Origin of the sequence: Luteibacter sp. UNC138MFCol5.1 (genome assembly GCF_900110505.1) — a bacterium.
Classification (GTDB): domain Bacteria; phylum Pseudomonadota; class Gammaproteobacteria; order Xanthomonadales; family Rhodanobacteraceae; genus Luteibacter.
In genome coordinates, this window is the sequence record NZ_FODZ01000004.1 from 137,309 (window position 1) to 248,596 (window position 111,288).

Annotated in this window: 111 protein-coding genes and 1 pseudogene (1 of these 112 running past the window's edge); 65 read left to right on the forward strand and 47 right to left on the reverse strand. The window is 67.7% G+C overall.

The annotated features are described in order from the left end of the window. Window positions 1–138 precede the first annotated feature (138 nt). Window positions 139–2,454: a YadA family autotransporter adhesin gene (locus tag BMY69_RS12770; protein WP_090178777.1), complete on the reverse strand. Its 2,316-nt coding sequence runs from the start codon at window positions 2,452–2,454 to the stop codon at window positions 139–141. A 23-nt stretch (window positions 2,455–2,477) separates the two neighbouring features. Continuing rightward, window positions 2,478–4,352 (reverse strand): S8 family serine peptidase, encoded by a 1,875-nt coding sequence (locus BMY69_RS12775; RefSeq protein WP_090178780.1) that lies wholly within the window; start codon window positions 4,350–4,352, stop codon window positions 2,478–2,480. Between the two features lie 314 nt (window positions 4,353–4,666). On the opposite strand from BMY69_RS12775, the gene BMY69_RS12780 reads away from it, so the two are divergent. Next, window positions 4,667–6,436 (forward strand): hybrid sensor histidine kinase/response regulator, encoded by a 1,770-nt coding sequence (locus BMY69_RS12780; protein WP_090178783.1) that lies wholly within the window; start codon window positions 4,667–4,669, stop codon window positions 6,434–6,436. Here the strand turns inward: BMY69_RS12780 and BMY69_RS12785 are convergent. The 7 genes from BMY69_RS12785 to BMY69_RS12815 all read right to left on the reverse strand — a co-directional run bounded on the left by BMY69_RS12785 (window position 6,426) and on the right by BMY69_RS12815 (window position 11,306). Further along, entirely contained in the window at window positions 6,426–7,157 is a 732-nt protein-coding gene (locus BMY69_RS12785; protein ID WP_090178785.1) for a response regulator transcription factor, read from the reverse strand. The genes BMY69_RS12780 and BMY69_RS12785 overlap by 11 nt on opposite strands. A 91-nt stretch (window positions 7,158–7,248) precedes the next feature. After that, the gene (locus BMY69_RS12790) at window positions 7,249–8,061 is read right to left on the reverse strand and encodes a CHAD domain-containing protein (protein WP_090178787.1); all 813 of its coding nucleotides are present in this window, start codon (window positions 8,059–8,061) and stop codon (window positions 7,249–7,251) included. Between the two features lie 6 nt (window positions 8,062–8,067). Then, a complete protein-coding gene (locus tag BMY69_RS12795) occupies window positions 8,068–8,967 on the reverse strand; it encodes a bestrophin family protein (RefSeq protein WP_090178789.1) in 900 nt (299 codons plus the stop codon). Between the two features lie 9 nt (window positions 8,968–8,976). Then, window positions 8,977–9,327 (reverse strand): hypothetical protein, encoded by a 351-nt coding sequence (locus tag BMY69_RS12800; protein ID WP_090178791.1) that lies wholly within the window; start codon window positions 9,325–9,327, stop codon window positions 8,977–8,979. A gap of 222 nt (window positions 9,328–9,549) precedes the next feature. After that, window positions 9,550–10,068: a hypothetical protein gene (locus BMY69_RS12805; protein WP_090053247.1), complete on the reverse strand. Its 519-nt coding sequence runs from the start codon at window positions 10,066–10,068 to the stop codon at window positions 9,550–9,552. Between the two features lie 16 nt (window positions 10,069–10,084). After that, on the reverse strand, window positions 10,085–10,453 hold the full coding sequence (locus BMY69_RS19765) for a BON domain-containing protein (RefSeq protein WP_218143171.1): 369 nt from the start codon (window positions 10,451–10,453) through the stop codon (window positions 10,085–10,087). Between the two features lie 115 nt (window positions 10,454–10,568). Beyond that, window positions 10,569–11,306 carry a 2OG-Fe dioxygenase family protein gene (locus BMY69_RS12815; protein ID WP_090178794.1) on the reverse strand — a complete coding sequence of 246 codons (738 nt, stop codon included), beginning with the start codon at window positions 11,304–11,306 and terminating at the stop codon, window positions 10,569–10,571. A 147-nt stretch (window positions 11,307–11,453) separates the two neighbouring features. Here BMY69_RS12815 and BMY69_RS12820 point away from each other — a divergent pair, with 147 nt between their 5' ends. Next, window positions 11,454–11,951: a DUF421 domain-containing protein gene (locus BMY69_RS12820; RefSeq protein ID WP_090178797.1), complete on the forward strand. Its 498-nt coding sequence runs from the start codon at window positions 11,454–11,456 to the stop codon at window positions 11,949–11,951. A gap of 6 nt (window positions 11,952–11,957) precedes the next feature. On the opposite strand, the gene BMY69_RS12825 is transcribed toward BMY69_RS12820, so the two are convergent. Next, window positions 11,958–13,676 (reverse strand): L,D-transpeptidase family protein, encoded by a 1,719-nt coding sequence (locus BMY69_RS12825; protein WP_177191165.1) that lies wholly within the window; start codon window positions 13,674–13,676, stop codon window positions 11,958–11,960. 146 nt (window positions 13,677–13,822) lie between these two features. Between BMY69_RS12825 and BMY69_RS12830 the strand changes: the two genes are divergently transcribed. The 4 genes from BMY69_RS12830 (at window position 13,823) to BMY69_RS12845 (ending at window position 15,568) form a co-directional block, all read left to right on the forward strand. Beyond that, entirely contained in the window at window positions 13,823–14,545 is a 723-nt protein-coding gene (locus tag BMY69_RS12830) for a murein L,D-transpeptidase catalytic domain family protein (protein ID WP_090178802.1), read from the forward strand. Between the two features lie 52 nt (window positions 14,546–14,597). Further along, window positions 14,598–14,936, forward strand: coding sequence for a hypothetical protein (locus BMY69_RS12835; RefSeq protein WP_090053254.1), 339 nt, complete (start codon window positions 14,598–14,600; stop codon window positions 14,934–14,936). A 91-nt stretch (window positions 14,937–15,027) separates the two neighbouring features. Next, the gene (locus BMY69_RS12840; protein WP_090178805.1) at window positions 15,028–15,258 is read left to right on the forward strand and encodes a hypothetical protein; all 231 of its coding nucleotides are present in this window, start codon (window positions 15,028–15,030) and stop codon (window positions 15,256–15,258) included. Between the two features lie 94 nt (window positions 15,259–15,352). Then, window positions 15,353–15,568, forward strand: coding sequence for a hypothetical protein (locus BMY69_RS12845; RefSeq protein WP_090053257.1), 216 nt, complete (start codon window positions 15,353–15,355; stop codon window positions 15,566–15,568). 5 nt (window positions 15,569–15,573) lie between these two features. Here BMY69_RS12845 and BMY69_RS12850 read toward each other — a convergent pair whose 3' ends face one another. Then, complete coding sequence (locus BMY69_RS12850; protein ID WP_090178808.1) at window positions 15,574–15,963, reverse strand: DNA-binding transcriptional response regulator; 390 nt, start codon at window positions 15,961–15,963, stop codon at window positions 15,574–15,576. A 37-nt stretch (window positions 15,964–16,000) separates the two neighbouring features. Next, window positions 16,001–16,405 (reverse strand): hypothetical protein, encoded by a 405-nt coding sequence (locus BMY69_RS12855; RefSeq protein ID WP_090178812.1) that lies wholly within the window; start codon window positions 16,403–16,405, stop codon window positions 16,001–16,003. Window positions 16,406–16,551: 146 nt separating this feature from the next. On the opposite strand from BMY69_RS12855, the gene BMY69_RS12860 reads away from it, so the two are divergent. From BMY69_RS12860 to BMY69_RS19680, 6 genes are all read left to right on the forward strand, one after another. After that, the gene (locus BMY69_RS12860; protein ID WP_090178815.1) at window positions 16,552–16,956 is read left to right on the forward strand and encodes a hypothetical protein; all 405 of its coding nucleotides are present in this window, start codon (window positions 16,552–16,554) and stop codon (window positions 16,954–16,956) included. A 71-nt stretch (window positions 16,957–17,027) separates the two neighbouring features. Then, on the forward strand, window positions 17,028–17,267 hold the full coding sequence (locus BMY69_RS12865; protein WP_090178817.1) for a hypothetical protein: 240 nt from the start codon (window positions 17,028–17,030) through the stop codon (window positions 17,265–17,267). Between the two features lie 104 nt (window positions 17,268–17,371). Continuing rightward, window positions 17,372–17,596, forward strand: coding sequence for a hypothetical protein (locus BMY69_RS12870; protein WP_090178820.1), 225 nt, complete (start codon window positions 17,372–17,374; stop codon window positions 17,594–17,596). A 68-nt stretch (window positions 17,597–17,664) separates the two neighbouring features. Further along, window positions 17,665–20,082 carry a DEAD/DEAH box helicase gene (locus BMY69_RS12875; protein WP_090178822.1) on the forward strand — a complete coding sequence of 806 codons (2,418 nt, stop codon included), beginning with the start codon at window positions 17,665–17,667 and terminating at the stop codon, window positions 20,080–20,082. Further along, window positions 20,079–20,957, forward strand: a complete 879-nt coding sequence (locus tag BMY69_RS12880) for a ribonuclease H-like domain-containing protein (protein WP_343124100.1) — start codon at window positions 20,079–20,081, stop codon at window positions 20,955–20,957. The genes BMY69_RS12875 and BMY69_RS12880 overlap by 4 nt, the downstream gene beginning before the upstream one ends. Window positions 20,958–21,176: 219 nt before the next feature. Next, window positions 21,177–21,326, forward strand: coding sequence for a hypothetical protein (locus BMY69_RS19680; protein WP_177191166.1), 150 nt, complete (start codon window positions 21,177–21,179; stop codon window positions 21,324–21,326). Window positions 21,327–21,412: 86 nt separating this feature from the next. Here BMY69_RS19680 and BMY69_RS12885 read toward each other — a convergent pair whose 3' ends face one another. After that, window positions 21,413–21,994: an FMN-dependent NADH-azoreductase gene (locus BMY69_RS12885; RefSeq protein WP_090178826.1), complete on the reverse strand. Its 582-nt coding sequence runs from the start codon at window positions 21,992–21,994 to the stop codon at window positions 21,413–21,415. A 129-nt stretch (window positions 21,995–22,123) separates the two neighbouring features. On the opposite strand from BMY69_RS12885, the gene BMY69_RS12890 reads away from it, so the two are divergent. Genes BMY69_RS12890 through BMY69_RS12900 form a run of 3 tightly spaced genes read left to right on the forward strand, consistent with a single transcriptional unit; the run spans window position 22,124 to window position 25,098 of the window. After that, entirely contained in the window at window positions 22,124–23,152 is a 1,029-nt protein-coding gene (locus BMY69_RS12890; protein WP_090053273.1) for a LysR substrate-binding domain-containing protein, read from the forward strand. Window positions 23,153–23,161: 9 nt separating this feature from the next. Next, complete coding sequence (locus BMY69_RS12895) at window positions 23,162–24,307, forward strand: pyridoxal phosphate-dependent aminotransferase (protein WP_090178829.1); 1,146 nt, start codon at window positions 23,162–23,164, stop codon at window positions 24,305–24,307. Continuing rightward, window positions 24,295–25,098 (forward strand): amidohydrolase, encoded by an 804-nt coding sequence (locus BMY69_RS12900; protein WP_090178831.1) that lies wholly within the window; start codon window positions 24,295–24,297, stop codon window positions 25,096–25,098. Before BMY69_RS12895 ends, BMY69_RS12900 begins: the two co-directional genes overlap by 13 nt. 293 nt (window positions 25,099–25,391) lie before the next feature. On the opposite strand, the gene BMY69_RS12905 is transcribed toward BMY69_RS12900, so the two are convergent. Genes BMY69_RS12905 through BMY69_RS12920 form a run of 4 tightly spaced genes read right to left on the reverse strand, consistent with a single transcriptional unit; the run spans window position 25,392 to window position 28,373 of the window. Further along, the gene (locus BMY69_RS12905) at window positions 25,392–26,441 is read right to left on the reverse strand and encodes a C13 family peptidase (RefSeq protein ID WP_090178833.1); all 1,050 of its coding nucleotides are present in this window, start codon (window positions 26,439–26,441) and stop codon (window positions 25,392–25,394) included. Next, complete coding sequence (mtnC, locus tag BMY69_RS12910; RefSeq protein ID WP_090178835.1) at window positions 26,425–27,108, reverse strand: acireductone synthase; 684 nt, start codon at window positions 27,106–27,108, stop codon at window positions 26,425–26,427. The genes BMY69_RS12905 and mtnC overlap by 17 nt, the downstream gene beginning before the upstream one ends. 54 nt (window positions 27,109–27,162) lie before the next feature. Then, entirely contained in the window at window positions 27,163–27,732 is a 570-nt protein-coding gene (locus BMY69_RS12915; protein WP_090178837.1) for a 1,2-dihydroxy-3-keto-5-methylthiopentene dioxygenase, read from the reverse strand. Continuing rightward, window positions 27,729–28,373: a methylthioribulose 1-phosphate dehydratase gene (locus BMY69_RS12920; protein ID WP_090053283.1), complete on the reverse strand. Its 645-nt coding sequence runs from the start codon at window positions 28,371–28,373 to the stop codon at window positions 27,729–27,731. Before BMY69_RS12920 ends, BMY69_RS12915 begins: the two co-directional genes overlap by 4 nt. A 159-nt stretch (window positions 28,374–28,532) precedes the next feature. On the opposite strand from BMY69_RS12920, the gene BMY69_RS12925 reads away from it, so the two are divergent. Continuing rightward, window positions 28,533–28,859: a high-potential iron-sulfur protein gene (locus BMY69_RS12925; protein WP_090178839.1), complete on the forward strand. Its 327-nt coding sequence runs from the start codon at window positions 28,533–28,535 to the stop codon at window positions 28,857–28,859. A gap of 316 nt (window positions 28,860–29,175) precedes the next feature. On the opposite strand, the gene BMY69_RS12930 is transcribed toward BMY69_RS12925, so the two are convergent. The 3 genes from BMY69_RS12930 to BMY69_RS12940 all read right to left on the reverse strand — a co-directional run bounded on the left by BMY69_RS12930 (window position 29,176) and on the right by BMY69_RS12940 (window position 33,369). Next, complete coding sequence (locus tag BMY69_RS12930) at window positions 29,176–30,615, reverse strand: amino acid permease (protein ID WP_090053286.1); 1,440 nt, start codon at window positions 30,613–30,615, stop codon at window positions 29,176–29,178. Window positions 30,616–30,709: 94 nt separating this feature from the next. Further along, on the reverse strand, window positions 30,710–32,197 hold the full coding sequence (locus tag BMY69_RS12935; protein ID WP_090178842.1) for an amino acid permease: 1,488 nt from the start codon (window positions 32,195–32,197) through the stop codon (window positions 30,710–30,712). Between the two features lie 215 nt (window positions 32,198–32,412). Beyond that, entirely contained in the window at window positions 32,413–33,369 is a 957-nt protein-coding gene (locus BMY69_RS12940; RefSeq protein WP_090178845.1) for a hypothetical protein, read from the reverse strand. A 153-nt stretch (window positions 33,370–33,522) separates the two neighbouring features. Here BMY69_RS12940 and BMY69_RS12945 point away from each other — a divergent pair, with 153 nt between their 5' ends. Beyond that, window positions 33,523–34,083 carry an NUDIX hydrolase gene (locus BMY69_RS12945; RefSeq protein ID WP_090178847.1) on the forward strand — a complete coding sequence of 187 codons (561 nt, stop codon included), beginning with the start codon at window positions 33,523–33,525 and terminating at the stop codon, window positions 34,081–34,083. Between the two features lie 69 nt (window positions 34,084–34,152). Here the strand turns inward: BMY69_RS12945 and BMY69_RS12950 are convergent, their stop codons facing one another. After that, window positions 34,153–34,677 carry a 3-hydroxyanthranilate 3,4-dioxygenase gene (locus BMY69_RS12950; RefSeq protein ID WP_090053293.1) on the reverse strand — a complete coding sequence of 175 codons (525 nt, stop codon included), beginning with the start codon at window positions 34,675–34,677 and terminating at the stop codon, window positions 34,153–34,155. A 183-nt stretch (window positions 34,678–34,860) separates the two neighbouring features. On the opposite strand from BMY69_RS12950, the gene BMY69_RS12955 reads away from it, so the two are divergent. Next, window positions 34,861–36,135 (forward strand): NAD(P)/FAD-dependent oxidoreductase, encoded by a 1,275-nt coding sequence (locus tag BMY69_RS12955; RefSeq protein ID WP_090178849.1) that lies wholly within the window; start codon window positions 34,861–34,863, stop codon window positions 36,133–36,135. A gap of 1 nt (window position 36,136) precedes the next feature. Then, window positions 36,137–36,472: a tRNA-binding protein gene (locus tag BMY69_RS12960; protein ID WP_090178851.1), complete on the forward strand. Its 336-nt coding sequence runs from the start codon at window positions 36,137–36,139 to the stop codon at window positions 36,470–36,472. Window positions 36,473–36,498: 26 nt separating this feature from the next. Here BMY69_RS12960 and BMY69_RS12965 read toward each other — a convergent pair whose 3' ends face one another. The 4 genes from BMY69_RS12965 to BMY69_RS12980 form a co-directional block, all read right to left on the reverse strand. Further along, complete coding sequence (locus tag BMY69_RS12965; RefSeq protein ID WP_090178854.1) at window positions 36,499–37,422, reverse strand: MBL fold metallo-hydrolase; 924 nt, start codon at window positions 37,420–37,422, stop codon at window positions 36,499–36,501. A 150-nt stretch (window positions 37,423–37,572) separates the two neighbouring features. Beyond that, window positions 37,573–38,781 (reverse strand): acetyl-CoA C-acyltransferase, encoded by a 1,209-nt coding sequence (locus tag BMY69_RS12970; protein ID WP_090178857.1) that lies wholly within the window; start codon window positions 38,779–38,781, stop codon window positions 37,573–37,575. A gap of 50 nt (window positions 38,782–38,831) precedes the next feature. Continuing rightward, window positions 38,832–41,201 (reverse strand): 3-hydroxyacyl-CoA dehydrogenase/enoyl-CoA hydratase family protein, encoded by a 2,370-nt coding sequence (locus BMY69_RS12975; protein WP_177191167.1) that lies wholly within the window; start codon window positions 41,199–41,201, stop codon window positions 38,832–38,834. 33 nt (window positions 41,202–41,234) lie between these two features. Next, window positions 41,235–41,897: a TetR/AcrR family transcriptional regulator gene (locus BMY69_RS12980; protein WP_090053301.1), complete on the reverse strand. Its 663-nt coding sequence runs from the start codon at window positions 41,895–41,897 to the stop codon at window positions 41,235–41,237. Window positions 41,898–42,147: 250 nt separating this feature from the next. Here BMY69_RS12980 and ndk point away from each other — a divergent pair, with 250 nt between their 5' ends. The 8 genes from ndk (at window position 42,148) to moeB (ending at window position 50,136) form a co-directional block, all read left to right on the forward strand. Continuing rightward, the gene (gene ndk / locus BMY69_RS12985) at window positions 42,148–42,573 is read left to right on the forward strand and encodes a nucleoside-diphosphate kinase (RefSeq protein WP_090178861.1); all 426 of its coding nucleotides are present in this window, start codon (window positions 42,148–42,150) and stop codon (window positions 42,571–42,573) included. Continuing rightward, window positions 42,570–43,706, forward strand: coding sequence for a dual-specificity RNA methyltransferase RlmN (gene rlmN, locus BMY69_RS12990; RefSeq protein WP_090053304.1), 1,137 nt, complete (start codon window positions 42,570–42,572; stop codon window positions 43,704–43,706). The genes ndk and rlmN overlap by 4 nt, the downstream gene beginning before the upstream one ends. Then, a complete protein-coding gene (gene pilW, locus BMY69_RS12995; RefSeq protein ID WP_090053306.1) occupies window positions 43,696–44,466 on the forward strand; it encodes a type IV pilus biogenesis/stability protein PilW in 771 nt (256 codons plus the stop codon). Before rlmN ends, pilW begins: the two co-directional genes overlap by 11 nt. Window positions 44,467–44,555: 89 nt before the next feature. Further along, window positions 44,556–45,521: a helix-turn-helix domain-containing protein gene (locus BMY69_RS13000; RefSeq protein WP_090053307.1), complete on the forward strand. Its 966-nt coding sequence runs from the start codon at window positions 44,556–44,558 to the stop codon at window positions 45,519–45,521. A gap of 151 nt (window positions 45,522–45,672) precedes the next feature. Next, window positions 45,673–46,323, forward strand: coding sequence for a YfgM family protein (locus tag BMY69_RS13005; RefSeq protein ID WP_090178864.1), 651 nt, complete (start codon window positions 45,673–45,675; stop codon window positions 46,321–46,323). Next, on the forward strand, window positions 46,320–47,519 hold the full coding sequence (gene bamB, locus BMY69_RS13010) for an outer membrane protein assembly factor BamB (RefSeq protein ID WP_090053310.1): 1,200 nt from the start codon (window positions 46,320–46,322) through the stop codon (window positions 47,517–47,519). Before BMY69_RS13005 ends, bamB begins: the two co-directional genes overlap by 4 nt. A 23-nt stretch (window positions 47,520–47,542) precedes the next feature. Beyond that, window positions 47,543–48,940: a ribosome biogenesis GTPase Der gene (gene der, locus BMY69_RS13015; RefSeq protein WP_090178868.1), complete on the forward strand. Its 1,398-nt coding sequence runs from the start codon at window positions 47,543–47,545 to the stop codon at window positions 48,938–48,940. Window positions 48,941–48,966: 26 nt separating this feature from the next. Beyond that, complete coding sequence (gene moeB / locus BMY69_RS13020) at window positions 48,967–50,136, forward strand: molybdopterin-synthase adenylyltransferase MoeB (RefSeq protein WP_090178871.1); 1,170 nt, start codon at window positions 48,967–48,969, stop codon at window positions 50,134–50,136. 17 nt (window positions 50,137–50,153) lie between these two features. Here the strand turns inward: moeB and BMY69_RS13025 are convergent, their stop codons facing one another. After that, on the reverse strand, window positions 50,154–50,732 hold the full coding sequence (locus BMY69_RS13025) for a GNAT family N-acetyltransferase (RefSeq protein WP_090178874.1): 579 nt from the start codon (window positions 50,730–50,732) through the stop codon (window positions 50,154–50,156). A gap of 427 nt (window positions 50,733–51,159) precedes the next feature. On the opposite strand from BMY69_RS13025, the gene folD reads away from it, so the two are divergent. From folD to guaA, 3 genes are all read left to right on the forward strand, one after another. Further along, a complete protein-coding gene (gene folD, locus BMY69_RS13030; protein WP_090178878.1) occupies window positions 51,160–52,014 on the forward strand; it encodes a bifunctional methylenetetrahydrofolate dehydrogenase/methenyltetrahydrofolate cyclohydrolase FolD in 855 nt (284 codons plus the stop codon). 100 nt (window positions 52,015–52,114) lie between these two features. Continuing rightward, window positions 52,115–53,569: an IMP dehydrogenase gene (guaB, locus tag BMY69_RS13035; protein WP_090053318.1), complete on the forward strand. Its 1,455-nt coding sequence runs from the start codon at window positions 52,115–52,117 to the stop codon at window positions 53,567–53,569. A gap of 123 nt (window positions 53,570–53,692) precedes the next feature. After that, a complete protein-coding gene (gene guaA / locus BMY69_RS13040) occupies window positions 53,693–55,249 on the forward strand; it encodes a glutamine-hydrolyzing GMP synthase (protein ID WP_090178880.1) in 1,557 nt (518 codons plus the stop codon). A 115-nt stretch (window positions 55,250–55,364) separates the two neighbouring features. Here guaA and BMY69_RS13045 read toward each other — a convergent pair whose 3' ends face one another. Further along, window positions 55,365–55,994: a TetR/AcrR family transcriptional regulator gene (locus BMY69_RS13045; RefSeq protein WP_218143173.1), complete on the reverse strand. Its 630-nt coding sequence runs from the start codon at window positions 55,992–55,994 to the stop codon at window positions 55,365–55,367. An 86-nt stretch (window positions 55,995–56,080) separates the two neighbouring features. Here BMY69_RS13045 and BMY69_RS13050 point away from each other — a divergent pair, with 86 nt between their 5' ends. The 4 genes from BMY69_RS13050 (at window position 56,081) to BMY69_RS13065 (ending at window position 59,210) form a co-directional block, all read left to right on the forward strand. Next, a complete protein-coding gene (locus BMY69_RS13050; protein WP_090178883.1) occupies window positions 56,081–56,995 on the forward strand; it encodes an SDR family oxidoreductase in 915 nt (304 codons plus the stop codon). A 96-nt stretch (window positions 56,996–57,091) separates the two neighbouring features. Then, window positions 57,092–57,541: a MarR family winged helix-turn-helix transcriptional regulator gene (locus tag BMY69_RS13055; protein WP_090178887.1), complete on the forward strand. Its 450-nt coding sequence runs from the start codon at window positions 57,092–57,094 to the stop codon at window positions 57,539–57,541. A gap of 4 nt (window positions 57,542–57,545) precedes the next feature. After that, window positions 57,546–58,361, forward strand: coding sequence for an NAD-dependent epimerase/dehydratase family protein (locus BMY69_RS13060; RefSeq protein ID WP_090178889.1), 816 nt, complete (start codon window positions 57,546–57,548; stop codon window positions 58,359–58,361). A gap of 105 nt (window positions 58,362–58,466) precedes the next feature. After that, complete coding sequence (locus tag BMY69_RS13065; RefSeq protein WP_090178892.1) at window positions 58,467–59,210, forward strand: DUF72 domain-containing protein; 744 nt, start codon at window positions 58,467–58,469, stop codon at window positions 59,208–59,210. A gap of 13 nt (window positions 59,211–59,223) precedes the next feature. Here the strand turns inward: BMY69_RS13065 and BMY69_RS13070 are convergent, their stop codons facing one another. Next, entirely contained in the window at window positions 59,224–59,976 is a 753-nt protein-coding gene (locus BMY69_RS13070) for an SDR family NAD(P)-dependent oxidoreductase (RefSeq protein ID WP_090178894.1), read from the reverse strand. A gap of 220 nt (window positions 59,977–60,196) precedes the next feature. Here BMY69_RS13070 and BMY69_RS13075 point away from each other — a divergent pair, with 220 nt between their 5' ends. Then, the gene (locus BMY69_RS13075) at window positions 60,197–61,111 is read left to right on the forward strand and encodes an AraC family transcriptional regulator (protein ID WP_090178897.1); all 915 of its coding nucleotides are present in this window, start codon (window positions 60,197–60,199) and stop codon (window positions 61,109–61,111) included. Here BMY69_RS13075 and BMY69_RS13080 read toward each other — a convergent pair. Next, complete coding sequence (locus tag BMY69_RS13080; protein ID WP_090178899.1) at window positions 61,053–61,955, reverse strand: LysR family transcriptional regulator; 903 nt, start codon at window positions 61,953–61,955, stop codon at window positions 61,053–61,055. The genes BMY69_RS13075 and BMY69_RS13080 overlap by 59 nt on opposite strands. Before the next feature lie 106 nt (window positions 61,956–62,061). On the opposite strand from BMY69_RS13080, the gene BMY69_RS13085 reads away from it, so the two are divergent. The 4 genes from BMY69_RS13085 to BMY69_RS13100 all read left to right on the forward strand — a co-directional run bounded on the left by BMY69_RS13085 (window position 62,062) and on the right by BMY69_RS13100 (window position 66,291). Then, on the forward strand, window positions 62,062–63,006 hold the full coding sequence (locus BMY69_RS13085; RefSeq protein ID WP_090178901.1) for an amidohydrolase family protein: 945 nt from the start codon (window positions 62,062–62,064) through the stop codon (window positions 63,004–63,006). 73 nt (window positions 63,007–63,079) lie between these two features. Next, a complete protein-coding gene (locus BMY69_RS13090) occupies window positions 63,080–63,898 on the forward strand; it encodes an alpha/beta fold hydrolase (RefSeq protein WP_177191168.1) in 819 nt (272 codons plus the stop codon). Window positions 63,899–63,984: 86 nt separating this feature from the next. Beyond that, on the forward strand, window positions 63,985–65,205 hold the full coding sequence (locus BMY69_RS13095) for an MFS transporter (protein WP_090178907.1): 1,221 nt from the start codon (window positions 63,985–63,987) through the stop codon (window positions 65,203–65,205). A 99-nt stretch (window positions 65,206–65,304) separates the two neighbouring features. Continuing rightward, a complete protein-coding gene (locus BMY69_RS13100; RefSeq protein WP_090178908.1) occupies window positions 65,305–66,291 on the forward strand; it encodes an alpha/beta hydrolase in 987 nt (328 codons plus the stop codon). Between the two features lie 49 nt (window positions 66,292–66,340). Here BMY69_RS13100 and BMY69_RS13105 read toward each other — a convergent pair whose 3' ends face one another. Beyond that, window positions 66,341–67,090, reverse strand: coding sequence for an SDR family NAD(P)-dependent oxidoreductase (locus BMY69_RS13105; protein WP_090178910.1), 750 nt, complete (start codon window positions 67,088–67,090; stop codon window positions 66,341–66,343). A gap of 76 nt (window positions 67,091–67,166) precedes the next feature. Between BMY69_RS13105 and BMY69_RS13110 the strand changes: the two genes are divergently transcribed. Further along, entirely contained in the window at window positions 67,167–67,736 is a 570-nt protein-coding gene (locus BMY69_RS13110) for a TetR/AcrR family transcriptional regulator (RefSeq protein WP_090178912.1), read from the forward strand. A gap of 19 nt (window positions 67,737–67,755) precedes the next feature. Here BMY69_RS13110 and BMY69_RS13115 read toward each other — a convergent pair whose 3' ends face one another. Together BMY69_RS13115 and BMY69_RS13120 are read right to left on the reverse strand one after the other, a co-directional pair. Beyond that, window positions 67,756–68,373: an FMN-dependent NADH-azoreductase gene (locus tag BMY69_RS13115; protein ID WP_090178915.1), complete on the reverse strand. Its 618-nt coding sequence runs from the start codon at window positions 68,371–68,373 to the stop codon at window positions 67,756–67,758. A gap of 92 nt (window positions 68,374–68,465) precedes the next feature. Beyond that, window positions 68,466–68,897, reverse strand: coding sequence for a GNAT family N-acetyltransferase (locus BMY69_RS13120; protein ID WP_090178918.1), 432 nt, complete (start codon window positions 68,895–68,897; stop codon window positions 68,466–68,468). A 74-nt stretch (window positions 68,898–68,971) separates the two neighbouring features. Between BMY69_RS13120 and BMY69_RS13125 the strand changes: the two genes are divergently transcribed. The 3 genes from BMY69_RS13125 (at window position 68,972) to BMY69_RS13135 (ending at window position 74,853) form a co-directional block, all read left to right on the forward strand. Then, window positions 68,972–70,414 (forward strand): MocR-like pyridoxine biosynthesis transcription factor PdxR, encoded by a 1,443-nt coding sequence (locus BMY69_RS13125; RefSeq protein WP_090178921.1) that lies wholly within the window; start codon window positions 68,972–68,974, stop codon window positions 70,412–70,414. A 116-nt stretch (window positions 70,415–70,530) separates the two neighbouring features. Next, the gene (locus BMY69_RS13130; protein WP_090178924.1) at window positions 70,531–71,694 is read left to right on the forward strand and encodes an efflux RND transporter periplasmic adaptor subunit; all 1,164 of its coding nucleotides are present in this window, start codon (window positions 70,531–70,533) and stop codon (window positions 71,692–71,694) included. 3 nt (window positions 71,695–71,697) lie between these two features. After that, the gene (locus tag BMY69_RS13135) at window positions 71,698–74,853 is read left to right on the forward strand and encodes an efflux RND transporter permease subunit (RefSeq protein ID WP_090178926.1); all 3,156 of its coding nucleotides are present in this window, start codon (window positions 71,698–71,700) and stop codon (window positions 74,851–74,853) included. A 12-nt stretch (window positions 74,854–74,865) separates the two neighbouring features. Here the strand turns inward: BMY69_RS13135 and BMY69_RS13140 are convergent, their stop codons facing one another. Together BMY69_RS13140 and BMY69_RS13145 are read right to left on the reverse strand one after the other, a co-directional pair. After that, a complete protein-coding gene (locus BMY69_RS13140) occupies window positions 74,866–75,282 on the reverse strand; it encodes a RidA family protein (protein ID WP_090178929.1) in 417 nt (138 codons plus the stop codon). A 64-nt stretch (window positions 75,283–75,346) separates the two neighbouring features. Next, window positions 75,347–76,198, reverse strand: a complete 852-nt coding sequence (locus BMY69_RS13145; protein WP_090178931.1) for an SDR family oxidoreductase — start codon at window positions 76,196–76,198, stop codon at window positions 75,347–75,349. Between the two features lie 99 nt (window positions 76,199–76,297). Between BMY69_RS13145 and BMY69_RS13150 the strand changes: the two genes are divergently transcribed. After that, the gene (locus BMY69_RS13150) at window positions 76,298–77,197 is read left to right on the forward strand and encodes a LysR family transcriptional regulator (protein ID WP_090178933.1); all 900 of its coding nucleotides are present in this window, start codon (window positions 76,298–76,300) and stop codon (window positions 77,195–77,197) included. A 37-nt stretch (window positions 77,198–77,234) separates the two neighbouring features. Here BMY69_RS13150 and BMY69_RS13155 read toward each other — a convergent pair whose 3' ends face one another. Further along, window positions 77,235–78,128 carry an SDR family oxidoreductase gene (locus tag BMY69_RS13155; RefSeq protein WP_090178936.1) on the reverse strand — a complete coding sequence of 298 codons (894 nt, stop codon included), beginning with the start codon at window positions 78,126–78,128 and terminating at the stop codon, window positions 77,235–77,237. Window positions 78,129–78,219: 91 nt separating this feature from the next. Here BMY69_RS13155 and BMY69_RS13160 point away from each other — a divergent pair, with 91 nt between their 5' ends. Next, the gene (locus tag BMY69_RS13160; protein WP_090178939.1) at window positions 78,220–79,065 is read left to right on the forward strand and encodes a helix-turn-helix transcriptional regulator; all 846 of its coding nucleotides are present in this window, start codon (window positions 78,220–78,222) and stop codon (window positions 79,063–79,065) included. On the opposite strand, the gene BMY69_RS13165 is transcribed toward BMY69_RS13160, so the two are convergent. Continuing rightward, window positions 79,053–79,922: an aldo/keto reductase family oxidoreductase gene (locus BMY69_RS13165; protein WP_090178941.1), complete on the reverse strand. Its 870-nt coding sequence runs from the start codon at window positions 79,920–79,922 to the stop codon at window positions 79,053–79,055. The two genes, BMY69_RS13160 and BMY69_RS13165, sit on opposite strands and share 13 nt — an antisense overlap. A 116-nt stretch (window positions 79,923–80,038) precedes the next feature. Here BMY69_RS13165 and BMY69_RS13170 point away from each other — a divergent pair, with 116 nt between their 5' ends. Further along, the gene (locus BMY69_RS13170; protein WP_218143196.1) at window positions 80,039–80,923 is read left to right on the forward strand and encodes a LysR substrate-binding domain-containing protein; all 885 of its coding nucleotides are present in this window, start codon (window positions 80,039–80,041) and stop codon (window positions 80,921–80,923) included. A 9-nt stretch (window positions 80,924–80,932) separates the two neighbouring features. Here BMY69_RS13170 and BMY69_RS13175 read toward each other — a convergent pair whose 3' ends face one another. Further along, window positions 80,933–81,850 (reverse strand): LysR family transcriptional regulator, encoded by a 918-nt coding sequence (locus BMY69_RS13175; protein WP_090178946.1) that lies wholly within the window; start codon window positions 81,848–81,850, stop codon window positions 80,933–80,935. Between the two features lie 194 nt (window positions 81,851–82,044). Between BMY69_RS13175 and BMY69_RS13180 the strand changes: the two genes are divergently transcribed. The 5 genes and pseudogenes from BMY69_RS13180 (at window position 82,045) to tadA (ending at window position 86,176) form a co-directional block, all read left to right on the forward strand. After that, a complete protein-coding gene (locus BMY69_RS13180) occupies window positions 82,045–83,055 on the forward strand; it encodes an aldo/keto reductase (protein WP_090178947.1) in 1,011 nt (336 codons plus the stop codon). Window positions 83,056–83,141: 86 nt separating this feature from the next. Further along, window positions 83,142–84,215, forward strand: a pseudogene (locus tag BMY69_RS13185) (NADH:flavin oxidoreductase/NADH oxidase); the annotation flags it as partial. A gap of 311 nt (window positions 84,216–84,526) precedes the next feature. Further along, window positions 84,527–84,988: a nuclear transport factor 2 family protein gene (locus BMY69_RS13190; protein ID WP_090053356.1), complete on the forward strand. Its 462-nt coding sequence runs from the start codon at window positions 84,527–84,529 to the stop codon at window positions 84,986–84,988. A gap of 77 nt (window positions 84,989–85,065) precedes the next feature. Next, window positions 85,066–85,617 carry a DNA-3-methyladenine glycosylase I gene (locus BMY69_RS13195; protein WP_090179425.1) on the forward strand — a complete coding sequence of 184 codons (552 nt, stop codon included), beginning with the start codon at window positions 85,066–85,068 and terminating at the stop codon, window positions 85,615–85,617. Window positions 85,618–85,744: 127 nt separating this feature from the next. After that, the gene (tadA, locus tag BMY69_RS13200; protein WP_090055695.1) at window positions 85,745–86,176 is read left to right on the forward strand and encodes a tRNA adenosine(34) deaminase TadA; all 432 of its coding nucleotides are present in this window, start codon (window positions 85,745–85,747) and stop codon (window positions 86,174–86,176) included. Here tadA and BMY69_RS13205 read toward each other — a convergent pair. Continuing rightward, window positions 86,173–87,006: an NAD-dependent protein deacetylase gene (locus BMY69_RS13205; protein WP_090178952.1), complete on the reverse strand. Its 834-nt coding sequence runs from the start codon at window positions 87,004–87,006 to the stop codon at window positions 86,173–86,175. The genes tadA and BMY69_RS13205 overlap by 4 nt on opposite strands. Then, on the reverse strand, window positions 87,003–87,839 hold the full coding sequence (locus BMY69_RS13210) for a hypothetical protein (RefSeq protein ID WP_090178955.1): 837 nt from the start codon (window positions 87,837–87,839) through the stop codon (window positions 87,003–87,005). Before BMY69_RS13210 ends, BMY69_RS13205 begins: the two co-directional genes overlap by 4 nt. Window positions 87,840–87,922: 83 nt before the next feature. On the opposite strand from BMY69_RS13210, the gene BMY69_RS13215 reads away from it, so the two are divergent. The 9 genes from BMY69_RS13215 to BMY69_RS13255 all read left to right on the forward strand — a co-directional run bounded on the left by BMY69_RS13215 (window position 87,923) and on the right by BMY69_RS13255 (window position 97,206). Next, window positions 87,923–88,570 (forward strand): response regulator, encoded by a 648-nt coding sequence (locus BMY69_RS13215; protein ID WP_177191169.1) that lies wholly within the window; start codon window positions 87,923–87,925, stop codon window positions 88,568–88,570. Between the two features lie 190 nt (window positions 88,571–88,760). Then, window positions 88,761–90,404 (forward strand): phosphoglucomutase (alpha-D-glucose-1,6-bisphosphate-dependent), encoded by a 1,644-nt coding sequence (gene pgm / locus BMY69_RS13220; RefSeq protein WP_090178960.1) that lies wholly within the window; start codon window positions 88,761–88,763, stop codon window positions 90,402–90,404. Between the two features lie 62 nt (window positions 90,405–90,466). Beyond that, window positions 90,467–91,030 (forward strand): inosine/xanthosine triphosphatase, encoded by a 564-nt coding sequence (gene yjjX / locus BMY69_RS13225; protein WP_090178963.1) that lies wholly within the window; start codon window positions 90,467–90,469, stop codon window positions 91,028–91,030. Window positions 91,031–91,185: 155 nt separating this feature from the next. Beyond that, a complete protein-coding gene (zwf, locus tag BMY69_RS13230; protein ID WP_090178966.1) occupies window positions 91,186–92,679 on the forward strand; it encodes a glucose-6-phosphate dehydrogenase in 1,494 nt (497 codons plus the stop codon). A 109-nt stretch (window positions 92,680–92,788) separates the two neighbouring features. Next, a complete protein-coding gene (msrB, locus tag BMY69_RS13235) occupies window positions 92,789–93,247 on the forward strand; it encodes a peptide-methionine (R)-S-oxide reductase MsrB (protein WP_090178969.1) in 459 nt (152 codons plus the stop codon). After that, complete coding sequence (msrA, locus tag BMY69_RS13240) at window positions 93,244–93,753, forward strand: peptide-methionine (S)-S-oxide reductase MsrA (RefSeq protein ID WP_090178973.1); 510 nt, start codon at window positions 93,244–93,246, stop codon at window positions 93,751–93,753. The genes msrB and msrA overlap by 4 nt, the downstream gene beginning before the upstream one ends. A 182-nt stretch (window positions 93,754–93,935) precedes the next feature. Further along, a complete protein-coding gene (locus BMY69_RS13245; RefSeq protein WP_177191170.1) occupies window positions 93,936–94,958 on the forward strand; it encodes a sensor histidine kinase in 1,023 nt (340 codons plus the stop codon). After that, window positions 94,955–95,710 carry a LytR/AlgR family response regulator transcription factor gene (locus BMY69_RS13250; RefSeq protein ID WP_090178978.1) on the forward strand — a complete coding sequence of 252 codons (756 nt, stop codon included), beginning with the start codon at window positions 94,955–94,957 and terminating at the stop codon, window positions 95,708–95,710. The genes BMY69_RS13245 and BMY69_RS13250 overlap by 4 nt, the downstream gene beginning before the upstream one ends. 125 nt (window positions 95,711–95,835) lie before the next feature. Then, window positions 95,836–97,206, forward strand: a complete 1,371-nt coding sequence (locus BMY69_RS13255; protein ID WP_177191171.1) for a serine hydrolase domain-containing protein — start codon at window positions 95,836–95,838, stop codon at window positions 97,204–97,206. A 68-nt stretch (window positions 97,207–97,274) separates the two neighbouring features. Here the strand turns inward: BMY69_RS13255 and BMY69_RS13260 are convergent, their stop codons facing one another. Together BMY69_RS13260 and BMY69_RS13265 are read right to left on the reverse strand one after the other, a co-directional pair. After that, a complete protein-coding gene (locus tag BMY69_RS13260) occupies window positions 97,275–97,934 on the reverse strand; it encodes an HAD-IA family hydrolase (RefSeq protein WP_090178983.1) in 660 nt (219 codons plus the stop codon). Between the two features lie 27 nt (window positions 97,935–97,961). Beyond that, a complete protein-coding gene (locus BMY69_RS13265; RefSeq protein ID WP_090178986.1) occupies window positions 97,962–98,651 on the reverse strand; it encodes a TetR/AcrR family transcriptional regulator in 690 nt (229 codons plus the stop codon). A 110-nt stretch (window positions 98,652–98,761) separates the two neighbouring features. On the opposite strand from BMY69_RS13265, the gene BMY69_RS13270 reads away from it, so the two are divergent. Further along, window positions 98,762–100,309 (forward strand): MDR family MFS transporter, encoded by a 1,548-nt coding sequence (locus BMY69_RS13270; protein ID WP_218143174.1) that lies wholly within the window; start codon window positions 98,762–98,764, stop codon window positions 100,307–100,309. Here the strand turns inward: BMY69_RS13270 and BMY69_RS13275 are convergent. Both BMY69_RS13275 and BMY69_RS13280 read right to left on the reverse strand, forming a co-directional pair. After that, complete coding sequence (locus BMY69_RS13275) at window positions 100,306–101,370, reverse strand: redoxin domain-containing protein (protein ID WP_090178989.1); 1,065 nt, start codon at window positions 101,368–101,370, stop codon at window positions 100,306–100,308. The genes BMY69_RS13270 and BMY69_RS13275 overlap by 4 nt on opposite strands. 80 nt (window positions 101,371–101,450) lie before the next feature. Next, window positions 101,451–101,789: a hypothetical protein gene (locus tag BMY69_RS13280; protein ID WP_090178991.1), complete on the reverse strand. Its 339-nt coding sequence runs from the start codon at window positions 101,787–101,789 to the stop codon at window positions 101,451–101,453. Window positions 101,790–101,964: 175 nt separating this feature from the next. On the opposite strand from BMY69_RS13280, the gene BMY69_RS13285 reads away from it, so the two are divergent. Both BMY69_RS13285 and BMY69_RS13290 read left to right on the forward strand, forming a co-directional pair. Further along, on the forward strand, window positions 101,965–103,071 hold the full coding sequence (locus BMY69_RS13285; RefSeq protein WP_090178994.1) for a sensor histidine kinase: 1,107 nt from the start codon (window positions 101,965–101,967) through the stop codon (window positions 103,069–103,071). Beyond that, a complete protein-coding gene (locus BMY69_RS13290; RefSeq protein WP_090178997.1) occupies window positions 103,068–103,853 on the forward strand; it encodes a LytR/AlgR family response regulator transcription factor in 786 nt (261 codons plus the stop codon). Before BMY69_RS13285 ends, BMY69_RS13290 begins: the two co-directional genes overlap by 4 nt. Here the strand turns inward: BMY69_RS13290 and BMY69_RS13295 are convergent. Both BMY69_RS13295 and BMY69_RS13300 read right to left on the reverse strand, forming a co-directional pair. Continuing rightward, window positions 103,850–104,692, reverse strand: a complete 843-nt coding sequence (locus tag BMY69_RS13295; protein WP_090178999.1) for a class I SAM-dependent methyltransferase — start codon at window positions 104,690–104,692, stop codon at window positions 103,850–103,852. The genes BMY69_RS13290 and BMY69_RS13295 overlap by 4 nt on opposite strands. A 114-nt stretch (window positions 104,693–104,806) precedes the next feature. Next, complete coding sequence (locus BMY69_RS13300; RefSeq protein WP_090179002.1) at window positions 104,807–105,862, reverse strand: alpha/beta fold hydrolase; 1,056 nt, start codon at window positions 105,860–105,862, stop codon at window positions 104,807–104,809. Between the two features lie 205 nt (window positions 105,863–106,067). Here BMY69_RS13300 and BMY69_RS13305 point away from each other — a divergent pair, with 205 nt between their 5' ends. Together BMY69_RS13305 and BMY69_RS13310 are read left to right on the forward strand one after the other, a co-directional pair. Then, complete coding sequence (locus BMY69_RS13305; RefSeq protein WP_177191172.1) at window positions 106,068–106,901, forward strand: SAM-dependent methyltransferase; 834 nt, start codon at window positions 106,068–106,070, stop codon at window positions 106,899–106,901. Between the two features lie 99 nt (window positions 106,902–107,000). Continuing rightward, the gene (locus BMY69_RS13310; RefSeq protein WP_255364550.1) at window positions 107,001–108,764 is read left to right on the forward strand and encodes a GGDEF domain-containing protein; all 1,764 of its coding nucleotides are present in this window, start codon (window positions 107,001–107,003) and stop codon (window positions 108,762–108,764) included. Between the two features lie 34 nt (window positions 108,765–108,798). On the opposite strand, the gene BMY69_RS13315 is transcribed toward BMY69_RS13310, so the two are convergent. Together BMY69_RS13315 and BMY69_RS13320 are read right to left on the reverse strand one after the other, a co-directional pair. Next, window positions 108,799–109,518 (reverse strand): 4'-phosphopantetheinyl transferase family protein, encoded by a 720-nt coding sequence (locus tag BMY69_RS13315; RefSeq protein ID WP_090179004.1) that lies wholly within the window; start codon window positions 109,516–109,518, stop codon window positions 108,799–108,801. 61 nt (window positions 109,519–109,579) lie between these two features. Continuing rightward, on the reverse strand, window positions 109,580–111,288 hold the 3' portion of the coding sequence (locus BMY69_RS13320; protein ID WP_090179007.1) for a TonB-dependent receptor. Its footprint extends 484 nt past the window's final position; 1,709 of the gene's 2,193 nt are visible here — the last part of the coding sequence; its start codon lies off the right edge, out of view; the stop codon is at window positions 109,580–109,582.

The window sequence follows — 111,288 nt, forward strand, 5'->3', positions numbered from 1 at the left end:
CGGGCGTTCGTGCGTGTGCGGTGTCGCGACGACCGAACGCCTCGCCGTGGGCACCGGCGTGCGCCGGTGCGACGTGAGGGGGCACGTGGAAACCCTCACCATCGCCCCGGCGCACGATGTCACCGCGTGCGCGCGGACTTACCAGCTCACGCCCGCGCCCACGCCGACCGTGCTTTCCGAGCCCGAGCTCGACGCGCCGATCGACACGCTCGCGCGGTTTCGGCTGAAAGCGCGCTGGTAGCCGATCGCGAGGGCCGACTGGCCGCCGTAGTTGCCCGCGCCCACGCCCAGGCGGTTCTCGCCGGACAGCCCCGACGTGTTCATGCTCATCTGCGACAGCGCGGTGCCCATCGCACCGACGCGGTCGAGGCGTTGGTTGACCTGGTGGAAGCGGTCGTCGACGCGGTTGCGGAACGTGTCGAAGTCGCTGCGGCTCACGCCGTTGTTGATCTTGCTGTCGGTGTACGCGTTGGCGCGTGCGAGGGTCTGCTGGTCGCCGTTGTCCGCATAGGACTTGGCCGTGGCGAGTGCCTGGTCGACCTGGCCGACGTTCGCGGCGTCGGTGGGAGCGGTGCCGGCGGCGACGTTCACCACGCGGCGCTGGTTCGCGGCGGTGCCGACCGACACGGTGTTCGCCTGGTCCGCGACGGATCCCGCACCGAGCGCGACGCTGTTGGTCGCGGTGGCCGACGCCGCCTGACCGATGGCCGTGCCCGATGCCGCGGTCACCGACGTGTCGGCTCCCACCGCCACGGCGTTCGTGGCCGACGCGGTGATCGTGGCGTTGCTGCCGACGGCGGTGCTGCCATCGGCGCCGATGGTGGCGTGATCGCCAATGGCCGTGTCGCGCGGATCGGTGGCGACGCTGCCGCCGCCGACCGCGAGGCCGTTGCCGCTGCCGGACGGTACCGACGGATTACCCGGCTGCCCGCCGCCGGGCGCGTTGCCGAGTTGCTGGCGGATATCGTCGATGCCCTGCAGCGCGCTGGAGAGCACGCCGTCGACCGCGGCGAACGCGTCGCCCACGTTGTCATAGCTACCGCCCTGGATGGCGTACGTGGGCGGGACGAAACCCGCCATGCCCATCGAGGCGCCACCACCGAACGCGCTGGCGAAAGCGGCGTTGACGGCTGAATCGCCGACGGTGACGTGGCCGATCGCCGCCTGCAGCTGGCCGACGTTGACGGCGTCGTTGGCATCGACGCCGGCGCCGAGGTTCGTGATGCGGCGCGTGAACTGCGGGATCTTTTCGCCCCAGCGGTTCGTCAGCGTGCCGTCGCTGCCGACGGAAACCACGTTGCTGTCCCGCGTGGCGGAGTTGGTGCCGAGCGCGACGCTGTTGGTGCCGTCGTCGCTGACGGTGGCGAAGTGGCCGATCGCCACCGACTCGTCGCCCTTGGCCAGCGCGAGGTCGCCCATCGCGATGCTGTTCGTGCCGTACGCCCAGGTGGACGAGCGGTTGTCGCCGCCGATGGCGATCGCGTTGATGCCCGTGGCCGCGGCGTTGTAACCGATGGCCGTGTTGTTGTTCTCCTGCGCGTAGGCGTTGTTGCCGATCGCGATGGCCGCCACGCCCTCGGCACGCGCATGCGCGCCGACGGCGGTGGCGCTGTCGTTCAAGGCCATGGCGGCGGCGCCGATCGCGGTGGCTTCGTAGCCGGACGCCGTCGTGAGGTCGAACACGCCCGGGAAGACCTGCGAGGCACCGCCGATCGCCGTGGCGCCCTCGGCGGTACTGTGCGCGCCGTTGCCGATGGCCGTGGAGTCGTCGCCCTGCGCGGTCGACTCGTTGCCGATCGACGTCGCGCCGAAGCCGTAGCTCGATGTGAGCGAGCCCAGCGCGATGGCGCTGTCGCCGTTGGCCTGCGCGCTGCCGCCGATCGCCATGGCGAGATTGCCCGTGGCGGTGGTGACCTCGTCGGACAGCGGCGTGCCGCCGCTGTCGACGGCGACGCCGCCGATCGCGATGGTGCCGGCGTTGGCGGCGGTGGCGCCCGTGCCGAACGCGATCGCGTTGGCACCCGACGCGGCGGCGCCGAAACCGACCGCGGTGGCGTAATCGCCGGCGGTGTTCGCGGCCTGCCCGAGGGCGATGCTGCCGGCGCCCTGCGCGATGGCGGAGGTGCCGATGGCGGTGCTGCCGGTGTCGAGGGCGACGGAGCCCGAGCCGATGGCCGTGGCGTCGTCGGAGGCGGCGAGCGCGCTCGCACCGATGGCGACGCTATGGAACCCATCGGCGTAGGCATCGTCGCTGCCGTCGGCCGCGCCGTTGGCGGCGAAGTAGCCGCCCGGCGCGATGTCGGCGGCGCTCAGCACGCGGTGCGCGGCATCGAGGCGCGGCGCGGTGGTCAGCGGCGCGGCCGCCTGTGCCGAGGTGCAGGCGACGCCAAGCGCGATGGCGGCGGCGATCGCGCGTCGCGCGGGGAGCAGGGTGGTGCGGGTGGAACGATTCATGGGTGTCTCCGTGGAGAAGTGGGTCAGGGGGCGACGAAGCTCGCCTGCACGCTGAGGTTCAGGGCGTCCTTGACGCCGAGGACGCGGAGGAAATACGTGCCCGCCGCCGGGCGGGCCAGGACGACGGACTCCGCGTTGCCCGCATGCGCGGACACGTAGTCGTAGGCGCCGTCGGCCGGACGCGCGCCGACCTTCACCTGGAGGGTGACGTCGCCCGAACCGCCGAAGGTACGGATGACGAGACTCTTCGCGCCGGCCGGCACGTCGATCTGGTAGTAGAGCGACGTACCCGCGTAGCTCGCGACGTTCGTGAGCAGGCCGCCGTTGGTCAGTTCCGGCGTGTAGTTGTCGCCGAGGAGGGCGAGCTTCACCGCCGCGGTCGCATCGACGATGCCTGCGCCGGCCGGCGTCGCGGTCGGGAACGGGACCTTCGGCTTGTGCGCCGTCTGCTTCAGCGCGCCGACCACCGCGGCGGGCGTCATCAGCGGCTGGCCCGCGGCGAGGCGCGCGCTCTGCATCAGCGCGACCGTGCCCGCGACGTGCGGCGTCGCCTGCGACGTGCCGGCGTAGCCGCCGTAGGTCGGTTCGGCCGGAACGGTCTCGCCGCCGTTGATCGCCTGGTAGACGAAGCCGCTCGTGACCGGCGAGCCGCTGGTGCCGTCGTTGGCGTAGATGCCGCCACCGGGTCCCGCGATCGCCACCGGCTTGCCGTAGTTCGAATAGAAGGCCAGGCGGCTGGTGATGCCGACCGAGGCCACGGTGATCGCACCGGGGCAGCTCGCGGGTGAGTAATACGCCGAATCGTCGCCGGAATTGCCGGCGGCGACGACGACGACCGCGCCGCGCGCGTTGGCCGCCGCGATGGCCTGCGCCATCGGGTCGTCGGGCACGCACTGGCCCTGGCCGCCGAGGCTCATGTTGATGACCTGCGCGGGGTGCGTGTTGTCGGGCACGCCATCGACGTGGCCGCCCGCGGCCCAGACGATGCCGTCCGCGATGTCGCTGTCGTAACCGCCGCAGTGGCCGAGCACGCGGACCGGCAACACCTTCGCGCGGGACGCCACGCCGGCCATGCCGAGCCCGTTGTTCGTCAGTTCGGCGACGGTGCCTGCGACGTGCGTGCCATGCCACGAACTCGGTTCGGGCTGGCAGCTGTCCGACCACGGTGCCTCGGTCGTCCAGTCGCCGGTGTCCCATCCGCCCGGCGCGCGCCCGTCGCTGGCGCGACCGGAGACGAACGCGTCGGTGATGAAGTCGTAGCCGGCGTCGGCGAGCGAGGTGTCGAGGTCGGGATGCTGCGTGATGCCCGTATCCACGACGGCGACGGTGATGCCGTCGCCGTCGGCGAGGCTCCAGGCGCCGGGAAGGTTCGCGCCGCCCTGATTCGGTACCGCGAGATCGGTGTCGGGCGTGCCGTCGGGCGCGCGCAGGTGCCACTGGTCCTTGGCGTAGTACTCGTCGTCGGGCGTCACCACGTCGTCGGCGCGGAAGTCGCGCACGGCCTGGCGCATGCGATCGGGGACGATCGACTTCACCGCCGGGTCGGCCGCCATGCGGGCGAGGAACGCGGCGGTCTCGTTGGCATCCAGCTTGCGCGACAGCTTCAGCACGCGGCTGCCGATGGCGAGTTTGCGCAGGTGGGTCACGGCGGGCGGCGCCAGGCGCGCACCCTTCGCCGAGGCGAACGTCATGCGCGACAGCGCGACGCTGGCGGTCTGCGTCGCGGCGAGCGCATCGCCGTCGTTGCGATAGGTGACGATGAACCGGTCGAACGACGGCTGCGTCGTGGTGGCGACGTCGATGGTCCGAAGGGGATGTGACGCGGGCTGCGCGGCGAACGCCGGGACGGCGGTGGCCACGGCGAGGACGCCGATGAGGCGCAAGGACAGGCGAGGCATGGTGCGGGTATCTCCCCGGTGGTGTTGGCGTTGGCGGACGCGATGCATTCCCCTGCGTTTGCCCGTGATCCCCATGGCCGGTGCATGACCGGCCCTGCATCGCGTCGATGATCGTCGGCGTGTCGCACGACGAGCGGCGAACGTATGACAAACGCGTTGCAGGATCACGCACCGTCTCTGTCGGAATCTGTCAAAACCTCACGGTTGCCATGGTGCGCTGCATGGCATGGCGTCGATTGACAGTTTTGGTGCGTGAATCGCGAGGCCATCGCGCCTATAAAGGTCGCCTGTCATGAAACATCGCGGGAGAACGCGTGACGAAGAGAATTTTCAGGCCGGCGATCGGCTGGCTGCGCGACATTCCGTTCGGCGACGAGACGTCGCGCGGCAACGGCGTCGCGTTGCAGCTCCTCCTTTTCATGATCGGCATCACACTTCCGTTGATCTGGCCTTACCGGATCGCGGTGCTGACCAACCCGCTGACCTTCGCCGACTGGATGGACCTCGGTGGCGACGTGCTCGTGGTGGCGGCCGCGTGGGCCGGTATCGTGAAGATCCGCCGGGGCAAGGTGGAGTCGGCGACGCGGCTGTTCGTGGCCACGATGCTCCTGTCGCTGTTCGTCACCTATGCCGACCGCGGCCTGATGAACGCCATGCTCGACCAGACGTACGTGGTGCTGAGCATCGTGCTCGGAGGACTGGTGCTGGGTCGACGCACGCTGTGGCGCCTTTACGGCGTCCTCGTCGTGCTGTTCGCCGTGGGCGCCGGCTCGGATGTCCTGCGTTTATCGGCGCATGGCGCGAACCATCCGCTGATGGGCGCGGTCAACCTGCTGCCGCTGGCCCTGAGCTACCTCGCCATCACCCTCGTGCTCGACCAGTGCGTGTCGACGTTGCGCGGCAGCGTGCAGAGCGCGGAGCGGCGCGGCATGCGCCTGGCCGAGACGAACCGGGTGCTGGAAGAGGAGATCGCGGCCCATCGCAAGTCGCGCGAGCAGCTGATCCATGCGCAGAAGGTCGAGGCGGTGGGGCGCCTCGCCGGCGGCGTGGCGCACGACTTCAACAACATCCTCAGTGTGATCGAAGGCTACGCGGAGGTGCGCGAGGACAGCGACGATCCGGCCGTGCTGCGGACCGCGCTCTACGGGGTGGCCGCGGCCGCGCGGCGCGGTGCCGCCATCAGTCGCAAGCTCCTCAGCTTCGGGCGGCGCGACGTCGCGCGCGTCGAGGTGATCGATCTGCGCCGGTCGCTGCGCGACGTGAAACACGTGCTGCGCCAGCTCTTCAGCCATGCGACCACGCTCGGCGTGGAAGTCGCGGACGACGCCCGGTACATCCGCTTCGATCCGGAGCAACTGGAGCTGATGATCCTCAACATCGCGGCGAACGCGCGCGACGCCATGCAACCGGACGGTCGCTTCGACATCCGCGTGGTGCCTGCCGCCGGCGGGCGCGTCCGCATGACCTTCCGCGATGACGGTCACGGCATGCCCGAGCGCGTGCGCCAGGAGGTGTTCGAGCCATTCTTCACGACCAAACCCGCCCACGCCGGCAGTGGCCTGGGCCTCGCGGTCGTCCGCGATCTGGTGCGTGACAGTGCCGGCACCATCGAGGTGGAGAGCGAGGAAGGGCATGGCACGACGATCGTCATCGAGCTGCCCGGCGTGCCGCGCCACGCGGGGGACGATCTGTCGCAGGCGCCGCTCGTGCAGACGCTGCTGGTGGAGGACGAGGACATCCTCCGCGAGATGTGGCGCAAGCGGCTCGAGGGCGACGGTTTCCTGGTGATGGAGGCGGGCAACGCGGCGCAGGCGTTACGGCTCGCCGCCGAGTTCGCGCACTCGATCGAACTGGTGATCACCGATCTGCGGCTGGGCGACAACGATCCTTCGGTATGGATCGACGATCTGCGCCTGCTGATGCCCGACACGCCGCTGCTCGTGGTGTCGTCGCATTTCCCTCCCACGATCGCTCAGGTCGACGGCATCGCCATCCTGCACAAACCCTGCTCGCCGGACATGCTGGTATCGGAAGCCACGCGCCTGCTGGAAGGTGTCCGGCGGGCGCCCGCGCTTACATCGTGAACACGTAGCCGCTGCCGCGTACCGCGCTGAGCGGGAGCACCACCCCGGCCTTCGTGCCGACCTTGCTGCGCAGCCGGTACACGAGCACCTCGATGCGGTGCGGGTCGAACTGTTCGTCGCCGCCCACCGCGGCGATGAGCGCCTCACGGCTCACCGGTTCGCCGGGCACGTCGAGCAGGGCACGCAGCATGGCCCGCTCGTGGGCCTTCAGAGCGATCGACACGCCGTTCGGCGCGACGAGGCACCAGCCCTGGCTGTCGAGGCGCCACGCGGCCGCGGTCACGCTGCGCAGGGGCGGTGGCCGCAGGCGGCGCATGAGATTGCGCAGGGTCGCGGCGAGTTCGTGCATCACCACGGGTTTGGCGAGGTAGGCGTCGGCACCGTTACTGAGGCCGCGCACGCGATCCTCCTGCGTGTGCCTTCCCGAAAGCATGACGATGCCGATGCGTGAACTCAGGTGAAGCCGTTCCGCTAGGGAGAATCCGTCGCCGTCGGGCAGGCCGACGTCGAGGACGACGATATCCGGCTCGTCGGTGCTCAGCAGCTGCTCGAGTTCCTTGACCGTCCCCACGGCGGAGACGCGGAATCCGAAGTCGCGAAGGCCGGGGGCGACCAGGCGGTCGCGCAGCAACTGGTCGTCTTCGACGAGCGCGACATGCGGTGGCGAAACAGGGTCTACGGCGGCGGCCCCCACCGGCGCGCGCGACTGTCGATTGATCATGGGCCAGGGATCCGGCGATAAGAAGCTGCGGACGTTGATATCAGGTCTGCCGCGCGATGCATAGGACATTGCGCGCATCGTCGGGGTGGCGTCAGTCGAGCCGGTCGAGGGATGCGAGTTCCGCGCGAATGCGCGCGAGGAGGGGCTCCATCCTCTCGCCTCCACGAAGCCCGCGCAGGACCTCGTGTAACGCCAGCAGATCGCGTCGCCTGCCGAGGGCATCCGACAGCTTCGACAGCGCCTTGATTTCCGTCTTGCCGTGGTGGGGCCGGCTGCGTGTCGGCGTGTCGCCCGCGCGCCCGATCGTTCGCCAGAGCTCGAGTTGCATGCGCAACCGTCGCGCGCGTCGCCGCCAGGTGTGGAACCTGTCCGGGGAGGGCGACTTCACGGCACGCTTCCGCGCCTTTTCGACACGGCGTTTCGATGCAGTCATGGCGCGCTCCACCATGGCACGCCGGACCTTGCGCCATGGCAGGGCGGCGATCGTGCCCGCAAGGGCGCGCAGCTCCTGCCGACGCTCGAGGAATCGCGGATCCTCCCGAAGCGCTTCGACCATCAGGCCGTCGCTCCTCCGCGTCAGCAGAGCCAGGGCACGACGCCACTCGACGGCGGGCCGCGGCCCCGCGAGCGAGCGGGCGACATCGCAGGCGACGTCCGCGTCGCGCATTGCGGATAGTCCGGCCGCGAGCCGCCCCAGCCGCGCCTCGATGCCGGGCAGGGAGGCGCCGAAGGCCGTCCGGCCGAGCCGAAGCAGACTCTTGAGGCGGCGAAGCGCCTTTCGGGCTTCGTGGACACCTCGATGGCGCCGCCGGGTGTCGGCGAGCCAGCGTTCTGCGGCACGGCATTCCTTCGCAGCTGCGGCGGCGAGGGCGGCGGCGGTCCGTGACGGCGTGGCATCGGCCATGCCTGCTTATATAGCGCGATTCCCGGCGGATGGCGTGTCGAGCGGAGAGAGAAGGTCCCTCTCGACGGTCTTGCAGTAGGCATCCAGCGGCAGGTCGTTCGGCATGAGGTCGAACGGGTCTTCGATCTGGTCGCCGAGCGCGTCGAGCCCGAAGAACGTGTACGCGAGCACGCCGACGACGAGCGGGGTGAACCAGCCCATGAGGCCGACGAGACAGAAGGGCAGCAGGAAACAGTAGATGTGCACGGTCCGGTGCAGCAGCAGGATGTACGCGTACGGTATGGGCGTGCCGTGGATCCGCTCGCAACCGCCGAGCACGTGCGACAGCGTACCCAGTTCGCGATCCATCGCGGCGAGGAGGATCGGGTCGTCGTGGCGTTCGCGCATGGCCTCGCCGAGCGCCGCGCCCGTTCGCGAGAGGATCGCGGCCGGTCGGTTGGGGGCGGCGAGGATCCCGGCACGCTCCCGCTCGTCACCGATCCACGTCGTGATCTCCGTAACGGCGTCGCTGCCGCGAAGGTGGTGGCGCAGGGCGTGTGTGAACGCGATCAGCCGGTGGGCCATGCGCTCGCGCGACGTGACGCTTTCGCCGGGCAGGAAGGTGACCGCCTGGCGGGCGAGGTTGCGCATGGCGATGATCAGCTCGCCCCAGAGGGTACGGGCCTCCCACCAGCGCTGGTAGGCCACCGTGTTGCGGAATCCCAGGAAGATCGCGAGGGTGAGGCCCATCAGCGTCAGTGGCGCGGCGTTGAGGCCGACCTTCATGGACACGACGTGGTAGTCGATCCAGACCACCGCGGCGGACAGGAGCATCGTGTAGAGCACGCGCGGCCAGATCACGGGAATGATCGAACCCTGCATGGCGAACAGCAGCGATCGGACGCTGGGCGTGCGGGAACGATGCATGGCGACGCCTCACTCGTCCGCGGGCGGGACGTCCGTGGCGGCGCTTTTCCGCCGTCGGCGGGGCTTCGGCTCGCTCGCCGCGATCAGGGACTGCAGGTAGGCGATGCCTTCCTCGGGCGGAAACCATGCGACCACGTCGGCGACCGAGAGGTTGTAGCGCTGGCGCAAGGCGTCGAACTCGGCGCGCGCAGGAGCGAGCGGATCGATCTTCGGCGGCCGGCCCCGGCGCTTCGGCGTGGCGGGCGCCGGCGCGGCGCTGGCCGTCTTCGGGGGGGCGGTCTCCGTCTTGCCGGACTGGCGATCGAGGGCGGCCAGTTCTTCCTGGAACTGCCTGAAATCGTATTTGCCGGACGAGTTCATCGCGGTACGTGCTACGGAGGGGTCACCATTGTGGCACGGTCGACGCGGAAGGGTTTGAGAATGAAGGACATACCCTTCCGCGAGCACCGATCGCGGCCGGGTGCGCTCCAACCGGTGGGCGGTGAATGTGTGACCAGTGAAACGCAAGTCCGCGCCGCGCAAGGCGGCGACGGACTTATCCACACGGTTATGCAGGAACTTTCCACAATCCCTGTGGATAGATCAGCGGACGCTTGCTTCCGAACCCGTCGAGATGTCGTCGGCGTTGTTTCGCTTGAAGATGTCGCGCGCGGCGTCGCGCTGGTTGCCGCTTTCGGTGTGGACCGAGATCAGGATGCTGCCGTCGCGAACCTTGGTGTCGAAGCGCTTGGCCTCGAATTCCGGGATGCCCATGCCGACCAGCGCGCCGACGATGCCACCCGTCGCCGTGCCGACGGCCGCGCCGCCGAGCGCGGCCATGATCGGGCCGGCGGCGATGAACGGGCCGACGCCCGGAATGGCGAGCGCGCCGATGCCGGCGAGCCAGCCAAGGCCGGCGCCCAGGCCGAGCCCGACAACACCGCCCGTGGTCGCCCCTTCCGGCGCCTTCGTGTTGTGCTCGTGCGCGAAATCGCGGGTGCCACGGCGATCGGGCAGGAGCGCGGAGATGTCGTCGCTGGTGAAGCCGGCCTGCTTCAGTTCGAGCACGATGTGCTCGGCCTGTTCCACGGTGCGGGCGGTGCAGTAAACGGATGCTTTCATCGGGGGCCTCGTCGGGTCAGTGCTTGGTGTCGAGCTGGTTCTGGACGGTGGCGACGCCGGGCACGCCCTTCGCGATCGCCTCGATGCGGGCCTTCTCGGCGTCGTCCTTGACGGGACCCCGCAAGGTGACGATGCCCTTCGCCGCGATCAGCTTGACGTTCTGGCCCATCGTCGAGAGGGAGTCGTCCGCGACGATCGCCTTGCGGACGGCCGCCGCGAGACGGATGTCGGCGGCATCGTTCGGCTGGTCCATCGGCGTCGCGCTCTCCGCATGGCGGTCGCGCTGGTTGATGGCGGTGTTGTCGACCTTCGACGTGTCCTGCGCGAACGACGGCGATGCCGCCACGACGGCCAGGAGGAGGAGGGCGGGGTAGCATGGATTCACGGATGTTCACCGGTGGCTGCGACGAAGCGCAGTACGCCGCCGGGCCCGTGAACCGGCGGTGCAGGGTTAGCGACGATGCGTTCGCGAGACCGGCTGGCGGCTGAAGATCGCCGACTCAGCCCGTGGCCTGGCGGAACGTGACGACCAGCACGTCCCGATGCGATGCCTTGCCCGGATCGGTGGGCGTCACCGGCGTCACGCCGTGGAAGACGCGGGGATCGTGTACCAGCGCGGCATCGAAGGGTTCGGTGAGGGTGAACTCGCCGAGGGGACGCCCTTCGGGCGAATGGATCGTCGTCGTGCCGCTGGCGATGTTCTCGCGATCGATGAGCAGGACCAGGACGTAGTCGACGCCGTCGCGATGGCTGCCTTCCGGCGTGGGCTCACCCGCCGCCCCCGCGGTCGCCTCGATCCGGAACTGGTGCACCTCGATATGCCACTGCGCGATCTCCGGGGACAGGCCGCCGAAGAAATCGTGGCAATACTCGAGGATGGCGAGCATCGTCGGCCCGTGGGCGATCTCCTCCAGCACCGGCGCGAACCAGCGCTCGATGTCGCCCTGCAGGCTGTTGTAAGCCAGCGTCTGGTAGTGCGCCTGGTGCGGACGTGGCTCGACGCGGCCGAAGCGGCTGGCGGCGTAGGTCGCGTGGCGACGCCGGCGGAAACGGCCGGTCGCCGCCAGATAGGTATCGGGTTCCAGCGCGTTCCAGCTCGCCACGAAGGCGTCGAGGTCGCTCAGCCTGCCCGCGTGCTCGATCAGACCGCGCATCTCCTCGCCATGAACGAAGGCGAAGCCCTCGTCCCGGACCCGGTCGTGAAGGGCGCTGTCGTTCGGCTCGGCGGATGCGTTCATGGCCGCAGTATAAGGCCGCCATCGCGCACGGCGGTGCGGCAAACCGCCCCGTAGGGCGAGCGACCGCGCGCCAGGCAGCGCCTTTCACTCCGTCGTTGCGCCTGCGCGATCACAACGGGAGCGGGTGAAGGCGCAGAGGGCGCGGTCATGAGCGAGTGGTTCGAACTGTCGGAGCCGTGGTGGCATTTCGCCGGCCGCGGCGTGTTGACCTACATTGGACTGCTGGTGCTGATGCGCCTGGCGGGCAAACGGAGCTTCGGGGAAATGTCGGCGTTCGACGTCCTGGTCATCGTGCTCGCCGGCGGCACGCTGCGTACGGCGATCATCGGCGACGACCACAGTTACCTGGGCGCTTTCATCGGCGTCGCGAGCATTCTCGTCACGAACAAGGCGCTTGGCTGGGTCTGCACACGCTTCCCATGGTTCAACCGGCTCGTCGAAGGCATGCCGGCGATCCTGGTCCGCGACGGGCGTCGCGACGAGGCCGAGCTGCGTCGCCAGTCGGTGCCCGACGCCGCGTTCAACCGCGCCCTGCATGCGGCGGGCATGGAGCACGAGGGCAGCGTGGTGATCGCGCGGCTGGAGCCCAACGGCAAGATCACCTTCGTCCGCCGGGAGGACGCGTCTCTGCACGGTTCGGGCTGACGAGACCTAGGGCACCCGCAGCGGTTGCGGCCGGTCGAGCGCGGCGATCAGGCCGGCGTCGCGATCGTAGACGTCGGGCTTGTAGGCCAGCTTCCCGTCCGCGCCGATGTCGACGGTCCAGTAGGCGAGCAGCACGGGCACCGCCGTGGGCAGCGTGACGTTCTGGGTCTTCTTCGTCGCGATGCGCTCGTCGATCGCACCGCGGTTCCAGGTCTGCGGGTCGTTGAAGAGCAGCTCGACCAGTTCCAGCGGCTTCTCCACGCGGATGCATCCGGAACTCGTGTCGCGCTTCGCCTTCTCGAACAGTTCCTGGTGCGGCGTGTCGTGGAGATAGACGGCGAAACTGTTGGGAAACCGGATCACCACCTGGCCCAGCGAGTTGCCCGGTCCGGCGTCCTGGCGCAGGGTGATGCCGCGCGGTCGCGACCAGTCCACCTGCGAGGGCGGAATCACGCGGCCGCTGCTGTCGAGCACGCGAATGCGGTTGCTGGCAAGGTAAGAGCCGTTGCGGCGGATCTTCGGCAGGACGTCGTTCTTGAGGATCGTGGGCGGAATCGTCCACGTCGGGTTGAACGTGACGTAGGTGATCTGCGAGCGGAAGATCGGTGTGCTTCGGTAGGGTTTGCCGACCTGCACGCGCGAGGTCCACACCTTCTGCCCGTCGCGGTAAAAGCTGATCTTGTAGCCGGCGACGTCGACGACGACGAAGGTGCCCTGAAGGGAGTGAAGGAGCCAGCGGGCGCGCTCCAGGTTGGCGCGCACCTGACCGATGCGGGTGGCGATCGGCACGTTCAGCGCGGCGAGCGTTTCCGCCCCGACCGCGCCGTCGGCTTCGAGGTACTGATCGGCCTGGAAGCGCTTCACTGCGTCGGTCACGGTGTTGTCGTAGCGGTCGCCGTGGGCGAGGGTGGGGGCGAGGTAGCCGCCAGCGATCAGGCGCGCGCGGAGCAAGCCGACGCGCGGATCGGTCATGCCGGGTTTCAGCGAGGGACCTTCCGGGACCGTCGGCCAGCCCCCGTCGGCGGCGCTCTTGCGCAACTGCGCGAGTGCGTCGCGCAGTTGCGCGTACAGCGGGTTCTGCGGGCGCGCCATCGCGAAGGCCTGTTCGATGCTGCGTTCGTCGATCGACGTCTGGAGCATGGACATGCCTTGCGCGGGATCGATGACGGCGGGATCGAAATTCCAGGTCGGGTCGAGCCGGGCGGGATCGACCTTGCCCCGGGCCAGCTGGACGAGCGCCGTGATGTACGCGCTGGTCGCATCGATCTCGAAGTTCGCGCGCACGACCGGGTCGTCGGACGCATAGGCGTGCGCGTCGACCTGGGTCGTGAGTGCGGCAAGGTGGTAGTCCTCGGGAAGGAGACCGTCGCCGTCCACCGAGGCCAGCCCCGCGAGCAACTGGCGTACGTTCGCCTCGTCCGACCACGCGGCGGTGTAGTGGCGCTGGACGTAGAAGTCGGCCACCGCCCGTCCGATGGATGCGTCGGAACGGGGGAGGGGTCCGGCGCCCATCGGCGTCATCTGCTGCAGGCGCGCATAGATCGCCTGCGCGAGGGGATCATCCAGCGCGGGCGGCGCCAGCGCCGCGCTCGCACTGCCGGCAGGGTCGACCGCGACGATCGGGGGCGGCGAGGCGGCCGAGGCCGCGGGGGAAGCGTCCTGCGCCCAGAGCCGACCGGTCGTGGCCGCGAGGGCCACCCACGCGACGATGCGAAGCGGCCTCATGTCCATAGTCATTCCCTATCGATTCCTTAATAACTTGCGATTCTGCTTAATGCTTCACATATATGAATGGCACGGACGTGACGGTGTTGTGGTCAATAAATGATCAGCGCGTTAGGATGCGGGGGATACTTCTTCCGGCTGGTGGCATGATTCGACCGCTTCGCACGCTTCTCGCGTCCGCGCCGCTCCTCGGTGCCTTCTTCTTCCTTCCCTCTCCCGTCCACGCCGCCGACTCCCTCGGCGACGCCCTCGCGCGCCTCGCGCCTTCGGCGGATCCGAAGGTGATCGGCCTCGCCGTCCAGGCCGCCGAGTGCGCCCAGACGCAGAGCGGGCAACCGTCGGACCGTCTCGCGGTGATCGACTACAGCAAGCCCTCGTCGCAGCCCCGCCTGTGGGTGTTCGACACGGTGAACCGCAAGCTGCTTTTCCAGGAACTGGTGGCCCACGGCAAGAACAGCGGCGACGCCAATGCGACCCGATTCTCCAACGCGCCCGAAAGCCTCGCATCCAGCATAGGCCTGTTCCGCACGTCGGATACCTACAACGGCAAGAACGGGTATTCCCTGCGCATGAACGGGCTCGAGCCCGGCGTGAACGACCAGGCCCTGGCCCGCGCGATCGTGATCCACGGCGCGGCCTACGTGAACGACGCGATGGCGAAGGTGGCCGGCCGCATCGGTCGCAGCTGGGGTTGCCCGGCCGTGCGCACGGCGATCGCCCACAAGCTGATCGATGCGCTGAAGGGTGGCCAGATGGTCTTCTCGTACTACCCGGACAAGAAGTGGCTGGCTTCGTCGAACTACCTGAAGTGCTCGAACGGCCAGCTCGCGAAAGCGGAGGCCAACACCATCGCTCGGGCCGGCGGCTGATTCCCCCCGGGCCTCGCGCTAGAATCCCCGGACTCTCACCGTGGAATCCAGCATGAAACACGTTCTTGCGATCGCCGCCTGCACCCTCCTCGCCGGGTGCGCCACCAGCGGCATGACCGACACCCTGCCCAAGCTCAGCAGCAAGACGGGCAAGAGCGTGACGGCCTATGTCCAGTGCGTGGAGCCGAAGTGGCAGGCGCTGACGAAGAACGCCAAGGGCGACGCGAAGGACGACAAGGGCCGCGTGACCGCGAACGACGACGGCAAGCACGAGCGCCTCGACGTCACCGCCAACGGCGCCGGTGCCCAGGTCGTCATGTACGAGATCCAGAAGGTCAAGGGTGGCGAGTACGACGATCGCTACCGTCAGGAAGCCGTTTCCTGCCTCTGAGGCACGATCCCGATTTTCCAACGCGCTTTTCGCGGTCCGTTTATGGGCGCCTTGGTTGCATCGGTATCCCCAATGCCAGCCGGAGCGTGCCATGGGACATGACCCTGACGAAGAAGACCGGATCGACGTGGAGTGCATGCGCGACAGCCGCGACGGGGAGGTACCCCGGTTCACCTGGGACTACCGCGTGTTCGCGCGCGACATGACCACGATCATCGACACCAGCGACAGCGGTGGCGTGAGTTACGACTCCGAGAAGATGGCGCTTTCCGAGGGCCGGCGCATGGCGCGCGAGGCGCTCGAGCGTCTCGATCGGCGGTGAAGCGCGAACTGTGAACCGTGTCGCTTACTTGCGACGCGGTTCCGGGCATACATCGCGACAATCCGGCGCGTGCCGGGCGCTAGCGGAGGGACGCATGGAATCGTTGCGGTACCAGCGTAAGCAGGGCCTGCAGGCGACCTATCTGGTCGAGTATGGCCCCGAGGGTTACCAGATCAGCCGCGACGGACGGCTGCGAAGGGCGAAGGACCTGGGGCCCGCCTGCAACGCGATGGGACGCCGGGAACGTGAGCGCGTCGCGCGTCAGTTCGCGATCGACGACATCGAGAAACTCATCGGTATGGACGAGTAGGGCGCTCAGCCCGGGCTGCGCGCGGCACGCGCCTGGTCGATGGCCTCGAGCAGCCGCGCACGGTCGAACGGCTTTTCCAGGAACACGGCGCTGCGCGGGAAGGGCGCCAGGTCCTGCGGAAGGCGACTGGATACCACGACGATCGCGGTACCCGGACGATCGCGGATGGCGGCCTGGAGCAAGGCGCCGCCCCGGCGCTCGCCGGGCGTGTCGGCGTGGACCACGAGCACGGACAGATCCGGCAATTCGTGAAAGATCCGCTTCGCGTCGCGGTAGGTCACCGTCGGGACGGTGCGATACCCCTCCAGATCGAGAACCAGCGCGATGGTCTCCGCCACGAAATGGGCGCGATCGAAGACAAGCGCGGTCGGGCGGGATGGGGAGGCATCGGACATGGACGCAGTCTAGCCATTCGTGAGGGCGGCGTGTAGCTCAGGAGGCCTCTCCGGCGGGCGGCCAGTTCGCGTTGATCTCTTTCATCCGCGCCATGAGCTCCTTCACCTCCTGGTTCCGGTCGGCGATGCGCTTTTCCTCGGCCGCCTTCTGGGCGGCGAAATCCTGGTTCGTCCCCTGCACGGCCTCGTGAACCAGGCGGCACGTCTCTTCGACATGGGCGGCGCGGGTGTGGAAACCCAGCCGATCGGCCAGGATCTCCATCTTCAGCCCGGGATGTGCCTGTTCCAGAGCGCGGGCCCTGACGAGGAAGTATTGCTGCCAATCGCGCTCGGGCGCGCCGGAGAGTACGGCCTCGACGCGGGGAATGTCCGGGCGGTCGAACTGCTCCGTGTCGTCGATGGCCTCGAACGATTCGATGTCGATCCAGTCGCGGCTAGCCATGGGGCTCACATCCTTCCGGTGGGGTGGGTGGCGATTGTTGGCGCGGTCGTGTGCAGGAATAATCAAGCGCGAGCGCCACCCGAAGGTTCACGATGCGTCCACGTCGCCGAACCAATGCTTTCACGTCCCCCCGAGGAGTACCCCACATGCGCCAACTCGCCATCGCCGCCGTCGTCCTGCTCGCAGGCTGCGCCACCCAGAACGAGCGCCACGTGGGCATCCACGACGTGCCGTCCAGCACCGTCTTCGCGTTGCAGGACCCGGCCGGTGGCGACGCCACGCTGAACATCGTTCGCGATCAGGGCCTGTGGGGCGCCGGATGCTCGAGCGCCATCTATGTCGACGACAAGGTCGTGGCGGACATGGAGATCGGCCAGCAGCTCGTGCTGCACGTCCCCTCGGGCACGCGGAAGCTCGGCGTCATGCCGCATGGCGCGTGCAGCGCCGACCGGGTCGACGTCGACGCCAGCGTCGGCCAGGGCGAGACGAAAAACTTCTCGATTCCGGCAAGTGGTGAAGGATTGGCAGCACAAACGGCAACCAAGAGCTGAGTACGCTTGTCATCCTTCGACGGGAGCGCAATGATCGGGTCGTCGCCGGCACCGGCGAACGGGAGTCCGATGTGCATCGTCGTACCGTTGGGCAGTACTCCGTCGAGGTCCGGACGCTTAAAACGCTGACCGGAACCTGGAAAGCCGCGTACATCGTCGAGCCCGCCGCAGACGCCGGGCCCCACGATTTCGTGATGATCACGCTTCTCGACGAGTTCGAGGTCGAGCGCGCGGCGGTCGACGCGGCGATGACCCGGGGCATGCGCCATGCCGAATGGCTCGCGGACGCCCGCAGCGCCTATTCCGGTTGACGTGACCCGGGCGGCGACTCCGCCGTGACGCGACGGCGACGGCACCGCTCCTAGCGTGCCATCCGACGAGGGCCAAGGGGGCCCTTCCGCCGGAGTAAGCCCAGTTGCAGCGCACGACTCTCTACGTACCCTTCAACGCGTCGTCCCGTGGGCAATGGACCCTGCGTCGCAATGCCGAACTGGTCGGGCAATACCCCACGCGCGACGAGGCGTTGCGGCACGCTCACACCCTGACCGCCGCCATCCGGAGCCAGCCCGGACACACCGTCGAGATCAAGATCGAGGACGAGGCCGGCCTCTGGCATGCCACGGACCAGGACAAGGAGTGACCTCCGGTCGCAGCATCTGAGACGCAAGCCGGCCATAACGGGCGACCTCCCGTCGCCCGGTTTCCGCCATGGCCGCCTATCTGAAAGCACTTCGGGCCGACGAGTCCGATACCGTCCTCGCCAGCCACCACGACGGCCGGACCCTTGCCCATCGCCTGACCGATAAATACGGCGACCGCGTCTGCTCCGCCTTCACCGTGTTCGGTCGGGAAGGGAGCTTCGCGCCGTTGCCCGGCGACCTGCCTCCGTCACTCGCCTCGGCGCTGACCGCGCGCGGCATCGAGCGGCTCTACAGCCACCAGCAGGAAGCCTGGGAAGCGGCCCGTGCAGGCCGCCACGTGCTCGTGGCCACGCCGACCGCGTCCGGCAAGACCCTCTGCTACACGATGCCGGTGCTCTCCTCGGTGCTCGAGGCCGGAGCCAAGGCGCTCTACCTGTTCCCCACCAAGGCGCTGGCGCAGGACCAGGTCTCCGAGCTGCTGGACATCAACCGCGCCGGCGACCTCGGGGTGAAGGCCTTCACCTTTGACGGCGACACGCCGGGCGATGCGCGCCAGGCGATCCGCCTCCACGGCGACGTGGTGGTCAGCAACCCCGACATGCTCCACCAGGCGATCCTGCCGCACCACACGAAGTGGGCGCAGTTCTTCGAGAACCTGCGTTACGTGGTGATCGACGAGATCCATACCTATCGTGGCGTGTTCGGCTCGCACCTGGCCAACGTGCTGCGTCGGCTGAAGCGCATCTGCGCCTTCTACGGCGTCACCCCGCAGTTCGTGCTGTGCTCCGCCACCATCGGCAACGCCACCGAGCACGCGCAGGCGCTGATCGAGGACGACGTCGTCACCGTCAGCCGAAGCGGCGCGCCCAGTGGCGACAAGCACGTGCTGCTCTGGAATCCGCCGGTGGTCAATCCCGACCTCGGCCTGCGCGCGTCGGCCCGCTCGCAGACCAACCTGATCGCCCGCGTGGCGATCAAGGCGAAGATGAAGACGCTGGTCTTCGCGCAATCGCGCCTGATGGTGGAGGTGCTCACCAAGTACCTGAAGGACGTCTTCGACCACGACACGCGCAAGCCCGCGCGCATCCGGGCATACCGCGGCGGTTACCTGCCGACGGAGCGCCGCGACGTGGAGCGCCAGATGCGCGCGGGCACCGTCGACGGGATCGTGTCGACCTCCGCGCTGGAGCTCGGCGTGGACATCGGCAGCCTCGATGCCGTGGTGCTGAACGGCTACCCGGGTTCCATCGCCGCCACGTGGCAGCGCTTCGGCCGCGCGGGGCGCCGCCAGCAGCCGTCGCTCGGTGTGCTGGTCGCGACGAGCGCGCCGCTGGACCAGTACCTCATGCGGCATCCTGCCTTCCTCACCGAGGCGAGTCCGGAACATGCCCGCATCCAGCCGGATCAGCCCCTGATCCTGCTCGACCACATCCGCTGCGCGGCCTTCGAGCTGCCGTTTCTCGCCGGCGACCGTTTCGGCCCCGACGACGCCGAAGCCTATCTGCAGGTGCTCGCGGAAGCGGAAGTGCTGCACCAGGAGGGCGAGCGCTGGGAATGGATCGCCGACAGCTATCCCGCGAACGCGGTGAGCCTGCGTTCGGTCGCCGACGGCAACTTCGTCGTGGTCGATCGCACCGAAGGCCGGCAGACGATCATCGCCGAGGTCGATTATTCGGCCGCCGCGCTCACCCTGTACGAAGGCGCGATCCACATGATCCAGTCCGTGCCCTACCAGGTGGAGCGGCTCGACTGGGAGGGGCGCAAGGCGTACTGCACGCGCACCCACGTCGATTACTACACCGACGCCATCGACTACACCAAGCTCAAGGAGCTGGAGTGTTTCGACGGGCGCAACGCGGGCGAGGGCAGTGCGCGCCATGGCGAGGTGCACGTCGTGCGGCGCGTCTCCGGCTACAAGAAAATCCGTTACTACACCCACGAGAACATCGGCTACGGTCCCGTGAACCTGCCGGACCAGGAGCTGCATTCCACGGCGGTCTGGTGGCAACTGCCGCAGACCGTGCTCGACGCGGCATTCCGCTCCCGCCAGCATGCGCTCGACGGCTTCCTCGGCGCGGCCTACGCGCTGCACACCGCCGCCATCGTCGCGGTGATGGCCGAACCGCGCGACCTTCAGAAAGCGGTGGGTTCCGGCGACGGCGGCTGGTCGGCCCAGGTGGATGCCGGCGGGCGAGGGCAGATCCGCGCGCCCGACGGAGGGCTGGCGCTGCCGGACGCCCTCGAGCGATTCCTGCCCACGGTGTACCTCTACGACAATTTCCCCGGCGGCGTCGGGCTGAGCGAGCCCTTGTTCCAGCGGGCGCCGGAGCTGCTGAACCACGCGGCGGCGACGATCCGGGGCTGCGAGTGCAAGGCCGGCTGTCCGGGTTGCGTGGGTCCCGTGCTCGCGGCCGACGAGGGGCGCGAGGAAACGCCGCGCGCGCTGGCCCTGCGCGTGCTGACGTTGCTGGGGGCGTCCGCGTGAGCGATCTGGCGTCGCGCCTCGCGGCCCTGCGTCGGCAGGCCGGCGTCCGCGCTCCCGAGCCCGCGCCCACGGCGCGGGCACCCGCGGCTCCGGTCCCGAACCGGCCGGATCTCGCCTTGCTCCGCCGCATGGCCGGCGTGCGCGAACGCATCGCGCAACCGCGTTCGCCATTGCGTGCCGCGACGCGCGACGTGCCGGGCGAGGAGATCGCGTCGGGGCTGCGCTATCTCGAACGACGTTTCCAGGTCACCGATGCGCCGGCGGAATTCGATCTCACCTTTGCCCGCCTGACGACGGCGCGGCGCGAACACCTGCTGCACTTCGACACGGAGACGACGGGCCTGGCCGGTGGTACCGGCACACGCGCGTTCATGATCGGCGCCGCCGACTGGCACGACGGCGGTCTGCGCGTCCGTCAGCTCTACATGACGACGATGGCGGCCGAGACAGCCATGCTTCGCGCGTTCACCGGGTGGATCGACGCGGACACGGTGCTCGTCAGCTACAACGGAAAATCGTACGACGCGCCGTTGCTGGCGACGCGCTACCGTCTGGCGCGGATGCCGAACCCACTGCACGGGCTGATCCACGTCGATCTGCTGCACCCGATGCGCCGACGGTTTCGCCAGGTGTGGGAGAACTGCAGGATGCAGACGGCCGAACGCAAACTCCTGCGTATCGTCCGCGAGGACGATCTGCCGGGCTCGGAAGCGCCACGTGCCTGGCTCACCTATCTGCGCGGCGGCGCATCGACCGATCTCGTCCGCGTGGCGGAACACAATCTGCAGGACGTCCGCAGCCTGAGCGGCCTGCTGGTGGAAGCCCACGGCTGGGCGGAAAGCGACGCCACTTCGCCCGCCGGTTACGAAAAATAGACGCCCGCCCGCGCAGGCTGGCGACATGGCTGCGAGGTGAATATCGATGAATGACGACCTGAAGCCCTGCGATCACGACGGGTGCAACTGCCGCGTTCCCGTCTCGCGCGATTTCTGCAGCGAAAGCTGCCGCATGGCGGCCGAGAGCCAGAACATGGGCAGTACGTGCGAATGTGGACATGCCGCGTGCGAGCAGCGCCAATGAACGGAGCGAGTGATATGACGAACGATGGTAAACAACAGACGCCCGGCTACCGGGAAGACAATCTCAAGCCGTCGCATGGCAAACCGAAGGTGCCCGGGGAAGGGCACCCGCAGGAGTCTCAGAACATGCCGAAGGACAAGCCCGGCAAGCAGAATTCGCCGTAACCGGGATAGGTAGGAGCGCACCTGGGCGCGATTGGGGCTGGCGGAGAAACAAATCGCGCCCAGGTGCGCTCCTACGGTTTATCTGATCAGGCCGCCTTGCGGATCAGGCCGGCGATGCCGGCGATGGCCTTGCTCACCGCCGTGGCCTTGTGTTCGTCGCCCATCGCGAGGCCTTCGGCACGGACGAACTCGATGTCCGTCACGCCGAGGAAACCGAACAGGGCGCGCAGGTAGGGCTCCTGGAAGTCCATGCCGGCCGCCGGACCTTCGGTGTACACGCCGCCGCGCGACGAGGCGATGATCACGCGCTTGCCACCCGCCAGGCCCTCGGGACCCGCGGACGAGTAGCGGAACGTCTTGCCCGCGACGGCGATACGGTCGATCCAGGCCTTCAGGGTGCTGCTGACGCTGAAGTTGTACATCGGCGCACCGATGACGACGACGTCCGCGGCGAGGAACTCTTCCATCACACGGGCCGCTTCGATGTCGGCCGGATTGTCCTCGCCGACCGGCATGGACCACGGGGCGAGGGGAGCGGCGTGCAGGTCGCGATAGGTGACCTCGGTACCCGGATGGCTCTGGACGAACTCGGCCACGATCGCCGCGGTCAGGCCGCGCGTCACGGAATAGGTACCCAGCGCGCTGGCGTCGATGTGCAGGAGTTTCATGGCGGTTCCTCGGTAAGGTGCGTCGCTTGCGGCGGCGGTATGAGCGCAACGATACGCCGTCGACAATCCCGCGATTAGTCCGCTTGGAGTAGACTGATTGTTTCGCGAGCGAAACGACGGGAGCCTCCGATGGACGGCGCGCTGCAGGACCTCAACGATCTGTACTTCTTCGCCTCGGTGGTCGAGCACGGCGGGTTTTCGGCGGCCGGGCGGGCGCTGGGGATCCCCAAGTCGCGCCTGAGCAAGCGTATCGCCCAGCTCGAAGACCGCCTCGGCGTGCGTCTGCTCCAGCGAACGACGCGGCGTTTCGTCGTCACCGAGATCGGCGAGCGCTTCTACCAGCACTGCCGCGCGGTGCTCGAGGAGGCCCGGGCGGCCCAGGATGCCGTCGACGAACTCCGGACCGAGCCGCGAGGCGTCGTCCGCGTCAGCTGCCCGATCTCCCTGGCGCAGAACGTCCTCGGGCCGATGCTTCCGGCCTTCATGCTCGAACATCCGAAGGTGCAGGTCCGCGTCACGGCGACGAATCGCCGCGTCGATCTCATCGGCGAGGGTTACGACGTCGCCATCCGCGTCCGCGAAAAGCTCGACACCGACGCCACGCTGGTACTGCGCAGCATCGGTTACGCGCGCAGCCTCCTCGTGGCGAGCCCGAAATTCCTCGACTCGAACGGGCGGCCGAAGACCCTCAACGACCTGGCGCTGCTGCCGGCGCTGTCGATGTACGAGCATGAGGGGGCGCAGGTCTGGGAACTGGTCGACGCCAGTGGCAAGAAGGCGGCTGTCGAGGTCAAGCCGCGACTGGTGAGCGGCGATTTTTCCGTCCTGATCGCGGCGGCCGTGCAGTGCTGCGGCGTCGCGCTTCTTCCCGAGGACTACTGCGGGCCGCTGCTGTCGAGCGGCGACCTCGAATGGGTGCTGCCCGAATACACGACGGCGCAGGGCACCTTGCATTTCGTCTATCCCAGCCGGCGCGGCCTCCTGCCGGCCGTCCGCAGCTTCGTGGACTTCCTCGCCGAGCGCCTGCCCAAGGCGCAGGCCGAGTTCCATAAGGACTGCCAGAAGGTGGCCGAGCATCCCGAGCAGGCCGGGGCGATCCGCCTTGCCCGCATGGTAGGATCGGACGTCTCGACGGCGTTTGGCCGTCCAAACGAATAAGGGCAACGCATGCAGCTCGAAACCAAGCTTCCCAAGGTCGGCACCACCATCTTCAGCGTCATGAGCCAGCTGGCGGTGGAGCACAAGGCGGTGAACCTGGGGCAGGGCTTCCCCGATTTCGAACCGCCGGAGGCGCTGCGCGATTCGATCACGCGCGCCATGGCCGAGGGCAAGAACCAGTACGCCCCCGGCGTGGGCATTCCGAAGCTGCGCGAACAGATCGCGGCGAAGACCGAGCGCCTCTATGGGCACCGCGTGAGCCCCGATACCGAGGTGACGGTGACGTCCGGCGCGACGGAGGCCCTGTTCTCCGCCATCGCCGCGGTCGTACGCGCGGGCGACGAGGTCATCGTGTTCGATCCGTGCTACGACAGCTACGAGCCCGCCATCGAGCTGCAGGGCGCGCGCGCGGTGCACATCCCGCTGACGCTGCCGTCCTTCGCCATCGACTGGCAGCGCGTGCGCGACGCGATCACGCCGAAGACGCGCATGATCCTCGTCAACTCCCCGCACAACCCGTCGGGTGCCGTGCTCTCGCGCGCCGACCTCGATGCCCTCGCCGCGATCGTGCGCGACACGTCGATCGTCGTGCTCTCGGACGAGGTCTACGAGCACATCGTCTTCGACGGCGCGGAGCATCAGAGCGTGCTTCGCCACGCCGAACTCGCAGCACGCAGCATCGTGGTCTCGTCGTTTGGCAAGACCTACCATTGCACCGGCTGGAAGGTCGGGTACGCCATCGCACCCAAGGCCCTGACGGCCGAGTTCCGCAAGGTGCACCAGTACCTCACCTTCTGCACGTTCAACCCGGCGCAGTGGGCGTTCGCGGAATTCCTCGAATCGACGCCCGAGCACTACCTCGAACTGCCCGCGTTCTACCAGGCCAAGCGCGACCGTTTCCGGGCGCTGCTCGCGCCCTCGCGGCTGAAGCTGCTCGACGTGCCGGGCGGTTACTTCCAACTGGTGGATTACGGCGCCATCCGCGACGTCGACGACATCAACTTCAGCGAGTGGCTCGTGCGCGAGGGCGGCGTGGCCGCCATTCCGCTGAGCCCGTTCTACGAAAGCGCGCCGGATACGCGGCTGGTCCGCCTGTGCTTCGCGAAGAACGACGCCACCATGGAAGCCGCCGCGGAGCTCCTGTGCAAACTCTGACCGTCTCCCTCGTGCAGGGCGCCACGCGCTGGCACGACGCCCCCGCCAATCGCGAGTACTACGGGCGCCTGGTTCGCGGCGCGGCGCGCAGCGACCTGATCGTGCTTCCCGAGACGTTCCTCTCGGGCTTCACCAACGACACCCTGGGCAACGCCGAGGCCATGGACGGCCCCAGCGTCGCCTGGATGCGCGCGCTGGCGACGGAAGTCGACGCCACGCTGACCGGCAGCCTCGTGATCCGCGAGGGCGACACGGTCTACAACCGCCTGATCTGGGCGTCGCCCGACGGCTCGCTCGCGTATTACGACAAGCGTCACCTGTTCCGCATGGCCGGCGAGCACACGCGCTACGGTGGCGGCCGCGATCGCCTCATCGTCGAGCTGAAGGGTTGGCGGATCCTGCCGCAGGTCTGCTACGACCTGCGTTTCCCCGTCTGGCTGCGCAACGGCCGTCGCGAGGAAGCCGCCGGAGGCATGGACTACGACCTGGCCCTGTTCGTGGCGAACTGGCCGGCGCCGCGCCGTCAACCGTGGCGCACGCTGTTGCGCGCGCGGGCCATCGAAAATCTTTCGTACGTGATCGGCGTGAACCGCGTCGGCATCGACGGCAACGATCACCCTTACGCGGGCGACAGCGCGATCATCGATCCGGTCGGCGAGCCGCTGGTGGAACTGGGCCCGCAGGAGCAGGTGGTCACCGTCGCGATCGATCCGGCACCGTTGAAGGCGCACCGGGAACGTTTTCCCGCGTGGATGGATGCGGATCGGTTCTCTTTGGATGTGTCGGTCTGAGCGATGACGGGTGGGGCGAGCACCCATCGCCGATACGATCGGGTGCTTGCGTCAGACGCTCAGCGTGCAGATGAAGCGGCCGCGGTGAACGGTACCGCCGGGCCGATCGCGGTGCTTTCCCGTCGAACGCGATCGAGGCTCATCGCGAGCGCTTCCCGGCGTGGCGGAGGCATGACGGGGTGGGGCGAGCACCCATCGCCGATACGATCGGCTCCCACCCCTCCGGTAGCACCGCTTTCCTACCGAAGGGTGGGAGCCGATCGTATCGGCGATCGGGTGCTTGCGTCAGACGCTCAGCGTGCAGGTGAAGCGGCTGCGGTGAACGGTACCGCCGGGCCGATCGCGGCGCGTTTGCGCCAGGCGGCCAGTTTTTCCTCGACCCCCGCGCCGACGTCGATCTGCGGCTCCGAGGGTTCCAGCGCATCTTTCGTTTCCCACGCGGCGATCTCGCGCCGCGCGCGGCCGAACGCGTCGATGAAATCCGGTGTCGCGTTGAGCCCGTCGGCGAGCCAGGCGCGACCGAAGTAGGTGATGTCCGAATCCGCGCCGCAGCCGAACGACGTGCGGTCCGCGCGCGCGGAAGTCAGCACCAGGGTGCCCGTACCCTTCAGCTTAGGCACGAAGCCGCCCGAGTAGCAGGCGTTCACCACGAGCACCTTCCAGCGAAACGCATGCTTGCCGAGGATGTCGGCGAGGCCGTCCGGGTCCAGCTGGTCGAGCGGGATCGGGTCCATGTCGACGAGCAGCGAATGGTCGTCGCCTCCGTGCGTCGCGACGTAGAGCAGGAGGATGTCTTCCTTCGGATCCATGACCTTCGCCAGCGCGTCCAGACCGGCCTCGAGGTTCGTCCAGCTCGCGAGCGGGCGGGTGCTCAGCGTGGCGGGATGGTTCTCCAGCACCAGCGTATGTCCCGGTGCGCTGAAGCGTCGCGCCATGAGGGTGTCGAGATATTCCGCCTCGTTGCGGAAGACGTCCTCCGAGCCGTCCGCCGCGAAGGCGAGAGCATAGATGTTCGTCCTGCCCGGGGCACGCGGCGCGAGCTTCGCGACGGCGCGGCGCATCGCCTCCGGCTGCGCGGTGAACACCTGCTCGGGCGTCGGGGCGTCGGTAGGCCACGTGTCGAGCGCGTCCTCGTCGGCGACGCCTTCGTCCGCCGGCGCGACCGTTGCCGCCGAAGCGGGTGCGGCGGTCGCGACAGCCGCCGGCGCGGCCAGCGGTTCACGCCGCGCGGTCAGCGGTTCCGGGCCGAACCGCAGGACGCCGATCGTGAGCAGGACGCCCGCCGCGAACGCCGTCAGCGTCGCGATCGCGGTGCGCCGGCGGGGATCAAGGTGCGATGGCATCGAAATCCGCCACGGCGGGGTGACCGTCTTCGATGACTGGCTGCGGCGGGCGGATGAGCTGCGTGGTGCGCATGCCGGCCGCGCGGGCGGCGTCGAGTTCTTCGCGGATGTCGGAGAGGAAGAGGATCTGCGCGGGCGGCAATCCGATCGCCTCGGCGATACGGGCATACGACTGCGTTTCGCGCTTATGGCCGGTCTGCGTGTCGAAATAGCCGGAGAACAGCGGGGTGAGGTCGCCGCTCTCGCTGAAACCGAACAGCAGCTTCTGCGCGGGCACGGAACCGGACGAATACACGTACAGCGACAGGCCGCGCGCGTGCCAGGCCTTCAGCCGCGCCGCCACTTCCGGATACATGTGCGAGACATACGCGCCGGCCTCGTAACCCTCCCGCCAGATCATGCCCTGCAGGGCCTTGAGCGCCGTCGACTTGCGATCTTCGTCGATCCAGCGGATCAGCAGGTCGATGACTTCCGTGCGGGTCGCCTCGACGATCCCGGCTTCCTTCGCGGCTTCATGCAGCCAGTGCTGGACCTCGGGTTCGGCGGCATGGGTTTCGACGAACGCCGGCAGGTGCTTCCGGGCGTAGGGAAAGAGAACGTCCTTGACGAAATCGATCGAGCTGGTGGTGCCCTCGATGTCGGTGAGGATGGCGCGGATATCGGACATGCGGGGGGAGACCTGCGGATCGGGGAGATCCGCAGGATAAACGACGGGGACCGCTTACGAAACGGTCGCCGCCGAGGCGTGCGGGTTCATGCGCGGAAACTGCTCGGCGATGTCCGTGCCCGTGAAGTTCGCGACCCAGCCTTCGGTGTTCGTGAAGAGGCGGATCGCGACGAAATAGGGCGATTCGCTCATGTCGAACCAGTGCGGCGTGCCGTCGGGAACGCCGATGAGATCGCCCTTTTCGCACAGCACCTCGTAGACCTTGCCATCGATGTGCAGCGTGAACTGGCCCGCGCCGGCGACGAAGAAGCGGACCTCGTCCTCGCTGTGCGTGTGCTCGTTCAGGAATTTCTGGCGGAACGCCGCGCGGTCCGGGTGATCCGGCTTGAGGCTGATCACGTCCACGGACTGGTAGCCGTTCTCCGCCATCAGGCGGTCGATGTCCGCGCGGTACGCGGCGATGACCTCGTCCTGGCTCGCGCCGGGCGCGATCGGCTGGTTGGCCTCCCACTGCTCGAAACGCACGCCGACCGCGTTCAGCGCCTCGGCGATGGCGGCGTGGTCGTCGAGAACGGCGAGCGGGGTGTCGTTCCGGGTGTCATCGTAGATACGCAGACGGCTCATGGGGAAAGCCTCCTCAGGTCGAGTTCGCAGCCCAGCAGGAACTCCAGGGCCTCGAGATGGCGCCGGGTCTCGGCCATGTCGCGGCCCCAGGTGTAGATCCCATGCCCGTCGATCAGATACGCGTAGAGCGGCTTGCCGGAGTCGATCCAGGCGTCCACCTGCGCTTCCAGCTCGGGCATGTGCTGGGTGTTCGGAAATACGGGGATGTCGAGCACGCTTTCGTGCGTTGTGTAGCCGGAGATGGCCTTTTGCAACTCCCAGCCTTCGAGGTGCACGCGCCCCGCGGCGGCGAAGAGGCGCGAAGCGACGCTCTGCGTGCGCGAATGCGTGTGCAGCACGACGTTGGCATCCGGGAAGCGGCGGTACACCTGCGTGTGCAGCCCGGTCTCGGCCGACGGCCGATGGCTGGAACCGACCGCCTTGCCGTCCATGTCGATCAACATGATGTCGTCGCGTCCCAGCCGTCCCTTGTCGCGCCCGGAGATCGTGATCGCGGCGTGGTCCGCGTCGATCCGCATCGAGAAGTTGCTGCTGGTCGCGGGCGTCCAGCCGAACGCCGCGAGTTCGCGCGCGGCCTCCGCGATGGCGTCGGCACGCTCGGCCATCAGTTCGGCGGAAACGGGAAGGGAGGTATTCGACATGGGGATTTGGACGTCCAAACAGGCGGCGATCATACCATGCGGCCACGGATGGCCCGGAACTGTCTAATGCGAACCATTTGCTTTTGGTAGATGGCGGTAGGATGACTTCTTTCGCCGGCCGATCCCCGCCCGGCGTGACCATCGACGGAGGTTGTACCCATGTCGCAGCACGATCCGAACATCGAGGCCCGGCGCCGATTCCTCAAGGTCGCCGCGGGCGGCGCGACCGCCGCCGCGGTCCTTGGAACCGTGGGCGTGGCCCGTGCCCAGGACCTGCCGCACCTCTCCCCGAGCGACCCGACGGCGTCGGCGCTCAAGTACACCGAGGCCGCCACGGGCGGTCCGGGCCGCAAGCCGGGCGACAAATGCGCCAATTGCAACTTCTTCAAGGGCGCCGCGACGGCGGCCTGGGGGCCGTGCGACCTGTTCCCGGGCAAGGCCGTGGCGGGGCCGGGCTGGTGCGTCTCCCATACGCCCAAGGCCTGATAACCCGGGTCGGGACGATCCTCCCCGGAAACGACAAAGGCCAGCCGCGAGGCTGGCCTTTTTCATGTCCGGGCAGAAAATGCAGCCCAAGCGCGCCAGGCCGAGGAGCTGACCCGCCTGACGCGCCGGGCGGCAATCCGGGGCCCACTGCCAAGTGATTTACCCGCGGACTGGGGATCATACTCCCCTCCACGGGCGCCCGGCCAATGGCAGTTAAATGACAACGAAGATTTAACGCATTGTCATTGTGAATCAGAGGGTTACCAGTGGAACCTCCAGCCCGATCGAATCTCCGGCCGCACGGTTCCGCGTCGCCTCAGCGGCCCTGTCGCAGGCGGCTGTGGCGGTAGCCGTAGGCGAGGTAGATCAGGATGCCGAGCACCGTCCAGACGGCCATCAGGACCCAGTTACGCACGCCCATCGACGTCAGCAGCGCGATACAGCTGAGGATGCCAAGGATGCAGGTGACGGGAGCGACGGGCACGCGGAACGTGCGCGGAAGATCCGGTGCCGTGCGGCGCAGGATCATCACGCCGGCGCACACCGCGCAGAACGCGACGAGCGTGCCCATCGAGGTGAGGTCGCCGAGCACGTTGAGCGGAAACACGGCGGCGAGCGCGGCGATGCCGACGCCGGTGATCACGGTGTTGATGTGCGGCGTGCGGTGCTTCGGGTGGATCGTGGTGAACACCTTGGGCATGAGGCCGTCGCGCGCCATGATCATGAAGATGCGCGGCTGCGCGATGATCATGACCAGCACGACCGACGAGAGGCCGATCAGCGCGCCGACTTCGACGATGCCGCGCAGCCAGCCCAGTTCCGGATGCTGGCGGATCGCGGTGACGACCGGCTCCGACGTGCCGAGTTGGTCGAAGGGCACGAGGCCCGTCAGTACCGCCGCCATGGCGATATAGAGCACGGTGCAGATGGCCAGCGAGGCGAGCGTGCCGATGGGCATGTCGCGCTGGGGGTTCTTCGATTCCTGCGCGGCCGTGGAGGTCGCCTCGAAGCCGATATAGGCGAAGAACACCATCGACGCGCCGCGCAGGATGCCCGACCAGCCGTACTTGTCGCCGCCCTGGTTGGCGGGGATGAACGGGTGCCAGTTCGCGGTGTCGATATGGCTCGCGCCGACCACGATGACGAGGACGATCAGCGCGGTCTTCAGCAGCACCATCGCCATGTTGATGCCGGTCGATTCCTTGATGCCGACGTAGCAGACCCAGGTCAGCGCCAGGGTGATGCCGACCGCTGGAAGGTTGAACAGCGCACCGGTGGCCACGAGGTGGCCGTCGACGAAATCCACCGGCGCGTTGGTCAGGGCAGGCGGTATGTGGATGCCGACATGATCAAGCAGGCTGACGAAGTAGCCCGTCCAGCTGACGGCGACGGCCGATGCCGACACGCCGTATTCGAGGATGAGGTTCCAGCCGATGAACCACGCGGCGCCTTCGCCGAGCGTGGCGTATGCGTACGAGTACGCACTGCCGGAGATCGGGATCATCGACGCGAACTCGGCGTAGCACAGCGCCGTGAACAGGCTGCAGATGGCCGCGAGGATGAACGAGATGATGATGGCGGGGCCGGCGTGTTCCGCCGCCGCCACGCCCGTGATGACGAAGATGCCGCCGCCGATGACCGCGCCGATGCCCAGCGCCGTCAGACCCCACGGGCCGAGGGTGCGGCGCAGGGCCGGGCCGTGCGCGTCGTCGGGTTCGGCCTGGGGTGCTTTCTTGGCGAGTAACTGCTGGAGCATGGACTGCCTGGGCGTCGTAATGTCGTGGATAAGGATAGCTTCAAAGCGAAGGGCCGGCGGTGTGCCGCCGGCCCTTCGCGTGGAGCGGATTCGATCAGCCGAGCGACTTGCGCAGCTTGCTGTGCGCGTAGCCGTAGCCGAAGTAGATGGCCTGGCCGATGACGATCCAGCCCACCATCAGGCGCCAGTGCTCTTCGAACGCCTGCCAGAACAGGTAGACGCAGGCCAGGGCGCCGGCGATGCAGATCGGCCACACGAACGGCACGCGGAAGCTGCGCTGCAGGTCCGGACGCGTGTAGCGAAGGATCAGCACGCCCACGCAGACCGTGGCGAACGCGAGCAGGGTGCCCATCGAGACGAGTTCGCCGAGCACGCTCACCGGGAACAGACCGGCCATGGCGGCCGCGGCGACGCCGACGATGATCGTGCCGATGTAGGGCGTGCGGTGCTTCGGATGGATCTTCGCCATCGTCTGCGGCAGCAGGCCGTCCTTCGCCATCGAGAAGAAGATGCGCGGCAGGCCCATCAGCATCACGAGGATCACCGACGAGAGGCCCGTGATCGCGCCGAGGACGACGATCGCCTTCAGCCAGGACAGGTGCGGGTACAGGCCCAGCGCGGTGGCGACCGGCTCCGGCGTGTTCAGCATGCGGAACGGCGCGATGCCCGTGAGGACCAGCGCGACGGCGATGTACAGCACGGTGCAGATGGCCAGCGAGCCGAGGATGCCGATGGGCATGTCGCGCTGCGGATTCTTCGCCTCGCCCGCGGCGGTCGACACGGCGTCGAAGCCGACGTACGAGAAGAACACGATGGTCGCGGCGCGGAAGATGCCGCCCCAGCCGAACGTGCCCGGACCCTCGGCTTCCGGAATGAACGGGTGCCAGTTGGCCGGGTTGATCACCTGGATCGCGAAGGCGAGGAACAGCAGGATCACGGTGACCTTGATCGCCACGATGATCGAGTTGACGAACGCCGACTGCGTGATGCCCACGTAGCACAGGCCGGACAGCGCGGCGATGATCACGACGGCCGGCAGGTTGATCAGCGTGCCGGTGGCCTGGATGTGGCCTTCGACGAACTGGAACGGCGCCGACGAAAGCGTGGCGGGCAGGGCGATGTTCGTGCCGACCGTCTGGCCGATGAGGCCGAGCAGCTCGTTGAAGTAACCCGACCAGCCGGCGGCGACGGTGGCCGCGGCGAACAGGTATTCGAGCACGAGGTTCCAGCCGACGAACCAGGCGACGTACTCGCCGAGCGTGGCATACGAATAGGAGTAGGCGCTGCCGGAGACGGGAAGCATCGCCGCGAACTCGGCGTAGCAGAGGCCGGCGAGGGCGCAGGCGAAGCCCGCGATGAGGAAGCTGATGACCAGGGCGGGGCCGGCGTGCAGCGCGGCCGCCTGGCCGGTGATGACGAAGATGCCCGCACCGATCACGGCGCCAACGCCGAGCAGGATCAGGTGCTTCGCGGTGAGGACGCGCTTGAGTTCGCCTCCGTGCGCGCCGGTGTCGATGTGTTCACCAGCATCGACGTGCGGCGCGGCCTCGATGGGATGCGTCGCGAACAGGTGTTTCAACATGTGTCTCCCCTACTGCCGGAATGTAGCCTTTTATTGTTGGGACCGCCGCGTGAGCCACGGTGCGCACGCCGCTGCCCGGAAGCGCTGGCACGGCACCATAGCCCAGCGGGGCAAGGCCGTACAAGCTGCGATGCGAGGCGTTCCAATGCCTTGCATGCGAGCGGTGCGGGTGTCGACCATGACTTGCGGCGGTTGTGCATGCGTCGCCTGAATGCTCAGAAGACCATGTTCAGCGCGACCTGGGGCGCGACGTAATCGGCGGTGTTGCGACCGGCGACCGTGAACTGGATGCCGCCGATCAGGCCGACCGTCGGGCTGAGGTGATATTCCACGGCGGGCGCGAGACTGAACTCCTGGCTCGGCGCGAGGCGGCGCGCCGTGCGCGGGCCTTCCGTGGTGGCGCCCACCACGTCGACGGCGCCCGATCGGTTCCATATCGCCTCGCCCACGAGCACCCAGCGAGGGTCGAGCACGTACTCGGCGGCGACCGACGCGTTCCATGCCTGGCCGAGGCGGGCATAGCCGCGAAACCCGCGGGACGTGCCATAGACGCTGCCGTCGCGCACGTTGATGCGGCCGGGCGACGGACTCCAGGCCAGCTGCGTGCGCCAGCGCAGGGCGTGACCGTCGTCCAGCCAGTGGAGCTGCTGCGCGCCGAACGCCAGCGTCGTGCGCATCGCGCCGTTGCCCGTGCCGTTGAGCGGATTGGTGTCCAGGTGGTGGTACGCGCCCGTGGGCAGGCGCTGGGCGGCCGCGATCGCGAGAACGAGCCCGCTGCCGTCGGCATCCGGTGCGCGCAGGCGCTGCTGGAAGCGTACCGAGGTGTCGCCCATCCGCATTCCGTCGGTGTGCAGGCCGTCGCCGGACGTGCGCGACGCGTTGAGCGTGAGCTGGACGAAGCTCGTGTCCGTCAGCGCGTAGGACATGGGCACGGCAAGCTGCCACTGACGGACGGTCGGGTCGCGCTCCTTGCGATCGCCGGCGTTGGTGTAGCTGCCACGCGTATTGGTATGGATAAGGTATGGCTCGATGTTCACCATGCCGGCGGGCATCGAATTGACGGCCGGTGTGACGAGGGGGCCGGTGAAGTTGGCCTCGCGGTCCGCCGCGATGGCGGGGCAGGTGGCCAGGAGTGCGAGGGTGGCACCGAACGACTTCAGATTCTGCGACATGCGCGGTTCCTTGCGTTACGCAGCGCGACGCTGCGGACGGCGGAGCGCGTCGTGCGCCCCGAATCCATCGTAGGCAAGCCGCGCCCGCGTCCGACATCGGATCAGTCCTAAAATGACCTGCGAAAATGACTAGTCCCTTGAAGGTGATTTCCGATGGATCCGACCAGACAGCCCCTTGCCGATGCCCTCGCGTCCTACGCGGGGCGTTGGCCTGACGAAGAGGGAGTGGCCGAATTCGACGCGTGGCTGCGTGAGGCGGGACGTCCCTTCCATCGTGAGACGCGGGAGGGGCACTTTACGGGTTCCGCCTGGCTCGTCAGCGCGGACGGGCAACGCGCCCTGCTGATGCTCCATCGCAAGCTGGGCCGATGGCTGCAGCCGGGCGGCCATGCCGACGGCGACACGGACCTGGCGGCCGTGGCGCTGCGCGAGGCGGAAGAGGAAACCGGATTGCGGGGGCTGGACGTGCTCCCGGACATCTTCGATGTCGACCGCCATGCGATCCCGGCGCGTGGTGACGAGCCCGAGCACTGGCATTACGACGTGCGGCATGTCGTCGTGGCGCGTGGCGGGGAAGCCTTCGTCCTCAACGAGGAATCGCTCGAACTGGCCTGGCGGCCGGTCACGGACATCGCGTCCGATCCGGCCTCCGACCCGTCGCTGCGCCGCATGGCCACCAAGTGGCTGGCGCTCCGCGACGCGGCGCTCGGCTGAGAGGCCGTTCGCCCGCAAGGGTCGCTTACCTTCGGATGGGAGCCCGCTCGCGGGCGAAGGGTGCTCGCCTCAGTCGGCGTACTTCGCGGGCGCCGGGTGCACCGCACCGCAGTTCCGGCAGGTGCGTGCGTCCAGCGAGCGGTAGAACTTCTCGAACACGGGCGGGAAATCGCTTTCGATGCTGCCGAGCGGGAAGTACTCCTCGAACAGCTTCTGGTTGCAGACCTGGCAGAACCACATCAGGCCGTCCTTTTCGTCCGCGAGCCGACGCCGCTCGATCACGAGACCGATCGAATCCGGCATGCGCTGCGGCGAATGCGGCACGCGGGGCGGCAGGTAGAACACTTCCCCCGCGCGGATCGGGATGTCGCGGGCCTGTCCCTCGTCCTGGACCTTCAGCACCATCTCGCCCTCGAGCTGGTAGAAGAACTCCGGACCCTCGTCGTAGTGATAGTCGGTGCGTGCGTTGGGGCCGCCGACGATCATCACGATGAAATCGCCGTCGACGATGCACTTGTTGCCGACCGGTGGCTTGAGCAGGGCGCGGTTGTCGTCGATCCAGCGCTGGAGGTCGATGGGCGGAAGGAGGCTCATGGTCGGCGTTCGGTGAAAGATCGCCGCATGATACTCCCGGCGCCCCCGCCCGTCGGCGCGCTCGCGCGGGATCGCCGGTGCGATCGGCGCCCACCGGGAATCGGCGGCATGGCCTTACCGGCATCTTCCGCCGCGCGCCGCTCTGCCGTACAACGGTGGTTTTCCTGACAGGAATCCGACCGCATGCCGTCGTGGTATCACGACCGAATCGCCGCACCGCCATCGCGACCGCCGCCACGGGGCCGTCGCGAGGCCGCGGTGGTGATCGTCGGCGCCGGCTTCGCGGGACTCAACACCGCGCTCGGCCTCGCCGCGCGCGGCGTGCGCGACATCGTGCTGCTGGAGTCGAAGTACATCGGGTTCGGTGCGTCGGGCCGCAACGGCGGCTTCGTTTTCGCGGGCTACTCGCTCGGCGAGCGGGCCCTGCTGGAACGCGCGGGGCCCGATCGCGCCCGCGCGCTCTACGCGCGCACCGTGGACGCGGTGAACCTGATCCGAGAGCGGATCGCGGCCCTGTCGATCGATTGCGATGCGGTGGATGCGGGCGTCGTCTGGGCCAACTGGTTCCGCGACGCGAACGTGCTGCGCTCGCGGCAGCAGCTGCTGGCCGAGCACTACGGCACCGAATGGCAGTGGATTCCCGAAGACGCGATGCATGAGTTCGTGCGGAGTCCGCGGTACCACGACGGCCTCTACGAACGGAACGCGCTGCACATCGATCCGCTGGCGTACGCGCGCGGACTCGCTTCCGCGGCGGAGCGCGTGGGCGTCGGCATCCACGAGGGCTCGCGCGTGCGCATGCTGGAGCGCAAGGGTCCCCGCTGGATCCTCCGCGTGGGCGACGCCGAGATCGAGACCCCGCAGGTCGTGCTGGCCTGCGGTGGCTACCTGGCGGGGCTCGATCGCTCCATCGACCGGGCGGTGTTGCCGATCGCCACGTACGTGATGGTCACGGAGCCGTTGGGCGAGCGGCTGCGCGAGTGCCTGCGCACGCGCGCCGCGATCTACGACACGCGCTTCGCCTTCGATTACTACCGCCCGCTGCCGGATACGCGCCTGCTCTGGGGCGGACGGATCTCGGTCCGCGATCGCTCGCCCCGCGCGGTGCAGCGGCTGCTCAGGCGGGACATGGCGCGTGTCTTTCCGTCGTTGAAGGAGGCGCGCATCGAACAGGCCTGGTCGGGTCTGATGAGCTATGCGCGCCACGAGATGCCCCAGGTGGGTACGCACGGCAACGGACTCTGGTACGCGCAGGCCTTCGGAGGCCACGGCCTGGCGCCCACCTGCGCGGCGGGGGAGGCGCTGGCCGATGCCATCGCCGCGGGAGAGACGCGCCTCGACGCGTACGAGGCCTTCGGCCTCGAGCCGGTGCATCGTCCGTTCGGTTATCTTGCCGCGCAGGGCACGTACTGGAAATACGAACTGGGCGACTGGTTCAAGTCACGACTGGAAGGATGAGATGAGCGAAGAGATCAGCTGGGCCGACTTCGAAAAGGTGATGCTCGTCGCGGGCACGATCGTGCGCGCCGAGGTCTTCCCCGAGGCGCGTCGGCCCGCGTACAAGATCTGGGCGGACTTCGGGCCGCATGGCGAGAAGAAGACCAGCGCGCAGATCGCGAACATCTACCAGCCGGAAGAGCTGGTCGGCCGGCAGATCGTCGGCGTGATCAATTTCCCGGAGAAGCAGATCGGTCCGTTCCGCTCGCAGTTCCTGCTCACCGGATTCCACACCGACGACGGCGTGGTGATCACGACCACCGAGCGGCCGGTGCCGAACGGGGCGCGGCTGGCTTAGTCGTGTCCCGTCGCGGGTGAGGCGACTCAGCGCGAGATGCGATCCATCCAGACGACGATGCCCTGCGCGTTCAGGCGGATATCGATCTTCAGTAGCTTGAGGATCGCCTCCACGCCCAGCGCGACACCGTGCTTCCGGGCACGGGCGACGTACAGTTCCGCGAGCGCCTCGGCGATGCGATCCTCCCGGTCCGCCGCGCCGGCGTGACGCCGGGCGATCGCGACCATGGCGTCGATCTGCTCGTGCAGGTCGTTCGCGAGGCGCTTCACGTCGGCCACGCGGTCGTAGTGCGTGAGGTACATGGCCTCCGGCTCGTAGCGCATCATGCGCTCGATGGACGCATGCGCCTCGTCGGGATCGAACTGCACGGGCGACGTGGTCGGGATGATGAACGCCCCGGCAGCCGTGTCGAGTTCGCGATAGGAAAGTCCGAAGATGTCGCCGGTGAAGAAGGCGTTCGCGCGTTCGTCGTGGATCGCGATGTGGTGCTTCGCGTGCCCGGGCGTGTCGAGGCAGAGCAGGGCGCGTCCGGCCAGGTCGACGACGAAGCCATCGGTCGCCTCGATCACGCGATCCTTCGCCACCGGCACGATCTCACCGTAATCGCGGCGCACCACGTCCTCGCCATAGACCGCCGAGGCGCCCGCGATCAGCACCGAGGGATCGATCATGTGGCGCGCGCCGCGCGGATGCACGGCCAGCATGGCATGGGGCAGGTGGCGCATCAGTTCGCCCGCGCCGCCGGCGTGGTCGAGATGCACGTGGGTGAGGATCACCCAGTCGATGTCTTTCGGTTCGAGGTCGGCAGCGGCGATCGCGTCGAGGAACCGCGGCAGGGCGTGCGCCGTGCCGCTGTCGATGAAGGCGCCGCGCCCGCGTTCCACGACGAGGTAGGCGGCGTCGAAGTTCGGCCGGCCGAAGCCGGTATCGATGGTGTGGATGCCGTGCATGTCCGTAGCGTACGCCAGCGAGCGGCCGTCCGGGTGTAGGAGCGCGCCCTGCGCGCGACAGCTTTTGCAGCGGAGAGCATCGAGTCCCTGGCTCTCACGCGAAAAGATGTCGCGCGCAGGGCGCGCTCCTACGGGTGCCGTGCCTGTGCGTCAGAGCGCCTCGAACACGCCCGCGGCGCCCATGCCCGTGCCGATGCACATGGTCACCATGCCGTACTTCTGCTTGCGGCGACGCAGGCCGTGGATCAGTGTCGCGGCGCGGATGGCGCCGGTGGCGCCGAGGGGGTGGCCGAGGGCGATGGCGCCGCCCAGCGGGTTCACCTTCGACGGATCGAGGCCGAGGTCCCGGATCACGGCCAGGGCCTGGGCCGCGAAGGCCTCGTTCAGCTCGATCCAGTCCAGCTGGTCCTGCGTGATGCCGGTCTGCTTGAGCGCCTTCGGAATCGCTTCCTTCGGGCCGATGCCCATGATCTCCGGCGCGACGCCGGCCACCGAGAAGCCCACGAACCGCGCGAGCGGGGTCAGGCCGTAGTCCTTGATGGCCTTCTCGCTGGCGATGAGCAGGGCACCCGCGCCGTCCGACATCTGCGAGGAGTTGCCGGCCGTCACCGATCCGCCGAACTGGCCGTTGCGGAACACGGGGCGGAGCTTGCCGAGCACCTCGAGCGAGGTGTCCTGACGCGGGCCCTCGTCGGTGTCGATGATGCGGCGGTCCTCGCGGACGCTGTGGTTCTTCAGGTCCGGGTAGCGGTCGTCGAGCTGGAACGGCGTGATCTCGTCCTTGAACTCGCCCGCGGCGATGGCCGCGATGGCGCGCTGGTGCGACTGCAGCGCGAAGGCGTCCTGGTCCTCGCGGCTGACCTTCCAGCGCTCGGCCACCTTCTCGGCCGTGATGCCCATGCCGAAGGCGATGGCGCGGTTCTCGTCGTTCTCGAAGATCGCCGGGTTCATGGCGACCTTGTGGCCCATCATCGGCACCATGCTCATCGACTCGGTACCGCCGGCGAGCATGAGGTCGGCCTCGCCCAGGCGAATGCGGTCGGCGGCCATCGCGATGGCCTGCACGCCCGAGGAGCAGAAGCGGTTGATGGTGACGCCCGGGACCTGTTCCGGCAGACCGGCCAGCAGCACGCCGATGCGCGCGACGTTCATGCCCTGCTCGGCTTCCGGCATCGCGCAGCCGATGACGGCGTCCGCGATGAGCGACGGGTCGATGCCCGGCGCCTGCTCGATCACGCTGCGGATGACATGGGCGAGGAGGTCGTCGGGACGGGTGTTGCGGAATACGCCGCGCGGCGCCTTGCCGACCGGCGTGCGGGTGGCGGCGACGATGTAGGCGTCTTGCACTTGCTTGCTCATGGATGGTTCCTCAATGGGGGAAGTCGTGGTGCGTCAGAGCGCGTGGCGCGTCAGTTACGCAACGGCTTCCCCGTCGTCATCGTGTGGGCGATACGGGCCTGGGTCTTTTCGGTCTGCGCCAGTTCCACGAAGTGGCGGCGTTCCAGCGCGAGCAGCCACGCCTCGTCCACCAGCGAACCGCGCTCGATCTTTCCGCCCGAGAGGGCGTCGGCGATGCGGCTGGCGATCTCGATGTCGTGTGGCGAGGCGAAATAGCCCTCGGCCAGGTTCGCCAGCGACGCCTTGAACGTGGCGGTGGACACGTCGCCCGCGGCCGGGATGGCGCGGGCCGGCAGCGGCGGACGGTAGCCCGACTCGGCCATGGCGCGCGCCTGCGCCTTGGCGACGTGCAGGACCTCGTAGCTGTTGAAGACCACGACGTCGTCCTTGCGCAGCAGGCCGAGCGACTTCGCCTCGAGGGCGCTGGCCGACACCTTCGCCATCGCGACGGTCTCGAACACCTTCTTCAGCGATTCGAACGGGTCGGCCGGGTTCTCCTGCGCGGCGCGGACCGCCAGTTCCTTCAGGCCGCCGCCGGCGGGCAGCAGGCCCACGCCGGCTTCCACCAGGCCGATGTAGCTCTCGAGCGCCGCGACGGTACGCGCCGCGTGCATCTGGAACTCGCAGCCGCCGCCGAGCGCTAGCCCGCGCACGGCCGCGACGACCGGAACCAGCGAATACTTGATCCGCATGCTGGTCGCCTGGAAGTTGGCCACCATGGCTTCGAACTGCGCGAGCTTGCCTTCCTTGAGCAGGCCGAGCGCGCCCTTGAGGTCGGCGCCGGCGGAGAAGGGCTCGGACGGCTGCCACAGCACCACGCCACGGAACTGCTGCTCGGCCAGGCCGATCGCGTGCTGGATGCCGTCGAGCACGTGGTCGTTGACCGTGTGCATCTTGGTCTTGAACGAGATGACGCCGATGTCGTCGCCCGAGGTCCACAGGCGCACGCCGTCGTTTTCCCAGACCGTGGTGCCCTTGTCGAACGTCTCGCCCAGGATCGGATCGGGGAACGCCTGGCGGGCGTAGACCGGGTGGGCCGAGCGCGGCTTTTCTGCCTTCGCGCTGGCGGAATACGAGCCGGTCTTGCCGTGCACGCCGGTGCGGCCGTCGGTGACCCAGGCCGGCAGGGGCGCGCTGCTCATGGCCTTGCCCGCGGCGATGTCCTCGGCGATCCATCCGGCGATCTGCTGCCAGCCGGCCGACTGCCAGATCTCGAACGGGCCGAGTTTCCAGCCGTAGCCCCAGCGAATGGCGAAGTCGACGTCGCGGGCGGTATCGGCGATGTCGGCCAGGTGATAGGCGGTGTAGTGGAAGAGGTCGCGGAACACCGCCCAGAGGAACTGGGCCTGCGGGTCGGACGAGGCGCGCAGCTTCGCGAACTTCTCGGCCGGGTCCTTGATGGCGAGGATGGCGGACACCTCGTCGGAAGCCTTCTGCTCGGAGACGCGGTAGTCCTGCTTCTGCAGGTCGAGCACCACGATGTCCTTGCCGGCCTTGCGATACACGCCCGCGCCGGTCTTCTGGCCCAGCGCACCCTTCTCGATGAGGGCCTTGAGCCACGCCGGGGGCTGGAAGAACGCGTGCCACGGGTCGTCGGGCAGGGTGTCGCTCATGGTCTTGACCACGTGCGCCAGGGTGTCGAGGCCGACGACGTCCGCGGTGCGGAACGTGGCGCTCTTCGGACGGCCGATGGCCGGGCCGGTCAGCGCGTCGACGGTGTCGAAGCCGAGGCCGAACTGCTCGGTGTGGTGCATGGTCGACAGCATCGAGAACACGCCGATGCGGTTGCCGATGAAGTTCGGGGTGTCCTTCGCGTACACCACGCCCTTGCCGAGCGTGGTGGTCAGGAACGCCTCGAGGCCTTCCAGCACGGCCGCGTCGGTCAGCTTCGTCGGGATCAGCTCGACGAGATGCATGTAACGCGGCGGGTTGAAGAAGTGCACGCCCGTGAAGCGGTGGCGCAGCGCTTCCGGAAGGGCCTCGGCCAGGCCGTTGATCGACAGGCCCGACGTGTTGCTCGCGAGCACGGCCGTCTTCGAGACGTGCGGGGCGATCTTCGTGTAGAGGTCGAGTTTCCAGTCCATCCGTTCGGCGATCGCTTCGATGACGAGATCGACGTCGGCGAGCTGGGCGAGGTCGTCCTCGTAGTTCGCCGGAATGATCGCGGCGCCGAGGCTCTTCTCGGCGAGCGGAGCCGGGGAGAGCTTGGCCAGGTTGGCGATCGCCTTGAGGGCGATGCCGCTCTTCGGACCTTCCTTCGCGGGCAGGTCGAACAGCACGGTTTCGACGTTGGCGTTCGTCAGGTGCGCGGCAATCTGCGCGCCCATGACGCCGGCGCCGAGTACCGCGGCCTTGCGAATGCGTAACGGTGTTGCGGTCATGGTGATCTCCGGGGTGCTCAAGGATCGCCTCGGTCAGCGGGTGGCCGTGGCGTTCGAAACGGAAGGGGCGCGCAGGCCGGCGGCGGCGAAGCGGATGAGCTGCTCGGCGGCGGTCTCGCGGTGGTCGCGCTCGGCGACGTCGGTCTTGCGCTGGATGATGCCGAAGTCGGCCATCGCGTAGGTCAGGGCGCCGGTGACGATGTCCAGGCGCCAGTAGATGTCTTCCTTGCCCAGGCCCGGGAGCAGCCGGCCGAACTCGGCGGCGAACTGGCGCAGGATGTGGCCGTAGTTGTCGGACAGGAAGCGGCGAAGGGTCTCGTTGTGCTCGGCGTAGGCGCGGGCGAGCACGCGGACGAAGGCGGCGCCACCGCCGTCGTTGCGCGACAGGTCGAGCGCGGGGCGGATATAGGCGTCGAGGACGTCCTCGAGGCGGGTCGTCTCCAGCCCGGCGACCTTGCCCAGCGCGGCCAGGCGGCGGCTGTTGAGCTCGTCGAGGCGGCGGCGGAAGACCTCCTCGATCAGCTTGTCCTTGGATCCGAAGTGATAGTTCACCGCCGCGAGATTGACCCGGGCCGCTGCCGTCACCTGGCGGAGGGACGCGCCGGCGAAGCCATGCGTGGCGAAGAGTGTCTCAGCGGCGCCGAGAATGCGCTCTTTCGTGGTGCGTTCGCGGGAAGCGTAGGGTGCACTCGTCATATCGGCGGACTCGGCTGGCGGACAGTTTGAATCAAACGATCGTTTGAGAGTACGCCCGCCAGCCCACGGTGGTCAATCTGCGACCGCACATGCCTGCAAACGGCTTGCGATTGAGCTAGAATCTGTCAAGATTTCGTGCGCTAAGTCAGTCATTCCGGACGGCTTTGGCCGCAAACTTCCATCAGGGTCCCCATCGGGCCCTGTCAGCACTTCTTGTCTTTCCTTGTCTTCACTTTCCCGGAGCACCCGTATGGCGCTGGAGCGCACCCTTTCGATCATCAAGCCGGACGCCGTCAAGAAGAACGTCATCGGCGAAATCCTTGCCCGCTTCGAGAAGGCCGGCCTCAAGATCGTCGCCGCCAAGATGAAGCAGCTGACCCGCGAAGAGGCCGAAGGCTTCTACGCCGTGCACAAGGAGCGTCCGTTCTTTGGCGCGCTCGTCGAGTTCATGATCTCCGGCCCGGTGATGATCCAGGCGCTGGAAGGCGAGGGCGCGGTGCTCAAGAACCGCGACCTCATGGGTGCCACCAACCCGAAGGAAGCCGCCGCCGGCACCATCCGCGCCGACTTCGCCGAATCGATCGACGCCAACGCCGTCCACGGCTCGGATTCGCTCGAGAACGCCGCGATCGAGATCAAGTACTTCTTCAACGACTCGGAAGTCGTTTCCCACTGAGAACCGCCGTGAACACGCCCGCCGAAAAGGTCAACCTGCTCGACTTCGACCGCAAGGGTCTGCGCGATTTCTTCGCCCAGATCGGCGAGAAGCCGTACCGTGCCGAGCAGGTCATGAAGTGGATCTACCACCGTCTCGAAAGCGATTTCGGGAAGATGACCGACGTCGGCAAGGCGCTTCGCGAGAAGCTCGACGCCACCTGCTACATCGGGCCGCCGAAGACCGTGTTCGAAAAGGGCGCGGTCGACGGCACCCACAAGTGGCTGCTGGGCATGGATGGCGGTAACGCCATCGAGACGGTCTACATCCCGGAGCCGACCCGCGGCACGCTCTGCGTGTCGTCGCAGGTCGGCTGCGCCCTGAACTGCCAGTTCTGCTCCACGGCGACCCAGGGCTTCTCCCGCAACCTGTCCACCGCCGAGATCATCGGCCAGGTCTGGGTGGCGGCCAAACATCTCGGCAACGTGCCGCACCAGCAGCGGCGCATCACCAACGTGGTGATGATGGGCATGGGCGAGCCGCTGCTGAACTTCGACAACGTGGTCAAGGCCATGAGCCTGATGCGCGACGACCTGGGCTTCGGCCTGGCGAGCAAGCGCGTCACGCTGTCCACGGCGGGCCTCGTGCCGATGATCGACCGCCTCTCGGCGGAGAGCGACGTCTCGCTCGCGGTGTCGCTGCACGCGGCGAACGATGAGCTGCGCACCGAGCTGGTTCCGCTGAACAAGCGCTATCCGCTGGCCGAGCTGATGGGTGCGTGCGAGCGCTACATCCAGCGCGCGCCGCGTACGTCCATCACGTTCGAGTACACGCTCATGAAGGGCGTGAACGACCAGCCGGAGCATGCGCGCCAGCTGATCAAGTTCATGCGCCGGCTGCCCGGCGCGAACAAGGTCAACCTGATCCCGTTCAATCCGTTCGAGGGCGCGCGTTTCGAGCGCTCGGGCCAGGAAGCCATCCGTAACTTCCAGACGCAGTTGCTCAACGCCGGCGTGCTGACGATGCTCCGTCGCACCCGTGGCGACGACATCGACGCCGCCTGTGGCCAGCTCAAGGGGCAGGTGGTCGACCGTACCCGCCGGCAGGCGGAGTTCCGCAAGAAACTCGGAGAGGGAGTGGTGAATGCGGCTTGAGCGGTGGGGGATGCTGGCGGTGCTCGCCCTGGCGTGCACCGGCTGCGTGGGGGATGGTTCGGGGCTGAAGCCTTCGACCGCCGCGGAAGATCGCGCCAAGGGTGCGGAAGTACATACCGAGCTGGGCCAGCGTTACATGCAGAACGGCGACCTCAAGGGCGCCATGGAAAAACTGCAGAAGGCGCTCCAGTTCGACCCGAAATACGTTCCGGCGCAGACGGTGATCGCGGTGCTCTACGAGCGCATCAACGATCCGGTCAACGCCGAACTGCACTATCGCAAGGCCGTCGAGTACGATCCGAAGAAGGGTTCGGTGAACAACAATCTCGCTGTCTTCCTATGCAAGCAGCACCGTCCGGCGGAGGCGAAGGCCTTCTTCGACCGGGCGCTCGCGGATCCGTTCTACGAAACACCCGATCTCGCGATGACGAATGCCGGCACCTGCCAGTTGCAGTCGCAGGATTACGCGTCGGCGGAGGATTATTTCCGGAAGGCGCTCGCGCGCAATCCCAATAACGCCGATGCCCTGTATCAGATGGCGCACGTGTTGTACCTTACGAACGATGCATTCCGGGCCCGCGCTTTCCTGCAGCGTTACGAAGCGGTGGGGGCACCGAGTCCGGATTCGCTGAAGCTCGGTCACGATATCGAGCTCCGTCTGGGCAACGGGGAGGGTGCCCAGGACTATGCAAAACGCCTGCGCGAAACGTTCCCGGATTCGGAACCCGCGCGCGCACTCGAAGTCGCCGCACGTCAATGACCCCAGTATCTTCGAATTCTTCCGGTCGGGATGGACGCGAGCAGGATTTGTTCGCCGGTCTCGAGCCGAATGCAGACAGGGAGAACGCCATGGATCCCCAGGTGGAAGCCAGCAGTGAAGAGGGGCGGGTACTGATCGATCTCGGCGGCCACACCGCCGGTTTCGGCGCACGCCTTCGCGCGGCCCGTGAGGCCCGCGGTTACACCATCGAGGCCTGCGGCCAGGCGTTGCGCCTGCCGACGCGCCTCCTTCGCCAGCTAGAGGCTGGCGAGTACGGCGGCATCGATTACCAGGTCTACCTCGCCGGTTACCTGACCAAGTACGGCACGCACCTGGGCATCGACGAGTCCGAGATCCAGGCCGAACTGGCGCGGCACACGCCCCGCCAGCCCGAACTCGTGGTTACCGGCGGCGTCTCGCATTCGCGCTACCTGTTCGAGCGCTACCTCACGGCCGCCACCTATGTGGTGCTGACCGCGGTGATCGTCGTGCCGATGGTCTGGCTCGGCGTGCGCGGCACGCTCGATCGCGACATGGCGCGCCTCGCGCCGCTGGATGCCGCGCCCGTGGCCCAGCAGGACGCGCCGGCACCGGCGAGCAGCAGCGCCGCGACCAGCGTCGCCAGCACCGAGAGCCGGCCGGCGCCGGTCCAGGAGCCGCGTCCCGAGGAGCAGCAGCCGCTGCTCGCCTCGATGGCGATGTTCCCGCCGCTCGATCATTCGGCGACGCGGACGCCGCTCGCGACGGCCGCCGCCGCACCCGAGGCCGCCGCCAGCGGCGCGGGTGCGCACAGCCTCAGCCTGAACCTCCCGGCCGCCAGCTGGGTGGAAGTGACCGCCGCGGACGGTTCGCGCCTCGAATACGGCATCCTGCCCGCCGGCACGCAGAAGTCGTACCGCAGCGACAGCCCGCTGGACGTCCGCATCGGGAACGCCTCGGCCGCGCAGGTGACCGTCGATGGCCAGCCCGTGCAGCTCGATGCGTTTCGCCGCGCCAACGTGGCCCGGTTCCGCGTCGACATCCGCGACGGCAAGGCGGCACCGGTCGCCTTCTGATCGCCGGCGCGCCGCGCGTTGCACCGCGCGGCGCCGCCCGGCCCCCGTCTTTTCGGGTATCCTTGCCTATTGATCCGCGCCGCCATCCCCGATGGCCGGCACGGGCTCGTTCCCACCTTGGTTTGCTGCGCGGAGCGCAGTGGGTGATTGCATGGCTTTCGACATTTACGACGACTACGAGCAGGGCGAACGCGTACAGCAGTGGCTGCGCAAGAATGGCGTTTCGATCGCCGTCGGTGTCGCTCTCGGGCTGGTGCTGATCTTCGGCTGGCAGCAGTGGAAGTCGCACCGCGCGGGCCACGAACAGGCCGCCGCCGCCGAGTATTCGGCCCTGCAGCTCGCGGTCGCGCAGAGTCGTCAGAACGAGATCGACCTGCGCACCGATACCCTGATGAAGGACTACTCGGACACCGCCTGGTCGGTCTTCGCCGCCGGCGAGCGCGCCCAGCGCAGCGTCCTGGCCGGGCAGGCGGACAAGGCCTCCGGCGACATCGAATGGGCCAAGGCCCATGCGAAGGACGAAACCCTCAAGGCCCTGGTCGAACTGAATGCCGCGCGCCTTCGCTTCGCGCAGGGCAAGCCGCAGGACACCATCGCGGCGCTCGACGCCATGCAGGGCAAGTCGTTCGTCGCGCTCTCGCAGGAACTCCGCGGCGACGCGCTGGTCAAGCTGGGACGCCCGGACGACGCACGCAAGGCCTATCAGGCGGCGATCGCCGCGATGGGCGACAGCGCACCGCAGCGCGGTGTGGTCCAAACCAAACTCGATGATCTGGCCGTGGCCGGGAAGCAGGGTGCATGAAACGTTTCGTGGCAATCGCGTTGACCTCTTCGCTGGCCGTCCTGGCCGGCTGCCATTCGTTCAAGAAGGAAAACGTCGAACCGCCGACCCCGCTCGACAAGAAATTCGAGCCGACGCTCAAGGTCGACCGCCTCTGGAAATCCAGCGTCGGTGACGGCGCCGCCGAGTCCGGCGTGCGCATGCGCCCGGCCGTGGCCGACGGCGTGCTCTACGCCGCCAGCACCGACGGCAAGATCCGCGCCTTCGACGCCAATACCGGCAAGACGCTCTGGTCGAAGAGCACGCGCCAGCACGGCTGGTTCGGCTGGGGCGACGCCAAGCGCGAGGACGCCCGCTTCTCGGGTGGCCCGGGCGTGGCCGGCGACCTCCTCGCCATCGGCACGCTCGACGGCCACGTCTACGGCATGAACGCGAAGGACGGCGAACGCCGCTGGGTCGCCGAGGTCTCGTCGGAAGTCATCACCGCGCCCGCCATCGTCGGCGAGTTCGTCGTCGTCCGCTGCAACGACGGTCGTGTCTACGGCATCGATGCGAAGACCGGCGAGCGTCGCTGGGTGTACGACCAGTCGCAGGTGCCGCTCCTCAGCCTGCGCGGCAACGGCCGCCTGCTCGTCGCCAACGGCGTCGTGTTCTTCGGTAGCGATGCCGGCAAGCTCGTCGCCGTGCGCCTCGACAACGGCGAGAAGCTCTGGGAGCAGACGCTCGCCAGCGGCGAAGGCCGCACCGAGATCGACCGTCTCGCGGATGCCGACGGCGCGCTCGTGCTCGACGGTACCTCGCTCTACGGCGCCGCCTACCATGGGCAGCTGACGTCGATCGACGGTCCGAGCGGTCGCCCGCTGTGGAACCATGCGTTCTCGACCTTCACCTCGCTCGACGTCCACGGCAACGCCATCTACGGCGCCGACGACCAGTCGCAGGTCTACGCGTTCGACAAGTCGAGCGGCGCCAGCATCTGGAAGCAGGACGCCCTGAAGTACCGTTGGGTCACGGGCCCGGCGGCCCAGGGCAACTACGCGGTGGTGGGCGATCTCGACGGCCACATCCACTGGCTCAACGCCAGCGACGGCAGCATCGCCGCGCGCGAGCGCCTGTCCAAGAAAGCCATTCGTGCCCAGCCCCTCGTGGTGGGTGACACCGTGTACGTCGAGGATGTCGAGGGCCACATCGGCGCCTACCGCATCCCGGCGAACTGATCCTCAGGAAAGATGTATCTCCCATGCTACCCGTCGTCGCCCTGGTCGGCCGCCCCAATGTCGGTAAGTCGACCCTCTTCAATGCGCTGACGCGTAGCAGGGACGCCCTCGTCGCCGATATGCCCGGCGTCACCCGCGACAGGCACTACGGTGTCTGTCGTCTCGGTCCGCGCCCTTTCGTGGTCGTGGACACCGGTGGTCTCTCCGGCAGCGACGAGGGCATCGAAGGCCTCACCGCGCAGCAGGTTCGTGCCGCGATCGCGGAAGCGAATTTGCTCGTGTTCGTGGTCGATGCCCGTGACGGCATCCTGCCGCTCGATGCCGCGATCCTCACCGAGCTCCGCCGCAGCGGCAAGCCCGTCATCGTCGTCGTCAACAAGACCGACGGCGTGGACGAGCTCGTCGCGCTGGGCGAGTTCAGCTCGTTCGGCGTGGCCGAGACCCTGCCGATGTCGGCCGCGCACAACCGTGGCGTCGACGTCCTCGTCGCCCGCGCGATCCCGCACCTTCCGGACGACACCGACGACGACCCGGCCCTCGAAGACCAGGGCATCCGGGTGGCCATCGTGGGCCGCCCGAACGCGGGCAAGTCGACGCTGATCAATCGCCTGCTGGGCGAGGATCGCCTCATCGTTTCCGATCTGGCGGGTACCACGCGCGATCCGATCCGAGTGCCGCTCGAGCGCGACGGCCGGCGTTACACGCTGGTCGACACCGCCGGTGTCCGTCGCCGCTCGCGCGTCGAGGAAGCCGTCGAGAAGTTCAGCGTCATCAAGACCTTGCAATCCATTGCTGCGTCGCAGGTGACGGTCGTGATGATCGACGCGCGCGAGAACCTGGCCGATCAGGACCTCACGCTCATCGGCCACGCCATCGAGGAAGGTCGCGCCCTCGTCATCGCCGTCAACAAGTGGGACGGCATGGACAGCTACCAGCGCGAGCAGACCCAGAAGGCGCTCGAGCGCCGCCTCCAGTTCGCCGAGTGGGCCAAAACCGTGTTCATCTCGGCGCTGCATGGCTCCGGCCTGCGCGAGCTGATGAAGGCCGTCATCCGCGCCCACGCCGCGGCCACCAAGGAACTGACGTCGAGCGAGCTGACCCGGACGCTGGAGAAGGCGTACGAGGCCTACCAGCCGCCGTTGGTCCGCGGCCACGCGCCGAAGCTGCGCTACGCGCATCCGGGTGGCTCCAACCCGCCGACCATCGTGATCCACGGCAGCCGCACCAAGCACATCGCGCCAGCGTATCGTCGCTACCTGGAAGGCTTCTTCCGGAAGCGGTTCCGCCTGGAGGGTACGCCGGTGCGCATCGATTTCCGCGATGGCGAGAATCCGTTCGCCGGCAAGAAGAACGTCCTGACGGAAGGGCAGCAGCGCCGCCGCCAGCGCATGATCCGTAACGCGAAGCGACGCGAGAAGTAAGCGTCGCCCTCGTCGAGGAGCCTCGCATGACCGAACACCTCAACCGTGACCGCTGGCTGGCCGAGCTCCGGTCCCGCGTTCCGGAAGTGACCGTTACCGAGGCGCTCGCCCGGCAACTGGGTGGCGCGCTGCTGGTCGACGTGCGGGAGGACAACGAGCGCGCCACGGGTTCCCCGGCCGGCGCGCTCGGCCTGTCGCGCGGTTATCTCGAACTCCGCATCGAACAGTCCGAGCCGGACCGCGGGCGCGACATGCTCCTGCTGTGCGGCAGCGGTCAGCGCTCGCTGCTGGCCGCCGACACGCTGCAACGCATGGGTTACCGCCGGGTGTCGTCGGTCGCCGGCGGCATGGGCGCATGGAAGGCGGCCGGGCTGCCGGTTACGGCCGGCGCGCTCGACGGCGACGCCGCCGAGCGTTACGCGCGCCAGATGCTGCTGCCGCAGGTCGGCGAAGCAGGGCAGGCGAAGCTCGCGGCGGCGCGCATCGTCGTCATCGGCGCGGGCGGACTCGGCGCGCCCGCCTTGCTCTACCTCGCCGCCGCGGGCGTCGGTCATATCACGGTCGTCGACGACGATCGCGTCGAGCGATCCAACCTGCATCGTCAGGTGATCCACGCCGATCCGCGCGTGGGGATGGGCAAGGCCGAGTCCGCGCGTCTGACCTTGTCGGCCCTGAATCCGCGCGTGAAGGTGACGACGATCGTCGATCGCCTGCGCGCGGAAAATGTCGAAGAGCTCATCCGGGATCACGACGTGGTGATCGACGGCGCCGACAACTTCGCCACGCGCTATCTGCTGGCCGCCGCGACGCGGCGCCTCGGCATCCCCATGGTCTACGCCGCCATCGAGCGGTTCACGGGGCAGGCGAGCGTCTTCGATCCGCGACGCGACGATTCGCCGTGCTATCGCTGCCTCTTCCCCGAGCCACCGTCGGCCGCCGACGCGCCGAACTGCAGCGAGGCAGGCGTGCTGGGCGTGCTTCCCGGCCTCGTCGGCATGGTGCAGGCGACCGAGGCGATGAAGCTGGTGCTCGGCCTCGGTCAGCCGCTGGTGGGGCGCTTGCTCACGTACGACGCCCTCGGCATGCGCTTTCGCGAACTGACCCTCCGCCGGGATCCGCATTGCCCCGGTTGCGGTCCGGACGCCCGGTTCGAGGGCTACGTCGACCTCGAGCGGATGTGCGCCGCGGCCGGTTGAGGGCGCTTGCGGAAGCCCTACGCGCCGGCGCTGATCAGGTCGCTTCTGACGACCGAGTGCATCGTCGCGTCGACGGACGATCCCTTTACCACCAGTCGCTTACGCAATACTCCTTCGAATCTCCCTCCAAGTCGTTCAGCCGTCCTGCGGCTAGGCTCGTTGCCCACGGCGACCACGATCTCGAGGCGCTCGACCCGCACCCTGTCGAAGGCGAACCCGATCCCCAGGCGTCCGGCCCGCGTGGCGATGCCGCGCCCCTGTTCCGACTGGCGAACCCAGTAACCGAGGTTCGCGAACCGCTGCTCCTTGTTTCGCTGGTTGACGCCCATGCCGCCGAGAAGGCGATCGCTGCGCGCGTCCACGATCAGCATTTCGAAGCCGTCGGCCAGGAGCCAGTCGCGGCGACATAGGTCGAGCCACCCCCGGGCGTCGTTCGCGCCGTAGCCGGCATGGCACCAGTCCTGCCAGCGACCGACGGTGTCGACCGACTCGCGAACCGCCTCGGCGAGGGCAGCCACGTCGTCGGCACGATGTGCGCGCAGCGAAACCACACCGTCGGTGAGGTCGGTCGGGTAGGGAAGCGTCTCGATGGTCATGCGTCCATTCTAGGCAGGCGTCCGCGCCGCCCGCACGATGCCCGCTGCCGCGGGATCGCCGATACGATCGGCTCCCACCGGCATACCGCACGGTGCGCCTACCGAAGGGGTGGGAGCCGATCGTATCGGCGAGGGGTGCTCGCCGCATCGCGCGACACGCAGCCCCAGTCATCGGCGTGCGATGGTCGGTCCGGCAGCGCACCTACCGAAGGGGTGAGAGCCGATCGTATCGGCGAGGGGTGCTCGCCGCATCGCGCGACACGCAGCCCCAGTCATCGGCGTGCGATGGTCGGTCCGGCAGCGCACCTACCGAAGGGGTGGGAGCCGATCGTATCGGCGATGGGTGCTCGCCGGATCGCGCGATGTCCAGCCTGTCATCGTCACGCGCGATCGTCGATAATGCGGCGCTTTCCGCAGGGCGAATCCCATGACCGCACGCATTCTCGACGGCAAACGCATCGCCCAGGAACTGCTCGACCACATCGCGCGCCGTGTCGCCAAGCGCGTGAGCGAAGGGCGCCGCGCGCCAGGCCTCGCCGTCGTCCTCGTGGGCGAAGATCCGGCCTCCGCGGTCTACGTGCGCAACAAGCGCCGCGCCTGCCAGCAGGTGGGCTTCGAGTCGTTCGGCTACGACCTCCCGGCATCGACGACGCAGGACGAGCTCTTCGCGCTCATCGACACGCTCAACGCCGACCCGGCCGTGCACGGCATCCTCGTGCAGTCGCCGCTGCCCGCGCACATCGACGAGGAGGCGCTGGTCGACCGCATCGATCCCCTCAAGGACGTCGACGGCTTCCAGGCCGTCAATGTCGGGCGTCTCGCGCTGCGCCGGTTCGGCCTGCGCCCCTGCACGCCCAAGGGCGTCATGACGCTTCTGGGCCATACCGACTACCCGGTGCGTGGCCGGCACGCGGTGATCGTGGGAGTGTCCAACCACGTCGGCCGCCCGCTCGCTCTTGAGCTACTTATTGCAGGTGCGACAGTGACTTGCTGCCACAAGTTCACGCAGGATCTCGCCGGATTCGTGCGCCAGGCCGACATCCTCGTCGTCGCCGCCGGCAAGCCGGGCCTGGTCAAGGGCGAGTGGGTCAAGCCCGGCGCGGTGGTCGTGGACGTCGGCATCAATCGCCTTGAAGACGGTCGCCTGGTCGGCGACGTCGAGTTCGACGCCGCGGCCGAACGGGCATCCTGGATCACGCCGGTCCCGGGGGGCGTCGGCCCCATGACGGTCGCGACCCTCATGGAGAACACGCTGGAAGCCGCGGAAGCGCTCGACGCCTGAGTGTCCGCGAGAGGAATCGCGATGGAACGCCCTTCGCGGTTCCTACACAAGTGTTGCAATGCAAGGTATAATGCCGCGATTTACTCGCGGGACTAATGCTATGCGCATCCTTGCCGAGGCACTCACTTACGACGACGTGTTTCTGGTTCCCGGCCACTCCACGGTTCTGCCGCGCGATGTGGACACCTCAACCCAGTTCACGCGCGGCCTCCGCCTGAATATCCCCATCGTGTCCGCCGCCATGGACACCGTCACCGAAGCGCGTCTCGCCATCACGATGGCCCAGAACGGCGGCATCGGCATCATCCACAAGAACCTCACCGCCGCTCAGCAGGCCGCTGAAGTCCGCCTGGTGAAGAAGTTCGAAGCGGGCGTCATCCGCAGCCCGATCACCGTGAGTCCGGACACGTCGATCGGCGAAGTGCTCCAGCTGACCCGCGCGCACAACATCTCCGGCGTTCCGGTGGTCGACGGCCAGAAGCTCGTCGGCATCGTCACCGGCCGCGACATGCGCTTCGAGCGCAAGCTCGACGACCCCGTCCGCAACATCATGACGCGCGAAGAGCGCCTCATCACGGTGCGCGAAGGCGCCTCGCACGATGAAGTCCTGCAGCTGCTGCACAAGAACCGCATCGAGAAGGTCCTCGTCGTCAACGACGATTTCCAGCTGCGTGGCCTGATCACGGTCAAGGACATCCAGAAGGCCAGCGACAACCCGAACGCCGCCAAGGACTCGCACGAGCGCCTCGTGGTCGGCGCCGCGGTCGGCGTGGGCGGCGACACCGAGCAGCGCGTCGAAGCGCTGGTGGAGGCCGGTGTGGACGTCATCGTCGTCGATACCGCCCACGGTCACTCGCAGGGCGTGATCGAGCGCGCCGGCTGGGTGAAGAAGCGTTACCCGCAGGTGCAGGTCATCGCCGGCAACATCGTCACCGGCGAAGCGGCGCGCGCGCTGCTCGGCGCGGGCGTCGACGCCGTCAAGGTCGGCGTGGGCCCGGGCTCCATCTGCACCACCCGCATCGTCACCGGCATCGGCGTGCCGCAGATCACGTCGATCGACCTGGTCGCCACCGCGCTGAAGGGCGAAATTCCGCTCATCGCCGACGGTGGCATCCGTTACTCCGGCGACATCCCGAAGGCGCTCGCCGCCGGCGCGTCGACCGTCATGCTGGGCTCCATGTTCGCCGGCACCGAGGAATCCCCGGGCGAGGTCGAGCTGTTCCAGGGTCGCTCGTACAAGAGCTACCGCGGCATGGGCTCCATCGGCGCCATGCAGCTCGGCTCGAAGGATCGCTACTTCCAGGACGAAGCCGACGCCGACAAGCTCGTGCCGGAAGGCATCGAGGGTCGCGTGCCGTACCGCGGCCAGCTGCGCAACATCATCCACCAGCTGATGGGCGGCCTGCGTGCCTCGATGGGTTACATGGGCACGGCCAACATCGAAGAGATCCACCAGAAGGCCCAGTTCGTGAAGGTCACCGGTGCCGGTGTGCGCGAAGCGCATCCGCACGACGTGCAGATCACGAAGGAAGCGCCGAACTACCGCCTGGACTGACGCCTCCGGGCGCTCGCTCCAGGTGACTTCAGGACGCCCGCCACAAGTGGGCGTTCTGCTTTTTCAGGGCCGCCGCGCCGCGCGCGAGGCCCGTCCCGATCAAACAAAACCGCAGGCCGCACGATGACCGACATCCACAGCGACAAGATCCTCATTCTCGACTTCGGCTCGCAGTACACGCAGCTCATCGCGCGCCGCATCCGCGAGATCGGCGTCTACTGCGAGGTCTGGGCCTGGGATCACGCGCCGGACGAGATCCGCGGCTTCGCGCCGCGCGGCGTCATCCTCTCCGGCGGCCCGGAGTCGGTCACCGAGGACAACTCGCCGCGCGCGCCGGAGGTGGTGTTCGACCTGGGCGTGCCGGTGCTCGGCATCTGCTACGGCATGCAGACCATGGCCGAGCAGCTCGGCGGCAAGGTCGAGGCCGGCCACCATCGCGAGTTCGGCCCGGCGACCATCACCTTCGGCAGCTGCGCGCTGTTCGAGACGGTCGTGGGCAACGGCGACGAGCTCGGAGTGTGGATGTCGCACGGCGATCGCGTCACGGCCATTCCGGAAGGCTTCTCCGTCACCGCCTCCACGCCGAGCCTGCCGCTCGCCGCCATGGCCGACGATGCCCGTCGCTTCTACGGCCTGCAGTTCCATCCGGAAGTGACCCACACCAAGCGCGGCATGGAACTGCTGCGCCGGTTCGTCGTCGACCTCTGCGGCTCGGCCACCCTGTGGGACGCCAAGCACATCATCGACGACGCCGTGGAGCGGGTGCGCGAGCAGGTCGGCAGCGATCGCGTGCTGCTGGGCCTGAGCGGCGGCGTCGATTCGTCCGTCGTGGCCGCGCTGCTCGAGAAGGCGATCGGCGACCAGCTCACCTGCGTGTTCGTCGACACCGGACTGCTGCGCTACCAGGAAGGCGACCAGGTGATGACGACCATGGCGGAGCACATGGGCGTGCACGTCATTCGCGTCGACGCGAAGCAGCGCTACTTCGACGCCCTCGCCGGTGTCGAGGACCCGGAAGCCAAGCGCAAGATCATCGGCCGCCTGTTCGTCGAGATCTTCGACGAGGAATCCGCGAAGCTGGAAGGCGTGAAGTGGCTCGCGCAGGGCACCATCTACCCGGACGTCATCGAGTCCGCCGGCAGCAAGACCGGCAAGGCCCACGTCATCAAGAGCCACCACAACGTCGGCGGCCTGCCGGAGCACATGAAGCTCAAGCTGGTCGAGCCGCTGCGCGAGCTGTTCAAGGACGAGGTGCGCCGCATCGGCGTCGAACTCGGCCTCCCGCGCGAGATGGTCTACCGTCATCCGTTCCCGGGTCCCGGCCTCGGCGTGCGCGTGCTCGGCGAAGTGAAGGCCGAATACGTCGACCTGCTGCAGCGCGCCGATGCCATCTTCATCGAGGAACTGCGCAGCCACGGCCTTTACGACCGCGTCAGCCAGGCCTTCGCGGTCTTCCTTCCGGTCCGCTCCGTCGGCGTCGTGGGCGACGGCCGCGCCTACGAATGGGTGATCGCGCTACGCGCGGTGGAGACCATCGACTTCATGACCGCCCACTGGGCGCACCTGCCGTACGACTTCCTCGACAAGTGCTCGACTCGCATTATCAACGAGTTGCGCGGCATTTCTCGCGTCGTTTATGACATCTCGGGCAAGCCGCCTGCGACGATTGAGTGGGAGTGAGCCGACGTCCTTCGAGGACTACCGCCAGCTATCGTTTTCCCCGATCCGGATGCGGCAGCCGTGCCGCATCCGGTATCAATGTCCACCGCGAAACGCCCGATCGCCGTCGTTTCCCTTAAAGCTCCGTCCTCAAACTGTCGAAGGCGTCCCGCAGGAAGTTGGCAACCGGTTTTCGCTGGCCGGTCTGATCCCTCCACGCCTGGAGCGCGAGTCTCATCGCACCGACGGACACCACAGCCACCATCCGAAGGGCCAACCGCCTCTCAGGCTGCCGCCAGACCTCACACAGTGTGTTGAATAGCGCCTGCTCCTGCTCCGCGTAGTACGCCTGCTTGCGGGCAAGAAGCGATTCGCTCGAACGCATCAGATTGTCCACGTCCGTCATCTGCTCGGTCGTATAGCGAGCGATGTGCTTCACCATGACATCGCGAACAGCATCGAGTGGCGGCACATCGGGTGATGTCTTCAGCAGATCGGCCATCAGCATGGCCAAGTCGGCGTCCTGCCAGAACAGGATGACGTCTTCCTTCGACTTGAAATACGAGAAAAACGTGCGGCGCGAGATGCCAGCCGCAGCCGCGATGGCGTCAAGCGTCGTGCCTTCGTAGCCGTTGGCGAGGAACAGGCGCTGGCCGACCTCGGCGATGCGCTGACGTGTTTCGCGACGCTTGCGTTCCCGCAAGCCTTCTGTGGGTGCTGTACCTGCGGGAGGCAAGATTCCTGACATTCCGATGCCCTGTTGCATGACCGCACCAAGTGCATTAAAGTTAGCACTCAGTGCATATTTACATGCACCTAGTGTATATTCCGTTTCCTCGGCAGGCAAGGATCATGAGCTCCTGGACAGTCTCCGACATCCCTTCCCAACGCGGCCGTACGGCGGTCGTCACCGGTACTGGCGGCCTTGGCTTCCACGACGCGCTGGCGCTAGCCCGTGCCGGTGCGAACGTCATCATCGCGGGTCGAAATCCGTCGAAAGGCGCGGCAGCAGTCAATCAGATTCGCCAAAGCGTTCCTACCGCGAACGTGACTTTCGGGACACTGGATCTCGCCAGCCTCGAATCCATCGAGGCGTTCAGCGAAAGCCTGCGGAGTTCGCGCGACAGCCTGGATTTGCTGATCAACAATGCCGCGGTGATGACGCCGCCGAAGCGTCAGGTGACGTCCGACGGATTCGAATTGCAGTTCGGCACGAACTACCTTGGCCACTTCGCCCTGACTGCCAAACTGCTGCCCCTGCTGCGCAAGGGCAATGAACCACGCGTGGTCAGCCTTTCAAGCGTCGCCGCTCGAAGCGGCACGATCAACTTCGATGATCTGCAAGCTCAGCGCAGCTACAGGCCGATGCGGGTTTACGGTCAATCGAAACTCGCTTGCCTGATGTTCGCTCTTGAATTGCAACGACGCAGCGATGCTGCGGGTTGGGGCATCCAGAGTATCGCCGCCCATCCCGGCATTTCACGTACCGATCTACTGCCCAATGGCGCCGGCGCCTGGAGCGCCCCGGGTATGGTCCGTCGTTACATGTGGTTCCTGTTTCAGCCGGCAGCGCAGGGCGCGTTGCCGACACTCTTCGCCGCGACTTCGCCGCAGGCTCAAGGGGGGGCCTATTACGGCCCAGACAAGCTCGGCGAAACGCGAGGCTATCCAACCGTTGCCAGGGTTCCCCCGCAAGCACTGGATACGAGCGTCGCTGCGAGGCTGTGGATCGAGTCGGAAGCACTCACTGAAGCGGTCTTTCGATGAAGCCCCCTCGCTTGGCTAAGCGAACCCACGCTTGACACTTCGTCAGCTACCTTGCGATATTCGTACGGTAGCTGACGAATTCGAGAGGCTGGCCGTATGCCGGACGTGGAAAAGACCGAACACCTGACGGTGGGGGCGTGGACGAAGCGATGCTATTTCGCCGGCCGCGCGCTCATGGATGCGACGCTGCGGCCTTTCGATCTGGGTTCGACGCAGTGGTACGTGCTCTGGCATCTGGCGAATCAAGGCCCGTCGGTACAGCGCGACCTTGCCCGCGCGCTCGAGCTCGAACGGGCGACGTTGAGCGGAATCGTCGCCACGCTCGTGCGCAAGGGGCTCGTACGGCAGACCTCGGACGGGGACGATCAGCGCCAGCGCCGCCTGGCCCTGACGCGCTCGGGCGAGAACCTCTGGCGCGAGCTTCCCGACCTCTCGTTCATTCAGCAGGCCGCGTTTGCCGGTATCGACGAGGCCGATCTGGCCACGACGATGCGTGTCCTTCGAGCGGCGACCGAGCGGCTGCAAGCCCTCCTGCAGAAGGCATGAGCTCATGAGCATCCTGATTACCGGGGCGACAGGTCTCGTCGGTGAACGCATTGTTCCGCGTCTGCTGCAAGCGGGATTCGCCTGCCGGGTGCTGCTGCGGGCCGGGAAACCGTGCCCGCCCGGTGCCGTCGCCGTGACGGGCGACATGCTCGACCCGTCGACGCTGGCCGAGGCCGTTCGCGGTGTGTCGGCGATCGTGCATCTGGCGGCGGTGTTCCGTACGCAAGACACCGATCTGATCTGGAAGAGCAATCTCGAAGGAACCCGCAACCTGCTCACGGCGGCACGGGACCACGCGCCGCGCGTCCGCTTCATCATGGCGAGCACGGGTCACGTCTACGACAGGCATGGCCCGCATCCTGGACGAGAGACGGACACCGTCCAACCGGAGCTGGCGTACCCCGCGAGCAAGGTCGCCGCGGAGAACGCGCTGCGCGAGAGCGGGCTGAACGGGTCGATCCTTCGGTTGCCGTTCGTCTACGGCGATGGGGATGGTCATCTGCAGGCGTTGCCGAAGCACGTGGCGGCCCTCGGGTTTCATCCGGCCAACCGCATGAGCACGATCCATCACCGCGACGTCGCCGTCGCGATGACCATGGCACTCGCCGGCGATTTCGATGGCCGGATCGTCAACCTGTCCGACGATGCACCGACGACGGTCTACGAACTGGTCAGGCTCGTCGGCGGACAGATGGATGCCTCGGCCGAGCCCATGACGAACCCCTGGCACCTGCATATCGATGGATCGCTTGCGCGGCAGCTGGGTTTCCGGCCCACCGTGAGGACGGTGTACCAGGCGGCGCAGGACGGGATCCTCTAGGCGGTCGCGCGCCGGTCCGCATCACCCACGACGACATCGCCTCACGGAATCACTGCGCGCATCCGGTCATGGTCGCACCATGCATGCGCCACGAGTTCCTTCGCCATGGACCCATCGATGATCCGGATAGGATGTGCCGGCTGGTCACTGCCTGGCGACGCCGCGTCGCGCTTCGCGGGGCAGGGCAGTCATCTGGAGCGGTACGCGCGCGTTTTTTCCTGTGTCGAGATCAACAGTTCGTTCTATCGGCCGCATCGGCCCGAGACCTATACGCGGTGGGCAGCGAGCGTGCCTGAGGCGTTCCGGTTCTCGGTCAAGATGCCGAAGGCCATCACGCACGAGCTCAGGCTGCGCAATGCAAACGCGGACCTGCGTCGGTTCTGTGACGACATCGCTGCCCTCGGTGAAACACTCGGCTGCCTGCTGCTGCAACTACCGCCTAGCCTCCCGTTCGAGCGAGCGACCGCGAGCCGTTTTTTCGCGATGCTTCGCGCAATGACGAGCACCCGCGTCGTGTGCGAGCCGCGCCACGCGACATGGTTCGGGGAGGAAGCAAGGCGGGCGATGCGGGATGCGGCGATCGGCTGCGTGCTGGCCGACCCGTCGCCGGTGCCCGGCGTGCTTCCCCTCGGCGATGCCGCGACGCTGTACATCCGGCTGCATGGTTCGCCACGCATGTATTACTCGGCCTACGACGCGACCTTCATCGACGCGCTCGCCGGACGGCTCGTCGCCGTGCCGCCCGGCATGAGCGTGTGGTGCGTCTTCGACAACACCGCCGCGGGAGAAGCGATTCCGAACGCGCTGTATCTGCGGGAGCGCGTCGCAGCGTGCGACGCGGCTCCCTGACGATGACGCGCGATCAGATGTTCTGGCCACCCGACACTTCGATGCGCTGTGCCGTGACCCAGCGGTTGTCCGGTCCGAGGAGACTCGCGACCGCGGGGCCGATATCGTCGGGTAGACCGACACGGCCCAACGCGATCATCGCCGCGAAGGCGTCGTTGTACGCGGGCGTGTCGCGAACGGCGCCGCCAAGGAAATCGGTCTCGATCGCACCGGGGGCGATCGTATTGGCGGTGATGCCGCGGCTGCCGAACTCCTTCGCCATGTAGAGCGTGAGGATCTCGACGGCGCCCTTGGCCGCCGAGTAGGCCGAGAATCCGGGGTAGGAGACGCGCGTCAGGCCCGTCGAGAAGTTCACGATCCGGCCGCCATCGGCAAGCAGCGGCAGCAGCGTCTGCGTCAGGAAGAAGACGCCCTTCACGTGGACGTTGAACAGCTGGTCGAACTGCGCCTCCGTGGTCTCGGCGATGCCCGCCATTTCACCATGGCCGGCGTTGTTGACCAGGTGGTCGAAGTCGCTTCGCCCCCACGATGCGAGGATCGCGCGCACCTTGTCGCCGAACGCGGCGAAGCTGGAAATGTCGGCGACGTCGAGCTGTACCGCGACCGCCTTGCGGCCAAGCGCCTCGATTTCGGCGACGACCGCCTGCGCCTGCTCGGCACCGTGGCGGTAGGTGAAGATCACATCGCCGCCGTGACGGGCGATGCTGATGGCGGTATTGCGACCGAGGCCGCGGTTGGCGCCTGTGACGAGAGAAACGGTGGACATGGAAGGCTCCTTCTGAGGGGTGTCGAAATGACGGATTCAGTATCGATCCGAGCCCCTCGTGCCGGTTGCCGGTTCCTCGGACCTTCTTGCCCGTTCCTCCGGAGCGGCGGTCGCGTGGCGACGCCGGCGGTTTGCGGCGGATGGCACGGAGCCCGGCGCAGGTTTGCCTGATCCCACGGATTCGTTGCGCCTCGCACGGTTCGGGGACTACGCTCTGGCCATGACCGAGACCCTGCTCCAGGCGGTCCGCTTCTACGCGGATTCCCACGCGAACGCGGACGGTGTCGCGCGTACCCCGATCCCGGGTCTGACCGCGATCCGGGCAGGCACGCCCAGCGAACTGCAATACGCGGTTTCGCGTCCCCTGATCGCGGTCGTCGTTCAAGGGCGCAAGCGCGTCATGCTTGGCAAGCAGACCTTCGACTTCGGTGCCGGCGACTCCATGCTCATCACCGCCGACGTCCCCACGGTCAGCCAGATCACCGCGGCCGACGCGAACGCGCCGTACTACTCGCTGGTCTTCGATCTGGATCCCACTGTCATCGAGGCGCTGGTTCTCGACATGAACATCGCCCAGGGCGAGTCGAGCGCCCCCGTGAGGGTCGATCCCACCGAGGCCGAGGTCGCCGACGTCGCCCTGCGTATGATGCGTCTGCTCAACCGACCGTCGGCGCTTCCGGTGCTGCAGGCGGACATGATCAGGGAACTGCATTTCTGGATGCTTGCCGGACGCCATGGGCCCGCGATCCGCAACCTGGGCATCGTCGAAAGCCACACGCGGCGTGTCGCCCGCGCCGTCGCATTGATCCGGTCGGAGTATGCGCGGCCCTTGCGGATCGAACGCCTGGCCGAGGCGGCCGGCATGAGTCCGTCCACGTTCCATCAGCACTTCCGTGCCGTGACACAACTGTCGCCACTGCAATTCCAGAAGCAACTGCGCCTGATCGAAGCGCGGCGGATGATGCTGTCGGAAGGCGCCTCGGCGAGCATCGCGGCATACGCCGTGGGCTACGAAAGCGTGCCGCAGTTCACGCGCGAATACGGCCGTCTGTTCGGCGCGCCGCCCGTGCGCGACATCAGGTTCTCGAGGGCGGCGACCGAGACGTCTCCACGGACCAGTCGCGGAATGCGATGACCGGGCCGTTCGACTCGTCCTTGCGGGAAATCAGCAGCAGCGTGGCCTGTTCCTCGAAGTCGGCGAGCGGCATGTAGATCAGTCCCGGCACATGGATGTCGCGTATGGGCTGCGGCACGAGCACGAGGCCGAGACCGGCCGCGGCCATCGTCAACACCGTCAGCGTGCTGGCGACGCGATGGCCGATGATCGGTTCGCCGCCTAGCGCTTTCCTCAACAGCTCGGTCTGGCTGCGATCGCCCGCGTTGGCGGCGTACGTGATGAAGGTTTCGCCGGACAGGTCGCGGCACCGCACGTCGCTGAGGCGCGCCAGGCGGTGGCTGAGCGCCATCCCGATGACCCAGGGCCACGCGCCGACGACCTCGCTGGAAAGCGTGTCGGGAATGGGCAGCCCGACATCGGGGCAATAGCCGATGTCGATCCGGTTCTCGACGATCGCCTGTATCTGGTCCGCGGACGGCATTTCTTCGAGCTCGATGCTCACCATCGCGCGGGTCGCATGGAACGACTGGATGTGTTCCGGAAGGCGGCCCGCCAGCGCCGCGTTGCCGGAGAATCCGACCCGCACCCGGCCGACCTCGCCACGCGCGGCGCGCTGCGCCGTCCGACGCGCGTGCTCGGCCTGGGCAAGCGTGCGCTCGGCTTCCACACGGAAGAGGCGACCCGCCTCGGTCAGTTCGACCCGGCGCGTCGTGCGCGTGAGCAGGGTGACGCCAAGGTCTTCCTCGAGCGCGCGGATCTGCATGCTGAGGGCGGGCTGCACGATGTGCAGGCGCTCGGCGGCGCGGCCGAAGTGGCCCTCGTCCGCAACAGCCAGGAAGTATCGGAGATGCCGAAGATTCATCGATTATCACCGTGAATGATCAATCGGTCAGATCAATATATTTCAGTTTCCAATGCCGCGCACCCATCCTTTTCCTCGCCCCCCCAAACAGCCCGAGGAAATCGACATGTCCGCCGCGAATCGCATCGATGTTCACCAACATGTGGTCCCGCCGTTCTGGTCCGACGCGCTCCCCGCGTTCGGCGGCGATCCGTCCGGCTGGAACAGCCCGGCGTGGAGCCCCGAAGCCGCCATCGCCTTCATGGATAGCCAGCAGATCGCCACCGGTGTCCTCTCCCTGACCGCGCCGGGCATTACCGGATGGCAGGGCACGGCGCGGCGCGACATGGCGCGCCGCGTGAACGAGTACACCGCCTCGCTCGTGCAGAAGCGACCGGACCGCTTTGGTAATTTCGCCACGCTTCCGCTGCCGGACGTGGACGGCGCGCTGGACGAGATCCGTTATGCGTTCGATACGCTGAAAGCGGACGGCGTCGTGCTGCTCAGCAACTACCACGGCATGTACCTGGGCGATCGCTACTTCGACGCGGTGTGGGCGGAACTCGACCGCCGCGGCGCAGCGGTGTTCGTCCACCCCAGCAAGCCCGCCATCCAGACGATCGACGGCATTCCCGGCCCGATCGTCGATTACCCGTTCGATACCACCCGTTGCGCCGTCGACATGGTGCTCAACGGCGTGATGGACCGCTACCGCAACGTGAAGGTCATCCTTTCGCATGCCGGCGGATTCCTGCCGTACGCGGCTTACCGGTTCGCGGAGCTCGCCAACGCCGTGCGCCCGGACGCGAAGCCGCCGGCCCAGATCATCGAGTCCTTCCAGCGGTTCTACTTCGATACCGCGTTGTCTTCCGGTCCGTCCGCGCTGCTCGGGCTGAAGACGTTCGTGGGAGCGGGGCGTGTGCTTTACGGCAGTGATTTCCCGTACGCACCCGCCCGGGTGGGCGCATCGTTCACGGCGATGCTCGACGCGTCCGACGCGTTCACCTCCGACGAGAAGGCCGCGGTGAACGCCGGTAACGCGCGGGGCCTGTTCCCGCGTCTCGATCGATAGGAGCGAAGCGATGGCCCCGACATTCGCACACAGAGATCATGTTCTTCAGGCGCCGGACGGCGCGAGGCTATCCGTGCGGTCGTGCGGTCCCGAGTCCGGCGTCCCGGTGGTGCTGATCGCAGGCTGGCCGCAGACGCTGCATGCCTGGCGCGCCGTGCAGGAAAAACTCGCCGATGCGGGCATCCGCTCGATCGCGCTGGACCCGCCCGGGCTCGGCGAATCCGATCCGATCGGTGACGCGGCGAACTACGCGACGCCCGAGGTCGCCCGACGCATGGCCGCCGCGCTCGCATTGGCCGGGGTCGATCGCTTCGTCCTCGTGGGACACGACGTGGGCGCTTGGATCGCCTACGCGTGGGCCAGCCTGATGCCACAGGGCATCGCCGGGCTCATGTTGCAGGATGCCGCCATTCCGGGCGCGTTTCCCGACGGTTTCCTGTCGATAGGCAACGCCGCGCGCGTCTTCCAGTTCGCGTTCAACGCGGTACCCGAGCTCCCCGAGCGCCTGACGCGAGGCCGGGAGCGTGTGTACCTCGACTGGTTGTTCGAAACGAAGACGCGCGTGGCCGGCGCCGTCACCGCGGAAGACATCTCGGTCTACATGCGCTGCTATGGCCAGCCGGAACGCATGTCGGCCGGATTCAACTACTACCGCGCCGTGCCGGCGAGCATCGACGCGCTGAACGACGTCGCGCCGCTCACGATGCCGGTGCTCGCCCTCGGCGCGGAGTTCGGTGTCGGGGCGATGATGGGGAAGGTGCTCGAGCCGCGCTGCACGGACCTGAAAAGCGTCGTCGTGGCCGGATCGGGACATTTCATTCCGGAGGAAGCCCCGGACGTCGTGTGTCGGGAGCTGCAGGCACTGATCGCGCGGACGTCGATGCCGGGTTGACGCATCGCGTCCGCGCATCGTCGTTGACAGTGCTGTCCGGCCGCCACTAATGTATCGACCAGTACATTAGTGGCGAGGCCACCCCCGTGACGACATCCACCTCGATTCCGGCAGCCGCGGCTGCCGACGGCGAACGCTTGCCGTATTCCGCGTTGCTCGCACTCGCGATGACAGGCTTCATCTGCATCGTCACGGAGACGCTGCCGGCAGGGCTCCTGCCGATGATGGCCGCCGGCCTCGGCGTGTCGACCTCGTTCGCGGGCCAGACGGTCACCGCCTATGCGCTCGGCTCGCTGCTGGCGGCCATACCACTCACGCTGGCCACGCGAGGCTGGCGTCGGCGCAACGTGCTGCTGCTGACCATCGTCGGCTTCCTCGTCTTCAATTCGATCACGGCGTTGTCGTCGAACTACGGGGTGACGCTGGTCGCGCGCTTCTTCGCGGGCGTGTCGGCCGGACTCGCATGGAGCCTTCTGGCCGGTTACGCGCGCCGCATGGTGCCCACGCACCAACAGGGCAGGGCGCTGGCGGTGGCGATGGTCGGCACGCCGATCGCGTTGTCGCTCGGCGTGCCGCTGGGCACATGGCTCGGCACCCTGATCGGTTGGCGCAGCGCGTTCGCCGTCATGTCGGCGCTCACGCTGGTGTTGATCGCGTGGGTCGTGGCGAAAGTACCGGACTATCCGGGCCAGACCGGCCAGGAGCGGCTGCCGTTGCGCCGGGTGTTCACGACACCGGGTGTGCGTCCCGTGCTCGGCGTGGTGATCGCCTGGATGCTGGCGCACAACATCCTCTACACCTACGTCGCGCCATTCGTCGCGCAGGCCGGTCTCGAGGCGCGCGTGGACGTGGTGCTTCTGGTCTTCGGCCTGGCCGCGCTGGTGGCGATCGGCATCGCGGGCCGTCTCGTCGACCATCACCTGCGCGCCACGGTGCTGGCCAGCCTCGCGATCTTCGCGGCCGTATCGCTTCTCTTCGTCTGGCTCGCACGCGTGCCGGCCGCCATCTATGTCGGCGTGGCGCTGTGGGGACTGACCTTCGGCGGCGCGGCCACGCTGTTGCAGACCGCGTTGGCCGACACCGCCGGCGACGGTGCCGATGTCGCGCTGTCGATGAACGTGGTCGCGTGGAACGGCGCCATCGCCGGCGGCGGTCTGCTGGGCGGCGTGCTCCTGGAAACATGGGGTGCGTCATCGTTCCCACCGGCGCTGGTGGTGCTGCTGGTCATCGGTTTCGGCATCGTGGCGGTCGCGCGCACGCATGGTTTCAGGGCCGGCTCACGCCACGGGCACGTCGTGGGGCATTGAGGCCTCGACGCACCCGGGTTTTCGCATGCCGTTCCGCATCGATCGCGATCCCGTACCATGACGGGGATGACCACGCGCCGCCGGGACGAACCGACACCCATGACCGACACGCCTTCGAACCTCCGGCTCGCGGCGCGAGACGTACCCTTTCCCTCGTCCGTCAGCGACGCCGCGCGCGCATCGCTCGAGCGTCTCGTGGGCGCCGACGGCGTTCCGGTCAACGCGCGCTACGTGATGCCGCCGCCGGAGGATCGTGCGGCGTGGTCGCGGATGAAGACGGCCGTCGACGCGCAGTACGGCGCCGCCGCGCGCGAGGCGGCCGGAGCGCTAGTCTCGACGGTTGAGACGATCACGCTCGGCGACACCGTCGTGCACGTGGCGACGCCTGCCGGTGCCGTTCGCGCCGACCGTGCGTACATCGAACTGCATGGCGGCGCGCTCGTGTTCGGCGGCGGCGAAGCGTGCGCGGTCGGCGCACGGAAGCAGGCGGACCTGCACGGCGTGCCCTGCTATGGCGTGGATTACCGGACCCCGCCGGACCATCCGTATCCCGCCGCGCTCGACGATTGCCTCGTGACGTATCGCCATCTGCTCGAACGGCATGCACCGGAGCACATCATCGTGGGTGGTCGTTCCGCTGGAGGGAACCTCGCCGCGGCGATGCTGCTGCGGGCGCGGGACGAAGGCCTCCCGATGCCGGCGGCGCTGGTGCTCCTGTCACCGGAGGTCGACCTCACCGAATCCGGCGACAGCTTCGAGGTCAACCGCTTCGTGGACGTCGTGCTCGTCGGATCGCTGATGTCCAACAACCGTCTTTACGCGGACGGCGCGGATCTCTCGGCTCCTTATCTGTCACCGCTGTTCGGCGACCTGGCGGGTTTTCCGCCGACCTTCCTGCAGAGCGGCACGCGGGACCTGTTCCTGTCGAACGCGGTGCGCATGCACCGGAAGCTGCGCAAGGCGGGCGTGCACGCCGAGCTGCATGTGTTCGAGGCGATGCCGCACGGCGGCTTCGGTGGGCACACGCCCGAAGACGACGAGCTGGCCGCCGAGGTGCGGGCGTTCGTCGCCTCGCAGTGGGGATAGGAAACGCGATGAAGCCGCGCGTCGCTGCGACGCGCGGCTTCGTGATCGGTCAGACGGCGACCATGCCGCCGTCGACGGTCAGTTCGGCGCCCGCGATATAGGCGCTTTCGCTCGACGCGAGGAAGAGCACCGCATTGGCGACTTCTTCAGGGCGTCCGATGCGGCCGAGCGGGACGAGCTGCGTGAACGCTTCCTCGACGCCGGGGCGTACGTCGAGATAGTCGCGCATCATGCGCGTCTCCGTCGCACCGGGTGCGACGACGTTCACGCGGATGCCGCGGTCCTTGAGGTCCGCGGTCCAGCTGCGGGCGAACGACCGGACGGTCGCCTTGGTCGCGTTGTAGAGCGACTGCCCCGGAAATCCCTTGCTGCCGGCGACCGATCCGTTCAGGACGATCGTCGCGCCGGCGCCCAGCAGCGGCAGGGCCTTCTGCACCGAGAAGAGCAGTCCGCGGACGTTGAGACCGAACATGCGGTCGAAGTCGTCCTCGCCGATCTCGCCGAGGGGCTTCGCCCCGGTGTCCGCGATACCCGCGTTCGCGAAGACGACGTCCAGCTTGCCGTGATCCGCGCGGATGCGGTCGTACAGGCGATCGAGGTCGGCGAGATTCGACGCGTCGCCCTGAACGCCCACCGCGCCGGCGCCGATCTCCGCCACCGCGGCGTCGAGGCGATCCTGCCGGCGCCCGGTGATGTACACGTGGGCGCCTTCCGCCGCGAACGCCTTGGCCGTCGCCAGCCCGATGCCCTCGCTGCCGCCCGTCACGACCACGACCTTGCCCCCGAAACGCTTTGCCATACCGGATCCTTTAATAAGTGGAGAATTGCTCCACTTACTATATGGAGGCATCATCCACTTTGCAACCGGAGACCGCATGAGCACCGACAGCCCGCCGATCGAGGAAACCCCCTTACGCGCCGACGCCGCGCGCAACCGCGAGCGCATCCTCGAGGCGGCGGACGAGGTGTTCTCCGAACGCGGCGCCGATGCGTCGCTCGACGACATCGCCAGGCGGGCGAAGGTTGGCATCGGCACCCTCTATCGCCGTTTCCCCACGCGCGACGCGCTGCTCGCGGCACTGTGCGATGAACGGATGTTCGCGCTCGCCGCCAACAGCCGCACGCGTGACGACACCATGGAGCCTGGGGCGTCGCTTCGCACATTCATGGTCGAGCTCGCGACGCATGCGAGCCACTACCAGGGTCTCGCCGTCGTGCTTGGCGCGGTGCTACAGAGTCAGACCGCCGGATGCCACGCGGGCGCAGCCGAAGGCATGCGACTGCTCGACCGGGCGAAGAGAGAGAATGCGGTCGCGATGGACGTTTCGTTTGACGACCTGCTCTGCGTGATCACGGCGACATCGCTCGCGGCCGGGCAGGGTGGCCCGAAGTCACGTATCACGCACCTGATCGACATGTTCTTCAACGGAATCAAGCGCGGCTGACGAAAGCCGTATCGCCGTGTCATGCCGCCCTTGCTGTGGAGAAATGCTCGTCGAACCGGGTGAGCGCTTCGTCGAATGCCTGTGACAGGGCGTCGCTGGACAGGAACGCGGTCGCCTGCAAGGGCAGGAAATGCAGGGAATGCAGGCCGATGCACTTCAGCGCGGCAGTGAGGTAGGGCCGCAGGAAATCAGGCTGGCTCGCTCCCTCGTCCGCGAACACTCCCCCCGAAGCCACGGCGATATAGACCGGTCGATCCTTCAGCAATCCGACTTTCTGACCGGGAGCCTTCGATGCGAACGTGCGGCCGGAACGCAGAACCTGATCGATCCAGGCCTTCAGGACCGACGGGATCGTGAAGTTGTTCATCGGTGTTCCTATCACCACCGCATCGGCCATTTCCAGTTCGCAGATGAGTTCCTCGGACAATTGCATGCATGCCGGGTCGACCTCTTCGTGCGGGTTGGAAAGGGCGCGCGCATAGTCTTCCGTGGCGTGCGGAATCGGGTTCCGCCCGAGGTCGCGGCGTGTGACCGAAGCACCCGGATAGAGATCGAGGATGCGGTCGACCATGCCCGCCGATAATGCGCGGCTGTAAGACTCGGGGCGAGGGCTGCAGTCGATATGAAGGATTTTCATGGGTCAAGTCCAGTTCTGAATAAAATACTTTCTCGCACCGCCGTTCCGCCAGGACGAGAATCCGGAGCGTGGATTCGCGTTTGATCGCCGCATCAGAGCGGCTGGGCGAAATGCATGCCGCGGGCGAGAAGCCCCTGGCGAAAATAGAAGCGCTGTCCCAGGTCGTTGGAGAGCGCGGTGTCGAGGACGAGGAAGTGGCAAGCCTGGCGTCGACCTTCTTCCCTCAACTCGGCGATCAGGTCGCCCCCTACACCCTGACCACGGGCTCCTTCGCTCGATACGAGGTCGTCGACATAGAGGAACCGGCCATAAAGAAGGTTCTCGACGATCCGGTACCCCGCGAGCGCGATGGGCTGATCGCGGCGCCAGGCGGCGAGCAGCAGATAGCCGGACGCGGCTTGCCGGCGCACCTGGGCTACGAAAGCGTCCGGAGTCCGCAGATGGGGCCTTAGCTGGTGGATGATTGGAAAACACGATCTGAGTTCGTCGTCGGTTTCAACGAGTCCCATCTCATACCGATGCATGTGGAAGGTCCTTGTCGTCTTTCGGTCACTGTAGGAGACTGTTGCCCCATGGCACAGGTACAAGAACGGCGTTTATGACTAGGCCATCGCGCCTCGAACTCAAAGCGCTGGGGCCGGCGCGCGACCGTGACGCGCCCATCTACCTGCAGCTCTACAACCAGCTCCGGGAGGCCATTGCTGGCGGTCATCTCGGTCCTGGAGACCGCATCCCGTCGGTCCGCAGTCTGGCGAGCGAACTGGGTCTGGCGCGGGGTACGGTCGAGGCGGCGATCCAGCTCCTCGTCAGTGAGGGGTACCTCGTCGCGCGTGGTGCAGCCGGAACCATCGTGTCGCCGCGACTTGCCGTCGTCTCCACCGTCGCGCCGGTCATTCCCGAGTTGCCTCATGTGTTGGCACCACTGAGTCCGCCTGCCAGCGAAAGAGGCGTCGCGCCATTCCAGCTCGGTATCCCGGCACTCGACGCGTTTCCGCGCAAGACCTGGGCCCGTTTGTCCGGACGGCATCAAAGGACCGTCACGACGAGCGCGATGGTTTACCCCGACCCTGCCGGCCACGAGCCTTTGCGGCGCGCGATCGCGACGTATCTGGGCATATCGCGTGGCATCTCATGTAGCCACGAACAGGTGTTCGTGACCACCGGATATCGCGGCGCGCTGGATCTCGTGCGTCGGACACTCTTTTCGCCCGGCGACACCGGTTGGTTCGAGGATCCGGGCTACCTGCTGGCACGCATCTTCCTCGAACGCGCCGGTCTCAGCCTGCAGCCCGTGGCCGTGGACGACGAAGGGCTCCGGGTGGCCGATGGCAAGACATCGGCGCCCCAGGCCCGCTTCGCGGTCGTGACACCCACGCATCAGAGTCCGCTTGGGGTGGCGCTTTCGCTGCCGCGGCGCCTGGAACTGCTCGACTGGGCGGCGGCGCGGAAGGCGTGGATCATCGAGGACGATTACGACAGCGAGTTCCGCTACAACGGGCGTCCCTTGCCGGCGTTGAAGAGCCTCGATCGCGACGACCGCGTGCTGTATGCAGGAACGTTCAGCAAGGTCCTGGTTCCGGGCCTCCGCCTTGCGTACCTCGTCGTACCTGTAAGCCTGATAGGCACGTTTCGCGACGAGGTCGAACATTCGCCGGGTCCGGGCCCCGTCGCCCCGCAGGCCGTCGTCGCGGACTTCATGAGTCAGGGCCATTTCGCACGACATCTGCGCAGGATGCGTCCCCTCTATGCCACCCGGCGCCAGTACCTCGTTGAAGCGCTTGTCGACCGGCTCGACGATCGCCTTTTTGTGCAGCCACAGGCCGGCGGTCTTCACGTGCTCGCACACCTCAAGGCGAGACGAAACGACCGACCCATTGCGTCGGCCGCGCGGGCCAACGGCATGGACGTGCAGGCGCTCAGCGACTGGAGGTTGACTCCATCGGTGGAGGGCGGATTGTTGATGGGATTCGCGAACTTCGGTTCCGCAGACGAGGCAAGGGATGCCGTCGGGACGTTCGAGCTCGCATGGCGCAGCGCTTGAAGCGGCGAGACGCGCACCTTCAAGAACTTGGCCTAGTCAATCGGTGAGGAATTGGTCCTTTTTTGGACCAGGAAGGCGGCCCATCCTCATGGACTCTCCTTCCAGTCATCCTCCCCATGGCCACGAACTTCCGACGGCTCCTCCGTGCCGCCGCCTTGCCCTTTGCTCTCCTCGTTCTGTCGGGCTGCCACAAGACTCCCGAATCGACGGCGGTGCCCTCGCCCCCCGAGGTGGGCGTCGCTCCTCTCGTCAGGAAAGACCTCCGTTCCGTCGATGATTTCAATGGCAGGGTGGAGGCCATACAGTCGGTCGACGTCCGGCCGCGGGTGAGCGGATACATCGACCGGATCGCCTACGTGGAGGGTTCGCGGGTCGAGGCCGGCGACCTGCTCTTCGTCATCGACCCTCGTCCGTACCGCGACGCGCTCAACGCCGCCAGGGCGCGGCTCGAAAGCGCTCGCGCAGCGTCGCAGCTCGCGCAGAGTCGCTTTGCGCGCGCCAGCAAGCTGATCGGTAACCGGTTCATCTCGAAAGAAGACTTCGACACCAGCAGGGCGGCCGTCGATCAGGCGGCTGCCGATGTGCATGCGAGCGAGGCGGCGATGGCGACGGCATCCCTCAACCTCGCATTCACTCAGGTGCGCGCTCCCGTCGCCGGGCGGGCGGGGAGGGCGGCGCTGACAGTCGGCAACCTTGCCCGGGTCGATGAAAGCCTGCTGACGACCGTGGTATCGGAAGACGAGATGTACGTCTATTTCGACTGCGACGAGCATAGCTATCTCCGCTATGGCAACGGGTCGGACCATACGGCAACGGCGAGCGTAGCGCTCGCCAACGAAGAAGGTTTTCCCCGCAGCGCCCGCGTCGATTTCCTCGACAATCGGCTGGATCCGTCCACGGGTACCATCCGCGCTCGTGCGATCGTCGCCAACCCAGGGCACGCACTGACGCCCGGGCTCTTCGCACGCGTCCGCTTCGAGAGCGGCTCGCCGGTGATGACCCGCCTTGTCGCCGACCGTGCGGTCCTGACCGATCAGGACCGCAGATACGTCTATGTCGTCGATGGCAAGGGGCATGCGGTGCGCAAGGACGTCGTGATCGGTCGTGTCATTGGAGGCATGCGTGTCATCGAGTCCGGCCTTGACGACGCCGACAAGGTCATTGTCAGTGGTGCCCAAAAGGTCTTCTTCTCCGGCATGCCCGTACGCGCAGTGCCCGAAGGCGATGGCGAGGATTCCAGGACTCGCGTGGCCTCGGTGCCCTCCGGCATGGATCGCTGACCCATGGATTTCTCGAAATTCTTCATTGATAGGCCGATTTTCGCGGTTGTGGTCTCCGTCCTCATCTTCGCCGCCGGACTGATCGCCATCCCGCTTCTTCCGGTGGGCGAGTACCCGGAAGTGGTCCCTCCTAGCGTCGTCGTCAGGGCGACCTACCCCGGCGCCAACCCGAAGGAGATCGCCGATTCCGTCGCCGTTCCGCTCGAGGAAGCGATCAACGGCGTGGAAGGCATCATGTACATGAAATCCGTGGCTGGCTCCGACGGCAGCCTCCAGGTGACGGTGACGTTCAACCCCGGCGTCGACGGAGACACCGCGGCGGTGCGCGTACAGAACCGGGTGTCCCAGGCGCAGAGCCGCCTTCCCGAGGAAGTACGGGTGTTCGGCGTCACGACGCAGAAACAGTCGCCAACCCCGCTGATGTATGTGAGCATCGAATCCAACGACCAGCGATTCGACAGGCTTTACCTGCGAAACTACCTCACGCTACACGTCAAGGACGAATTGTCGCGGCTCCCGGGCATCGGCGATATCGGACTCTACGGCGCCGGCGATTACGCGATGCGCGTATGGCTGGACCCGAACAAGCTCGCCGCGCGGGGTCTCACCGCGAACGATGTCGTGAGCGCGATCCGCGAACAGAACATCCAGGTTTCGGCCGGGCAGCTGGGTGCCGAGCCCTCGCCGCGCAAGAGCGATGTGCTCGTCTCGATCAATGTGCGCGGCAGGCTTCGATCGACCGACGAGTTCGGCCAGATCGTTCTGAAAAACGATTCCCAGGGCCGTGTCGTCAGGGTCGCCGACATCGCCAGGCTGGAGCTCGGCTCGAGCGACTACACCACCCGAACGTCCGTGGATGGCCGGGAGAGCACGAGCGTCGGCATCTTCCTCACGCCCGGCGCCAATTCGCTCGCGGTGGCCAGCGCCGTCTACGCGAAGTTCAGCGAATTATCGAAGTCCTTTCCGCCCGGTGTCACCTGGAAGCCGGTCTGGGATCCGACCGTCTTCGTGCGAGAGTCGATCGACGCGGTGGGGCACACGCTGCTGGAGGCCACCTTCCTGGTGGTGCTCGTGGTGATCCTGTTCCTGCAGAGCTGGCGCGCTTCGATCATCCCCCTCGTCGCCGTGCCCGTATCGATCGTCGGTACCTTCGCCTGGCTTCTCCTGCTGGGCTATTCCATCAACACGCTCACACTCTTCGGCCTGGTCCTGGCCATCGGTATCGTCGTCGACGATGCCATCGTGGTGGTCGAGAATGTTGAACGGTACATCGAGCAGGGGATGTCGCCGCGCGATGCAGCTCACCAGGCCATGCGGGAGGTTTCCGGTCCGATCATCGCCATCGCGCTGGTCTTGTGCGCGGTGTTCGTTCCAATGGCCTTCCTCTCCGGCGTCACGGGCGAGTTCTACAAGCAGTTCGCGGTGACGATCGCCATCTCGACCGTCATCTCCGCGGTCAACTCGCTCACCCTTTCGCCTGCACTTGCAGCGAAGCTGCTCCTCGCCCACGGTGCGCCGAAAGATATCGTCGCCCGCGGCATGGATCGGATGCTCGGCTGGTTCTTCCGTTGGTTCAATCGCTTCTTCGCGCGCGCGTCGGACCGGTACCACTCGGCCGTCGGCCTGACGCTCGGACGTCGCGGGCTCGTCTTCGGTGTCTACATCGCGCTCCTCGTTTCGGCTGGCGTGCTGTTCCATCAGGTACCCGGCGGTTTCATACCAACACAGGACAAGCTCTATCTCTTCGCGGGGGCGAAGCTTCCCGAAGGCGCCTCGCTCGCCCGGACCGCCGACGTTACCCGGACGATTTCCAAACTGGCCAACGAGGTAGACGGTGTCGCCCTCACCAACGGATACGCGGGGCTCAACGCCTTGCAGGCCACGAACACGCCGAATCAGACGGCGTCCTACGTCATTCTCAAGCCCTTCAGCGAGCGCGAGCGCACGGCGGCTGAGATCGCCACCGAGCTTTCCGCGAAGCTCGCGGGCATCAAGGATGGATTCGCCTATGCATTACAGCCGCCTCCGATTCAGGGCCTCGGCAACGGTTCCGGCTACTCGCTCTACCTGGAAGACCGTGCTGGACTGGGCTATGGCGCATTGCAGGACGCAGTCACCGCCTTCCAGGCCGAGGTTGCCAAGACACCTGGCATGACGTTTCCGGTCACGAGCTACCAGGCGAACATTCCGCAGCTGGAGGTCAACGTCGACCGCCAGAAAGCCAAGGCCCAAGGCGTCGCCCTCACCGATCTCTTCGATGCCTTGCAGACGTACCTGGGGTCGGTCTACGTGAACGATTTCAACCTCTATGGACGCGTCTATCGCGTGATGGCGCAGGCAGATGCCGAATTCCGTCAGCAAGCGGCCGACATCGGCAACCTCTACACGCGGAACAATGCGGGTGGCATGGTTCCGGTCAGCTCCATGGTGACGGTCACACCGACGTATGGCCCCGACCCTGTGATCCGCTACAACGGTCATCCGGCCGCGGACATCATCGGGGATACCGATCCCCGCATCCTCTCGTCGAGCGAAGCGATCGCTACCTTGCAGGCGATTGCCGATCGCGTCTTGCCGAGGGGCATAGCACTTGAATGGACTGACCTGAGCTACCAGCAGGTCACCCAGGGACACGCGGCGGCAGTCGTATTTCCGCTTTCCATCCTTCTGGTGTTCCTCGTCCTTGCATCACTCTATGAGAGCTGGACGCTGCCCCTGGCCGTTATCCTGATCGTTCCGGTATGCCTCTGCTCGGCCCTCTTCGGAGTGTGGTTGTCCGGTGGCGACAACAACGTGTTCGTCCAGGTTGGGCTGGTGGTGCTGATGGGCCTTGCCTGCAAGAACGCCATCCTGATCGTCGAGTTCGCACGGGAACTGGAGATCCACGGCACGGCGACCGTGGAAGCCGCGCTGACGGCATGCAGGCTCCGCTTGCGCCCCATCGTCATGACGTCCATCGCATTCGTGGCGGGTTCAGTCCCTCTGTTGATGGGCCACGGTGCAGGCAGTGAAGTGCGTTCCGCGACGGGTGTTACGGTCTTCGCGGGCATGCTCGGCGTCACGCTTTTCGGCCTTTTCCTGACGCCCGTGTTCTACGTCGCGCTGCGCAAGTTGTCGGGACCGCTTCCCGCGGCGTGGCGAGAGCACGCCACGCCGTGACGGAACTGCGCCTCAATGTGACGCGCCGATATCCGCCCGGGACGGAATCCTCGCGATCACCTTGATCTCGAAGTCGAAGCCCGCGAGCCAGTTGACGCCGACGGCGGTCCACGTGGGGTAGGGGGCTTCGCCGATCTCCTTCTCGCGAACGGCCATCATCGCCTCGAACTGGTTCGCGGGATCGGTGTGGAACGAGGTGACGTCGATCACGTCGTCGAACGTGCAGCCCGCCGCGGCGAGCACCTCGCGCAGGTTGGCGAACGCACGACGGACCTGGTCCTCGTAGACGGGTTCCGGGGATCCGTCCTCGCGGCTGCCGACCTGGCCGGCGACGAAGAGGAGGTCGCCCGCGCGGACGGCAGGCGAATACTTGTGCGCGTCGTAGAGGGCGTGGCGTTTCTCGGGGAAGATGGCGGTGCGCTGGTTCATGATGCTTTCCTTGGATGGGTACGTGGTGTGAGTCGCGAGGAGCTGTGGCGCGCGGGGCGCGCCCCTACGAAAGCGTCGCGAGCTCGTCGGCCGTGAAGTCCGCGGCGAGCGCGATGGCCTGCTGCCGTTCGAGTTCATCGAGGCGAGCCTTCAGCGCGTCGTGAACGTGGGTGTAGGCGTCGGCGCCGAGCACCAGACGCTTCGGCAGCGGCGCCTCCTGATCGGCGAGGCGGATCATCGCGTCGGTCATGCGGTCGGGATCGCCCTTGATGACCCACTCGCCTTCGAGCGAGCGACGCAGCTGGCCCGCGGGTGTCGCCTCGTATGCCGGCAGCGGCGTCGTGCGGGCGAGGTTGCCGCCGAAGTCGGTGCGCGCGGGACCGGGTTCCACCAGCGTGAGCGCGATGCCGAACGGCGCCACCTCCTGCGCGACGGCCTCGACGAACCCCTCGATGCCCCACTTCGTCGCGTGATAGAGGCCGAAGGCCGGGTAGGCGATCTGGCCACCCTCGCTCGATACCTGCTGGATGCGGCCGCCGCCCTGGCGACGAAGGTGCGGCAGCGCCGCCCGGATCAGCGCGATGGACCCGATCAGGTTGACGTCGACGATGTCGCGCACCTGCCGGTCGGTGGCCTCCTCGCCGGCGCCAAGCAGGCCGTATCCCGCATTGCTGACGACGATGTCGATCCGGCCGCTCGCGGCGAAGGCGTCGTCGACGGCGCGACGGACCGCCGCCTGATCGGCGAGGTCGGCGGCGACGATACGCAAACGGTCGGCGTGCCGGACACGAAGGTCGGGCAGTGCATCGGCGCTCCGGCTCAAGCCGACCACGCTATCGCCGCGGGCGAGGGCCTTCGTCGCCAGAAGGCGGCCGAGACCGGAGGAAACGCCGGTGATGAGCCAGTGCTTTGCCATGGGGAGTGCCTCTCGTGGGGTGATGAAGTCACCATAGGCTCCGACCGGTTAGACAACTAGACGTTGCAATCCGCATGGGTTGCTGCAGAATCGCCACCAATGGCACGCCCGTCCCTCAACGATCTCGGCGCTTTCGTGGCCGTCGCGACGCACCGGAGCTTCCGCCGTGCGGCCGACGAGCTGGGCACGGCGCCGTCGACGCTGAGCCACGCGATGCGCGCCCTCGAAGAGCGCATGGGCGTGCGTCTGCTCAACCGGACGACCCGCAGCGTCTCGCCGACGGAAGCCGGCGCGCGCCTCCTGGAACACCTGCAGGGCGCGCTCGCGTCGCTCGACGCGGCACTGGACAGCGTGGCCGATTTTCGTGGGCGCGTGACAGGTACCGTGCGCATCAACGCCCCGCGTCTCGCGGCGGCGATGCTCGTGCGTCGCGTGCTGCCGACGATGGTCGAGCGCTTTCCCGAGGTCACGGTCGACCTCGTCGCGGAAGGCGAGCTGGTCGACATCGTGTCACGTGGATTCGACGCGGGCGTGCGCCTGGTGGAGTCCATCCCGAAGGACATGATCGCGGTGCCCATGTCGCGGCCCATGCGTTTCGCCTGCGTCGCGTCGCCCGCCTACCTTGCGCAGGCCGGTAGGCCTCGCACGCCGGACGAACTCGCCCGTCACCGTTGCATCGGCCACCGCATGCCCAGCGGCAAGCTCTATCGCTGGGAATTCGCGCGCGGCGGCGAATCGCTCACGATCGATACCGCCGGTCCGGTGGTCCTCGACGACGAGGCGCTGATGGTGGATGCGGCCGTCGAAGGCCTCGGCATCGCCTACGTGCCGGAGCCCGCGGCGGCCGCGGACATCGCGGCGGGGCGGCTGCGCGAAGTGCTCGCGCCGTGGATGACGGACGCCGAAGCGATCGCGGTTTATTACCCGGGCCACCGCGCCGTGCCGCCGGCGCTGCGCGCGTTCCTGGATGTGGTGAGGGAGATGAGCGGCGCTCCCTAGGCCACGGCAGGAAAGCGCGCTCCGCGGGTGGGGCGACTCAATCGGGGAAATAGGCGGCACTGTCGATGTCGGCGAGCAGTCCCGGTTCGCGGGGTTCCCAACCGAGCCTGCCGCGAGTCCGCTCGCTCGACGCTCCCATGTTCAATCCCGTGAACTTCCCGAGCCAGCCGAAATGCGCGGCGGCTTCATCGCCCGTCTTCGAGACCACGGGAATGCCCAGCCGGCGACCGATGACGGTCGCGATGTCGCGAAACGGCACCGCGGCATCGGCCACCGCGTGATATGGACCGCCTGACGCTCCCGTTTCGACGGCAAGCCGGTACACGCGGGCGGCGTCGAGGCGGTGGACTCCCGCCCATGCGTTGGCGCCGTCGCCGACGTACGCGGAAACCCCGGTGCGCCGCGCGAGGTCGATCAGCATCGGCACGAAGCCATGATCGCCTTCGCCATGCACCGACGGTGGCAGACGCACCACCGCGGCGCGGACGCCGCGCGCGGCGATCGCGAGCGCGGCAGGCTCGGACGCCCGCGGGTAGTCGTCCGAGGTCGGCAGCGCCGCGTCCGTCTCGGTCCCGAGTTCGCCGGCCTTCGCCAGGGCGAGGCCCGACGTGACGAGAAACGGCTTGTCGGTACCTATCAGCGCCTCGCCCATGGCGTCGATGGCGCGACGGTCGAGCACGCAGTTCTCGGCGAAACGCGAGAAGTCGTGATTGAAACCGGTGTGGACGATGGCGTCCGCGGACGCCGCTGCACGCCGCAGCCCGTCCACGTCCTCGAGCGATCCCCGCACGGGCTCGGCACCGAAGCTTTCGACCCGCGCGGCGCCGTCGTCGGAACGGGCAAGACCCAGTACCCGATGGCCGGCCGACAGCAACTCACGAACGACGGCAGAACCGACGAACCCCGTGGCACCGGTGACGAATACGCGCATGGAGCACCTCCCTCGTTGGAATGGCGCTACTCTGGGCCGGCCGGTTATCCGGGTGAAGTAGTGACGTTATACGGGTAAGAGGACTAACAGGATGAGCGAATCGGCCGCCTTCGCGGACAACAGCCTCGGCGCATATCTGCGCGACCGCCGCACGAAGCTGGATCCCGCCGCCTTCGGTTTTTCACTGACGCGGCGGCGCACGCCGGGTCTGCGCCGCGAGGAGGTCGCGCAGCGCGCGAACGTCAGCGCGACCTGGTACACATGGCTCGAGCAGGGCCGTGGCGGCGCACCGTCCGCCGACGTGCTCGACCGCATCGCACGTGCGCTGATGCTCACGGACGTCGAACGGGAGCATCTGTTCCTGATCGGCCTGGGGCGCGCGCCGGACGTGCGCTATCGGGCGATCGACGGCGTGTCGCCGCGGCTCCAGCGCGTGCTCGACGCCCTCGAGCTGAGTCCCGCCATCGTCCGCACGGCCACCTGGGACGTCGTCGCCTGGAACCACGCCGCGGCCGCCGTGCTGACCGATTACGCGACGCTCGCGCCCAGGGAGCGCAACGTGCTGCGATTGATGTTCGGCCGTCCGGACGTCCGTGCGCGGCAGCCGGAATGGGAAAGCGTGGCGCGCTTCGTCGTCGCCTCGTTCCGGGCGGATGCCGCCCGGGTCGGCGCGGGCCGTGAGATGCAGGGTTTCGTGGACGAGATGTGCCGGCTCAGCCCCGAGTTCGCATCGATGTGGCGGGATCACGACGTGCGCGCGCAGGGTGAAGGCACGAAGGTGCTGCGTCACGGCGCGCTCGGCGACATCGCATTGGAATACTCGTCGTTCGCGGTGGACGGTCGGCCGGACCTGAGCATGGTCGTGTACAACGCGGCGTCGCCAGGCGACGCCGCGCGCATCCGCACGTTGATCGACGAAAAGCGTCAGGCGCGCTGAGCGATGCCGTCGAGCGTCGCCACCGCGTCGGCCGGAAGCGCGAGCTCCCCGGCCCGGAGGTTGTCCTGGAGGTGCGCCACCGACGACGTGCCCGGGATCAGCAGGATGTTCGGCGAGCGCTGCAGGAGCCACGCGAGGGCGACCTGCAAGGGGCTGGCGTCGAGCCGGCGCGCCACGTCGGAGAGGGCATCCGACTGCAGCGGGCTGAAACCGCCCAGCGGGAAGAACGGCACGTAGGCGATGCCGTCCTTCGCCAGCGCGTCGATGAGATCGTCGTCGCCGCGGTGCGCCAGGTTGTACTGGTTCTGCACGCAGACGATCTCGCAGATGTCACGGCCCTCCGCCACCTGTGCGGGCGTCACGTTGCTCAGCCCGATGTGGCGCACCAGCCCCTGTTGCCGGAGTTCGGCGAGGACTTCGAGCTGTTGCCTGATCGAGCCCTCGGCCGGGCCGTGCACGTCGAACATGATGCGCAGGTTCACCACGGGCAGCGCATCCAGTCCGAGGTGGCGCAGGTTGTCATGGACGGCCGAGCGGAGCTCGTCGGGAGAATATGCCGGGAGCCACGCGGCCTTGTCGTCGCGGCGCGCGCCGATCTTCGTGCACAGGGTCAGGTCGTCGGGGTAGGGCGACAGGGCTTCGCGAATGATCTGGTTGGTGACGTGCGGGCCGTAGAAGTCGCTGGTGTCGATGTGGTTCACGCCGGCCTCGACCGCGGCGCGCAGGACGGCGACGGCGGCGGCGCGATCCTTCGGCGGGCCGAACACGCCGGGGCCGGCGAGCTGCATGGCGCCGTAGCCGAGACGGTTCACGGTGCGGTCGCCGAGGCGATAGGTGGTCTGCGATGCAATGGTCATGATGGCATCTCTCGTTGGGGTGGGAGAACGATAGGCCCACCCGCGGCGTTCGATAACCCGGTACGATCCGCACACGTTGTGCGGAATGGCGGACAATGAAACTCGATCTGAATGACCTGAACGCGTTCGTCGTGGTGGCCCGGGCAGGTGGATTTCGCGAAGGCGCCCGGTTGAGCGGTGGCAGCGCGTCGGCGCTCAGCGAGGCCGTGCGACGCGTCGAGGCCCAGATGGGCGTGCGCCTGATGCACCGGACGACGCGGAGCGTCGCGCTGACCGAAGCGGGCCAGGGGCTGCTCGACCGGCTCGCCCCGGCGCTTGGCGAAGTGGAATCGGCCGTGGACGCCGTGAACCGCTACCGCGACCGTCCGGCCGGCACGCTGAAGCTCAACGTGCCGCTCAGCGCCGCCCGGCTCGTCCTGCCGGCGATCGTGTCGCCGTTCCTCGCCGCGTATCCGGACGTGCGCCTGGACGTCACCGTGGACGAGAGCTTCGTCGATGTCCTCGCCGCGGGGGCGGATGCCGGCATTCGTTACGACGAGCGGCTCGAACAGGACATGATCGCCGTGCCGATCGGGCCGCGGGTCCAACGCATGGTGGCTGCCGCGTCGCCGGCCTACCTCGCCGCGCATGGCCAACCGGCGCACCCGCGCGACCTGATCGGGCACGCGTGCCTTCGCGGCCGGTTCCCGAGCGGCAACAAGCCGCCGTGGGAGTTCGAACGCGACGGAGAGACCGTGGTCGTCGATCCCGGCGGCCCGTTGGTGGTCGGTCTCGGCGGTGCGGCCGATCTGGCGGTGGACGCGGCCATCGGGGGCACCGGCATCGTGTATCTGTTCGAGGACTGGCTCGCGCCACACCTGCGCAGCGGCGCGCTGGTTCCGGTGCTCGAGGACTGGTGGCCGGCCTTTCCGGGGCCGTACCTCTACTACCCAGGGCGGCGGCTGGTGCCGGGGCCTTTGAAGGCCTTCGTGGCCTTCGTTCGCGAACATGCGACGTCCTGAGTCACGCCGTCAGGGCCGCCAGGCTTCCTTCGACGGAATGCGTTCGGCGATGAAATCGACGAAGGCGCGAACGCGCGTGGCGAGGTGCTCGTGGCCGACGAAGACGGCGTGCACGACCTGCAGGTCGCCGGGGTTGTACCGCTCCAGCACCGGCACGAGGTGGCCGGCCTCGATGTCGCGCTCCACGTGGTAGGTCGACAGGCGTGCGATGCCAAGGCCCTCGAGCGCCATGCGGCGCATCGTCTCGCCGTTGTTCACCTGGAAGTTGCCGCGCACGGGGATCGGCTTCTGCTGGCCGGAGTCCGGATCGAGGAACGGCCATTCGTGGAACGTCCTGCCCAGGTTGAAGGTGAGGCAATTGTGCCGGGCCAGGTCCGCCGGAATCTCCGGCACGCCGTGGCGCTCGAGATACGAAGGCGAAGCGAACGCGATGAAGCGCGCTTCGCCGATGCGCCGCGCCTTGAGGCCGGAGTCGGGTAGCGCGCCCACGCGTATCGCCACGTCCGCGCGATGCTCGATGAGGTCCACCATGTTGTCGTTGAGCGAGAGGTCGAGCTCGACACGCGGGTACGCGGCGAGGAAGGCGGGCACCAGCGGCACGATCCGCCGGACGCCGAACGAGACGGACGCGTTGACCCGTAGCTTGCCCGAAGGCGTCGCCGCGCCACCATGGGCGACGAGCCGTTCCGCTTCGTCGATATCGGCCAGGACGCGCAACGCGCGCTCGTAATACGTGTCGCCTTCCGGCGTCAGCTGCAGCGTCCGCGTCGTGCGCACGATGAGGCGCGTGCCGAGACGCGCCTCCAGCCTCGCCACGATCTTGCTGATGGCGGATGGCGATAGACCAAAGCTTCGCGCCGCCGCGGCGAAACTGCCGGTCTGCACCACGCGCATGAAGGCTTCCATTTCCCCGGCCCGGTTGTCCATGGCGTGCCTCACTCATGAAAAAAAGGAAAGAGTGTCTATACGGCCGGCGAGCTTGTGGCTCGGTCCTCCGCGTTTCATATTAGTCCGCATCGGGTCGCCGGGGCACGTTCGCCTCGCAGGCATTCGCGATCGCCAGTATCGAATGGCCGCACCGAGCGCCCACCGTCATACCTAACGTCATCATCGGAGCACCCATGAGCATTCGTCAGTTCCTTCCCCACGGCCCCCTCGGCTTCGGCACGGCGCCGCTCGGCAACATGTTCCGCGACATCCCCGAAGACGAGGCGCTGGCGACCGTCGACGCCGCCTGGGACGCGGGCACCCGCTTTTTCGATACCGCGCCCTTCTACGGCGCCGGTCTGGCGGAGATCCGTCTCGGCAAGGCGCTGGCGAAGCACAAGCGCGACGACTACGTGCTGGCCACCAAGGTCGGTCGCGTGATCCTCGACGAGGTCGACCCGAACCAGAAGCTGGGCCAGTCCGGGCAGCTGTTCGCCGCCGGTCTGCCGAACAAGGTGGTGAACGACTACTCGGAGAAGGGCACCATGCTCTCCATCGAGGGCAGCCTCAAGCGCCTTGGCGTCGACCACATCGACTTCGTCTGGGTGCACGACGTGGCGCAGGATTTCTACAAGGACGAATGGCTGGCCATGTTCGAGTCGGCCCGCACCGGCGCGTTCCGCGCGCTCGATCGCCTGCGCGACGAAGGCGTGATCAAGGGCTGGGGCCTCGGCGTGAACAAGACCGAGCCGGTCGAGATCCTGCTCGGTCTCGACGCGCCGCGCCCCGATGCGACACTGCTCGCGGGCCGTTACACGTTGCTGGACCATGCGCACGCGCTGCAGCGCCTGATGCCTGCCGCGGCGGCGCAGGGCGTGGACATCGTCGTCGGCGGCCCGTACAGCTCCGGCATCCTCGCCGGCGGAAAGCACTTCGAATACGCCGAAGCCTCGCCCGAGATCATCGCGAAGGTCGAGAAGATCAAGGCGGCTGCCGAACGCTTCGGCGTGCCGATCAAGGCGGCCGCGCTGCAGTTCTCGCTGGCCAACCCGGCGGTTGCCGCGGTGATTCCGGGCGCGAGCAAGCCGGAGCGCATCCGCGAGGATCACGCCGCGCTCGCCGCGACCATCCCGGCCGACTTCTGGCGCGAACTCCGCGCGCAGGGTCTCGTCGCCCCGGACGCGCCGCTGCCGATCGACCGCTAAGTATCGCCAAGCGCCGGCACACCGTCATGGGCGAACCTGTGACGGTGTCCCCAAGCTCCCTCGCACTCATCCTCCAGGAGTCTCCCATGGCGCATCCCGCGCTGTTCAAACCGCTTCGCGTCCGCAATCTCGAACTCGCCAACCGCATCGTGATCGCGCCCATGTGCCAGTACTCGGCCGAGGACGGCCGCATGACCGACTGGCACCACATCCACCTCGGCCAGCTCGCCATGTCGGGCGCCGCGCTGCTGACGATCGAGGCCAGCGCCGTGCTGCCGGAAGGCCGCATCACCTGGGGCGACGTCGGCCTGTATGACGACGCCACCGAAGAGGCGATGCGCGTCACGCTGGAAAGCGTGCGCCGCTGGTCGGACGCCGTCGTCGGCATCCAGCTCGGTCACGCCGGTCGCAAGGCCTCGACCGAAGTGCCGTGGGCCGGCGGCCATCAGATCGCACCGGACGATGCGCATGGCTGGCAGACCGTCGCGCCGTCCGCGATTCCGTTCGATCCGGGCACGCACGCTCCGGTCGCGCTCGATCGCGACGGCATGGTGCGCATTCGTGACGCCTTCGCAGCCGCCGCGAAGCGCGCCGCGCGCATCGGCCTCGATTTCGTGCAGATCCATGCCGCGCACGGTTACCTGCTGCACCAGTTCCTCTCGCCGCTGTCGAACCAGCGCACGGACGAATACGGCGGCTCGCTCGAGAACCGCATGCGCTTCCCGCTCGAAGTGTTCGATGCCGTGCGCGCGGCGTTCCCGGCCGATCGGGCGGTGACGGTCCGCGTCTCGGCGACCGACTGGGTCGAGAGCGGCTGGGATCTCGAGCAGACCCTCGCGTTCTCGAAAGCGCTCGAGGCGCGCGGCGTCGACGCCATCCACGTGTCGACCGGCGGCCTCCATCCGGCGCAGAAGATTCCCGTGGGGCCGAGCTACCAGGTGCCGTTCGCGCGCGCAGTGAAGCAGGCGGTGTCCGTGCCGGTGGTGGCGGTCGGCCTCATCACGAGTCCCGAGCAGGCCGAAGCGATCGTCGCGACCGGCGACGCGGATCTGATCGCCCTTGCCCGCACCGTGCTCTACGACCCGCGCTGGCCGTGGCATGCCGCGGCCGAGCTGGGCGCCACCCTGCGCGCACCGAAACAGTACCTGCGCTCGCAGCCGTCGAAGCACCGTCACCTGTTCGGCGTCGACGGTCCGGTCGGCCCGACGCCGACCTGGGTGCGCGATGACGACGGCGCGTATCGCTGAGCTGCCGACGACGTAGACAGGAGCGCGCCTTGCGCGTGACATCGTTCGAGGCCTCACCCTGGAGCCGGCGCGCCAGCTCCAGGGTGGTGGCGAAGAGCTGTCGCGCGCTTCGGCGCGCTCCTACCTCGCGACCGCGCGCCGAGGCGTCGCCGCATTACGGAATTGTGCAAGCCTCCCCGGAGGCGTGTCGCTACCATCGGACGCCCGTCACTGGAGTTCCGGCCATGGCCGCACCGTTTCCGCCTTTCACCCACGAAACCGCCGTGCAGAAGGTTCGCCTCGCCGAGGACGGCTGGAACAGCCGGAATCCGGAGAAGGTGTCGCTGGCGTACAGCCCGGACAGCCAATGGCGCAATCGCGCCGAGTTCGCGACCGGGCGCGAGGAGATCGTCGCCTTCCTGACCCGCAAGTGGCAGAAGGAGCACGAATACCGCCTGATCAAGGAGCTCTGGGCGTTTACCGGCGATCGCATCGCCGTCCGTTTCGCCTATGAATGGCACGACGACAGCGGCAACTGGTTCCGGTCGTACGGCAACGAGAACTGGGAATTCGACGAGAAGGGCGAGATGCACCACCGCTATGCGTGCATCAACGATCTTCCCATCAAGGAAAGCGAGCGCAAGTTCCACTGGCCGCAGGGTCGTCGTCCCGACGATCATCCGGGTCTCTCCGATCTCGGCCTCTGACGCCCGTCGCAAGAAAGGGATGGCGCGGCGATCGATGACGCGTGATCATGGCCGACCGACGGTTGGACACGACGATCATGAGCAAGGAACCGAAGCGCTGCGCCTGGGCCGGTAGCGACCCGCTGTACACGGCGTACCACGACGCCGAGTGGGGCGTGCCGCTGCACGATTCGCGCATGCTCTGGGAACAGCTGATGCTCGAAGGCTTCCAGGCCGGGCTCTCGTGGATCACCATCCTGCGCAAGCGCGAGAACTTCCGGGATGCGTTCAAGGGATTCGATCCCGCCCGGGTCGCGCGTTTCGGCGAGAAGGACATCGCCCGGCTGCTCGACAACGCCGGCATCATCCGCTCGCGCGCGAAGATCGAGGCCACCATCAACGGGGCTCGCATCTACGAAGCCATGCGAGAGCGCGGCGAAGACTTCGACGCGTATTGCTGGTCGTTCACGGACGGCAAGGTCATCCGCGGCGACGGGCGCAGCGTTCCGGCACAGACGCCGTTATCGGTGACGATTTCGAAAGACCTCAAGAAGCGCGGCTTCAAGTTCGTGGGTCCCACGATCACGTACGCCTGGATGCAGGCGGTAGGGATCGTCGACGACCACGCCCTCGGGTGCTTCCGGCGCTAGCGCGCCCATCGACGGCGCCGGAGTGCCGTAGAATCCGCGCTTGCCTTCCCGGAACGCCGCCTTGCTCCCGCCCGACAGCCCGCTCCTCTCCGCCGCCCCCGTGTTCGACGACGCCGACCGCGCGTGGATGGCGCGCGCGCTCGAACTCGCGGCCCATGCGCGCGATGCGGAGGGCGAGGTGCCGGTGGGCGCGGTGCTGGTGCTCGATGGCGCGATGGTGGGCGAGGGCTGGAACCGCAACATCACGCTGAACGATCCCACGGCGCATGCGGAGATCCAGGCCCTACGTGCCGCGGGCCAGGCGCTGTCCAACTATCGTTTCCCCGGCGCGACCCTTTACGTGACCCTCGAGCCCTGCGCGATGTGCGCGATGGCGATGGTGCACGCGCGCGTCGCGCGGGTGGTCTTCGGTGCCACCGATCCCAAGACGGGCGCTGCCGGCAGCGTGTTCGACACGCTGGTGTCCCCGCGTCACAACCATCGCGTGGCGGTGGCGGGCGGCCTCCAGGCCGAGGCGGCCGGCGACATGCTGCGCGCGTTCTTCCGCGCGCGGCGCTAGGCCCAGGGGGCGAGCGCGTCGGCGCAGGAACGCTCGACCTTGAGCGTGATCAGCGCATCGGCCCGGGTGACCCCGAGGTTGACGGAGGCGATGGGCAGGCCACGGCGCGATGCTTCGAGCACGAAGCGGTAGCCCGAATACACCATCAGCGACGATCCGACGACCAGCATGGCGCTCGCGCGGGCAAGGTGCGCCCACGCGGTATCGACCCGTGCGCGCGGCACGTTCTCGCCGAAGAAGACGACGTCGGGCTTCAGGATGCCGCCGCAGACGGTGCAGGGCGGGATGTGGAAGCCGGAGAAGTCGACGCCGTCGAGATCCGCGTCGCCATCCGGCGCGATGGTCGCCTGCATCGCCAGCCAGTCCGGGTTCGCCTCGCCGAGCCGGTGCTGCATGGTTTCGCGCATCGTGATGTCGCCGCATTGCATGCAGCGGACGCGGTCGAGGCGGCCATGCAGGTCCACCACGTTGATGCTCCCCGCGCGCTCGTGCAGTCCGTCGACGTTCTGCGTCAGCAGGAGTTCGATCCGTCCCGCGCGCTCCATGGCGGCGAGCGCGCGGTGCGCGACGTTCGGCTGCACCGCGGCGAAATGGCGCCATCCGATCATGCCGCGCGCCCAGTAACGCGCGCGTGCCGGCGGGCCGCTCATGAACATCTGCAGGGTCATGGGCGGGCTGCGTTTCCATGCGCCCTGGTCGTCACGATAGTCGGGAATGCCGGAATCGGTGCTGATGCCGGCGCCCGTCAGCACGAAAAGCCGAGGATGGGCTTCGACGAAATCGCGCAGGGCGGTATCGACGGTGTCGGGAGTGGCGGAGAGCGTGGTCACGGTCCGTGACTATAGCCGATCGGTCCGGCGTGTTCGCGGAGCATCGAGAGCACCTCGGCCGCGTCGCCGGCGAAGCGGCGGATGGCGCGGTCCAGGTTCGGCTGGCGTCCGCGTTCGAGGTCGCGTTCCAGGGTCAGACCGGTGCGCGCGAGATCGCTGGCTTCCGCCATGCCGAGCGCCCCGGAGACCCGGTGCAGCCAGGCCTGGAGTTCGTCCGCGCCGGGGCGGGAGAGCAGGGCGTCGAGCTCGGCGAGATCGCGCGTGAGCGCATGGTCGAGCGCGACGATCACTTCGCGCAGCGCGGCGTCGCCGCCAAGGGTCGTACGCAGGGCCTCCACGTCGATACACGGGGACGGGCGGGGCAGATCGAACCCGAGCTCGACGATGGCACGGTGGCCGATGTCGTCGCCGGTCTCCGTGTGCACGACACCGCCGAGCGCCGCGACCTGCGCCGACGCCTCGCGCAGGCGACGGTCGTCCGGCACCGGCGAGGTCTGCTCGTCCGCCACGGTGAAGTGCAGGATCTGCGATCCGCTGCCGTCTCCGACGACGTCGACATGCAGCGCGACGCGCCACGTTCGCCGCTCCAGCGCACGATCGAGCAGCAGGCGCAGGGCGTTGCCGAGCGGGCCGAAATCGCCTTCGAGATCGGGAGCCAGCGCAGGGTCGACCTCGAGCTCAAGCCGCATGCCGCGGGCACGCGCTTCCGCCGCGTAATGCCGCCCGAGCCGCGCGAGGAGTTCGGGCAGGCTGGCACTCGCGCTTAAGCGCGTGCGGAAGCCGATCGCACGCACGGCGGAGCGTATGCGGACGATGCGCCGGCGTAGTGGCATCGGAAGTCGCGATGTGCTCAACTCAGGCCCCCGTCGACGGTGCCCCAGACCCGCCCGCCGCGGACTGGACAGGCAGGATAAGGATGAATCGCATGGTCTACCGCGTCATGCTGGCGGACGATCACCCGGTGGTATTGAAGGGACTCGGCCTGGCGCTCGCGAGGAACGCGCTGGCGACGGTGGTCGGCGAGGCGCAGTCGCCCGAGGAACTGCTGGCGATGCTCGAATGCACGCCGTGCGACGCCGTCATCACGGATTTCAGCATGCCGGGGCTCGGGCACGACGGACTGGCGCTCTTGCGCGAGTTGCGCCGCCTCTACCCGGACCTCCCCGTGATGGTCATCACGACGCTCGCCAACCCGGCGCTGTATCGGGAGATCATGGGCACGGGCGTGCTCGGGCTGATCGGAAAATCGGGCGACGCGCGGGAGATTCCCGAAGCGCTGGTGCAGATCGTTTCGAACCATGTCTACCTGGGTGCCTCCGTACGCGAAGTGATCGGCGCGCCGCAGCGCGAACCGATCGGAAAGTCGGGCACGCTGGCGGACCTGTCGCCGCGCGAGCTCAAGATCCTGCGGCTGTTCGCCGCCGGGAACAGTGTGACGGACATCGCCCGGGCGACGGGCCGCGGTCTGTCCACCGTCAGTCAGCAGAAGAAGAACGCCATGCGCAAGCTGGGGCTGGAGACCGAGGCCGAGATCTTCGAGTACATCGATCGCCTGCGTCTGTAGTCCGTTTCCTCGACCTGGGTCACGATAACCATGCCGGGCGCCCGCGGACATGGAAGAAATCGGAAAACGCGTCGTATGCTTGGGGGCCGGGCGCGCCGTGCACGCGCGCTTGACAACCGTGGCCGGTCGCCCGGCCTACAATGCCGCGCCCGGCGCGAAGCCCGAACAAGAGCACGAGGAGTAACCATCGGTGAGTGCCAACATCAGCCCGCTCGCGGGCAAGCCGGCGACGGAAGGCAAGCTGGTCGACGTCGCCGCCCTCGTCGCGGCGTATGCGGATCTGAAACCCGATCCGTCGGTGCCGGAACAGCGGGTGGCCTTCGGTACCTCGGGCCATCGCGGCTCTTCGTTCGACCGCTCGTTCAACGAATGGCACGTGCTCGCCGTGGTCCAGGCCATATGCGAGTACCGCGCGGAGCAGGGCATCGACGGTCCGGTCTTCGTCGGCATCGACACGCATGCCCTGTCGGGTCCGGCGTTCGAGAGCACGCTGGAAGTGCTCGCCGGCAACGGTGTGCAGACCCTGGTCTCGACGGGTGGCGAATTCACTCCGACGCCCGCGCTATCCCATGCGATCCTCGTCCATAACCGCGGTCGCGAGCGCGGCCTCGCCGATGGCATCGTCATCACGCCTTCGCACAATCCGCCCGACAGCGGCGGCATCAAGTACAACCCGCCCAACGGCGGGCCGGCCGACACCGACGCCACGGGCTGGATCGCGAAGCGCGCGAACGCCCTCATCGAAGGCGGTCTGCGTGAGGTGAAACGGCTGCCGTACGCGCAGGCGCGCAAGGCGTCGACGACCCGCGACTACGATTTCCTGCAGCGCTACGTCGGCGATCTGGGCAACGTGCTGGATCTCGAAGTCATCCGCGCCAGTGGCGTCCGCATGGGCGTCGATCCGCTGGGCGGTGCCGGTGTGCATTACTGGGCGGCGATCGGCGAGCTCTACGGCCTGAACCTCACCGTGGTGAGCGAAGTCGTCGACCCGACGTTCTCGTTCATGTCGCTCGACTGGGATGGCAAGGTGCGGATGGATCCGTCCTCGTCGTACGCGATGCGCCGCCTGATCGGCCTCAAGGACGATTACGACGTGGCGTTCGCGTGCGATACCGACCACGACCGCCACGGTGTGGTGGCGCCGGGCGCGGGCCTGATGCCCGCGAACCATTACCTCGCGACCGCGGCGTGGTACCTGTTCCAGAACCGTCCCGGCTGGCGGGCCGACGCGGCCGTGGGCAAGACGGCCGTCAGTACCGCGCTGCTCGACCGCGTCGCGAAGGACCTTGGCCGTCCGCTCCGCGAAGTGCCGGTCGGCTTCAAGTATTTCGTCTCGGGCCTGTTCGACGGCAGCCTCGGTTTCGGCTGCGAGGAGAGCGCCGGCGCATCGTTCCTCGCGAAGGACGCCTCGCCATGGTCGACGGACAAGGATGGCATCGTCGCCGCGTTGCTCGCCGGCGAGATGACCGCGCGCACCGGCTCCGATCCGGGCAAGCTCTATGCGGCCATCACCGCGAAGCTGGGCGAGCCCGCGAACGCTCGCATCGACGCGCCGGCCAACCACGCCCAGAAGGCGAAGCTGTCGAAACTGCAGCCGTCGCAGGTCACGTCAAAGACGCTGGCCGGCGATCCGATCGTCGAGGTGACCAACCAGGCCGGCGGCCAGGGCATCGGCGGCATCAAGGTGATCTCGGAGCAGGGCTGGTTCGCCGCGCGCCCGTCGGGCACCGAGGACATCTACAAGGTCTACGGCGAAAGCTTCCGCGGTGAAGCGCACCTGCGCGACGTGCTCGCCGAAGCCCAGGCCATGGTCGACCGCGCCCTCGCGGACTGATCGCGCGCGCTCGGCGGTCGCGGGCTGGTACCATCCCGCGATCGCCGCCAGGTTTTCCGCCGATGTCGCACGACACCTCGCCGATCCGCGTCATCGTCGGGTCGCGCAATCCCGTCAAGATCGGCGCCGTGCACAACGCACTGGCGCCGCTGTTCCCCGGCCGCCTGGTGCGATGCGAGGGCATGCATGCGCCGTCGGGCGTGCCCGACCAGCCGATGACCGCCGCCGAGACGCGGGAAGGCGCGCTCAACCGCATGAACTTCTGCCGACAGCACGCCGAGGCGGATTTCCACGTCGCGCTGGAAGGTGGGGTCGACGTGACGCAGGATGGCCCGGGCACGTTCGGATACGTCGCGATCGCCCACGGCAGCGATGTCTCGGTCGGTTGCAGCGCATGGCTACCGTTGCCCCTGGCGGTGTACGAGGCGCTGCTCGAGGGCGATGAACTGGGCGACGTCATGGACCGTCTGTTCGGTACGGTCAACATCAAGCAGCAAGGCGGCGCGATCGGCCTGGTCACCAACGGCCATGCCACCCGCGAGAGCGCCTACACGCAGGCGATGGTGCTGGCGATGGCGCCGTTCCTCCATCCGGAGCTGTACGGGCTGGATTCCTCGGCGACCTGATGCGCCGCGAGCGGAAACGATGCGCCTGCCGCATAACAGTTGTGCGCGCCGGTTAACGTTTTTTCCGCACTGCAACACTTGAATCGGCGAGGGGGCGCTCCATTGAGGATCGGGTACGACGGCGCGCCGTCCTTCCATCCCTGCCGGACTCCTCCATGAACGCCATCTCCCATTCCCTCGAACCGGTCGACTCCTTCGACTACGTGATCTTCGGCGCCACGGGCGACCTGACCATGCGCAAGCTTCTCCCGGCGCTGTACCGCCGTTTCGCGGAGGGGCAGGTGCCGGAAGACTCGCGGATCGTGGGCACCGCCCGTTCGCCGCTCGACGACGCCAGCTATCGCGAACGCGCGCGCAAGGCGCTCGGCGAACACGTGCGCGCCGAGGAGCTCGACGACGCGACGGTCGACCGTTTTCTCGGCCTGGTTCACTACGTGAGCCTCAACGGCGCGGAATCGACAGGCAACTGGGACGCGCTGAAATCCCTGCTCGCCTCGGGCGCGCCGGCCGCGGACCGGGTTCGCGTCTTCTACCTCGCCACGGCGCCGGATCTGTACGGCGACATCGCGCGCAACGTCGACGAGAAGGGCCTGCGTACCGATACCTCGCGCATCGTGCTCGAGAAGCCGATCGGCACCGATCTCGACACGGCCCGCAAGGTCAACGAAGGCGTCGGTCGCCATTTCCCGGAAAACAGCATCTTCCGCATCGATCACTACTTGGGCAAGGAAGCGGTGCAGAACATCATCGCGCTGCGCTTCGCCAACCCGATGCTGGAACGCATGTGGGACCGCGAGTCGATCGAGTACGTGCAGATCACCGCGGCGGAGACGGTCGGGCTGGAAGGTCGCGGCGGTTACTACGACGGGTCGGGCGCGCTGCGCGACATGATCCAGAACCATCTGCTGCAGGTGCTGACCGTGGTCGCCATGGAGCGCCCGGCTTCTCTCGACGCCGATGCGCTGCGCGACGAAAAGGTGCGCGTGCTGAAATCGCTCAAGCCGCTCGACCGTGCGAACCTGCGCGCCAACGTCTCGCGTGGCCAGTACGTGCAGGGCACCACCGGCGGCAAGCCGGTGCCCGCGTATCGTGAGGAACTCCCCGGCGAGACGCCGAGCAACACCGAGACCTTCGTGGCGCTGAAGGCGGAAATCGACACCCCGCGCTGGCAGGGCGTGCCGTTCTACCTGCGCTCGGGCAAGCGCATGCCCGAGAAGCTGACGGAAGTGGTGATCCAGTTCCGTGCCGGCGAGCCCGGTCTCTTCGGCGAGGCGCGTCCGGGCAGCCGTCTGGTGATCCGCGTGCAGCCGAACGAAAGCGTGACCCTCCCGCTCTTCGTCAAGCATCCGGGCAACAGCTTCGGCCTCGAGGAAGTCGATGCGCTCTCGCGTCTCGGCGAGCCGCGGCGCGTCGTCTTCCGCGATTCGTACGAGGGCCTGATGCTCGACGCGGTGAAGGGCAGCCCGGCGCTGTTCGTCCGCAAGGACGAGACCGAGGCCGCCTGGCAGTGGGTCACGCCGATCCTGGAAGGGTGGCGCGAGGACACGGCGGGCCCGGATACGTACGAGGCAGGCACCTGGGGCCCCGAATCGGCGCGCGAACTGCTCCGCCAGGCCGGTCACAGCTGGGTGGAAGACATCGCGGCCTGAGGCCTCCCATTGCATACAAGACGGCAGGCCACATTATGTGGAGAGTGCCGGCATGAGGGGTGTCGCACCCCCTGCCGGCTTCTCTTCTCCCTTCCCCCTGGAGGCCTCCATGACCGAGTATCGCAAGACGCCTGAAGCACTCGCGCGGCTGACCCCGGAGCAGTTCCGCGTCACGCAGCAGAGTGGCACCGAGCGCCCGTTCCACAACGAATTCCACGACAGCCATGCCGAGGGCATCTACGTGGACATCGTGTCGGGCGAGCCGTTGTTCTCGTCGCTCGACAAGTTCGACAGCGGTTGCGGCTGGCCGAGCTTCACCACGCCGCTGGAAGACTCGCACGTGGTCGAGCACCGCGATACCACGCACGGCATGATCCGCACCGAGGTGCGCTCGACGCACGCCGACAGCCATCTGGGCCACGTGTTCCCGGACGGCCCGCGCGATCGCGGCGGTCTGCGCTACTGCATCAATTCGGCGTCGCTACGCTTCGTTCCCGTCGCCGATCTCGAGAAGGAAGGCTACGGCCAGTACGCCAGCCTGTTCGCCAACAAGGGAGGTGCCGCATGAATGGCAAGACCGAACGCGCCGTCCTCGCCGGCGGTTGTTTCTGGGGCATGCAGGACCTGATCCGCAAGCAGCCCGGCGTGATCACCACCCGCGTGGGTTACACGGGCGGCGACGTGCCCAACGCGACGTACCGCAACCACGGCACGCACGCCGAGGCGATCGAGATCACCTTCGACCCGGCGAAGCTCAGCTATCGCAAGGTGCTGGAATTCTTCTTCCAGATCCATGATCCGACCACGCTGAACCGGCAGGGCAACGACCTGGGCCTCAGCTACCGCTCGGCGATCTACTACACGGACGAGGCCCAGAAGGCCACGGCCGAGGACACGATCGCGGACGTCAACGCCTCGGGCCTCTGGCCGGGCAAGGTCGTGACCGAGGTCGAGCCGGTGGGACCGTTCTGGGAAGCCGAGCCGGAGCACCAGGATTACCTGGAGAAGTACCCGAACGGTTACACCTGCCACTTCATCCGCCCGGACTGGGTCTTGCCGAAGCGGGCCGCCTGATCGCTTCCCCTGCCGGCTCTGGTATAAGGGCCGGCAGGGGACGTGCGTTCCGGCCGGTCGGGCCATCGACGCACGGATGAGGCGGGCGCCCGAGCCCGCCATGGCAGTCGGGGGTTCGAATCGACATGGATAGCGCGAATGCTGCGGACGCGCGTGGGTCTTTCTGGCATCGCCGGGGGCTCATGCTCTGGCTGGCGTTGCTGGTCGCCATCGCCGTGCTCCGCGCGACCAACCGTTACCTCGTGGACGTGGCCAACCACCACGTATCGCCATACCTGCCGAAGTTGCTCGAGGAGCTCACGGGCTCGCTCAGCTTCGGCGCCTTCCTTCCCGTCCTTTTCCTGATCCTGCGCCGGGTGCGCTGGACGTGGCTCACGCACCTGGCGATCTTCGCCGGTCTGTCGATCCTGCAGACCAGCGCGATGATCCTCCTGCGGCAGCTGGTGTTCGCTGCTGCGCGGCTCCCGGAATACGCGTACGGCTTCGGTGTCTGGCGCTACCTGATGGAAGTGCCGACGCAGCTGTTCTTCTACGTCGTCATCGTCACCGGCTTCTGGCTCTTCGAGCGCTACCGCGAGGGCAGGGCGCGCGAGCTTCGCGCCGCGCAGCTGGAGTCGGCATTGTCGGAGGCGCGCCTCGAGGCGCTGCGGCTGCAGCTGAACCCGCACTTCCTCTTCAACACGCTCAACGCCGTTTCCGAGCTGATGTACGAGCGCCCGCGCGTCGCCGACGAAATGCTCTCGCGGATCGGCGCGCTGCTCCGCGCCACGCTGTCCGCGAGCGGGCAGGAGCACAGTCTTTCCGACGAGTGGCGGCTGGTGTCGCTGTACACGGACATCCAGCGCGTGCGCTTCGGCGAAGGCCTCGACGTGTCGCTCGACAACGATCCGTCGCTCGACGAACTCCGCATTCCTTTCCTCCTGCTGCAGCCTCTGGTGGAAAACGCCATCGAGCACGGCGGCAGCGGCGACGAACGACGCGTGCGGATCGACGCGTCGCGTCAGTCGGGACGGCTCACCGTGCGTGTGCGCGATTCCGGCGGCGACAGGAACCCACGCGGCGGACACGGCATCGGGCTGGGCAACGTCGGAGCGCGGCTGCGTCATCTCTACGGCGACGACGCCGGCGTGCAGCTGGAGCCCGTCGCCGAGGGCGGGAGCGTGGTCACGGTCTGGCTGCCCGCGCGTCGTTGGGAGGCGGCATGACGCTGCGCGCGGTGGTCGTCGACGACGAGGCGCCCGCGCGGGCGAAGCTGCGTCGCTACCTCGCCGAATGCGACGGCGTGCGGTGGGTGGGCGAGGCGGTCGATGGCCCGTCGGCCGTCGCGCTGATCCACAAGGAACGTCCCGATGTCGTGTTCCTCGACATCAGCATGCCGGGCATGGACGGCTTCGGACTCCTGCAGGCGCTGGGCGATCCGCTGCCCGCCGAGATCGTGTTCGTCACGGCGCAGGACGACCAGGCGGTGCGCGCGTTCGAAGTGCACGCTTTCGACTACCTGCTCAAACCGGTCGGACCGGAACGGTTCGCGCGGGCCGTGCAGCGGCTGCGCGCGACCGTGTCGCCAGCGCTGGGTATCGCCGGGCGGGTCGACGGGCTGATCGACGGTGCGCCGCCGCCCGCCCATTACCTCGAACGCGTGCTGCTACCCGCCGGCGAGGGTGCGGAGCTGGTGCGCGTCGAGCGGATCGATCGCATCGAGGCGGACCGCAACTACCTCGACGTGCATGTGGACGGCCAGAGCTATCGCCTGCGCGGCACGCTCGACGCGATGCTCGGTCGCCTCCATCCCGCGCAGTTCGTCCGCGTGAACCGCTCGACGATCGTGCGCCTGGACGCCATCCGGCAGATCCAGCCCTGGCCAGACGGGGAGCGCAGGCTCCTCCTGGTCGATGGTGCCCGGGTGACCTGGACGAAGCGGTACCTGGCGAACGTGCCGGAAGGTCTCGGCGTCTAGACTTCCCACATAGATGAGCCTGGCCGGGGCGTTCGTCCCGGCCGTTGCGGCCTTCGTCCCAGCCGCACCTCGGAACCCCCGGCGCGCGTCGCATGCTCCGTCCCTACCCACGGCGGAGTTGCCTCATGCCTCGCAAACGCACCCTCATCGTTACCTGTGTGGCCGGAGCGCTCGCCCTCGCCATCGGCGTCGCCATCCCTCCCGCGCATGACGCCCTGCGGGTCGCCGCCGGCGTCGCCGCGCACCACGTCTGCTCGATGACCTTCGTCGCCGGGCAGGAGCCGCGGCGGACGGTCGACGAACTGGTCGAGCCCATGATCGGCCCGGTGGCCGCCGCGCTGCTGACACCGCACGTGTCGCGCGCGACGCGTGCCGTCGAGGTCTCCGGTCCGTTGACCGTCCTCGCCCGCGCGAGCTTCACGCCGGGTTTCGGGTGCCGGCTCGATCTACCGGGGAACACGGCGCTGACCGCCGATCCGACGAGCCACCGCGCGGCGAACGACGCCCTGTCCCAGGCAGGCATCGTCCCCGCGTCGCGGCCGGCGCTGGCCGCCGCGCTGGACGCCGTGTTCGACGAGCATCCGGACAAACCGGTGAAACGCGTCAAGGCCGTCGTGATCGTGAAGGACGGACGCATCGTCGCGGAACGCTACGCGCAGGGCGTGGACGAACATACGCCGCTACTGAGCTTCTCCGTCGCGAAGTCATTCACCAACGCGTTCCTCGGCATCCTCGCGCGCGACGGGGCGGTCGACATGACACGTCCGCTCGACGCGCCCGAGTGGCGCGGTCCCGGCGACCCGCGAGCGACGATCACGGCCGAGGATCTGCTTCGCATGCGCAGCGGGCTGGCGGCCGAAGAGGCGGAATCCGCGTTCAGCCCCGTCGCCCGGATGGAATTCCTCAACGCCGACATGGCGGGATTCGCGGCCCGCATGCCGTCGAAGGAACGGCCGGGGAGGACGTTCGAATACACCTCGGCGGATACCCTGCTGCTCGACCGTATGATCGGCGGCAAGGTCGGCGGAGGCGCCGCGGGGATGCGGGCCTTCGCGCGACGCGAACTGTTCGACCGGCTCGGCATGGGCGACGTGACCATGGAGTTCGACGGGCAGGGCACGTTCGTGGGCTCGACATATGTGTACGCCAGCGCGCGCGACTACGCGCGGTTCGGCATGCTCTACCTCGACGACGGCGTCGCGCCGGACGGCGGGCGGATCCTGCCGGAAGGCTGGGTCGCGTGGTCGCGCACCTCGACGCTGGGCGCGCCGTACGGCGCCGGCTTCTGGACGAACGACGGACCGAGCGAACTGGCGGCCCTGCGCGTGTCGGCGGGATTTCCGAAGGACGGCTTCTTCGCCAGCGGCACGATGGGCCAACGGATCTACATCGTGCCCTCGCAACGGCTCGTGATCGTCCGCTTCGGCTACTCCGCGCCGCCCGAGTACGGCATCCGCGACGACATCGCCCTGATCGCCGCGGCCATCGCGGAATGAAGAAGGCATCCGCGCCCCGAGCCCGCCTGCCGTCGGGTGGGAGCGCGCTCGCGCGCGAACGGCGAGCCTCAACCTTCTCGCGTGACGCCGGTCAGGTCGGCGAACCGATCGATCACCGCGACCGCGCCGGCGCGATGGATGTCGAGTCCCTTGTGATAGCCGTAGCTCACGAACACGAGGTCGATGCCGGCATCGCGCGCGGCGAGCATGTCGCTTTCCGAGTCGCCGACCATCAGGGTATCGGCGATCGCCACGCCCGCCTCATCGGCGAGATGACGCAGCGGCACGCCGCTGGGCTTGCGCTCGGGCAACGTGTTGCCGCCCACGATGCCGTCGATGTACGGCAGCATGCCGCGCGCTTCGAGCAGGGGCCGGACGAATTCCTCGTTCTTGTTCGTGCAGACCGCGAGCTTCACGCCTTGCGCGTGCAGCGTCGCGAGCGTGTCGACCACGCCGTCGTACGCCACGGCGTCGAGCGCCGTCTCGCCGTAGTGCACGAGGAAGCCCGGCATCACCGCGTCGATGTCCACGTCGCTGCCGGCGTGGCGGAACGCATAGGTGATGAGCTTGCGCGAGCCTTCGCCGATCCATTGCTCGATCTGCGCGTCGTCGAAGGTCGGCAGTTTCCAGTCGCGAAGGGTGCGGTTCACCGATTCGGCGATGTCCCTGACGCTGTCGACGAGCGTGCCGTCGAGATCGAAGATGACGAGGGAATAGGGGAAGGCCAAGGCGGACGCTCCGGCAAAACAGGCATTCTAAGCCTTCGACGCCGCCACGGGCACACGCGGGGCGGGCGGCGCCAGGCCGTGCTCCAGCAACGCCACCGCGTGCCGCGCGATGGCCTGCGCGTCGATATGCCTGCGCAGTGGATCGTCGGCCCATTTGCGCAGGCCGGCCATCGGCAGGAACGTGAGGGCGGAGATCGTGGTCATCAGCAGGGCGGGATCGAGGTCCGGATTGATCCGGCCTTCGTCCTGCCAGCGCCGGATGGCCGACAGCAGGGCGGACAGGCGCTGTGGATCGGTGCGCGCGCGCAGGTGCTGCTTGAAGAGGTCGTCCTCCCGGAGCAGTTCGCTGATGAGCACCGGACCCATCCAGGGTTCCTCGACCGCGACCTGCACGAACCGTTCGGCCAGTCGCGTGAAGGCCGCGACCGGATCATCGGCATGCTCCGAGAAGATCGCATCGACTCGCGCGCGCATGGGCGTTATGCGCTCGTCGAAGATGGTGGCGAAAAGCTGCTCCCGGGTCCGGAAGTAATAGTGCACCGCCGCGGGTGTCATGCCGGCCGCCCGGGCGATCGCGGCGAGGGTGGTCTCCGCGTAGCCGTTGCGCGCATAGAGTTCCAGCGCGATCCCGATCAGGCGTTCGCGCTGGTCCGGCCCATCGGGCTGGCTGGGCGGGCGACCCGGGGGGCGTCCTCGTCGGGCTCTGGTCGTCGTCATGCGGGGTTCCTTCGATCAACGCGGTCGGCGGCGGCATTGTGCGGCGATTGACGCCGAAGCCAATGGTCCATATATTAACTCAGCCATTAATTAATTACAGGCCCATCGGCGTGACCACCGATCTCGCGCGCAAACCCGCCGCCCCACGGCCCCATGTCAACACCGCGATGTCCGACGAGCGGCCACCGCCACCGTCGCTGCGGCTGCTGTTCACCGCGCTGATGATGGTGATGCTTCTGGCCGCGCTGGATCAGACGATCGTCTCGACGGCGCTGCCGACGATCGTGGGCGACCTCGGCGGCTTTGACCGCCTCTCGTGGGTGGTCACGTCCTACCTGCTCAGCTCCACCGTGGTCGTGCCGCTGTATGGCAAGTTCGGCGACCTGTTCGGTCGCAAGATCGTGATGCAGGTCGCCATCGTCATCTTCCTCGCCGGATCCGTGTTGTGCGGACTCGCGCAGGACATGACGCAGCTGATCGTTACGCGCGCCCTGCAGGGTCTCGGCGGCGGGGGCCTGCTCGTCATCACCATGGCGGCGGTCGGCGACGTCATCCCGCCGGCGGAGCGCGGAAAATACCAGGGCCTGTTCGGCGGCGTGTACGGGCTGGCGACCGTGATCGGTCCGCTGCTGGGTGGCTTCATGGTCGACCACCTCTCGTGGCGCTGGATCTTCTACGTGAACCTGCCGCTCGGCGCGTTGTGCATCGCGGTCATCGCCGCGGTGTTCCATCCGCACGCCCGCCATGTGAAACACACCATCGACTACTGGGGCGCGGGCTGGCTGACGCTCGCGCTGAGCTGCCTGATCCTGTTCACCACGGAAGGCGGCTCGACGCTGCCATGGGATTCGGCCGAGCTCTGGTGCTATCTCGCCGTCGCGCTCATCGGCATGGTGGGATTCGTCTACGAGGAAAGCGTGGCGGCGGAACCGATCATCCCGTTGCATCTCTTCCGTCACCGCACGTTCCTTCTCAGCTGTCTGGTCGGCCTCTTCGTCGGTGCCGCGCTGTTCGGCGCCACGACGTTCCTGCCGTTGTACCTGCAGGTGGTCAAGGGCGTCTCGCCCACGGGTGCCGGCCTGCAGCTGCTGCCGCTGATGGGTGGCGTGCTGACCAGCTCCATCGTCTCGGGGCGCCTGATCAGCCGCATCGGCCGTTATCGCGTGTTCCCGATCGCCGGCTGCGCCATCGCCACGGCGGCGCTGCTCCTGCTGGGGACCGTCGGCGACGGGGATCCGATCGCGTTGATCTACCTGTATGCGGGTTTTCTGGGGCTCGGTCTCGGCATGGTGCTGCAGGTGCTGATCCTTGCCACGCAGAACAGCGTCGAAGCGCGGCACATGGGCGTCGCCACCTCGGGCGTGACGCTGTTCCGCTCGATCGGCGGTTCCATCGGCGTCTCCGCCTTCGGTGCGATCTTCACCAACGGCTTGCGGTCGCGCATGCAGGATCTTTTCCGCGATGCCGCGACCTCGCCGCGCGCCTTTTCGCCCGAAGCCGTGCGCGCCATGCCGGCCGCGGTACACGAACGCTACCTGCATGCGTTCGGCGCGTCCCTGCACACGGTCTATCACGTCGCCGCCGTCGTCATGGCGATCGGCTTCGCGATCGCGTGGGGACTGCGCGACATACCGCTACGGCAGGCGGCCCGTGCCTAGCCGAACGTGAAGGCGTAGGCCTGCACGCCCAGGCCGTCGAAGACGATCTCGACGGTCCGGTCGCCGATCTCGCCCTGCTGGCGTACCAGCTGGTACATGCGCGGCGTCGTGACGGTGCCCCGGCCCTCGGCGTCGACATCCACGCCGTGGTTGGCGCCCGGTGGCTTGCCGTCGATGAGGACGCGGAAGCGCACCGGCGTTCCCGGCGTCGAGGGCCCCATCACGAGGTGGACGTCGCGCGCGTGGAAGGCGAAGACGATGCGCGAGGACGCCGCCTCCGCACGCGCCGATTCCTTGCCGACGGTCCAGTCGCCCGCGAACGCCCAGTGATCGTCGTCGAGCTTTCCGGGCGCCGCATAGGCGCGGCGGCGGTCGCGCGCGACGTCCTCCGTGGATTCGAAACGCTCCGCGCGCGCGTAGCCGACGTACGTTTCCGGCGTCCGCAGATCCTGCCAGTCGGCCTGAACCTCCACGCCCGCCGTGGGTACGCTCGTCAGTGGCGGAGGAAGGCCGGTCTGTCCGGCCTCCGTCAGCAGCTGGCGGATGATCGCCTCGGTCTGTGCGTACTCGCCCTCGCCGAACACGTGGTGGCGGATGCGTCCCTCGGCGTCGACGACGTAGAGCGCCGGCCAGTATTCGTTGTCGAAGGCGCTCCAAACGCGGTGGTCGCTGTCGACCGCGACCGGGTAGCCCGGCGCGATGTCCCTGACCGCCTGGCGCACGTTGTCGATGTTCCTCTCGAACGCGAACTCCGGTGAATGCACGCCGAGGACGACGAGGCCGTGCTCGCCGTAATGCTTCGCCCACGCGCGGAGGAACGGCACCTGGCGCAGCGAGTTGATGCAGGAATACGTCCAGAAATCCACCAGCACGACCTTGCCGCGGAGCGAGGCCGGTGTCAGCGCGGCGCTGCCGATCCACGCCGTGGCGCCATCGAGCGACGGAAGACGGCCCTCGACGGGCAGGGCGCCGCGGACGGCCGGCGCGGGTGCGCTCTGGGCGCTGAGGTTCGATGCGCCGAAAGCCAGCACGAGGGAAGCGATGAGCAGGGTCCGGATCATGGCGGCGGTGGTTCGTGAGGCTGATGGGAGTCCTGCATCTAACTACGTCGCGCCGCGAAACGCTTGCACGACCCACGCTCTTACAAGGCATCCAGGCGCAGCCGATGGAACCGGCAGGTGTCGACGCGTTCGACGGTCGAGGAGCGGCCGTCGCGGAACGTGACACGAAAGCGACGGAGGCAACCGCCCTCCGGCAGACGCAGCGTGGCCGTCGCCAGGCCGCCTCGCAGCGGTTCGCCCAGGGGAACGTCGACCCAGGCTCCCGATCCGGCATCCGCCACCTCGAGCGAGGCGATGCTGGCGAACGACGCGTTGACCACGGTGAACAGCTTGGACGGCAGAGCCGTCCGGTCGGCCGCGTGGCTGACGAGGGGCAGGGCGGCGGCGAGGGCGATGAGGACGAGACGGGTGGCGTGCATGGATGTCGCTCCTTGGGATGGCGACACCATCGAAGCGCCGCGCCCAGCGCGCGGGAAGCGATCCGGGACGAATCGTCGGGCGAGCGGGACGATTCGTAGCATGCCGAGGTTTTGCTTGACGGCAGAACGCAGCCGTCCAAGCATGCGACCCATGGCTCACCCGAAGGCACGGTGGATGAAAGTTCGGCTCGGCACGGCGGAGATCGGTCTCGGACGGTACATGGGCCTGTGGACGGCGATCGCGGTGGTGTTCGCCTTCCAGACGTACCTTCACGCGCAGCTCGGCGGTCCGCAGTTCGACATCGCGGTTTATCTGCGCTGGTCGCTCATCAAGTGGTACACATGGGCCGCCCTCGCGCCGCTGGTGTTCCATTTGGCGGAGAAGTACCCGATCCGCGATGACATCCGGCTTCGGGGCCTCGGCATGCAGTTGCCGTTGAGCGTGGGCGTCACGCTGCTGTCCATGGTGATTGGCGCCCTGGTGTCGACGCTCTTCGAACCGAGCGGCTTCGGCGAACAGCTCCGGCAGTTCATCCAGCATTTCGCGACCGGCTTGCTGACGTACTGGGCGCTGTTCGCCATCCGCCAGGCGATGGCGCTGCATGCGGAGAAGGTCCAGCGCGAGATCGAGGCGGGGCGTCTCGCCACCGAGCTCGCCCAGTCACGCCTCCGCGCGCTGAAATCGCAGCTGCAACCGCACTTCCTGTTCAACACTCTGCACGCGATCGCCACACTGCTGAAAGAGGACGCCCTGACCGCGGAGGACATGCTTCTGCGGCTGAGCGAACTCCTGCGCGCGTTCCTCGAGGACTACGACGGCCAGGAAATCTCGCTGCGCAGGGAGCTCGTGTTGCTGGATCTGTACCTCGGCATCCAGCGCGTGCGCTTCAAGGATCGCCTGACGACGCGCATCTACCTCGATCCCGACACGATCGAGTGCGCCGTTCCCAGCCTGATCCTCCAGCCGATCGTCGAGAATGCCATCCGCCACGGCATCGGCGAACGGGTCGGCGCCGACCACATCGAGATCGAAAGTCGCCGTGACGGCGACAGCGTGCTCATCGAGGTGCGCAACCGGAACAGTGTCCTTGGCCGCCGGAAGGCACCGTCCGGCCACGGCATCGGCCTGAGCAATACCGCGCTGCGACTGCGGGAGCTCTACGGCGACGCGGCCGAGGTCCGGCTCGACATGCTCTGGCCGGAAGGCGTCGTATGCCGGTTACGACTCCCGTGCCGCGAGGCCGCCGAGGTCGACGACGATCCGGAGTTCGTCGGCGCATGAAGATCGCCACCCTGGTCGTCGACGACGAACCGATCGCGCGCAAGGCCGTGATTCGCCTGCTGGAGCAGGACCCCGACATCGCGATTCTCGGCGAATGCGGCGACGGCCTGTCCGCCGTGAAGGCGATCCGCGACCAGTCACCGGATCTCGTCTTCCTCGACATCCAGATGCCGGCGATCACCGGCATCGACGTCGTCGGTACCATCGGCGCCTCGCGCATGCCGGCCACCGTATTCGTGACCGCGTTCGAGCAGTACGCCGTGCGTGCGTTCGAGGCGAACGCGGTGGACTACCTCGTGAAGCCGTTCGGCCGCGAGCGCTTCGCGGAAACCCTGCGTCGCGCGAAGGCGCGCCTCGGCACGCGCGTCGCGACGGATGCGGGCGGCGCCGCCATCGCCCAGGTGCTGGAAGCGTTGCGACGTCGCGACGATTACCTCGAGCGCGTGCCCGTGCGGGTGGACGAGCAGGTGACGTTCGTGGACGTGGGCGACATCGTCTGGATCAAGGCGAACCGCAACGTCGTCGAGCTGCATCTCGCCGACCGCGTGCACGAGTTGCGCGAAACCATGGCCTCGCTCGCCGGGCGACTGGATCCGAAGCAGTTCGCGCGCGTGCACCGCTCCGCGATCATCAACGTGCGCCGCGTCCGCTCGATCCATCCGTGGTTCAACGGTCACCACGTGGTGACGATGGATACCGGGCAGAAACTTCGCATGAGCCGTTACCAGCAGGAGGCCTTCCTGCGGCTGGTGTCGACGAAAGGTGTGAAGGAAGGCGACTAGCGACGGGTCGCGAACACGCCGTCGAGCGCGAGCTCCGCGCGGAACCCCGCCTTCTCCAGTCGGCGCGCGACCTCGCTGGGCACGTCGCGTCCGCTGGTGAGCTTGTTCGGGCTGCCGGTGTAATGGAACAGGCGACCACCCTTGCGCAGCACCCGCGCCAGTTCGCCGTAGAACGCCTGCGAGTAAAGCTCGCCCGCGATGCCGAAGCGGGGCGGATCGTGCAGCAGCGCATCGAACGACGCGGCGGCGAGGCCAGCGATCGCCTCCGCGACGTCGGCGTGCTCGAGACGCAGCCGGCCACCGGCTTCCGCTGAATCTGGATCGGGCGACCAAGGGTTCAGCGTGCGCAGCCAGAGCACGTCCGCGTTCTTCTCGAACGACTGGATCTGTGCGACGCCGGCGTCGAGGCAACACGCGGCGAAGTAGCCGAGGCCTCCGCAGGTGTCGAGCACGCGCTTGCCGCGCGGCTCCACCAGCGCCACCTTGCGGCGCGCGTCGTCCAGGGGGGATTCCTTCGACGTCGGCAGCATCTTGATGCCGTCGATTTCGAACGTCGGCACGCCCCACGTCGTGGGGACGAGCTTGATCAGCGAGCCGGAGAAGCGCGACACGACATCGAAGCCCTCGCCGTCCCAGGCGTAGATCGAGCGGTCCTTCAGCTTACCGGGCCACGGGTAATCGACGTTTCGCCAGCGCCATGTGTCCGGTCCGAGCGATGCTTCGCCGGTCGACCTGCCCAGATCGAGGGAGCCGGTCCACGTGACGCCGCCGGCGTCGCGCGCGGCCGCCATGGCTTCGGCGACATCGCGGGTGAGCAGGGGGCCGGCATAGTGCGTCACGACAGGATCCTCGCGCCGCCACGGAGCGGCGCAAAGGACCCGATGGTACCAACTACGCGGCCTGACGCGTGAACACGTCGCCCTGGTTCCTTACCCCGACCGAAGCCGCGCTGATCAGAACGCGTCGACGTCGATCACCGCCTTGGCGAACGCCTCGGGCGCTTCCTGGGGGAGGTTGTGGCCGATGCCGCCGGTGATCGTGCGGTGCTCGTACCTGCCCGAGAAACGTTTCGCGTACTGTGACGGATCCGGGTGAGGCGCGCCATTCGCATCGCCTTCCAGGGTGATCGTCGGCACCGTGATCGTCGGCGATGTCGCCAGCTTCGCCTCGAGGGCGTCGAACTTCGCCTCGCCCTGTGCGAGGCCGAGGCGCCAGCGATAGTTGTGGATGCTGATCGCCACGTGGTCCGGATTGTCGAAGGCCGCCGCCGAGCGATCGAACGTCGCGTCGTCGAAGTGCCACTGCGGCGACGCGAGTTCCCAGATCAGCCGGGCGAAGTCGTGGGTGTACTTCGCATAACCGGCCTCGCCGCGCGCGGTCGCGAAGTAGTACTGATACCACCATTGCAGCTCCGCCTTCGGCGGCAGCGGGGCGACGTTGCCGGCCTGGCTGCCGATGAGGTAGCCGCTGACCGACACGAGCGCCTTGACGCGTTCGGGCCAGAGCGCCGCCACGATGTCCGCCGTGCGCGCGCCCCAGTCGTAGCCGGCGACGATCGCCTTGTCGATCTTCAGGGCATCCATCAACGCCAGCGCGTCGGCGCCGAGCGCCGCCTGCTGCGCGTTGCGGGGCGTGTCGGGCGATAGGAACTTCGTCGCGCCGTAGCCGCGCAGATACGGAATGACGACGCGGTAGCCCCGGGCGGCGAGGATCGGTGCGACGTCGACGTAGCTGTAGATGTCATAAGGCCATCCATGGAAGAGGATCACCACCGGGCCCTTCGCAGGACCGTCCTCGGCGTAGGCGATCTCGAGCACATCGGTCTTCACGGTCTTCATCCGCGCGAACGACGTATGCCCGCCCGTCGCCGGCGGCGGTGCCCCTTTTCGGCTCGCCGGCGCAGGTGCCGCCTGCGCCAGGTCGCCGAGGCCGAAACCGAACGAAGCGAGCGCGAGCGCCATCGCGCTGTTGCCCATGAATTGCCGCCGCCGCTTGTCGTAGGTGTCCATCGTCTCTCTCCGGGATCGTTGACGTGCGCGCCGGATGGCGCCTCGGTGACCACTCTAGGCCCCGGTTTTGTCGGGAAATTGCACGTGCTTCCGCCCTATTGAAACGTTCTGTAACCTCCACCGGCGCCGATACGTTCGGTTACAAATCGGCCCCGACAGGGTGGTCCATCACGTCCCGGGACCAGGGATGCCCTAAGATCGGCCCATGAACGAGGGGGCATCGGACATCACGAATCCGCCGAGGCGCGGCCGCCTGGCATGCGTGGGCATGGGCATGACGCTCGGCTCGCACCTGACGCCGCTCGCGCGCAGCCACATCGCGCAGGCCGATGTCGTGTTCGCAGGGCTGTCGGACGCGATCGTCGAGGCCTGGCTGCGGGAGATGCATCCCGACGTGCGCAGCCTCCAGCCGTACTACCGCGAGGGGAAGTCGCGCATGCGCACCTATCGGGAGTGGGTCGACGTGATGATGACCGAGGTCAGGGCGGGCAGGCGGGTCTGCGGCGTCTTCTACGGGCATCCCGGCATCTTCGCTTGGTCGCCGCACAAGGTCGTCGAAACGGCGCGCGCCGAAGGCTTCGAGGCGCACATGGAGCCCGGCATCTCGGCCGAGGATTGCCTCTACGCGGACTGCGGCATCGATCCGGGACGCTTCGGCTGCCAGCACATCGAGGCCAGCCAGCTCGTCCTCTACGAACGGCGCATCGACACCGGCGGCTATCTCGTGCTCTGGCAGGTCGGCGTGGTCGGCGACCGCTCGCTCGGTCGCTTCGCGACCGGCATGGCCTATCGGCAGGTCCTCGTCGACGTGCTGCTGGAAGACTACCCGCCCGAGCACGAAGTCATCGTCTACCGGGCGGCCACGCTCCCGGTCGACCGGCCGCGAATCCGGCGCGCGCCGCTCGCCGACCTGGCCGCGCTGCCGCTCACCGCCGAGGAAACGGTCATCCTCCCGCCCTATCAACCGCTGCGCAGGAACCTGCGCGTGGCCGCCAGGCTCGCCGCGATCGACGCGGCCGATCCCGCCGCCTCTTCGTAAAGCCACGGATGCATCGGCCGTTAACGAATGCAGGAGCATGGTCGCGTGCCATGACCGGGAAGGCAGGGGACTTCATGTGGAAAAGGACGGATTGAGCCGGTGAGGCGCTGGCTCGCCATCGCGCTGCTCGCCCTGTGTGGCATGCCGTCGCCGGCCGGCTTCGCCGCGGCGGCCGATAGCGTGTCGGCCATGTTCGCGCACGTCGAACCGCTCCGTTTCTCCGACCATCCCCGCTTCGTCGAAGGTCTCGCCCGGCTACGCGCCATGAAGGCATCGATGACACCCGCCGAGCGCTGGCATCTTCGCTACCTGGAAGCGTGGGAAGACACCTTCACGGGGAATTACGCGCACGCACAGGACGAGCTTCGGACAGTGGCGGCCGATTCCGGCGACCCCGTGCTCGCGACGAAATCGAACGCGCTGTTGCTGAGCAACCTGGCCGCGAACCGACAGTACGGCGACGCCTTCGCCCTGGCCAACCGGCTCGTGCCGACGCTGCCGACGGTGAAAGATCCGGATGCCCGCTGGGCGTTGCTGTTCAACCTGTCGCAGATGTTCGTCCTGGCGGAACAGACGGACCTCGCGCTGCGCTACGCGGGCATGCTGGAGCCGGGAACGTCGCCGCAGCGCCATTGCGCGGTTCTCGGCCTGCGCATCGCGGCGCTCAGCAAGCGCAGCCTCGCGCTGCCGTCGTCGAACCCCGCCATCGGCGAGGCGATCGACGCCTGCGTCGCGGCCGATGTCGTCGTCACGGCGAACATGGTCCACCTCGTGCGGGTGGACCGCCTGCTCGACGAAGGTCGTCCCGACGACGCGATCGTGGATCTCGACGGAATCGACGAAAGCGTGCGGACGATCGGTTACAACCCCCACCTCGTCGCCACGGCGGAACAGCGCGCTCGCGCCCTCGAGGCCCTGGGGCGATCGGGCGACGCACGTCGCGCGGCCCTGGCCGGTCTGGCCCACACGCGACCCGGCGACGTCAGCGAATGGCTGAAGGAGCTCTACGGCGTCCTCTACCGCGTGGAGAAGGCGCGGGGCAACAACGCCGCCGCGCTGCGCTACTTCGAAGCGTACGCGGCGCAGGACAAGGGATACCTCAACGACATCACGGCGCGCAACCTGGCGTTCGAGCTGAGCACGCAGCACGCGGTGTTGCAGAAGCTCGAGACCGAACGCCTCGTCAAGGCGAACAACATCCTTCTGTTGCAGAAGGAACTCGAGACCAGCGCGGTAGCGAAGAGCCGGCTCTTCATCCTGCTCCTGTTGTGCGTGGTCGGCTCGGTGGTGCTGTGGCTCTTCCGCCTGAAGCGGTCGCAGATGCGCTTCCGGAAGCTCTCGCAGCACGACGGCCTCACGGGCGTCTACAACCGCCAGCATTTCATGAGCGAAGCGGCACGGCTCCTGCCGGCGCTGCAGCGACGACGGGCACCCGCGTGCCTCGTCTTCATCGACCTGGATCACTTCAAGCAGATCAACGACACGCACGGACACGCGATCGGCGACGCGGTGTTGCGGCGGGCCGCGGCGCTCTGCCGTGGGCAACTCGGTCCGCACGACCTGTTCGGCCGGCTGGGGGGCGAGGAATTCGCCGTGCTGTTCGTGGACCGCGGCCGGGAGGGCGGCATAGCCGCCGCCGAGGCGATGCGCGCCTGCATGGAGGCATCACCCGTGATCGAGGACGGACACATCGTCACGTATGCCTGCAGCGCGGGACTCGCCGCCACCGACAGCTCGGGCTACGACCTCCAGGCTCTGTGCCGCGACGCGGATAAGGCGCTCTACCGCGCCAAACGAGCCGGTCGCAACCGCGTGAACGCCGACGTCCGCGACGACCGTCCACTCACGATGAGGAGCGGTTGAGTGGCGCGGCTGCCAGATCGCGACGCTGAAGCGCCTACCAGGCGAAGCTCGTGAGCCAGGTACGCTCGTCCAGCGGCGTCCACGACAGCGTGACGCGTCGCCCCACGTCGAAGCGCGCCGAAAGCGGCGCGGCGACTTCCGCCTCGATGACCCGCGCCTCCGGCGACAACGCGAGGATACGTAGGGCCGCGAAATCGAAGAAGCGCCCCACCGACGCGGCGGTCGCTTTGTAGAAACTCTCCTTGGCCGAGAAGGCGAGGGTGAGGACGACTGGCCAGCCCAGGCTCGCGGCCGCGCGAGCCAGGGAATCGCGCTCCCCGCGGTCAATGACCAGCTCGCGCACGGATTCCAGAACGGCAGGCGCGATCTGCCGCTCGATGTCGATGCCGATGCCGGAGAGATCGCCGCCGGCACGGACCGCGACCGCCACCGCGAGATCGTCGGTATGCGACAAGCTGCCGAGAAAGCCCCGCGGCCACGCCGGAGCCCGGTCCGGCGCGATCGCGATATCGGTGGCGTCGCTGCCGGCGGCCTTCAAGGCAGCGAGCGCCACGCGGCGGCCGGCGATGTATTCGGCCTGACGCTTCGGCACGCTGCGTGTAATGGATGGGGGAGGCGTGACACCATGCCTTAGGAAGTCGGACGGATCGAAGGCATCGGTGTCGAAGGCGAGCGCGAACGCATCCGGTAGCGCGGGGCGCCCTTCACCGAGAGGGATCCTTCGCCATGCACCGCCGTTGTCGGTTTCAGCCATCGACGCACCCCTGCGAGACGAAACGGAGAATAGCGCCTTCCATCGTCCCTGAGACGCTCATTCACAGATCGAACGATGCCGACACGTAGAACGTGCGCGGCTGGCCCTGGGTCAGGTAGCCGCCATTGGCCGAGGCCCAGTAACCCTTGTTGGTGACGTTCTGGACGGTGAGGCGGAAGGTGACCGGTACGCCTTCCAGGTGCGCGGTGGTGCGCGCGCCGATGTCGTACGTCGTCCAGGCCGGCACCTTGAGGTCGTTCGCGTTGTCGAGGTACTGCTTGCCGGTACGGACCGCGCGGGCGCTCAGCGTGATGTCCGGGGTGTGCGGCACGTCCCACTCCACGCCGGCATTGGCCTGGAAGCGCGGCACGCCGATGGCGTCCTTTCCGTCCGTGAGGCCCGCCTGCGTCTTCACCTGTTCCGGACGCACGTAGTTCACGCCACCCAGCAGGCGGACGCTCTCCACGGGCTGGCCGAAGAAGCTCCACTCGACGCCGCGGTTGCGCTGTTCGCCGGCGACGACGTACGTGTTGGTGGTGGCGTCCACGTAGGCGCTGGGCTGCTTGATCTGGAAGAGCGCGAGGCTGCTGCCGAAGCTGCCAGCATCCCACTTCACGCCGACCTCGTTCTGCTTCGACTTGTACGGCGCGAACACCTGGCCGGCGTTAGTCACGGGCAGGCTGTTGAACGTCAGCGGCGCCTCGCCGCCCTGGGTCAGGGCCTCGATGTGGTTGGCGTACACCGACCACTGCTCGGCGAAGCGATAGTTCACGCCGATCACCGGCGTGGTCGCGTACTGCTCGTACTCCGAGTTCTTCGCTCCCGGGCTGCCGTAGTCGTAACCCAGCACGTGGAGCTTCTGGCGACGGGCGCCGAGGGTCACTTCGAGCATGTCGCCCATGAAGCCGAGCGTGTCGGAGACGGCCAGGCTGCGCAGCTGCGTGCGCCCGGTCACGCCGGGATCGGCGATGGGCCCGATGTCGTAGATGAAACCCGGCGCCGGCACGTACGTCGGGGCGTAGATGTTCGTCTCGATGGCACCGAACGCCGACCCCGCGTACGCGGCCTTCTTGCGGAAGGTCAGCGCCGAGAAACCGACGTTCACGCGGTGCGTGACCTCGCCTGTGTCGAAACGCGCGTTGAAACCGGCTTCGCCGGTGGCCGTGTCCGCGATGTACGGCACCGTGAACCGGTACTCGGTCGCCGCGCCGGCGACGTTCGCGAGCGTCGGGCTGACGTAGTCGCCGAACTCGTTGCCGTGGTGCGCGCCGGCGGCCACGTATCCCGTGAGCCAGGGCGCGAAGTCGTATTCGGCGCGTACCACGCCGAAGGTGTCCTCGAGCGACGAGTTGGACCACGGCTGCGCGTAGTTGGTCTTCGCCGACGGAGCGCGCGGCACGCGGGTGATCGCTCCGGGATACACGACGGCGCGACCACCGGTGATCACCTGTTTCTGATAGCCGACGTCGGTGGTGATGCGCAGGTTCTCGCCGCGGTAGTCGAACGCGACGGAGGCGGCGGTGACACGGCGCTGTTCGCCGTCCACGGCCGTGCCGCCGTCGCGATGCACCGCGTTCACGCGGATGCCGTATTCCTTGTTGGCTCCGAAACGGCGGCCGACGTCGACGCTGCCGCCGACCTGGCTGTCGCTGCCCCAGTCGAGGCCGATGCGGGTGATCGGGGCGTCCTCGGCACGCTTCGGCGCGATGTTGATGTTGCCGCCGATGCCCGAACCCGACGGCGTGATGCCGTTGAGGAACGCGCTGGCAC

Coding starts and splice junctions, on each gene's coding strand:
- BMY69_RS12770 (WP_090178777.1), bottom strand. CDS start 2,454: ATGAATCGTTCCACCCGCACCACCCTGCTCCCCGCGCGACGCGCGATC.
- BMY69_RS12775 (WP_090178780.1), bottom strand. CDS start 4,352: ATGCCTCGCCTGTCCTTGCGCCTCATCGGCGTCCTCGCCGTGGCCACC.
- BMY69_RS12785 (WP_090178785.1), bottom strand. CDS start 7,157: ATGATCAATCGACAGTCGCGCGCGCCGGTGGGGGCCGCCGCCGTAGAC.
- BMY69_RS12790 (WP_090178787.1), bottom strand. CDS start 8,061: ATGGCCGATGCCACGCCGTCACGGACCGCCGCCGCCCTCGCCGCCGCA.
- BMY69_RS12795 (WP_090178789.1), bottom strand. CDS start 8,967: ATGCATCGTTCCCGCACGCCCAGCGTCCGATCGCTGCTGTTCGCCATG.
- BMY69_RS12800 (WP_090178791.1), bottom strand. CDS start 9,327: ATGAACTCGTCCGGCAAATACGATTTCAGGCAGTTCCAGGAAGAACTG.
- BMY69_RS12805 (WP_090053247.1), bottom strand. CDS start 10,068: ATGAAAGCATCCGTTTACTGCACCGCCCGCACCGTGGAACAGGCCGAG.
- BMY69_RS12815 (WP_090178794.1), bottom strand. CDS start 11,306: ATGAACGCATCCGCCGAGCCGAACGACAGCGCCCTTCACGACCGGGTC.
- BMY69_RS12820 (WP_090178797.1), top strand. CDS start 11,454: ATGAGCGAGTGGTTCGAACTGTCGGAGCCGTGGTGGCATTTCGCCGGC.
- BMY69_RS12825 (WP_177191165.1), bottom strand. CDS start 13,676: ATGAGGCCGCTTCGCATCGTCGCGTGGGTGGCCCTCGCGGCCACGACC.
- BMY69_RS12830 (WP_090178802.1), top strand. CDS start 13,823: ATGATTCGACCGCTTCGCACGCTTCTCGCGTCCGCGCCGCTCCTCGGT.
- BMY69_RS12835 (WP_090053254.1), top strand. CDS start 14,598: ATGAAACACGTTCTTGCGATCGCCGCCTGCACCCTCCTCGCCGGGTGC.
- BMY69_RS12840 (WP_090178805.1), top strand. CDS start 15,028: ATGGGACATGACCCTGACGAAGAAGACCGGATCGACGTGGAGTGCATG.
- BMY69_RS12845 (WP_090053257.1), top strand. CDS start 15,353: ATGGAATCGTTGCGGTACCAGCGTAAGCAGGGCCTGCAGGCGACCTAT.
- BMY69_RS12850 (WP_090178808.1), bottom strand. CDS start 15,963: ATGTCCGATGCCTCCCCATCCCGCCCGACCGCGCTTGTCTTCGATCGC.
- BMY69_RS12855 (WP_090178812.1), bottom strand. CDS start 16,405: ATGGCTAGCCGCGACTGGATCGACATCGAATCGTTCGAGGCCATCGAC.
- BMY69_RS12860 (WP_090178815.1), top strand. CDS start 16,552: ATGCGCCAACTCGCCATCGCCGCCGTCGTCCTGCTCGCAGGCTGCGCC.
- BMY69_RS12875 (WP_090178822.1), top strand. CDS start 17,665: ATGGCCGCCTATCTGAAAGCACTTCGGGCCGACGAGTCCGATACCGTC.
- BMY69_RS19680 (WP_177191166.1), top strand. CDS start 21,177: ATGACGAACGATGGTAAACAACAGACGCCCGGCTACCGGGAAGACAAT.
- BMY69_RS12885 (WP_090178826.1), bottom strand. CDS start 21,994: ATGAAACTCCTGCACATCGACGCCAGCGCGCTGGGTACCTATTCCGTG.
- BMY69_RS12890 (WP_090053273.1), top strand. CDS start 22,124: ATGGACGGCGCGCTGCAGGACCTCAACGATCTGTACTTCTTCGCCTCG.
- BMY69_RS12895 (WP_090178829.1), top strand. CDS start 23,162: ATGCAGCTCGAAACCAAGCTTCCCAAGGTCGGCACCACCATCTTCAGC.
- BMY69_RS12905 (WP_090178833.1), bottom strand. CDS start 26,441: ATGCCATCGCACCTTGATCCCCGCCGGCGCACCGCGATCGCGACGCTG.
- mtnC (WP_090178835.1), bottom strand. CDS start 27,108: ATGTCCGATATCCGCGCCATCCTCACCGACATCGAGGGCACCACCAGC.
- BMY69_RS12915 (WP_090178837.1), bottom strand. CDS start 27,732: ATGAGCCGTCTGCGTATCTACGATGACACCCGGAACGACACCCCGCTC.
- BMY69_RS12920 (WP_090053283.1), bottom strand. CDS start 28,373: ATGTCGAATACCTCCCTTCCCGTTTCCGCCGAACTGATGGCCGAGCGT.
- BMY69_RS12925 (WP_090178839.1), top strand. CDS start 28,533: ATGTCGCAGCACGATCCGAACATCGAGGCCCGGCGCCGATTCCTCAAG.
- BMY69_RS12930 (WP_090053286.1), bottom strand. CDS start 30,615: ATGCTCCAGCAGTTACTCGCCAAGAAAGCACCCCAGGCCGAACCCGAC.
- BMY69_RS12935 (WP_090178842.1), bottom strand. CDS start 32,197: ATGTTGAAACACCTGTTCGCGACGCATCCCATCGAGGCCGCGCCGCAC.
- BMY69_RS12940 (WP_090178845.1), bottom strand. CDS start 33,369: ATGTCGCAGAATCTGAAGTCGTTCGGTGCCACCCTCGCACTCCTGGCC.
- BMY69_RS12945 (WP_090178847.1), top strand. CDS start 33,523: ATGGATCCGACCAGACAGCCCCTTGCCGATGCCCTCGCGTCCTACGCG.
- BMY69_RS12950 (WP_090053293.1), bottom strand. CDS start 34,677: ATGAGCCTCCTTCCGCCCATCGACCTCCAGCGCTGGATCGACGACAAC.
- BMY69_RS12955 (WP_090178849.1), top strand. CDS start 34,861: ATGCCGTCGTGGTATCACGACCGAATCGCCGCACCGCCATCGCGACCG.
- BMY69_RS12960 (WP_090178851.1), top strand. CDS start 36,137: ATGAGCGAAGAGATCAGCTGGGCCGACTTCGAAAAGGTGATGCTCGTC.
- BMY69_RS12965 (WP_090178854.1), bottom strand. CDS start 37,422: ATGCACGGCATCCACACCATCGATACCGGCTTCGGCCGGCCGAACTTC.
- BMY69_RS12970 (WP_090178857.1), bottom strand. CDS start 38,781: ATGAGCAAGCAAGTGCAAGACGCCTACATCGTCGCCGCCACCCGCACG.
- BMY69_RS12975 (WP_177191167.1), bottom strand. CDS start 41,201: ATGACCGCAACACCGTTACGCATTCGCAAGGCCGCGGTACTCGGCGCC.
- BMY69_RS12980 (WP_090053301.1), bottom strand. CDS start 41,897: ATGACGAGTGCACCCTACGCTTCCCGCGAACGCACCACGAAAGAGCGC.
- ndk (WP_090178861.1), top strand. CDS start 42,148: ATGGCGCTGGAGCGCACCCTTTCGATCATCAAGCCGGACGCCGTCAAG.
- pilW (WP_090053306.1), top strand. CDS start 43,696: ATGCGGCTTGAGCGGTGGGGGATGCTGGCGGTGCTCGCCCTGGCGTGC.
- BMY69_RS13000 (WP_090053307.1), top strand. CDS start 44,556: ATGGATCCCCAGGTGGAAGCCAGCAGTGAAGAGGGGCGGGTACTGATC.
- BMY69_RS13005 (WP_090178864.1), top strand. CDS start 45,673: ATGGCTTTCGACATTTACGACGACTACGAGCAGGGCGAACGCGTACAG.
- bamB (WP_090053310.1), top strand. CDS start 46,320: ATGAAACGTTTCGTGGCAATCGCGTTGACCTCTTCGCTGGCCGTCCTG.
- der (WP_090178868.1), top strand. CDS start 47,543: ATGCTACCCGTCGTCGCCCTGGTCGGCCGCCCCAATGTCGGTAAGTCG.
- moeB (WP_090178871.1), top strand. CDS start 48,967: ATGACCGAACACCTCAACCGTGACCGCTGGCTGGCCGAGCTCCGGTCC.
- BMY69_RS13025 (WP_090178874.1), bottom strand. CDS start 50,732: ATGACCATCGAGACGCTTCCCTACCCGACCGACCTCACCGACGGTGTG.
- folD (WP_090178878.1), top strand. CDS start 51,160: ATGACCGCACGCATTCTCGACGGCAAACGCATCGCCCAGGAACTGCTC.
- guaB (WP_090053318.1), top strand. CDS start 52,115: ATGCGCATCCTTGCCGAGGCACTCACTTACGACGACGTGTTTCTGGTT.
- guaA (WP_090178880.1), top strand. CDS start 53,693: ATGACCGACATCCACAGCGACAAGATCCTCATTCTCGACTTCGGCTCG.
- BMY69_RS13045 (WP_218143173.1), bottom strand. CDS start 55,994: ATGCAACAGGGCATCGGAATGTCAGGAATCTTGCCTCCCGCAGGTACA.
- BMY69_RS13050 (WP_090178883.1), top strand. CDS start 56,081: ATGAGCTCCTGGACAGTCTCCGACATCCCTTCCCAACGCGGCCGTACG.
- BMY69_RS13055 (WP_090178887.1), top strand. CDS start 57,092: ATGCCGGACGTGGAAAAGACCGAACACCTGACGGTGGGGGCGTGGACG.
- BMY69_RS13060 (WP_090178889.1), top strand. CDS start 57,546: ATGAGCATCCTGATTACCGGGGCGACAGGTCTCGTCGGTGAACGCATT.
- BMY69_RS13065 (WP_090178892.1), top strand. CDS start 58,467: ATGGACCCATCGATGATCCGGATAGGATGTGCCGGCTGGTCACTGCCT.
- BMY69_RS13070 (WP_090178894.1), bottom strand. CDS start 59,976: ATGTCCACCGTTTCTCTCGTCACAGGCGCCAACCGCGGCCTCGGTCGC.
- BMY69_RS13075 (WP_090178897.1), top strand. CDS start 60,197: ATGACCGAGACCCTGCTCCAGGCGGTCCGCTTCTACGCGGATTCCCAC.
- BMY69_RS13080 (WP_090178899.1), bottom strand. CDS start 61,955: ATGAATCTTCGGCATCTCCGATACTTCCTGGCTGTTGCGGACGAGGGC.
- BMY69_RS13085 (WP_090178901.1), top strand. CDS start 62,062: ATGTCCGCCGCGAATCGCATCGATGTTCACCAACATGTGGTCCCGCCG.
- BMY69_RS13100 (WP_090178908.1), top strand. CDS start 65,305: ATGACCGACACGCCTTCGAACCTCCGGCTCGCGGCGCGAGACGTACCC.
- BMY69_RS13105 (WP_090178910.1), bottom strand. CDS start 67,090: ATGGCAAAGCGTTTCGGGGGCAAGGTCGTGGTCGTGACGGGCGGCAGC.
- BMY69_RS13110 (WP_090178912.1), top strand. CDS start 67,167: ATGAGCACCGACAGCCCGCCGATCGAGGAAACCCCCTTACGCGCCGAC.
- BMY69_RS13115 (WP_090178915.1), bottom strand. CDS start 68,373: ATGAAAATCCTTCATATCGACTGCAGCCCTCGCCCCGAGTCTTACAGC.
- BMY69_RS13120 (WP_090178918.1), bottom strand. CDS start 68,897: ATGCATCGGTATGAGATGGGACTCGTTGAAACCGACGACGAACTCAGA.
- BMY69_RS13125 (WP_090178921.1), top strand. CDS start 68,972: ATGACTAGGCCATCGCGCCTCGAACTCAAAGCGCTGGGGCCGGCGCGC.
- BMY69_RS13130 (WP_090178924.1), top strand. CDS start 70,531: ATGGCCACGAACTTCCGACGGCTCCTCCGTGCCGCCGCCTTGCCCTTT.
- BMY69_RS13135 (WP_090178926.1), top strand. CDS start 71,698: ATGGATTTCTCGAAATTCTTCATTGATAGGCCGATTTTCGCGGTTGTG.
- BMY69_RS13140 (WP_090178929.1), bottom strand. CDS start 75,282: ATGAACCAGCGCACCGCCATCTTCCCCGAGAAACGCCACGCCCTCTAC.
- BMY69_RS13145 (WP_090178931.1), bottom strand. CDS start 76,198: ATGGCAAAGCACTGGCTCATCACCGGCGTTTCCTCCGGTCTCGGCCGC.
- BMY69_RS13150 (WP_090178933.1), top strand. CDS start 76,298: ATGGCACGCCCGTCCCTCAACGATCTCGGCGCTTTCGTGGCCGTCGCG.
- BMY69_RS13155 (WP_090178936.1), bottom strand. CDS start 78,128: ATGCGCGTATTCGTCACCGGTGCCACGGGGTTCGTCGGTTCTGCCGTC.
- BMY69_RS13160 (WP_090178939.1), top strand. CDS start 78,220: ATGAGCGAATCGGCCGCCTTCGCGGACAACAGCCTCGGCGCATATCTG.
- BMY69_RS13165 (WP_090178941.1), bottom strand. CDS start 79,922: ATGACCATTGCATCGCAGACCACCTATCGCCTCGGCGACCGCACCGTG.
- BMY69_RS13175 (WP_090178946.1), bottom strand. CDS start 81,850: ATGGACAACCGGGCCGGGGAAATGGAAGCCTTCATGCGCGTGGTGCAG.
- BMY69_RS13180 (WP_090178947.1), top strand. CDS start 82,045: ATGAGCATTCGTCAGTTCCTTCCCCACGGCCCCCTCGGCTTCGGCACG.
- BMY69_RS13190 (WP_090053356.1), top strand. CDS start 84,527: ATGGCCGCACCGTTTCCGCCTTTCACCCACGAAACCGCCGTGCAGAAG.
- BMY69_RS13195 (WP_090179425.1), top strand. CDS start 85,066: ATGAGCAAGGAACCGAAGCGCTGCGCCTGGGCCGGTAGCGACCCGCTG.
- tadA (WP_090055695.1), top strand. CDS start 85,745: ATGGCGCGCGCGCTCGAACTCGCGGCCCATGCGCGCGATGCGGAGGGC.
- BMY69_RS13210 (WP_090178955.1), bottom strand. CDS start 87,839: ATGCCACTACGCCGGCGCATCGTCCGCATACGCTCCGCCGTGCGTGCG.
- BMY69_RS13215 (WP_177191169.1), top strand. CDS start 87,923: ATGAATCGCATGGTCTACCGCGTCATGCTGGCGGACGATCACCCGGTG.
- yjjX (WP_090178963.1), top strand. CDS start 90,467: ATGTCGCACGACACCTCGCCGATCCGCGTCATCGTCGGGTCGCGCAAT.
- zwf (WP_090178966.1), top strand. CDS start 91,186: ATGAACGCCATCTCCCATTCCCTCGAACCGGTCGACTCCTTCGACTAC.
- msrB (WP_090178969.1), top strand. CDS start 92,789: ATGACCGAGTATCGCAAGACGCCTGAAGCACTCGCGCGGCTGACCCCG.
- msrA (WP_090178973.1), top strand. CDS start 93,244: ATGAATGGCAAGACCGAACGCGCCGTCCTCGCCGGCGGTTGTTTCTGG.
- BMY69_RS13245 (WP_177191170.1), top strand. CDS start 93,936: ATGCTCTGGCTGGCGTTGCTGGTCGCCATCGCCGTGCTCCGCGCGACC.
- BMY69_RS13250 (WP_090178978.1), top strand. CDS start 94,955: ATGACGCTGCGCGCGGTGGTCGTCGACGACGAGGCGCCCGCGCGGGCG.
- BMY69_RS13255 (WP_177191171.1), top strand. CDS start 95,836: ATGCCTCGCAAACGCACCCTCATCGTTACCTGTGTGGCCGGAGCGCTC.
- BMY69_RS13265 (WP_090178986.1), bottom strand. CDS start 98,651: ATGACGACGACCAGAGCCCGACGAGGACGCCCCCCGGGTCGCCCGCCC.
- BMY69_RS13275 (WP_090178989.1), bottom strand. CDS start 101,370: ATGATCCGGACCCTGCTCATCGCTTCCCTCGTGCTGGCTTTCGGCGCA.
- BMY69_RS13280 (WP_090178991.1), bottom strand. CDS start 101,789: ATGCACGCCACCCGTCTCGTCCTCATCGCCCTCGCCGCCGCCCTGCCC.
- BMY69_RS13285 (WP_090178994.1), top strand. CDS start 101,965: ATGAAAGTTCGGCTCGGCACGGCGGAGATCGGTCTCGGACGGTACATG.
- BMY69_RS13290 (WP_090178997.1), top strand. CDS start 103,068: ATGAAGATCGCCACCCTGGTCGTCGACGACGAACCGATCGCGCGCAAG.
- BMY69_RS13300 (WP_090179002.1), bottom strand. CDS start 105,862: ATGGACACCTACGACAAGCGGCGGCGGCAATTCATGGGCAACAGCGCG.
- BMY69_RS13305 (WP_177191172.1), top strand. CDS start 106,068: ATGAACGAGGGGGCATCGGACATCACGAATCCGCCGAGGCGCGGCCGC.
- BMY69_RS13315 (WP_090179004.1), bottom strand. CDS start 109,518: ATGGCTGAAACCGACAACGGCGGTGCATGGCGAAGGATCCCTCTCGGT.